93 protein-coding genes and 5 pseudogenes (2 of these 98 cut by a window edge) are annotated in these 115,343 nt (G+C 60.0%); 43 read left to right on the top strand and 55 right to left on the bottom strand.

Translation table 11 applies throughout. The annotated features are described in order from the left end of the window. From KJF94_RS13905 to KJF94_RS13895, 3 genes are all read left to right on the top strand, one after another. A protein-coding gene (locus KJF94_RS13905) for an S-type pyocin domain-containing protein (RefSeq protein WP_214384285.1) crosses the window boundary here: on the top strand, positions 1 to 2,256 show its 3' portion. It extends 303 nt beyond the left edge of the window; only the last 2,256 of its 2,559 coding nucleotides appear in the window; its start codon lies beyond the left edge, outside the window; the stop codon is at positions 2,254 to 2,256. Further along, complete coding sequence (locus KJF94_RS13900; RefSeq protein WP_214384283.1) at positions 2,246 to 2,521, top strand: bacteriocin immunity protein; 276 nt, start codon at positions 2,246 to 2,248, stop codon at positions 2,519 to 2,521. The genes KJF94_RS13905 and KJF94_RS13900 overlap by 11 nt, the downstream gene beginning before the upstream one ends. Positions 2,522 to 2,611: 90 nt before the next feature. Next, on the top strand, positions 2,612 to 4,096 hold the full coding sequence (locus tag KJF94_RS13895; protein WP_214384282.1) for a bacteriocin immunity protein: 1,485 nt from the start codon (positions 2,612 to 2,614) through the stop codon (positions 4,094 to 4,096). A gap of 42 nt (positions 4,097 to 4,138) precedes the next feature. On the opposite strand, the gene KJF94_RS13890 is transcribed toward KJF94_RS13895, so the two are convergent. The 5 genes from KJF94_RS13890 to KJF94_RS13870 form a co-directional block, all read right to left on the bottom strand. Further along, positions 4,139 to 4,540, bottom strand: a complete 402-nt coding sequence (locus KJF94_RS13890; RefSeq protein WP_214384280.1) for a heme-binding protein — start codon at positions 4,538 to 4,540, stop codon at positions 4,139 to 4,141. Continuing rightward, positions 4,537 to 5,778 (bottom strand): glycolate oxidase subunit GlcF, encoded by a 1,242-nt coding sequence (gene glcF / locus KJF94_RS13885; protein ID WP_214384278.1) that lies wholly within the window; start codon positions 5,776 to 5,778, stop codon positions 4,537 to 4,539. Before glcF ends, KJF94_RS13890 begins: the two co-directional genes overlap by 4 nt. 3 nt (positions 5,779 to 5,781) lie before the next feature. Next, on the bottom strand, positions 5,782 to 6,846 hold the full coding sequence (gene glcE, locus KJF94_RS13880; protein ID WP_214384276.1) for a glycolate oxidase subunit GlcE: 1,065 nt from the start codon (positions 6,844 to 6,846) through the stop codon (positions 5,782 to 5,784). Beyond that, positions 6,846 to 8,345: a glycolate oxidase subunit GlcD gene (gene glcD / locus KJF94_RS13875; protein WP_214384274.1), complete on the bottom strand. Its 1,500-nt coding sequence runs from the start codon at positions 8,343 to 8,345 to the stop codon at positions 6,846 to 6,848. The genes glcE and glcD overlap by 1 nt, the downstream gene beginning before the upstream one ends. Positions 8,346 to 9,148: 803 nt before the next feature. Further along, entirely contained in the window at positions 9,149 to 10,912 is a 1,764-nt protein-coding gene (locus KJF94_RS13870) for an L-lactate permease (RefSeq protein ID WP_214384272.1), read from the bottom strand. A gap of 182 nt (positions 10,913 to 11,094) precedes the next feature. On the opposite strand from KJF94_RS13870, the gene KJF94_RS13865 reads away from it, so the two are divergent. Further along, entirely contained in the window at positions 11,095 to 11,331 is a 237-nt protein-coding gene (locus KJF94_RS13865; RefSeq protein WP_214384270.1) for a hypothetical protein, read from the top strand. Positions 11,332 to 11,454: 123 nt separating this feature from the next. On the opposite strand, the gene KJF94_RS13860 is transcribed toward KJF94_RS13865, so the two are convergent. The 10 genes from KJF94_RS13860 to KJF94_RS13815 form a co-directional block, all read right to left on the bottom strand. Then, positions 11,455 to 12,879 (bottom strand): gamma-aminobutyraldehyde dehydrogenase, encoded by a 1,425-nt coding sequence (locus KJF94_RS13860; RefSeq protein ID WP_214384268.1) that lies wholly within the window; start codon positions 12,877 to 12,879, stop codon positions 11,455 to 11,457. A gap of 158 nt (positions 12,880 to 13,037) precedes the next feature. Further along, the gene (locus KJF94_RS13855) at positions 13,038 to 14,576 is read right to left on the bottom strand and encodes an APC family permease (RefSeq protein WP_214384266.1); all 1,539 of its coding nucleotides are present in this window, start codon (positions 14,574 to 14,576) and stop codon (positions 13,038 to 13,040) included. Positions 14,577 to 14,718: 142 nt separating this feature from the next. Further along, complete coding sequence (locus KJF94_RS13850; RefSeq protein ID WP_214384264.1) at positions 14,719 to 15,759, bottom strand: heme-dependent oxidative N-demethylase family protein; 1,041 nt, start codon at positions 15,757 to 15,759, stop codon at positions 14,719 to 14,721. A gap of 19 nt (positions 15,760 to 15,778) precedes the next feature. After that, complete coding sequence (locus tag KJF94_RS13845) at positions 15,779 to 16,747, bottom strand: PDR/VanB family oxidoreductase (RefSeq protein ID WP_214384262.1); 969 nt, start codon at positions 16,745 to 16,747, stop codon at positions 15,779 to 15,781. Further along, on the bottom strand, positions 16,744 to 17,346 hold the full coding sequence (locus KJF94_RS13840) for a dimethylamine monooxygenase subunit DmmA family protein (RefSeq protein WP_214384260.1): 603 nt from the start codon (positions 17,344 to 17,346) through the stop codon (positions 16,744 to 16,746). The genes KJF94_RS13845 and KJF94_RS13840 overlap by 4 nt, the downstream gene beginning before the upstream one ends. Before the next feature lie 349 nt (positions 17,347 to 17,695). Next, positions 17,696 to 19,123, bottom strand: coding sequence for a sigma-54 interaction domain-containing protein (locus KJF94_RS13835; protein WP_214384258.1), 1,428 nt, complete (start codon positions 19,121 to 19,123; stop codon positions 17,696 to 17,698). Then, positions 19,120 to 20,250, bottom strand: coding sequence for a PAS domain-containing protein (locus tag KJF94_RS13830; protein WP_214384256.1), 1,131 nt, complete (start codon positions 20,248 to 20,250; stop codon positions 19,120 to 19,122). The genes KJF94_RS13835 and KJF94_RS13830 overlap by 4 nt, the downstream gene beginning before the upstream one ends. Positions 20,251 to 20,482: 232 nt before the next feature. Beyond that, a complete protein-coding gene (locus KJF94_RS13825) occupies positions 20,483 to 20,911 on the bottom strand; it encodes a nuclear transport factor 2 family protein (protein ID WP_214384254.1) in 429 nt (142 codons plus the stop codon). Between the two features lie 83 nt (positions 20,912 to 20,994). Continuing rightward, positions 20,995 to 21,522: a G/U mismatch-specific DNA glycosylase gene (gene mug, locus KJF94_RS13820; protein ID WP_214384253.1), complete on the bottom strand. Its 528-nt coding sequence runs from the start codon at positions 21,520 to 21,522 to the stop codon at positions 20,995 to 20,997. A 12-nt stretch (positions 21,523 to 21,534) separates the two neighbouring features. Then, a complete protein-coding gene (locus KJF94_RS13815; protein WP_214384251.1) occupies positions 21,535 to 22,158 on the bottom strand; it encodes a TetR/AcrR family transcriptional regulator in 624 nt (207 codons plus the stop codon). 223 nt (positions 22,159 to 22,381) lie between these two features. On the opposite strand from KJF94_RS13815, the gene KJF94_RS13810 reads away from it, so the two are divergent. The 5 genes from KJF94_RS13810 (at position 22,382) to KJF94_RS13790 (ending at position 28,468) form a co-directional block, all read left to right on the top strand. Next, positions 22,382 to 23,518: an HlyD family secretion protein gene (locus KJF94_RS13810; RefSeq protein WP_214384249.1), complete on the top strand. Its 1,137-nt coding sequence runs from the start codon at positions 22,382 to 22,384 to the stop codon at positions 23,516 to 23,518. Continuing rightward, positions 23,515 to 24,984 (top strand): DHA2 family efflux MFS transporter permease subunit, encoded by a 1,470-nt coding sequence (locus KJF94_RS13805; protein ID WP_214384247.1) that lies wholly within the window; start codon positions 23,515 to 23,517, stop codon positions 24,982 to 24,984. Before KJF94_RS13810 ends, KJF94_RS13805 begins: the two co-directional genes overlap by 4 nt. A 19-nt stretch (positions 24,985 to 25,003) precedes the next feature. After that, the gene (locus KJF94_RS13800) at positions 25,004 to 26,482 is read left to right on the top strand and encodes an efflux transporter outer membrane subunit (protein WP_214384245.1); all 1,479 of its coding nucleotides are present in this window, start codon (positions 25,004 to 25,006) and stop codon (positions 26,480 to 26,482) included. A gap of 31 nt (positions 26,483 to 26,513) precedes the next feature. Beyond that, positions 26,514 to 27,464 (top strand): aldo/keto reductase, encoded by a 951-nt coding sequence (locus KJF94_RS13795; RefSeq protein WP_214384244.1) that lies wholly within the window; start codon positions 26,514 to 26,516, stop codon positions 27,462 to 27,464. Between the two features lie 65 nt (positions 27,465 to 27,529). Beyond that, the gene (locus tag KJF94_RS13790) at positions 27,530 to 28,468 is read left to right on the top strand and encodes a LysR family transcriptional regulator (RefSeq protein WP_214384242.1); all 939 of its coding nucleotides are present in this window, start codon (positions 27,530 to 27,532) and stop codon (positions 28,466 to 28,468) included. A 52-nt stretch (positions 28,469 to 28,520) separates the two neighbouring features. Here KJF94_RS13790 and KJF94_RS13785 read toward each other — a convergent pair whose 3' ends face one another. Then, on the bottom strand, positions 28,521 to 28,790 hold the full coding sequence (locus KJF94_RS13785) for a DUF2790 domain-containing protein (RefSeq protein ID WP_214384240.1): 270 nt from the start codon (positions 28,788 to 28,790) through the stop codon (positions 28,521 to 28,523). 761 nt (positions 28,791 to 29,551) lie between these two features. Continuing rightward, a pseudogene (locus tag KJF94_RS13780) lies at positions 29,552 to 30,819 on the bottom strand (IS110 family RNA-guided transposase). A gap of 772 nt (positions 30,820 to 31,591) precedes the next feature. Between KJF94_RS13780 and KJF94_RS13775 the strand changes: the two are divergent. Beyond that, positions 31,592 to 32,692, top strand: a complete 1,101-nt coding sequence (locus KJF94_RS13775; protein ID WP_214384238.1) for a polyamine ABC transporter substrate-binding protein — start codon at positions 31,592 to 31,594, stop codon at positions 32,690 to 32,692. A gap of 127 nt (positions 32,693 to 32,819) precedes the next feature. Here KJF94_RS13775 and KJF94_RS13770 read toward each other — a convergent pair whose 3' ends face one another. Together KJF94_RS13770 and KJF94_RS13765 are read right to left on the bottom strand one after the other, a co-directional pair. Beyond that, on the bottom strand, positions 32,820 to 33,998 hold the full coding sequence (locus tag KJF94_RS13770; RefSeq protein ID WP_214384236.1) for a cystathionine gamma-synthase: 1,179 nt from the start codon (positions 33,996 to 33,998) through the stop codon (positions 32,820 to 32,822). Continuing rightward, positions 33,995 to 35,371 (bottom strand): pyridoxal-phosphate dependent enzyme, encoded by a 1,377-nt coding sequence (locus KJF94_RS13765; RefSeq protein ID WP_214384235.1) that lies wholly within the window; start codon positions 35,369 to 35,371, stop codon positions 33,995 to 33,997. The genes KJF94_RS13770 and KJF94_RS13765 overlap by 4 nt, the downstream gene beginning before the upstream one ends. A 207-nt stretch (positions 35,372 to 35,578) precedes the next feature. On the opposite strand from KJF94_RS13765, the gene KJF94_RS13760 reads away from it, so the two are divergent. Continuing rightward, entirely contained in the window at positions 35,579 to 35,965 is a 387-nt protein-coding gene (locus tag KJF94_RS13760; protein WP_214384233.1) for a DUF1801 domain-containing protein, read from the top strand. A gap of 137 nt (positions 35,966 to 36,102) precedes the next feature. After that, positions 36,103 to 36,552 (top strand): cupin domain-containing protein, encoded by a 450-nt coding sequence (locus KJF94_RS13755; RefSeq protein ID WP_214384231.1) that lies wholly within the window; start codon positions 36,103 to 36,105, stop codon positions 36,550 to 36,552. A 279-nt stretch (positions 36,553 to 36,831) separates the two neighbouring features. On the opposite strand, the gene KJF94_RS13750 is transcribed toward KJF94_RS13755, so the two are convergent. Continuing rightward, entirely contained in the window at positions 36,832 to 38,238 is a 1,407-nt protein-coding gene (locus KJF94_RS13750; protein WP_214384229.1) for an MFS transporter, read from the bottom strand. Positions 38,239 to 38,373: 135 nt separating this feature from the next. Between KJF94_RS13750 and KJF94_RS13745 the strand changes: the two genes are divergently transcribed. Next, positions 38,374 to 39,264: a LysR family transcriptional regulator gene (locus tag KJF94_RS13745; RefSeq protein WP_214384227.1), complete on the top strand. Its 891-nt coding sequence runs from the start codon at positions 38,374 to 38,376 to the stop codon at positions 39,262 to 39,264. 116 nt (positions 39,265 to 39,380) lie between these two features. Further along, positions 39,381 to 40,022, top strand: coding sequence for a pyridoxamine 5'-phosphate oxidase family protein (locus KJF94_RS13740; RefSeq protein ID WP_214384225.1), 642 nt, complete (start codon positions 39,381 to 39,383; stop codon positions 40,020 to 40,022). A gap of 9 nt (positions 40,023 to 40,031) precedes the next feature. Here KJF94_RS13740 and KJF94_RS13735 read toward each other — a convergent pair whose 3' ends face one another. Further along, positions 40,032 to 40,292: a hypothetical protein gene (locus tag KJF94_RS13735; RefSeq protein WP_214384223.1), complete on the bottom strand. Its 261-nt coding sequence runs from the start codon at positions 40,290 to 40,292 to the stop codon at positions 40,032 to 40,034. Positions 40,293 to 40,729: 437 nt separating this feature from the next. Here KJF94_RS13735 and KJF94_RS13730 point away from each other — a divergent pair, with 437 nt between their 5' ends. Together KJF94_RS13730 and KJF94_RS13725 are read left to right on the top strand one after the other, a co-directional pair. After that, the gene (locus KJF94_RS13730) at positions 40,730 to 41,797 is read left to right on the top strand and encodes a hypothetical protein (RefSeq protein WP_214384221.1); all 1,068 of its coding nucleotides are present in this window, start codon (positions 40,730 to 40,732) and stop codon (positions 41,795 to 41,797) included. A 16-nt stretch (positions 41,798 to 41,813) separates the two neighbouring features. Further along, positions 41,814 to 42,167 (top strand): DUF1428 domain-containing protein, encoded by a 354-nt coding sequence (locus KJF94_RS13725; RefSeq protein WP_214384220.1) that lies wholly within the window; start codon positions 41,814 to 41,816, stop codon positions 42,165 to 42,167. Positions 42,168 to 42,182: 15 nt separating this feature from the next. On the opposite strand, the gene KJF94_RS13720 is transcribed toward KJF94_RS13725, so the two are convergent. Further along, complete coding sequence (locus KJF94_RS13720; RefSeq protein WP_214384218.1) at positions 42,183 to 42,377, bottom strand: hypothetical protein; 195 nt, start codon at positions 42,375 to 42,377, stop codon at positions 42,183 to 42,185. Positions 42,378 to 42,437: 60 nt separating this feature from the next. On the opposite strand from KJF94_RS13720, the gene thpR reads away from it, so the two are divergent. Further along, positions 42,438 to 42,977: an RNA 2',3'-cyclic phosphodiesterase gene (gene thpR, locus KJF94_RS13715; RefSeq protein ID WP_214384216.1), complete on the top strand. Its 540-nt coding sequence runs from the start codon at positions 42,438 to 42,440 to the stop codon at positions 42,975 to 42,977. Between the two features lie 153 nt (positions 42,978 to 43,130). Here thpR and KJF94_RS13710 read toward each other — a convergent pair whose 3' ends face one another. The 5 genes from KJF94_RS13710 to KJF94_RS13690 form a co-directional block, all read right to left on the bottom strand. Next, positions 43,131 to 44,228: a polyamine ABC transporter substrate-binding protein gene (locus tag KJF94_RS13710; protein ID WP_214384214.1), complete on the bottom strand. Its 1,098-nt coding sequence runs from the start codon at positions 44,226 to 44,228 to the stop codon at positions 43,131 to 43,133. Between the two features lie 253 nt (positions 44,229 to 44,481). Beyond that, a complete protein-coding gene (locus KJF94_RS13705; protein ID WP_214384212.1) occupies positions 44,482 to 45,366 on the bottom strand; it encodes an ABC transporter permease subunit in 885 nt (294 codons plus the stop codon). Continuing rightward, complete coding sequence (locus tag KJF94_RS13700; RefSeq protein WP_214384865.1) at positions 45,363 to 46,244, bottom strand: ABC transporter permease subunit; 882 nt, start codon at positions 46,242 to 46,244, stop codon at positions 45,363 to 45,365. The genes KJF94_RS13705 and KJF94_RS13700 overlap by 4 nt, the downstream gene beginning before the upstream one ends. Before the next feature lie 29 nt (positions 46,245 to 46,273). Then, entirely contained in the window at positions 46,274 to 47,416 is a 1,143-nt protein-coding gene (locus KJF94_RS13695; protein ID WP_017338191.1) for an ABC transporter ATP-binding protein, read from the bottom strand. A 333-nt stretch (positions 47,417 to 47,749) separates the two neighbouring features. Continuing rightward, complete coding sequence (locus KJF94_RS13690) at positions 47,750 to 48,511, bottom strand: gamma-glutamyl-gamma-aminobutyrate hydrolase family protein (protein ID WP_214384210.1); 762 nt, start codon at positions 48,509 to 48,511, stop codon at positions 47,750 to 47,752. A gap of 280 nt (positions 48,512 to 48,791) precedes the next feature. Between KJF94_RS13690 and KJF94_RS13685 the strand changes: the two genes are divergently transcribed. The 7 genes from KJF94_RS13685 (at position 48,792) to KJF94_RS13655 (ending at position 56,849) form a co-directional block, all read left to right on the top strand. Further along, the gene (locus KJF94_RS13685; protein WP_214384208.1) at positions 48,792 to 50,168 is read left to right on the top strand and encodes a glutamine synthetase family protein; all 1,377 of its coding nucleotides are present in this window, start codon (positions 48,792 to 48,794) and stop codon (positions 50,166 to 50,168) included. Positions 50,169 to 50,355: 187 nt separating this feature from the next. Then, positions 50,356 to 51,846 carry an aldehyde dehydrogenase gene (locus tag KJF94_RS13680; RefSeq protein ID WP_214384206.1) on the top strand — a complete coding sequence of 497 codons (1,491 nt, stop codon included), beginning with the start codon at positions 50,356 to 50,358 and terminating at the stop codon, positions 51,844 to 51,846. A 52-nt stretch (positions 51,847 to 51,898) separates the two neighbouring features. Continuing rightward, the gene (locus KJF94_RS13675) at positions 51,899 to 53,182 is read left to right on the top strand and encodes an NAD(P)/FAD-dependent oxidoreductase (RefSeq protein WP_214384204.1); all 1,284 of its coding nucleotides are present in this window, start codon (positions 51,899 to 51,901) and stop codon (positions 53,180 to 53,182) included. Positions 53,183 to 53,686: 504 nt separating this feature from the next. Next, on the top strand, positions 53,687 to 54,235 hold the full coding sequence (locus KJF94_RS13670) for a cupin domain-containing protein (protein ID WP_007946335.1): 549 nt from the start codon (positions 53,687 to 53,689) through the stop codon (positions 54,233 to 54,235). 75 nt (positions 54,236 to 54,310) lie between these two features. Then, entirely contained in the window at positions 54,311 to 54,757 is a 447-nt protein-coding gene (locus tag KJF94_RS13665; RefSeq protein WP_214384202.1) for an NUDIX hydrolase, read from the top strand. A 376-nt stretch (positions 54,758 to 55,133) separates the two neighbouring features. Continuing rightward, positions 55,134 to 56,003, top strand: coding sequence for an AraC family transcriptional regulator (locus tag KJF94_RS13660; RefSeq protein ID WP_214384200.1), 870 nt, complete (start codon positions 55,134 to 55,136; stop codon positions 56,001 to 56,003). Positions 56,004 to 56,222: 219 nt separating this feature from the next. Continuing rightward, positions 56,223 to 56,849 (top strand): LysE family translocator, encoded by a 627-nt coding sequence (locus KJF94_RS13655; RefSeq protein ID WP_250548280.1) that lies wholly within the window; start codon positions 56,223 to 56,225, stop codon positions 56,847 to 56,849. Between the two features lie 239 nt (positions 56,850 to 57,088). On the opposite strand, the gene KJF94_RS13650 is transcribed toward KJF94_RS13655, so the two are convergent. The 13 genes and pseudogenes from KJF94_RS13650 to KJF94_RS13595 form a co-directional block, all read right to left on the bottom strand. Further along, positions 57,089 to 57,529, bottom strand: coding sequence for an addiction module antidote protein (locus tag KJF94_RS13650; RefSeq protein WP_214384198.1), 441 nt, complete (start codon positions 57,527 to 57,529; stop codon positions 57,089 to 57,091). Between the two features lies 1 nt (position 57,530). Then, positions 57,531 to 57,680: pseudogene (locus tag KJF94_RS30215) on the bottom strand (type II toxin-antitoxin system RelE/ParE family toxin); the annotation flags it as partial. A gap of 27 nt (positions 57,681 to 57,707) precedes the next feature. Beyond that, positions 57,708 to 58,001, bottom strand: coding sequence for a fructose-bisphosphate aldolase (locus KJF94_RS13645; protein WP_214384196.1), 294 nt, complete (start codon positions 57,999 to 58,001; stop codon positions 57,708 to 57,710). A 599-nt stretch (positions 58,002 to 58,600) separates the two neighbouring features. Then, positions 58,601 to 58,819 carry a PLD nuclease N-terminal domain-containing protein gene (locus KJF94_RS13640; RefSeq protein ID WP_214384194.1) on the bottom strand — a complete coding sequence of 73 codons (219 nt, stop codon included), beginning with the start codon at positions 58,817 to 58,819 and terminating at the stop codon, positions 58,601 to 58,603. A gap of 322 nt (positions 58,820 to 59,141) precedes the next feature. Continuing rightward, a complete protein-coding gene (locus tag KJF94_RS13635) occupies positions 59,142 to 60,563 on the bottom strand; it encodes a mannose-1-phosphate guanylyltransferase/mannose-6-phosphate isomerase (RefSeq protein WP_214384192.1) in 1,422 nt (473 codons plus the stop codon). A gap of 117 nt (positions 60,564 to 60,680) precedes the next feature. Next, the gene (locus KJF94_RS13630; protein ID WP_214384190.1) at positions 60,681 to 61,769 is read right to left on the bottom strand and encodes a mannuronate-specific alginate lyase; all 1,089 of its coding nucleotides are present in this window, start codon (positions 61,767 to 61,769) and stop codon (positions 60,681 to 60,683) included. Then, positions 61,769 to 63,166 (bottom strand): alginate O-acetyltransferase AlgX-related protein, encoded by a 1,398-nt coding sequence (locus KJF94_RS13625; protein ID WP_214384188.1) that lies wholly within the window; start codon positions 63,164 to 63,166, stop codon positions 61,769 to 61,771. The genes KJF94_RS13630 and KJF94_RS13625 overlap by 1 nt, the downstream gene beginning before the upstream one ends. A gap of 11 nt (positions 63,167 to 63,177) precedes the next feature. Beyond that, on the bottom strand, positions 63,178 to 64,692 hold the full coding sequence (gene algG / locus KJF94_RS13620; RefSeq protein WP_214384186.1) for a mannuronan 5-epimerase AlgG: 1,515 nt from the start codon (positions 64,690 to 64,692) through the stop codon (positions 63,178 to 63,180). Positions 64,693 to 64,774: 82 nt separating this feature from the next. After that, positions 64,775 to 66,208 (bottom strand): alginate export family protein, encoded by a 1,434-nt coding sequence (locus tag KJF94_RS13615; protein ID WP_214384184.1) that lies wholly within the window; start codon positions 66,206 to 66,208, stop codon positions 64,775 to 64,777. Then, on the bottom strand, positions 66,205 to 67,605 hold the full coding sequence (locus KJF94_RS13610) for an SEL1-like repeat protein (protein WP_214384183.1): 1,401 nt from the start codon (positions 67,603 to 67,605) through the stop codon (positions 66,205 to 66,207). Before KJF94_RS13610 ends, KJF94_RS13615 begins: the two co-directional genes overlap by 4 nt. Then, the gene (locus KJF94_RS13605) at positions 67,602 to 68,816 is read right to left on the bottom strand and encodes an alginate biosynthesis protein Alg44 (RefSeq protein ID WP_214384181.1); all 1,215 of its coding nucleotides are present in this window, start codon (positions 68,814 to 68,816) and stop codon (positions 67,602 to 67,604) included. Before KJF94_RS13605 ends, KJF94_RS13610 begins: the two co-directional genes overlap by 4 nt. 63 nt (positions 68,817 to 68,879) lie before the next feature. Then, positions 68,880 to 70,361 carry a glycosyltransferase family 2 protein gene (locus tag KJF94_RS13600; protein ID WP_214384179.1) on the bottom strand — a complete coding sequence of 494 codons (1,482 nt, stop codon included), beginning with the start codon at positions 70,359 to 70,361 and terminating at the stop codon, positions 68,880 to 68,882. Positions 70,362 to 70,418: 57 nt separating this feature from the next. After that, complete coding sequence (locus KJF94_RS13595; protein WP_214384177.1) at positions 70,419 to 71,729, bottom strand: nucleotide sugar dehydrogenase; 1,311 nt, start codon at positions 71,727 to 71,729, stop codon at positions 70,419 to 70,421. 276 nt (positions 71,730 to 72,005) lie between these two features. Between KJF94_RS13595 and KJF94_RS13590 the strand changes: the two genes are divergently transcribed. Further along, a complete protein-coding gene (locus KJF94_RS13590) occupies positions 72,006 to 72,281 on the top strand; it encodes a hypothetical protein (RefSeq protein ID WP_214384175.1) in 276 nt (91 codons plus the stop codon). 158 nt (positions 72,282 to 72,439) lie between these two features. On the opposite strand, the gene KJF94_RS13585 is transcribed toward KJF94_RS13590, so the two are convergent. From KJF94_RS13585 to KJF94_RS13565, 5 genes are all read right to left on the bottom strand, one after another. After that, on the bottom strand, positions 72,440 to 73,855 hold the full coding sequence (locus KJF94_RS13585; protein ID WP_214384173.1) for a purine-cytosine permease family protein: 1,416 nt from the start codon (positions 73,853 to 73,855) through the stop codon (positions 72,440 to 72,442). A 324-nt stretch (positions 73,856 to 74,179) separates the two neighbouring features. Further along, positions 74,180 to 75,328, bottom strand: a complete 1,149-nt coding sequence (gene argE / locus KJF94_RS13580) for an acetylornithine deacetylase (RefSeq protein WP_214384171.1) — start codon at positions 75,326 to 75,328, stop codon at positions 74,180 to 74,182. Beyond that, positions 75,325 to 76,002 (bottom strand): DUF1028 domain-containing protein, encoded by a 678-nt coding sequence (locus tag KJF94_RS13575; RefSeq protein WP_214384169.1) that lies wholly within the window; start codon positions 76,000 to 76,002, stop codon positions 75,325 to 75,327. The genes argE and KJF94_RS13575 overlap by 4 nt, the downstream gene beginning before the upstream one ends. 162 nt (positions 76,003 to 76,164) lie before the next feature. Then, positions 76,165 to 76,581: a RidA family protein gene (locus tag KJF94_RS13570; RefSeq protein ID WP_214384167.1), complete on the bottom strand. Its 417-nt coding sequence runs from the start codon at positions 76,579 to 76,581 to the stop codon at positions 76,165 to 76,167. Positions 76,582 to 76,605: 24 nt separating this feature from the next. Continuing rightward, complete coding sequence (locus KJF94_RS13565) at positions 76,606 to 77,916, bottom strand: flavin-containing monooxygenase (protein ID WP_214384165.1); 1,311 nt, start codon at positions 77,914 to 77,916, stop codon at positions 76,606 to 76,608. 192 nt (positions 77,917 to 78,108) lie between these two features. Here KJF94_RS13565 and KJF94_RS13560 point away from each other — a divergent pair, with 192 nt between their 5' ends. From KJF94_RS13560 to KJF94_RS13550, 3 genes and pseudogenes are all read left to right on the top strand, one after another. Continuing rightward, the gene (locus KJF94_RS13560; protein WP_008027160.1) at positions 78,109 to 78,489 is read left to right on the top strand and encodes a RidA family protein; all 381 of its coding nucleotides are present in this window, start codon (positions 78,109 to 78,111) and stop codon (positions 78,487 to 78,489) included. Between the two features lie 323 nt (positions 78,490 to 78,812). After that, positions 78,813 to 79,430: pseudogene (locus KJF94_RS13555) on the top strand (extracellular solute-binding protein); the annotation flags it as partial. A 67-nt stretch (positions 79,431 to 79,497) separates the two neighbouring features. Further along, positions 79,498 to 79,956 carry a metallophosphoesterase family protein gene (locus tag KJF94_RS13550; RefSeq protein ID WP_214384163.1) on the top strand — a complete coding sequence of 153 codons (459 nt, stop codon included), beginning with the start codon at positions 79,498 to 79,500 and terminating at the stop codon, positions 79,954 to 79,956. A gap of 73 nt (positions 79,957 to 80,029) precedes the next feature. On the opposite strand, the gene KJF94_RS13545 is transcribed toward KJF94_RS13550, so the two are convergent. Together KJF94_RS13545 and KJF94_RS13540 are read right to left on the bottom strand one after the other, a co-directional pair. Further along, the gene (locus KJF94_RS13545; protein ID WP_214384161.1) at positions 80,030 to 81,094 is read right to left on the bottom strand and encodes an alpha/beta fold hydrolase; all 1,065 of its coding nucleotides are present in this window, start codon (positions 81,092 to 81,094) and stop codon (positions 80,030 to 80,032) included. A 336-nt stretch (positions 81,095 to 81,430) separates the two neighbouring features. Beyond that, positions 81,431 to 82,315: a LysR substrate-binding domain-containing protein gene (locus KJF94_RS13540; RefSeq protein ID WP_214384159.1), complete on the bottom strand. Its 885-nt coding sequence runs from the start codon at positions 82,313 to 82,315 to the stop codon at positions 81,431 to 81,433. A gap of 158 nt (positions 82,316 to 82,473) precedes the next feature. Here KJF94_RS13540 and ydiJ point away from each other — a divergent pair, with 158 nt between their 5' ends. Then, positions 82,474 to 85,497, top strand: a complete 3,024-nt coding sequence (gene ydiJ, locus KJF94_RS13535; protein ID WP_214384157.1) for a D-2-hydroxyglutarate dehydrogenase YdiJ — start codon at positions 82,474 to 82,476, stop codon at positions 85,495 to 85,497. Positions 85,498 to 85,608: 111 nt separating this feature from the next. Here ydiJ and KJF94_RS13530 read toward each other — a convergent pair whose 3' ends face one another. The 5 genes from KJF94_RS13530 to KJF94_RS13510 form a co-directional block, all read right to left on the bottom strand. Continuing rightward, the gene (locus KJF94_RS13530) at positions 85,609 to 88,704 is read right to left on the bottom strand and encodes an efflux RND transporter permease subunit (RefSeq protein WP_214384155.1); all 3,096 of its coding nucleotides are present in this window, start codon (positions 88,702 to 88,704) and stop codon (positions 85,609 to 85,611) included. After that, positions 88,701 to 89,813 carry an efflux RND transporter periplasmic adaptor subunit gene (locus KJF94_RS13525; protein WP_214384153.1) on the bottom strand — a complete coding sequence of 371 codons (1,113 nt, stop codon included), beginning with the start codon at positions 89,811 to 89,813 and terminating at the stop codon, positions 88,701 to 88,703. The genes KJF94_RS13530 and KJF94_RS13525 overlap by 4 nt, the downstream gene beginning before the upstream one ends. Before the next feature lie 28 nt (positions 89,814 to 89,841). Beyond that, positions 89,842 to 91,356 (bottom strand): efflux transporter outer membrane subunit, encoded by a 1,515-nt coding sequence (locus tag KJF94_RS13520; RefSeq protein ID WP_214384863.1) that lies wholly within the window; start codon positions 91,354 to 91,356, stop codon positions 89,842 to 89,844. A 117-nt stretch (positions 91,357 to 91,473) separates the two neighbouring features. After that, entirely contained in the window at positions 91,474 to 91,689 is a 216-nt protein-coding gene (locus tag KJF94_RS13515; RefSeq protein WP_214384151.1) for a hypothetical protein, read from the bottom strand. Positions 91,690 to 91,920: 231 nt separating this feature from the next. Beyond that, a complete protein-coding gene (locus KJF94_RS13510) occupies positions 91,921 to 94,812 on the bottom strand; it encodes an AAA family ATPase (protein WP_214384149.1) in 2,892 nt (963 codons plus the stop codon). Positions 94,813 to 95,197: 385 nt separating this feature from the next. Here KJF94_RS13510 and mhpA point away from each other — a divergent pair, with 385 nt between their 5' ends. Further along, positions 95,198 to 96,856 (top strand): bifunctional 3-(3-hydroxy-phenyl)propionate/3-hydroxycinnamic acid hydroxylase MhpA, encoded by a 1,659-nt coding sequence (gene mhpA / locus KJF94_RS13505; protein WP_214384147.1) that lies wholly within the window; start codon positions 95,198 to 95,200, stop codon positions 96,854 to 96,856. A gap of 2 nt (positions 96,857 to 96,858) precedes the next feature. Next, positions 96,859 to 97,506, top strand: a complete 648-nt coding sequence (locus tag KJF94_RS13500; protein WP_214384145.1) for a TetR/AcrR family transcriptional regulator — start codon at positions 96,859 to 96,861, stop codon at positions 97,504 to 97,506. A 4-nt stretch (positions 97,507 to 97,510) separates the two neighbouring features. Here the strand turns inward: KJF94_RS13500 and KJF94_RS13495 are convergent, their stop codons facing one another. Continuing rightward, positions 97,511 to 98,749 carry an NADH:flavin oxidoreductase/NADH oxidase family protein gene (locus KJF94_RS13495; RefSeq protein WP_214384143.1) on the bottom strand — a complete coding sequence of 413 codons (1,239 nt, stop codon included), beginning with the start codon at positions 98,747 to 98,749 and terminating at the stop codon, positions 97,511 to 97,513. A gap of 228 nt (positions 98,750 to 98,977) precedes the next feature. Here KJF94_RS13495 and KJF94_RS13490 point away from each other — a divergent pair, with 228 nt between their 5' ends. The 7 genes and pseudogenes from KJF94_RS13490 to KJF94_RS30560 all read left to right on the top strand — a co-directional run bounded on the left by KJF94_RS13490 (position 98,978) and on the right by KJF94_RS30560 (position 107,116). Further along, positions 98,978 to 99,592, top strand: coding sequence for a TetR/AcrR family transcriptional regulator (locus KJF94_RS13490; RefSeq protein WP_214384141.1), 615 nt, complete (start codon positions 98,978 to 98,980; stop codon positions 99,590 to 99,592). An 85-nt stretch (positions 99,593 to 99,677) separates the two neighbouring features. Further along, entirely contained in the window at positions 99,678 to 100,769 is a 1,092-nt protein-coding gene (locus KJF94_RS13485) for a VOC family protein (RefSeq protein WP_214384139.1), read from the top strand. Positions 100,770 to 100,944: 175 nt separating this feature from the next. Continuing rightward, positions 100,945 to 101,901, top strand: coding sequence for a fumarylacetoacetate hydrolase family protein (locus KJF94_RS13480; protein WP_214384137.1), 957 nt, complete (start codon positions 100,945 to 100,947; stop codon positions 101,899 to 101,901). Next, the gene (locus tag KJF94_RS13475) at positions 101,901 to 103,799 is read left to right on the top strand and encodes an acyl-CoA synthetase (protein WP_214384135.1); all 1,899 of its coding nucleotides are present in this window, start codon (positions 101,901 to 101,903) and stop codon (positions 103,797 to 103,799) included. Before KJF94_RS13480 ends, KJF94_RS13475 begins: the two co-directional genes overlap by 1 nt. A 166-nt stretch (positions 103,800 to 103,965) precedes the next feature. Next, positions 103,966 to 105,285, top strand: a complete 1,320-nt coding sequence (locus KJF94_RS13470; RefSeq protein ID WP_214384133.1) for an outer membrane protein transport protein — start codon at positions 103,966 to 103,968, stop codon at positions 105,283 to 105,285. A gap of 190 nt (positions 105,286 to 105,475) precedes the next feature. Next, positions 105,476 to 106,258: pseudogene (locus tag KJF94_RS30565) on the top strand (MCP four helix bundle domain-containing protein); the annotation flags it as partial. Next, positions 106,253 to 107,116, top strand: a complete 864-nt coding sequence (locus tag KJF94_RS30560) for a methyl-accepting chemotaxis protein (RefSeq protein ID WP_431768158.1) — start codon at positions 106,253 to 106,255, stop codon at positions 107,114 to 107,116. The pseudogene KJF94_RS30565 and the gene KJF94_RS30560, both read left to right, overlap by 6 nt. A 39-nt stretch (positions 107,117 to 107,155) precedes the next feature. Here KJF94_RS30560 and KJF94_RS13460 read toward each other — a convergent pair whose 3' ends face one another. After that, complete coding sequence (locus tag KJF94_RS13460; RefSeq protein WP_214384129.1) at positions 107,156 to 107,713, bottom strand: ATP-dependent Clp protease proteolytic subunit; 558 nt, start codon at positions 107,711 to 107,713, stop codon at positions 107,156 to 107,158. 263 nt (positions 107,714 to 107,976) lie between these two features. Between KJF94_RS13460 and KJF94_RS30210 the strand changes: the two are divergent. Beyond that, positions 107,977 to 108,138, top strand: a pseudogene (locus KJF94_RS30210) (con-10 family general stress protein); the annotation flags it as partial. A 491-nt stretch (positions 108,139 to 108,629) separates the two neighbouring features. Here KJF94_RS30210 and KJF94_RS13450 read toward each other — a convergent pair. Further along, positions 108,630 to 109,232 (bottom strand): TetR/AcrR family transcriptional regulator, encoded by a 603-nt coding sequence (locus KJF94_RS13450; protein ID WP_214384125.1) that lies wholly within the window; start codon positions 109,230 to 109,232, stop codon positions 108,630 to 108,632. Positions 109,233 to 109,387: 155 nt separating this feature from the next. Between KJF94_RS13450 and KJF94_RS13445 the strand changes: the two genes are divergently transcribed. From KJF94_RS13445 to KJF94_RS13430, 4 genes are all read left to right on the top strand, one after another. After that, entirely contained in the window at positions 109,388 to 109,666 is a 279-nt protein-coding gene (locus KJF94_RS13445) for a LysR family transcriptional regulator (RefSeq protein ID WP_214384123.1), read from the top strand. Positions 109,667 to 109,807: 141 nt separating this feature from the next. Beyond that, positions 109,808 to 111,052 (top strand): multidrug efflux RND transporter periplasmic adaptor subunit MexE, encoded by a 1,245-nt coding sequence (gene mexE, locus KJF94_RS13440; protein ID WP_214384121.1) that lies wholly within the window; start codon positions 109,808 to 109,810, stop codon positions 111,050 to 111,052. Positions 111,053 to 111,063: 11 nt separating this feature from the next. Further along, complete coding sequence (locus tag KJF94_RS13435; protein ID WP_214384119.1) at positions 111,064 to 114,243, top strand: efflux RND transporter permease subunit; 3,180 nt, start codon at positions 111,064 to 111,066, stop codon at positions 114,241 to 114,243. Next, positions 114,240 to 115,343 carry the 5' portion of an efflux transporter outer membrane subunit gene (locus tag KJF94_RS13430; protein WP_214384117.1) on the top strand. Its footprint extends 333 nt past the window's final position, so 1,104 of the gene's 1,437 nt are visible here — the first part of the coding sequence; the start codon lies at positions 114,240 to 114,242; its stop codon lies beyond the right edge, outside the window. Before KJF94_RS13435 ends, KJF94_RS13430 begins: the two co-directional genes overlap by 4 nt.

Here is a 115,343-nt window from a genome sequence, read left to right as displayed (position 1 = left end):
AACGTAACCAGAGCTGAAATTGACCGAAGTTTTGCCGCCAGAGCCGAGCAATCCGCTTCGTCACTCGAAAACGAAATATCGGCAGCAAAACGGCACCATGCTGGCGACTTGAGTGAGCGCTGGCAGCTCTATCTCATCACCAAAGACAAGAACGAAATCGATGGGTTGATCGCCCGAAAAACTGCGGAGCTCAACGACAAAAATGCACTTGCCCGGTCATTCGACGGGCACGATCCACTCGCGCGTACCGCCGACGACTATCAGGCCCGACTCGGGCAGTTCGGCGATGCGCTGACGGGTGGCCATCAACTCTGGGAGAGCGCTTACAACGCGGCTCATGAAGCCCGACTGCTGCCAGCGCAAATCGACGCGCTTAACGAAAAATCCAACGTGCTGGCCAATCACCATGCCGAGCAGACCATCGTCTGGCGTGAGCGGGAGGCACTTTGGGAACGTCATCGACAACACGCCGAGCAGCGAGACGCGCGCATTCGGTTCAAGCAACAGGTTGATGAGGACGCTCGCCTCGAACGGGTCAGGCAGGCCAACACCTTTCAATTACCTGCCACATCGTCAGCGCTATCTGCCGGGGTATTGCCCAGTCACGGCGGTGAATGGGTTGATACCGACAAACTGGTAATAGCCGTTTCCCGTGCAGTCACCGCATTGGGTTCCGTCGCCGCGACGCTCACGGTAGGGCAAACCGCAATCTTCATGGCGGGGATCGCCTATCCCAGCGAACTGGGCAACGGCGAGTTGACACCTGAACAACGACTTCGATTGTCCGATGCCGTCGCCGTTCCGGCTCAAGCCCTGGAACTTCATGACCCTCAAGAGATGCGGGCCGCTGCTGACGCAGGCGGTTCGGTGGAGGTGGAATACCGGCTTAAACCCGTAGTGACACCGGAAGGAACCGCGATCGTTGTCGCCGCGACGGGGGGCGATATCGACTCTCGCGTCCCGGTCGTGAATGCCGTGCTCGACCCGCAGACAGGCATCTATACCGCCGAAATCCCCGGGTCACCCACCCGGCATGTGCAGTTCACCCCTGACGCCACGGCGGACATTGCCAGTCAGGCTCGGCTGACCGTCACGGAGCCGCAGATTCAGGACATCCCGACGGGTGTTGATTGGCGCATCCAGGATTGCATTGTCTGCGTGCCTGGTCTGCCACCGACTTACCTGTCTTTCAACGTTCCGGCCATGGGCACTGGCGTTGTAACCGGAGCCGGTCAACCGCCGACGACTGATTGGTGGAAAGGCGCCAGTCAAACAGCCGGCGCAGCGATCCCGAGTCAGATTGGTGATCAGGTCCGGGGCAGGGAATTCAAGTCGTTCGGGGCGTTCGATGAGGCGTTGTGGCGAACGCTCGGTGAACACTCTGCCCTGACTCAGCCACTCGATGAGGTGAACAAAAAACGAGTCGAACAAGGCTTCGCCCCGTACGCGCCGAAAAGCACTTGGGTGGGTGAAAACCGCGAGTTCGAACTGCGATATCAGGAGCGGCCGGAGTTCTGGGCCGATCCATTCAACCTCGACAAAATCAGCATCAAAACGCCGCAAAGTGCTGAAGGGTGGTTGGGAATCGTACCGGCGGTTGTGCCTTGGCCGATTCCGCCGGTTGGCACCTGGACACCGTTGGTGCCGCCGGGCAATGAGCATCTGGGTTCGACGACATCGCCAATCCCGTTCATTCCACCCGTGGTTTATCCCGGCAACCCGGCCATCCCGGTCCTTCCGCAAAACGAGACATTTCCGGCGGTTGATGAAGGGGAGATTGGTGCGAGTATTCCCGGGTTTCCGGGGGATATGGAACTGCCTTCGTCGGATGTGCTGTTCCGAGACCGACGTGATGACCCCGGCATTGCTACAGGTTGGGGATCCGACGTCTCGGAGGTTTGGCTTGGAGACGATGCGAGGGGAGATGGGGCACCGGTGCCATGGGAAATCGCAGAACAGTTACGGTGGAAGGAGTTTGCTAATTTTCATCAATTCAGGAGAGCGTTCTGGAAGGCGGTAGAAATGGATGCGGAACTACGAAAACAGTTCAATTCCCATAACCTAAGCCGAATGCGCGAGGGGCTGGCTCCATATCCTAAACTTAGCGACCAAAGTGGCGGACGCAAAACTTTCGAACTCCATCATGACCTCGAAGTTGCGATGGGAGGCGATGTCTACGGGATTGATAACATTTCAGTCATGACGCCACGGCGCCATATACAGCTACACAAGGAACGAAAAAATCATGATCTTTAAAGAGCGATTAGAGGACTACACCGAAGCGGAGTTTTTGGCTTTCCTGCAAGGATTTAGCATCTTTCCCGAGGGGCTTCACGGTAAAGCCTTGGAGGCTCACCTGGATCGTCTTCTTGAACATTTTTTGGTCGTTACGGAGCACCCGGATGGTTCCGACGTCATCTTCTACCCAAAGGAAGGCCAGGAAGACAGTCCCGAAGGCATCCTGAAAGAAGTAAAGGAATGGCGTGCAGCCAATAACAAACCAGGATTCAAACAGGAATAGCCAAGACCTGCCGTATTAGATTCGCACCTGCTCATAAGAGTGAGCAGGTGCACCGTCTTCGTCGTGCGAAAGAACAAGGAAGAACCCAAGATGGAACTTAAAAACACACTCAAGGATTACACCGCGCCAGAATTCCAGATGCTGGTCAACAAAATCTGGGCCGTTGACCTACCGAAACCGGACCATGACCGACTGATCAAGCATTTCGACCGGATCGTGGGTCATCCCCGAGGGGCCGATTTGCTGTTCTACCCCACGGACAAGTCGAACACCAACAGTCCGGAAGCCGTTGTCCACCACGTCAGGACATGGCATCACCAACAAGGAATGCCCGCATTCAAAGGCGAGGCCATTCCTGTTGCCAAACCACCCGTTGCGCCGCTAACCCCTTTGGCCAGGAGCCAGGCCGAGGTCGAAAAAATCGCGGCGGATGTGGCTGTCTCAGGACAGGTTGTTGAAGAGGCTTTCGGTCATTTCGAGCTACAGATCAGAAACCTTCAAAGTCAAAAGAACACCCGTCTGGACATTCCCAATCAGGAAACCGGCATGCGCACCCTGGAAGATGCTCAGCATGAAGCACTGATGGCCGTCAGAAAGTATGAGTTCTGGAATATGAGAGTGGCGTTTGTCCAAAGCGGCGCTCAGCGAAGCCTGACTTATGCGCAATCCGAGCAAGTGCAATGGCAGAGCCTTGTGCAGCAGATCAACGCCACCCATGATCGCTACACCTCACAGCTGGCAAGCGTTTCCCAACGACATCGCACTCTGCATGATGAAGCGGAAGCATTGTTGATAGCGGCGCATCAACGCTTGATTGATTCGCGCAGTACTACCCAAACGGTGCACAGGATCAGCGCTTCTCTCTATTCTGCCGATAAACATCCCGATCTTTTACTGACTGGCGGTTCGCCGGCGCTGCAGCCATCTCAGCAGACGGATCTGCTTAAAGCGATACGCTCGGCTGTTGCCGAGTTTTCCTGGCAGAACAGCTCAAGCGAACCGGACACAGGGAACCAGCGTGCCGCCGTATTGAACTTCGCCTTTTCCAGTCGGGCAGACACTCAGCTTTTCGGTGTCAGCGTGCCGTTGTCCGAACTTCTGCCCATCGAAGGGCAGGATTGGCAACACTGGGCGGCGAACCAGGCCGAGGTCGATGTACCTTTTCGCATGAGCACTGCGGCAGTCCCCGACAAACCCGGCAAAATGTTCCAGGGTTTGCGCGAGATCAAAACGTTGTTGCAGGTTTACGTCACGGCTTGCGGAGGCTGTCGTTCGATCTCTGGTGTCAGGGTCAGAGCGGTAAAGCAGGATCGGCACTGGAACAGTTTCAGTTTTTCTCCTGAGGGATCTTCTGCCGTCGCTGTCCACTGGACTGCGCCGATTTCCCTTGAAACCGGTCCGGATGCAACACCCACCCAACAGCGTCGTGTGGGGTTTGTTCAGTCCGCGCGAGTGCCGGCATTTGAGACCAATGCAGAGCAGGCGCATGACCGGTTTGACGACTACATCCTGGTATTCCCGGTCGAGTCAGGGCTTGACCCGCTTTACATCGTTTTCAACCGACCTGCGCAGTAGACTTTTACCGGACACTAATGACGCGGAGCGGGGGAAGGATCATCAATGCAGGCATTGCGCGCCGACCCTCGCCACCTGCGCATCGTGCTCGGCTTTTACGCCGGACACCCCGACCGCACCGACCACCTGATCATCAACGATGATCGGCACGCCGCCTTCCAGTGACGTTAGCAACGGTGCGGACAAAAACGCGTAGCGCCCACCGTTCACCATCTCTTCATAACCTTTGGATTCACGCCGCCCGAGCGCCGAGGTGCGGGCCTTTTCGGTAGCGATGTAGGCGCTGATGGGCGCGCAACCGTCGAGGCGTTCGAGGGCGAGCGGATGGCCGCCGTCGTCGACAACCACGATGGTCACCGCCCATTGGTTGTTCTGCGCCTCGGTGCGTGCGGCCGCGAGGATCTGGCTGACTTCCGCCTGGCTGAGGATGGCTTTGCTCTTCATGGAGTTTCTCCGGGGATGGTTGAGGGCAGCGCGGCTTCGACCAGTTCGATCCAGTGCCGGACCGGGGTTCGGCCGGCACCGTCGAGGTGCGACTGACAGCCGATATTGGCCGTGACAATGACGTCGGGATGTCCGCTTTCCAGCGCGTTCAGTTTGTTGTCGCGCAGTTGCCGGGACAGTTCGGGTTGGGTGATCGAATAGGTGCCTGCCGAACCGCAACACAAGTGGCTGTCGGGTACGGCCGTGAGGTTGAAACCAAGGCGAATCAGCATTGCTTCCACCGCGCCGCCGAGTTTTTGCGCGTGTTGCAAGGTGCAGGGGCAATGGAAGGCCAGGCGCTGGTCGCTGTGGACGCCGAGTGTTTCCAGCGGTTCGTCGCTCAGCACTTCCACCAGGTCCCTGGCCAGCGCACTGACCCTTTTCGCCTTCTCGGCATAGGCCGGATCGCGTTCCAGCAGATGGCCATAGTCCTTGATGAAGGCGCCGCAGCCACTGGCGGTTTGCACGATGGCCTCGGCGCCGTTCTCGATGCTCGGCCACCAGGCATCGATGTTGCGCCGGGCGCGGTCGAGGCCGGCGGCCTGCGCGTCCAGGTGATAATCCACGGCACCGCAGCAGCCCGCCCCACTGGACGAGGTGACACTGATGCCCAGGCGATCCAGCACCCGCGCAGCCGCCGCATTGGTGTTCGGCGACAGGCTCGGTTGCACGCAACCTTCGAGCATCAGCACCTGGCGCGCGTGGCGCGTGACGGGACGAGGCCTGGAGGGAAAAACGTGGCGAGGCAACTTGGCCTGCAAGGTGTTGGGCAGCAGCGCCCGAAACACCTGACCGCTGCTGACCAGCGCCTTGAACAGTCCCGGGTTGGGCACGACGCTGCGCAATCCTTCACGCAACAGGCGTTGGTCGATGGAACGCGGCACCGCGGCATCGACCACTGCGCGGCCGATGTCGAGCAAGTTGTGATAATCGACCCCGGAGGGGCAGGTGGTTTCGCAATTGCGGCAGGACAGGCAACGGTCCAGATGCTGCTGGGTTTTCTGCGTGACTTCGTTGCCTTCCAGCACCTGTTTGATCAGGTAGATTCGGCCCCGTGGCCCATCGAGTTCATCGCCAAGCAATTGATAAGTCGGGCACGTGGCGTTGCAGAATCCGCAGTGCACACAGGTGCGCAAGATGCTTTCGGCTTCTTCGGCGCGGGGCAGGTGCCGGGCGGTTTCGCTCAGGGTGGTCTGCATGATTCAAAGCTCCGCGTACAGGCGTGCGGGGTTGAAGATGCCCCGTGGGTCGAGTTGTTGCTTCAGGCTGCGGTGATAGCGCATCAACGCGGCAGGCAACGGCTGGAACGGGCTGTCGATCAGGCCATGGCTATAGCAGGTGACGTGGCCGCCCACCTCTTCGACGACCTTGCGAATGAACGGCGCTTCAGCGTCAGACTTGAGCCAGCGCTGGGCACCGCCCCAGTCGATCAATTGCCGGCCGGGCAGGGACAGCCGAGGGGTGTTGTGCGGCACGGACAAGCGCCAAAGCGGTTGATCCTCGTCGAAGAAGCTCAGCCGCTGTTCGTTGAGATCCGTCCAGTAAGCACTGTCCAACAACTCGCCACCCAACCGGTCATGGGCGGCCGTCACCGAACCTTCGCCACCTTCCAACCGCAGGTGCAGGCGCGCTCCGTCGTGGCACGCGGCGCTGATCGGCAGCGGTTGCTGGCCCCATTCCGCGAGGCGCAGCAAGGCGCGTTCGCTGTCCATTTCCAGACTGATGCTCAAGCACTGCCGTGGTTTGGGCAGCACCTTGAGCGAGACTTCGGTGATCACGCCAACGGAGCCGAAGCTGCCAGCCATCAGGCGCGACAGGTCGTAGCCGGCGACGTTCTTCATCACTTCGCCGCCGAACCGCAGGTGCTTGCCATGCCCGGTGATGACCCGCGTGCCGAGGACGAAGTCGCGCACCGAGCCTGACCATGGCCGTCGTGGCCCGGACAGTCCGCAGGCGATCATCCCGCCGACCGTGGCGTCGTCACCGAAGGAGGGCGGTTCGCAGGGCAGCATCTGTTGCGCCTCATCCAGCACTTCGGTCAGTTCTGATAAGGGTGTGCCGCAGCGGGCGGTGATCACCAGTTCGGTCGGGTCATAACTGACGATGCCACGGTGCGTGCGCGTGTCGAGGACTTCACCCGCAACGATACGTCCCAGAAACGCCTTGCTGTTGGAGCCCTGAATGCGCAGCGGCGTGGCGTTTTCCAGTGCCTGGTTGACCTGCTCCAGCAGCACGGCGCTGTCATCGATATTCCGTTCGCTGCGCATCAGAAACGCTCCAGCTCAGGGAAGGGCAGCTGCCCCATGTGCACGTGCATGGCGCCAAACTCGGCACAGCGGTGCAAGGTCGGAATGTTCTTGCCCGGATTGAGCAAACCACTCGGATCGAACGCGGCTTTGACGGCATGGAACACGGTCAGCTCATCGCTGTTGAACTGCGCGCACATCTGATTGATTTTCTCGCGGCCCACACCGTGCTCCCCGGTAATGCTGCCGCCGACCTTCACGCACAATTCGAGGATCTTGCCGCCCAGGTTTTCGGCGCGGTCGAGCTCGCCCGGTTGATTGGCGTCGAACAGAATCAGCGGGTGCATGTTGCCGTCACCGGCGTGGAAAACGTTGGCGACGCGCAAGTCATACTCGGCCGACAGTGCCGCAATCGCACGCAGCACACCCGGCAACTCGCGGCGCGGGATCGTGCCGTCCATGCAGTAGTAATCGGGCGAAAGGCGACCCACTGCCGGGAAGGCATTCTTGCGCCCGGCCCAGAAACGCACGCGTTCCGCTTCATCCTTGGCCTGACGCACTTCGGTGGCGCCCGCGTTTTCCAGCACCTGGCGCACGCGGTCGCAGTCGTCATGGACATCGGCTTCGACCCCATCGAGTTCGCACAGCAGAATGGCTTCGGCGTCCACCGGATAACCGGCGTGGATAAAGTCTTCGGCGGCGCGAATCGCCAGGTTGTCCATCATTTCCAGTCCACCGGGAATGATGCCGGCGGCGATGATGTCACCGACTGCGCGACCGGCCTTTTCGACGGAATCGAACGCCGCCAGCAGCACCTTCGCGGTCTGCGGTTTGGGCAGCAGTTTGACCGTGACTTCGGTGATCACCCCGAGCATGCCTTCAGAACCGGTGAACAGCGCCAGCAGGTCGAAGCCGGGTGAGTCGAGGGCATCGGAGCCCAATGTCAGGTGTTCGCCGTCGACCGTCAGAATGTCGACCTTGAGCAGGTTGTGCACGGTCAGGCCGTATTTCAGGCAATGCACGCCGCCGGCGTTTTCAGCGACATTGCCGCCGATTGAACAGGCAATTTGCGAAGACGGGTCCGGCGCGTAGTAGAGGCCGAACGGCGCTGCGGCTTGGGAAATCGCCAGGTTGCGCACACCGGGCTGGACCCGTGCGGTGCGGGCGGCAGGGTCGATGTGCAAAATGTTGTTGAAACGTGCCATCACCAGGAGCACGCCTTTTTCCAGAGGCAACGCGCCGCCGGACAAACCGGTACCGGCGCCACGGGCGACCACCGGGACCTGTAACTCATGACACAGCCGGAGCACGCCTTGCACCTCGTCGAGGTGGCGTGGCAGCACCACCAGCAGGGGCGTGGTGCGATAAGCCGAGAGGCCGTCGCATTCGTACGGTTTCAGCTCTTCCTGCTGATGCAGCACTTCCAGCTTCGGCAAGCGGGTTTGCAGGGCCCGCAGTAAGGCGGCCTTGTCGACGTCCGGCAGCACACCATCAACGCGTTCATCGTAGAGAATGTTCATAGTGGTTTTACGATACTCCGTTCATGAAAGCCCGGGCAGCGGTCTCTGATGCTCTTTACCTTGGCTTGGTGTTCAAGCGTTTGGGTGTATATCCATTGTTTTGGTGATGGCTGCTGGCGGTTCCGCCCTTACGGCGGGTCACTTTGAAAAGCGCAAAGTAACCAAGCGCTTTTGCCCCTTTCGTTCGGTGCCTCGCTAATGCTCGGCATGCCCTCGCTCCGGTCCTGCTCCGTGGGCCCGCCGCCATCGGCCATCCATGGCCGGGGGCGGCTACCGCGGCATCCCTGCCGCGGTGCCCACTGCGCAGAACCTCCATTAGGCCTCTCGATATAGGTTGTCCGTTCCTTTCCTCTTCCATCCTTCGGTGTCTGGACGTCCATCGCTAGCAGGTATGAGTTCGCTCCAGTTGTTGATCTGGCTTTTGCTTTTGCTTTGGCTTTTGATCCAGCTTTTGATCTTGATCTGCCCCGTCGGAAGGCCGAGCGCAGGTTCTGCGCAGTGGGTAACCCGGCATGGATGCCGGGTTAGCCGCCCCCGGCCATGGATGGCCGATGGCGGCGGGCCCACGGAGCAGGACCGGAGCGAGGGCATGGCGAGCCATAGCGAGGCACCGTACGTCAGGGGCGCAGGCGCTTGGTTACTTGGCGCTCTTCCAAGTAACCCGCCGTAAGGGCGGAACCAATAGCCGCCGTTACCGAAAAAACGGATATGCCCACTCAGCTCTTGGCGCTCTGCCAAAGGACCCGCCGCAAGGGCGGAACCAATAGCCGCCATTACCGAAAAGCCGGATATGCCCACTTAGCTCAATGCCCACCCACAACCATCTGCGTAAACGGCGACACATAAGCCTGCAACGTCACCAACCCCCCCACCAGAATCGCCAGAATGATGGAATGGAAGAACACATAACGCAGGATTTCCCCTTCGTGCCCGTACCAGCGCGTGGCGGTCGAGGCCACCACGATCGACTGAGCGTCAACCATCTTGCCCATGACCCCACCGGAACTGTTGGCCGCCGCCATCAACACCGGACTAAGACCCAGTTGTTCGGCGGTCACCCGTTGCAGCCCCCCGAACAGCACGTTGGACGCCGTGTCAGAACCCGTCAGCGCCACGCCGAGCCAGCCGAGCAGGGTGCCAAACATCGGGTAGAAAATCCCCGTCGCCGCGAAGGCCAGGCCCATGGTGGCGTCCAGCCCCGAATAGCGTGTGAGGAAGCCGAGAGCGAGCATCGCAACAATCGTAATCAGCGAGTAACGCACGACCCAGATCGTTCGCAGGTATTGCTTGATCAACTGCGGGATGGAATAGCCCATCAACAGCCCGCCCAGGATCGCCGCCAGCAAGATGCCGCTGCCAGTGCTGGTCAGCCAGGTGAATTTGTAGACCGCGTCCTCGGTTTTAGGCGCAGGCACTACCGGCGGAACCTTTTCGATTTGCTGGTGGATCGTGCCGAAGGTGACGACCGGAGCAAAGATCGGGTTCGCTTCGCGCAGCGGTTTGCCTTGGGGATCAAGTTTGGCCGAGTTCGTGACCGGATCAATCGCCGGGCGGGTATCGAACATGTTCTTGAAGCCCTGGGTGCCCCAGGCGAAAACGAACACCGTGAGGATGATCCACGGCATCCAGGCGCGCATGACAGCAGGCTTGGCGTCGCTGGCGAAGGTCGCGCTGGCGACGGGTTTTTCGTCATGCTCCTCGGCTATTTTGGAGTTGTCGACGCGCCCGGACAGCGCGGCAGAGGTGTGCACAGTCGCGGGTTTCCACACCCTGAGGAAACCGGTCAGGCAGGCCATGGAAATCAGCGCGGCGATCACGTCCACCAGCATCGGCCCGTGGTAGTTGGACACGAGGAACTGCGGCACGGCAAAACTGACGCCGGCGACCAGGATGGCCGGCCAGATTTCCAGCATCTTGCGCCAACCGGCGAAGGCCCAGATCAACCAGAACGGTACGATCACCGAGAAAAACGGCAACTGCCGACCGACCATCATCGACAGCTCCATTTCATCCAGGCCGGTGACCTTGGCCAGCGTAATGATCGGCGTACCCAGCGCGCCGAACGCCACGGGCGCGGTGTTGGCGATCAATGCCAGGCCGGACGCGGCCAGCGGCGAGAAACCCAGACCGATCAGAATCGCCCCGGTCACCGCCACCGGCGTACCGAAACCGGCAGCGCCTTCGAAAAAGGCGCCGAAGCAGAAGGCAATCAGCAACAATTGCAGGCGACGATCGTCGGTAATACGCGCCAGCGAGTCTTGCAGCACTTTGAACGAGCCGTTCTCGGTGGTCAGTCGGTGCAGGAAGATGATGTTGAGCACAATCCAGCCAATCGGCAGCAAGCCGTTGGCGGCGCCATACAGGGCGGCCGAGCCCGCCATGTTCGCCGGCATGCCGAAGGCGAAAATCGCGATGACCAGGGCCGAGGCGAGGGCGAGCAATGCCGCCAGATGTGCTTTGATGTGAAAGAACGCCAGGGCTGCAAGCATCACCACGACCGGCACTGCTGCCATGATGGTTGAAATGACCGGGTTGCCGAACGGATCGTAGATTTGCTGCCAGACCATGTTCCACCTCTGCTTTTTATTGTTGGGAGTGCAGACCCCGAGGGGGCGGTGGCTTGTAGTATAGGTGGCATTGCGCCGCTGTCTTGTACCCCCGTAAATCAAGCCTTTTGGCGGTTTTGTTGAACTAAAAATAAGGGCTGCGGTACGCGTTAACCGACTTCACTACCCGGAGGAACGCAACGATGACTGAACGCCATTTGCTCCACACGGAAACGCTGTCGAACGGATGCAGCATCAAGGTCAAGGCCGAGATTCTGCGGGACGGTTCGTTGGGAATGTTCATAGGTGTCTACCGACCTGATGGCACGGCCATTGAGGAAAACGACCATCCAGCGCTGCATTTCCTCGACATGGAAGCGGCGATGGAGTGGGGGATCGAGAAAGCCAAGGACATCGGCAACGGGCAGAGGACGTTGTAGGGCCCGGCGTTGGATTAGCGGTGAGGCCTTCGCGGGCAAGCCTCGCTCCTACAGGTCGGAGGGTATTCGCAAAAATTGCGTACGACGCAAAACCTGTAGGAGCGAAGCTTGCCCGCGAAGCTGTTAGTGCTTGAACATCACATGCCGCACAACGGTGTAATCCTCCAACCCATACATCGACATGTCCTTCCCGTACCCGGACAATTTCTGACCGCCATGGGGCATTTCGCTGACCAGCATGAAGTGCGTGTTCACCCAGGTGCAGCCGTACTGCAAGCGGGCCGACAGGCGATGCGCGCGACCGACGTCCGAAGTCCACACCGACGACGCCAGGCCGTAGTCCGAGTCGTTGGCCCAGCCGAGCACCTGCGCTTCATCGGTGAATTTGGTCACCGACACCACCGGCCCGAACACCTCGCGACGGACGATCTCGTCGTCCTGCTGCGCGTCGGCCAGCACCGTCGGTTCGAAGAAGAAGCCGTTACCTTCGACGGTCTTGCCGCCCGTGATCAAACGGATGTGCGGTTGCGCCACGGCGCGCTCGACAAACCCGGCCACCCGGTCACGGTGCTGCGCGGTGATCAGCGGCCCGAGTTCGGTCGCCGGGTCATCCTGCAGCCCGTACTTGATGCTGCTGACCGCCGCGCCGAGCTTCTCGACGAATGTGTCGTAGATGGCTTCCTGCGCGTAGATGCGGCAGGCGGCGGTGCAGTCCTGCCCGGCGTTGTAGAAACCGAAGGTGCGAATGCCTTCGACAGCGGCGTCGATGTCGGCATCGTCGAAGATGATCACCGGGGCCTTGCCGCCCAGTTCCATGTGCATGCGTTTGACGCTGTCGGCGGTGCTGGAAATGATGTTCGAACCGGTGGCGATCGAACCGGTCAGCGACACCATGCGCACTTTCGGGTGGGTAACCAGCGGGCTGCCGACGGTAGGACCACGACCAAACACCAGGTTTAGCACGCCGGCCGGGAAGATTTCCGACGCCAGTTGCGCCAAACGCAGCGCGGTCAGCGGGGTTTGTTCCGACGGCTTGAGCACCACGGTATTACCGGCAGCGAGGGCCGGGGCGATTTTCCAGGCGACCATCATTAGCGGGTAGTTCCACGGTGCGATCGAAGCGATCACGCCCACCGGATCGCGGCGGATCATCGAGGTGTGCCCGGCCAGGTATTCACCGCCGGCGGACCCGCTCATGCAGCGGCTGGCGCCGGCGAAGAAACGGAACACGTCGGCAATCGCCGGAATCTCGTCGTTCAGCGCAGCGCTGTAGGGTTTGCCGCAGTTGTCGGATTCGAGTTTGGCCAGTTCTTCGCCGTGGGCTTCGATGGCGTCGGCGAGTTTGAGCAAGAGCAGCGAACGCTCTTTCGGCGGGGTGTGCGACCAGCTGTCGAATGCGGCGTCGGCGGCCCGCACGGCGGCGTCGACCTGGGCTTCGCTGGCTTCGTTGATTTCCACCAGCACGCGACCGAGGGCCGGGTTGAACACCGGTTGGGCGGGGCCTTCGCCGTCGAGCAGTTGGCCGTTGATCAGTAACTTGGTTTGCATGGCGTTGTCCTCATTGCAGCTTTTATTTTTCTGTCGGAACCGGATCCCTGTAGGAGCAAGGCTTGCCCGCGAAGAGGCCATCACATTCAGCATTGATGTTGGCTGACACACCGCTTTCGCGGGCAAGCCTCGCTCCTACAGTACAGGGATGGCTGTTATCAAATAGCCGATCTGTTTACCGGCGCACTGGAAATATCAGCCGCCTTAACCAGCGGTTTCGAAAACTTCCACGCATCACCCGCCGGCGCCGTGCCTTTGTCGTACGGCTTGCCCAGCAGCATGTAAACCAGCCCCGCACCCATCACCACCAGCGTGGTCAGGATCATCGAATAGTTGATGTACCACGGCGCATCCGGCGAGCGCGGCCAGACCATGTTGACGATGGCGCAGACGCCATAGATCAACGCGGCAAGGTTCACCCACAAGCCCCACGCACCCAGCGTGAACTGCCCGTTCGGGCGCCAGCCCTTGGCGCGGGCGATCAATGCAGCGACGACAATCAACTGGAACGCCACGTAAATACCAATCGCCGCAAAACCAACGATGGTCGCCACGGCATCGGCCATGAACATGCCCAGGCAAACAATCGCCGCTGGCACGAGGCCGCTGATCAGCAACGCGAACGACGGCACGTGGTTGCCCGAGAGGCGTTTGAGCAGCGAGCTGCCGATGATCATTTCGTCACGGGCGTAGGCGAACAGCAGGCGACTGGCCGCCGCTTGCAGGCTCAGCACGCAAGAGATGAACGACACCATCACCACCGCCATCACCAGTCGCGAACCCACCGGGCCGAAAGCAGTGGCGAGGATGGTGGCCACCGGGTCGGTGTCTTCACCGGCCAGGACCTTGGCCATGTCCGGCACCGAGAGGATCAGCGCCAGGCAGGCGAACATCGCCGCCGCGCCACCGATGTAAATGGTCATGCGCATGGCCTTCGGAATGCGCTTGCCCGGGTTCGGGGTTTCTTCGGCGACATCGCCGCAGGCCTCGAAACCGTAGTACTGGAACAGGCCCGCCAGCGAGGCCGCGAGGAACGCCGGCAGGTACGAACCGTTGACCTCAAGGTTGAAGGTGTCGAACAGCACGCTGAACGGCTGATGACGCTCGAAAATCAGCAGATAGCCGCCGACCAGAATCGCCCCGACCAGCTCGCAGAGAAAGCCGAACATCGCTACCCGCGCCAGCAGTTTGGTGCCCACCAGGTTGAGGGCGGTCGAGAGCAGGATGATCGTCAGGGCAATGTAGATGTTGGCTTCGGGACCGGGATTGAAGCCCAGCATGATCGCCAGGTACGGCCCGGCACCCACGGCGACGCCGGCGATGGTGGCGCACAACGCCCAGGCATACACCCAGCCGACCATCCACGCCCAGCGCTTGCCCACCAGACGACGGGCCCACGGATAGACACCCCCGGAAATCGGGAACTGCGAGACGATTTCACCGAAGATCAGGCACACCAGCAATTGCCCGGCGCCGATCAGCAGGTAGGACCAGAACATCGGCGGGCCGCCGGCGGCCAGGCACAAACCGAACAGGGTGTAGACGCCGACGACCGGCGACAGGTAGGTAAATCCCAGGGAGAAGTTCTCCCACAGGCTCATGCTGCGGTTGAAATCCGAACTGTAGCCGAGGGCGCGGAGTTGTTCCGCGTCCTGATCGGCGCTGACGCTTGCACGCGTGTTGGATGAGCCACTCATTTTATTTCCTCATTATCAATGGCAGTGGATTGGTGCTGGCGGGGTTGGTGTGGCGAGGGAGCTTGCTCCCGCTTGAGTGCGCAGCACTCACAAATAGGGGCCGCTACGCAGCCCAGCGCGAGCAAGCTCGCTCGCCACAGGGTCACGCCTGTTTTTTTGATTCGTTGTCGCGCCCGTCGTCGTACTGCGACAACCACTCGACCGCCGCATCGCGATAGCGACTGAAACCCTTGTAATCAACCAATTGCTGATTCAAGTCCCGCAGCACCCGATGCATGCGCCGGGCCCACGCCGGGTTGGTCGCGATGTCTTCGAGGCTGAGCAGATAAGTGCGGATCGGAAAGACGATGGCGTTACTGCGCGGCAGGCGATGCAGCGGTTGCAACTCGATGCGCAGGTAAACCAGTTTGCCGGCGTTTTGCGCGGTGACGATGGTCCGGTCCGGCGCCCATTCCGGCAGGCTTTCGGCCGAGACTTCGAGGCGCGGGTTGACCGTCAGCGACCAGTTCAGGCGACGCACCGGATGGCCAGTGCGCAGGCGCAGCAGGAACTTCAAGGCGCGGTCGAGCATGCCGATTTCCTTGACCAGCGGCACCGGCCCGTGGAACTCCTCCCAGCTCATGCCGAGGTTGAAACGCAGCGAGTAATCCGCGCGCTGGGTGGCGATCCCCGCGCCCCAGTACAGCGTGCCGTCACGCTCCTCCTGCAACACCCAATCGCCCTGGGCCTGACGGGTCACGTACTCCATCGGCTCGTAGGGCAGGGTGGCCGGATCGCCGAAGGTGAAGTGGTCGTCGATGTTCAGCAGGCGGTTGGTCCAGTGCCACTGCCGACCTTCACGCGCCAGGCTGAAGTACTGCGGATAGTCCCGGGCGTAGGACTCCATGATCAGCTCCAGCAAATCCCATTGCGCCTCCATCATGTGCGGCGCCGAGACGTAGTGCATGCCCGGATCTTTCTCCAGGGTGATCGCGCGGTCCCGGCATTCGCTGATGTAGTGCTCGTCGATATCGAACGCGGCGCGAAACGCACCGTCGCCCACGGACACATGCGGTTCGAGGTTCATCGAATACATGTAGTCGTCATCGGGGAACGGGAAGGGCGCGCGGGCGATGGTTTCCGGGCTGTTGGCGAAGGTGTAGTCGTCGCGATAGGTTTCGTCGGGATTGAATTGGATATTCATTGTTTTTTTTCTCCGTCGATCAGAGGTCGATGACCAGGCGATTGCACTTGGCGCGGGATACGCAGGGCATGATTTTCTTGCGGCCGACCTTGTCTTCGTCGGACAGCCAGTCATCGCTGTGCAGCAGCTCGCCGTCGAGTTCCAGCACTTCGGTTTCGCAATGCCCGCAGGCACCGCCGCGACACAGGTACGGCATGCTGTAGCCGGCCGCTTCGACCGCTTCGAGCATGGTCTGGTCGGGCGAGACCTCAATCGTTGCGCCGCTGCGGCCGAGGGTGAAACTGAAGGCTTCGCCGCCGCTGCTTTGTTCGAGGAACCGCTCGAAGTGCACGTGGCTGTCGGTCCAGCCAAGGTCACGGGTGCAGGCCAGTGTGGCGTCGATCATGCTGTCCGGGCCGCACACATAGACGTGGCTGCCCAACGGGCGGTCGGCGAGTACCCGACCGATTTCCATGCGCGATTCAATGCCCTTGCGGTACAGGTGAACCTGCTCGCCGTAGGTGGCCTGCAACTCCTTGCCGAGCTGCGCATGTTCTTCACCGCGCACTGCGTAATGCAGCTCGAAAGGCACCTTGCTCAGGCGCAACTCTTCAAGCTGGGAAATCACCGGCGTGATGCCGACACCACCGGCGATGAACAGGTGCAGGCGCGCCTGTTTGATCAGCGGGAACAGGTTGACCGGTGGGGTGACCTCGATCAGGTCACCTTCACTGACGTTGTCGTGCAGCGACGCCGAACCACCGCGTCCGCTGTCCACGCGGCGCACGGCAATCTGATAACTGCTGGTGTCGTACGGTGAACTCAGCAGCGAATACGGGTTGCGCAAAGTGTTCTGCTGGTTGGCGATCAGCACCACGACGTGGCTGCCGCCGGAGAAGGCCGGCAAGTGCGCGCCGGTCGGCGACACCAGGGTGAAGCGCTTGATTTCCGGGGTCACCGCTTCGATTCGGGCCACCCGCAGGTTCAACGTGCCATTGTTCTGGCTCATGTGTCGAGCTCCTCGGCTTCGGGCAATTCACCCGGGACTTCGGCATCGGCCTTGACCGCCTGAAAGGCTGCCAACCGCCGGGAATAGTGATCGCGCACCACCAGCGTCAGGCCACAGCCGGGGCAGTCATAGACGCGTCGAGTCACGTTTTCGGTGTAGGTGTCGCAGTGCACGCACCAGACGCGGCGAACCAACGTGCCGGAGTGCTCGCGCAGCACTTCGTCGCGGTTCAGGTCGAAATGCGTAGCCACCTGCATGGCGCTGCCGAGGAAACTTTCCGAACCGGCGAGATAGAGGCGGGTGCCCATGCGGGCTTCGCCGAGCAGGGTTTTCAGCGCGTCGATCAACGACTGGTTGGTCGCATGCACATGCAGCGGGTGCTCGGGGTGCTGCTGCAACTGCGTGAGGAAATCCTGGCCGGAAAAGGATTCCAGGGAGTACAGCAAGGTAATCGGCCGATCCTGGCCGGCCATTTCTTCCAGCAAGCGCAACATGGCGCGACCGCCGCTGCCTTGCCCGGCAATGATGTGCCGGATACCTCCCGGCAGCGGTTGCAACCGGTCATAGACCGGTCGGCTTTTGATCCCGGTGATCAACATTTTTATTATTCCTCCTGGCTACCGGCGCGGCTGATGAAAGCCGGCCCTGATGCAAAGCCCAACGATGGTGGGTTGCAGGTAGCAGGAGCACAGGTCGTGCCAGTTATTTAACTTGTTGAAAATTAAGGGTTTATTGTTTTTTGAGAGGTGAGGTGCAGGCAGAAGTAACTAGATATGTATGCGTTTTCGCAGCGGTTAGGTGTAATCCAGGAAAACACAGAACCCTGTGTGAGCGGGCTTGCCCGCGATAGCGGAGTAACATCCAACATCTTCATTGACTGAGCCACCGCAATCGCGGGCAAGCCCGCTCCCACAGGGACCGCGCCGTGCTCACTGACATTGCAGGGTTTCAGTCCCGCTGGAGTTTGCGAATCAACGTCCCGATGTCGATACCCAGATGTACCGCCGCTTTACGTTTGCTGCCGCACACATGCACGGCCTTGAGGATGATCTGGCGTTCGAAATGCTGAACCTGCAGCTTGAGGTTTTGCTCCGCATCCTCTTCGTCGGCCGCCACTGGGTTCACCCGCTCCTGAGGTCGCGCCGGTTCGAGCAGTTCGGCCGGCAGATGATGCTCCTGGGCTTCATCGTCGGCGAGCACCGCCAGCCGTTCGAAGATGTTCACCAGTTCGCGGATGTTGCCGGGGTAGTCATAACCCAACAGGCGCTTGCGGCAACCGGCGGACAGGCTCAGCGACGGTTCGCGATCGCCGTTGATGCGGCTCAGCAGGATGTCGATGAGAAACGGCAAGTCATCCCGGTGCTGGCGCAGCGGCGGAATTTCCACCGGCAGGACCGCCAGGCGATAGTAGAGGTCGGCGCGAAACTCACCGATGCTCACCAGATGACGCAAGTCTTTGTTGGTGGCGGCAATGACCTGCACCTGCACCGTTTTGCTCAACGGTGAGCCGACCGACTGGATGGTGCTGTCCTCCAGGAACTTCAGTAGCTTGGCCTGCACGTGCAGGGGGATTTCACCGATCTCGTCGAGGAACAATGTTCCGCCGGAAGCCGCCTCGATATAGCCTTGCTTGCCGCCCTGCAACGCGCCGGTGAAGGCGCCGCGTTCATAGCCGAACATCTCCGACTCGAACAGGCTCTCCGGAATGCTCCCGCAGTTGACGTGAATGAATGGCCGGTCGCCCCAACCGGCGGCGCGGTGGATGTGGCGTGCGATGGCGGTCTTGCCGACGCCCGGTTCGCCCAGCAGCAACAATCGCGCACGCCGCCGGAACGCGCGGACGCCGGTGTCGGCGATGCTCGAGAGCTGCGGTGACAGGTGCAAGGCGTTGTCCTGCGGATCGCGCAGGCCCTGGGTTTCCACCGGCCGGTTACCCAGCGAGGCGCGACGCTGCGGCTGGCTGCCGTCGAAGTCTTTCTGGGTCAGCATCCTGAACGGTTTTTCGTAGGCTCCGGTGGGAATGGCGTGGGTGCTGCTGAGCAGAACCCGACCTTCCCGCGAACGGGTCAACGCGCTGTTGCCGCCGCGATTCAGCGCGGCCTGAAAATCTTCGTAATTCAGCGCCGAGCGCTGGAAAAACTCACTGTCGGACAAACCGCTGGCTTGCTGTCGGGACAAACGGTTGACGCGCTCGGCGGCGAGGTTGAGAAAGCGCACCCGGCCTTCACCGTCCGTCACGATCAGCGCGTCACTGAAGCTGTCGAGCAAGGCGTGCAGTGCGGGTGTTTCCAGCAACGCGCCGAGCACTTCGCTGCTGACGTTGACCGAAGAGCGCATGCCCATCTGCAGCGTGGGTGGCAGGTTCTTGTCTTTCATGGGTGCAACTCTTCGGCACGGCGCACGCCCTGGCTTTCGCGAAACACCGCGACTCGCCAGGCCACGCCTTCACGAATCAGGATGCGCGAGCAATGCACATTGAAATTCAGCTGGCGTCCGCTCAAGTCCGGCAGGGGCAGGCTGTGCCAGGTGCGCTCGGGCAGGGCGTTGTCCAGCAGCAGCCGAGCGATGCCGGCGCCATGGGTGATGCCGAAGGTTTCTTCGAAGGCTGAGTTGCGCCATTGCGGTTGCAGGTGCTCATCGATCACCAGCACCGCGTCGGGCACCGCATCGAACACCCGGCGCAACGCGTCGATGCGCTGCTCGGCGTCGTGCTGCATGCGCAGTTCCTGACTGACATCGCGAATGCTGCCCCACATACGCAACAGATGGCCGTTGACGATGGTTGCGCGCACATCGTTCTCGACGTAGGCCGGCGAGCCGTCGTGACGGCGATCCACCGACAGCGCGCAGTCCACGTGGAAACCGGCTTCGATCAGGCGCCGCACAAACTCTTCGTTGGCGGGGCTGCGCGGCCAGTACAGGCGCACCGGTTGCTGGTTGAAATCGACATCCGAAGGCATCTCGTACACCTCGGCCATGGCGCGATTGCACAGTCGCCAGTGGGAGTCGTTTTCGAACACCTGGCGCACGATTTCGTCCGGCGAGGTGTTGATGTCCACCGCCTCGGCAAACTCGATGCACCAGTACGCGACCTTGGCGCTCTGCAGCATCTGACTCATGACTTCATTGGCGTTGTGCATTTCCCGCAGTCGATGGCCCAGCGCGCCGAGGGGGATTTTCAGCAGATACAGGCGCGCCGGGTGGACCGAGCGCCATTCCAGCAAGCCGCAAGCGACCACCGGCAGCAAGCCGCCGTTGTGGCGAATCAGGGTCAGTTCCAGGCTGTGGACTTGCTCGTCGGCGGGCGGATTGGCAAACAACGACTGCACGGCGCGTAGCGATTCGACGCTGAAGATGCGCTCGATCGGCTGGTTCAGCAGCGCTTCGGGGTCATAGCCCAGTTGATCGCTCAGGCTGGCGGACAGGCTGATCAGTTGCCCGTCAGCGCTGAGGGTGCTGGTCAGAGGCTGCGCCTTGTTGGTCAGTAAATTCAGGATATCCATCGGTGGATCGGCTCGATTTGGCTAATGGGACCTGGCTGAAATCACTCAGGCAGTCAAAGCGGGGCATATCGCATGCCAACTGAAAGGCGCTGCGAACAGGGGAGCACGAGGGCAGGCGATGCGTTGAGCGCTGCGATAATGCAACGAAATAGGCATTTATGCAGCGCTCACGTTGAGCGTAGTCCGCAGACGGGAGGTGGTTGGGTCAATCCGATCGGTGACCCAAGGGTTGTCAGGCTTTGCTGGCGGCCAGGTAAGCGCCGAGGCGGCGGCCCATTTCTTCGCCCAGAGCCTGTAAACCGCTCATCGGACGAACCATAACCTCGAATTCAACGATTTTGCCTTGCTCGTCGAAGCGGATCATGTCGATGCCCTTGAGCTCTTTTCCGCCGACCTTGGCGCTGAATTCGAGTACGACATTCAAACCGTCTGCAGTCGCCAATTCGCGGTGGTAGGTGAAATTTTCAAAGACGTTAAACACCGTGGTCAGAATCATCGTGACCACCTTGGCGCCCGGGTACGGTGTGTGCGCCATCGGTGAGCGGAACACCGCGTTCGGGTCCAGCAACCGGGGCAGGGCTTGCAAGTCACCCTGGCGGATCATGTCGTGCCATTGGGCCAAGGATGCAGCGGCGTTGGGGTGCAGTTTCAGTTCGGACATCTTCAACTCCTGTTTTGTTGTTCTGAAAGCGGTGCCAACGACTGTATCGCAATGCGTCTGAAGCGCTGCTTATGGCGGAGTATTCAAGCGGTCGATGGCGAGCCCTCGTGGGTGGCCAGATATAGTTGGCGGTAAGCGGCAACCAGCTGTTCCTGGCTGAAGGCGAGATTGCGGCCGCTCGGATTGGGCAGCACCCACACCGCGGCATTGCCAAACGTTGTTGGTTGCAGTCCCCAGGCAATGTCTCGCTGGCGGGATAATGCGCAATACGCCGCTTTACCGAGAAACGCTACGAAGCGTGGCGCATGGCGTGCGATTTTCTGTTCGAAATTCGCAGCGGCGGCGGTGAATTCATCTACCGAGAGCTGATCCGCTCGCGCCGTCGGCCGATCCACCACGGCGGTCAAGCCACACTGATACTGCAAAATCTGCCAGTCGTTTTCCGGGCGCACTTCCCGCGGCGTGAAACCGGCAAGATGCAGCGTGCGCCAGAAGCGATTGCCCCTGCCGGCAAAGTGATGCCCCTGCGCCGCGGCCATCACGCCCGGATTGATCCCGCAAAAAATAACCGCCAGCTGCTCGGCCAGAATGTCTTCGAGTCCTTCGCCCACTTCAAGAACTCCTCAACCGCAAATCACGTTGACCGCGTTGCGTGCCATTTCGGTCAACTCATCACGGGGTTTGCCTGCCCGCGCCCGGATCGAAATGCTGTGCAGCAACGATGACGCGAGAACGGCGAGGGCGGCCGGGTCGACATCGTTGTTCAACTCGCTCTTGTCGATGGCCACACGCAGCCGCGTTTCCAGATCGGCATCAAGGCGGCTGAGCCGATCCGACAACACCTCGCGGATTTCCGGATCCTCGACGGCTTCAGTGGTCGCCGTGCCGATCGCAAAGCAGCCTCGGGCCTGTCCAGCTCCCGAGAAGTAGATCGCCAGCTGCCCTTCATATAACTGCGTCAACGCCTCGCGCAAGGTCAGCTCATTGTCTGTCAGCGCGGCTTGCATGGCCGCAGCAGCAAATTCCCAGTACTGCTCAAGCGCTTTTATATAGAGCGCGTGCTTGTCACCGAATGCGGCGTAGAGGCTCGGACGATTCATGCCGGCCGCCGTGGCGATGCTGTCCAGCGAGGCGCCGGAATAGCCGGTGCTCCAGAAAACTCCCAGCGCCTGCTGCAGCGCTGTCTGCGGGTCATACGCGCGAGGGCGGCCGCGGCCTTTTCCCTCTGTGGTTTTATTTTGTGCCATGTCGTACAAAATCCTTGAATGGAGGTTTGTGTGGGGATATTCTTACACCATCGCACAAAATTAAGGAACCAGAAATTCCTTGATTGCAGGTTTGTTGTAGCGGAGCTCGAACGGGGTGAAGCGGCTACGAAACAGGTGCGGCGGAGCGATCCTCCTTTTTGCGCACGGTAAGGCTGTTTTAGTGGGTATTAGCTCTATTTCCCGGTTAAAGGTGCATTTGATCATGACCAAACAGTTCGATATTCCAGCAACACAGACCTTCGAGCATCCAGGGCCGGCCTATCCAGACGCGCCCAAAAAACCGCTCAAGGAAAAACTGCGGCCACTGCTGATGGTGGGCGTTCCGGTGCTCTTCGCGGCGTACGGGTACGCGCACTATTTGGCGGGGGTTCCGTTTGTTTCCACCGATAACGCTTACGCCCGGGTGGCGAAAGCGTCGATCAACGCGCGAATTTCCGGGCAGGTTGTGGACATCGCAGTCGAGGACAACCAGCTCGTTCACAAGGGCCAGGTGCTGTTCCGCATCGATCCGAAACCCTTGCAGATCGCGGTTGACCGCGCAGAAGCGCAGTTGAGCGTGGCGCGGTTACGCATCGACGGGCTCAAGGCCAGCTATCGGCAGCAACAGGCCGAGCTGCAATCGGCCAGAGAGTCGGCGGGTTTCGACCAGAAAGAGTTCGCCCGCAAGAAGGCACTGGTGGCTTCCGAATTTGTCTCCCGTGCCGTTTACGACCGTGCGGACACCGACCTTAAAGTGGCACGGCAGCGCATTGCGTCCATCGAGCAACAGATCGCCAACACCGTCGTTGCGTTGAACGGCAATCCCGACATCAACGCCGACAGCCACCCGACGGTGCGCGAAGCCAGGGCGCAGCTCGACGAGGCGCAGCTTTACCTCTCGTATGCCACGGTGTACGCGCCGGACGATGGCATCGTCGCCAAGGTCGACGATTTGCAGGTGGGCAACTACGTCAATAACGGCGCGCCAGCCTTTGCGCTGCTGTCCGAGCGCGAGATCTGGATCGAGGCCAACTTCCGTGAAACGGAGGTAACGCACATGCGCCCCGGCCAGGAAGCGACCATCCGTATCGATACCTATCCCGATCACGTTTTCAAAGCCCATGTGATCAGCATGAGCCCTGGCGCCGGTTCGGACTTCGCCTTGCTGCCGCCGGAAAACGCGACCGGCAACTGGGTCAAGGTCGTGCAGCGGGTGCCGGTGCGTCTTGAACTCGACGAAATGAGCCCGGCGCTGCCGCTGTACTCGGGCACCAGCGCCACGGTCAAGGTCGACACCGGTTACCGCACGCCGTGGTGGCATCCGCTCAAGGCGCTGTTGTCCGCGGGCACCGAGTCATGAACGCCCCAGCGGGAGAGGGCGCCCGTGCGTTGAGGTTCGTCGCGCTGCTGGCGACTTACATGCAGTCGGCGAACCTGCCTGTTCCAAACGCGGTACTCAGGTTGATTCAGGGCAGCCTGTCGATGACCGACGATCAGGCCGGCTGGATCTTCACCTCGTACCTCGCGGCGAGCGCCATCACCTTGCCGATCGCGCAATGTCTCGCTGCGCGTTATGGCTTGAAGCGGGTGTATCAGGCGGCGCTGGCGTTTTTCGTGCTCGGACTGGTGCTGGTCACGATGGCAACGACACCGCTGGAATTCATCGGTGCGAGGATCATGCAGGGCCTGGCGAGCGGCGTGCTCGCGCCGCTGTCGATGGCGATTGCACTGGAGACGTTGCCTGCCGAGAAGCGTGCGAAGTTTGGCGCGACCTGGACGGCCATCGTGCTGTTCGGCATCGTCAGCGGCCCGAGCATCGGTGGCTGGATCGGCGAGCATTACGGATGGCGGCCGATCTTCTACATCAGCCTGCCGCTGGCGGCGTACATCTTCCTGGTGATGGCGCTGTTGCTGAAGGAAAAAAAGGCCGAGAAAGCCCCGGCGTTCGACTTCTTCGGCTTCGGCACCTTCACGCTGGGGTTGATCAGCCTGCAAATGCTGCTCGACCGCGGTGAACGCCTGGACTGGTTTGCCTCCACCGAGATCTGGCTGGAAGCGCTGGGCTGTGCACTGGGGACCTACCTGTTTGCGGTGCATGTGCTGACGAAGAAGGTGCATTTCCTCAACAAGCGTTTGTTCGATGATCGCAATTTCGTGCTGTCGACGATCATCTTCTTCGCCGTGGGTTTTGTGCTGCTGTCGACCATGGCCCTGACCTCGCCGATGCTCGACGAGATCCTTGGCTACCCGCCGGACACTACGGGATCGTTGACAATTCCGCGTGGCATCGGACTGGTCGGTGCGTTTCTGCTGATGAACCGGGTTCCCGAGCGTTTCGACCGTCGATGGTTCGTCGCGGCCGGGGTGGCCGTGGTGATTTACGCCAACTGGCTGATGCTCGGCTATTCGCCGTTGATGGACTGGTCGCCGGTGGCAGTGGCGGGTGCGATCCAGGGGATCGGCATCGGCATCCTGATGCCGTCGCTGACCAAGGTCGCGTTCAGCACACTCGATCCCGCGCTGCGTCCGGAAGGCACCGGCCTGTTCAATTTGTCCCGGGTGTACGGCAGCACCCTCGGTGTGGCGATCGTGCAGTTGTTCTTTTTCAACAATACGCAGGCGATGCACATGGCTCTGGTCAGCAACTTGACGCCGTATCACGCCGCTGTGCCGACGTCGCTTCAAGCGCTGGAGGGGCTCAACGAAATGATCACCGGCCAGGCTGCTTTTATCGCCGTGATCGACCAGTTCAAGATTTTGATGGTGGCGATGCTGGTGGTCAGTCCACTGGTTGTCTTTCTTCGCAAGCCCGTTCCGACCAACTAGTTAACGTGGAGTTTGCCCAATGAAATCCCATGCACGCTTCATCAATGGACCTCAGTTCAAAAACACCTTCGGTGCGATTGCGGCGCTGGTATTCCTGACCGCCTGCACCGTTGGCCCTGATTATCAGATGCAACCACCGAGCACGTCGCAGCACTACGATCAACAGGCCGAGCAGCGCCTCGGCCAGAACGGTGAAAAACGCATCCAGCTTGGCCGTAAAGTGAACGGTGACTGGTGGACCGCTTTTCAATCGCCGAAGCTCGACAAGGTGGTCCGTCGCGCCATTGACGGCAACCTGGAGCTCGTCGCGGCGGACGCCACGATTCGGCAAGCGGCGTCCTCGGTGGCGGCGGCGGAAGGCGCACTGTATCCGCAAGTCGATTTTGGCGCCCAGGCCGGCCGGCAACGGGTGCACACCGCCAAAGAACCGTCCGTTTCCAACTTCTATGCGATCGGGCCACGGGTCGGTTTTGACCTTGATGCATTCGGTGGCAACAAACGCCTGGTCGAACAGCAGGAAGCGTTTACCGATCTGCAGAAACATCGTTACGAAGCGGCGTACCTGACGTTGACTGGCAGTGTTGCCAGCCAGGCGTTGTTGGTGGCTTCTGCCAATGCACAGATGCAAGCCGTCGAGAAACTGCTGGCCAATGACCAAAAGAACCTCGAGCTGGTGCGCATGGCCCACGCCAACGGCACCACCACGCAGATCGATGTCTCGCTGGCTGAAACGCGGCTCGCGCAGGACCGCACGTTGTTGCCGCCTCTCGCTCAGCAGCGGGATTCGGCACGCCATGCGCTGTCGATTCTGACCGGCAAAGGCCCGGGCGACTGGATCGCGCCGGACTTCGATCTGGCCGAGTTTGTCTTGCCGGCCAACGTGCCCGTCAGCGTGCCTTCGGAAATGGCTCACGACCGGCCGGATGTCCTTCAGGCCGAGGCGGAACTGCACATGGCCAGCGCGGCGGTTGGTGTCGCAACCGCGAATCTCTATCCGCACGTCACCCTGTCTGCGTCGCTGGCGCAGGCCGCTTCCGGCAACGGCGGTGCCGCACTCTGGGGGTTCGCGGCGGGGCTGGCGGGGCCGATTTTCGATGGCGGCACGCTCAAGGCTGAACGTCAGGCGGCGGTCGAGGGCTACAACGCGACGCTCGCCGGTTACCAGCAGACCGTCATCACTTCGTTCGGCCAGGTCGCCGACACGCTGCAAGCCATCAACCATGACGCCGAGGAAAACCTCGCGCAGGAAGACGCCTTGCGCGCCGCTGAAACCAGCTTGCAGTTGAACCGGCAAGCCTTCACTCAGGGCGAGAACAGCATTCTTCAGGTGCTGGAAGCGGAACGCGCCTATCAGCAGGCGTTGCTGGGTCGAATCCGCGTGAAGACTGCGCAGTACCTCGACACGGTGCGGCTGTACGTGGCGCTCGGCGGCAATTCCGTCGGTACGTTCGAGCAGCGGGTTGCTTATCGCGAAGGCCAGAAACCTTCGTATCAATAGAGGCTGCGGCCCTGAGCATTGGAGTAGAGATATGTCTTACGAATCTTTTTACGATGACCTTCGCGATACACGATTTGCGCTGAATCACGGCGCTGTGGAAATGCCGGCGGTTGGATTTGGCACATTGTTCCGCGATCTCAGTGTCACCACCCAAGCGGTCAAGGACGCCTTGGACGCCGGTTTTCGCCATTTTGACTGTGCCGAGCGCTATCGCAATGAAGACAGCGTCGGCGTGGCGATCAAGGAAACGCTGGAGGGCGGAAAGATCCGCCGGGAAGACCTGTTCATCACCACCAAACTGTGGAACACCAACCATCGTCCCGAGCGGGTTCAACCGGCCTTTGAGGCCAGTTGCCGTCGCCTTCAGGTCGACTACATTGACTGCTACCTGATCCATACGCCGTTTGCCTTTCAACCGGGTGACAATCAGGACCCGCGTGATGAGCAAGGCAACGTCATCTACGATTCAGGCGTCACGCTGATCGAAACGTGGAGAGCGCTTGAGCGCCTGGTGGATGAAGGGCGATGCAGGTCCATCGGCTTGTCGGATGTCACGTTGCCGGCGTTGCAGGCGATTGTGGCCGAAGCGCGGATCAAGCCCGCTGTCGTGCAAGTCGAGTCCCATCCTTATTTGCCGGAATGGGAACTGCTTGAGTTTTGCAAGCAACATGGAATTATCGTCCTGGCGTTTGCGCCACTCGGGCATGGTATGGAGCCGAATGTCCTGGAAGACGAAGTGATTACCTGGATCGCCCGGCGTGTGCAAAAGACCCCGGCGCAAGTGGCACTGGCCTGGGCGGTTCAGCGCGGCGTCGCGTTCCTGACGACGTCGGCTACGCCAAGCCACATCCGGGAAAATTTCGATATTTCCACCCTGCCGCACCGGGCAATGCTGGAAATCAAGGAAGAGATTACAACCCGAATACGCTTCAACTCGGTGGTGGAAACCGGCGTGCCCGGCTTTATTCCGCGCAAGAAGTAACCCGAGACGAGAAGGGCGGCCTTCTGTAAGGTCGCCTTTTTTTATCCCTTTTCCGAGGCCCTGCGATGGACATTTTCCAGACCATGCGTTGTTTCGTCGCCGTCGCTCAAACCGGCAGCTTCACGGCGGCGGCGCAGACACTGGACACCACCACGACCAACGTGTCCAAAGCGGTGACCAGTCTGGAGGGCAGGCTGAAAACCCGCCTGATCAACCGGACCACCCGGCGCCTGGCGTTGACCGAAGCCGGGATTCGCTACTTGCAGCGCTGCGAGAAAATTCTGGATGAGATGCGTGAAGCCGATGAGGAAGCGGGGACCGCCCACACCACACCGGTGGGCAGGCTGAAGATTCACGCGATGTCCGCCATCGGCAATCATTACGTGATCGATGCCATTGCAAAATACAGGGAGACGCATCCGTCGGTGATGTTCGACCTGACCGTGACCAATCGACTGCCGGACTTGCTGGAGGAGGGCTATGACATGTCGATTGTGCTGGCGCGGGATCTGCCCGATTCAGGGTTTGTCGCGCAAAGGCTTGGCATCACCTACAGCATTCTCTGCGCCTCGCCGGCGTACTTGCACAAACGCGGCTATCCCGAGTCTCCAACGGCGCTTGGCGAACATGATTGTTTGCGGATCGTGAATACAGTCATGCCGGTTGAAAACTGGGCATTCGAGGGGCCTGATGGCGTGGAGACGGTGAACATTCCAATCTCGCCGTTTCACGTGAACACCGCCGACGCGATGACGGTGGCGATAACCAACGGAATGGGGATCGGCATTCAGCCGATTGCATCTGCAGTTGACGGCCTGAGGGCAGGCACGTTAGTGCGTGTATTGCCGGAGTATCACTTTGAAGAGTTCAACTTGTTTGCGATCTACCCGTCACGAAAGTTCGTGGACGCAAAAATAAAGACATGGGTGGAATTTCTGAAGGATTACATACCGGTGCTGTTGGCATCCGATGAAGCGATCGCCGGTTCGGCCGCAGGACGATAATGCAGGGGGGCGGCAGGCATGGAGTGTCGACCCCCCATCGTCCGCACGGTCCTCAACCGTTTGAACAGCCGGTTCCCATCACCTGGTACTGCAGGATATGGCGTTGACCCTTCGAGTCTTCATAGGTCATTTGCTTCGGCACTGGGGCGCACTCGTCTCCCGTATCCGTCACGGTGATGATTTTCTGGATATCGAGTTTCATGCCGTAAGAGTAACTTTGAACCGGAATCTGGCTGGCTGCATTGGTAGAGGTTTCATCCGAGTATGCCTGTGCGGCTACACCGGCAAGTGCCAGAAACATCGCGATCTTTAAAGTTTTCATGGTGTTCACCTTCGCATCGAGTTTCGGTAGGTCCCGGTGAGTAAGTGGCTGCTTGATTCACTTGTTCACCGGGTGAAGTCGATGCTAGGAGTTTACTCTTTCCTCAAACAGCGGTCCGCTGGACAAACACTGTTGCCAGATTGCGCAGGTATGCAGGGAGTGCCGCTTCGGGATGGTTATTTTCTTTGCTTCCTGTGGGGCTTTGTTGCGGATCAAATCGGTCTAAAAATGCCGTTTCGCTTTGCTGACGGTGGTCTAATATTGAACATGTAGGTGAAGACGCAGACTGATGCGCAAGCGGATGGCAAGGACACGTGGGGCGCGTTCCGAAGGGTACACGGTTAGAAAGATCTCCGCGCTGAGATCCAGCCCTTATGCCGTGTGAAGCAGAAGAGCACAAAACTGTTCTGTGAGAGTCCTGATAAACCTTGTAAGCCGGAGACCAGCGCCGGCCACCTACTCGAATCCCAAAGCCCGCCTTGTGCGGGCTTTGTCGTTTGTGGGAGCTAGCCTGCTAGCGATAGCGGTGTATCAGGCGACGTGTTCTTGCGGATGAGCCCGGTACCCTGTGGGAGCTGGCTTGCCAGCGATGGACGCCCAGACACCGCGTTCATTCAGACAGCACGCATCATCGTTAACGACCATCGCTGGCAAGCCAGCTCCCACAGGGGAATGCGAAACGCTTGAAGAGCCAGGCCGGCCGGTAGGCCGCCTCGCGGTGCTGTGGCGGTGATCGCCACCTCACGCCCTGAGCCTGTCCGTCAACCTGTGACTACCTCCATCGGCGCCTCTACCAACGTTGATCTGCGCCGCGTTAAAGCCTGCAAGTAAGCCATCTCGTCATAGACAGTGCTGGTTTTCCAGCACTGATAGACGATTCTGATCCACTTAAAAGCAAGTGCTCTCAGCGCCGCTTGGTATGAGCATCCTTTTGCCCGCTGCTGCCGATAGTAAGCCTCGGCCCACGTTGATTGAGTGATGCTGTGAGCGGCCCATTCGACAAAAGTCTGGCGCAAGAACGTTGAGCATTGGTAGCGCCAATGCACCACTTTTTTCTTCCCACTGCGCTGTGTAACCGGTGCGATCCCGGCATATCGCTGCATCGCATTGGCGTCGCTAAATCGATCACGTTGTTCACCAAAAGCCACCATCAGGCGCGGCGCAAGATGCTGGCCGGCGCCAGGGAGCGCCTTAAAGATCGGGTAATCGGCCAAGGTGTTGGCCGTTTCTTCGATCTCGCGATCAAAATCCTTGATGGTGGAAATGAGCCCTTTGAGTTGCGACGCCAAGGCTGTCGCGTACAGCTGCGAAGGACGTATCACCCCGGATCCTGCGTCAAAGGCATCGCTTTGGTGATGATTTCCCAGCGCGTTTGATTGAGTTGAGCATGACGAGCGTTGTGCTCATTAAAGAACTTGAGAAAAGTACTCTGGCGAGAACGCTTGATGTGCTCAAGCGTGGGCCAGCGCATTAGAAAGTCACAGAACACCACGGTGTCATGATTGCCAAACAGCTCCAGGGCCAATGGATAATACTGTTTGAGCGTGCAGATCAAGCGGTTGCTGACCTTCACTCGCTCATCAACCAGTGCACGTCGATGTTCTGTCAGGCTGGCCAAAATACGCATGGCTGGACTTTGCGGCATCAACTGGGGAAATCGTAGGGGATGAGTGAGCAACAGCTCAAGCGCCCATTGAGCATCGCTCGGATCATCCTTGGCACCGCTGCCGACAAAGGTTTTACGGTGTCTGGCCAAGGTGCTCGGATTAATCGGAAACAGGCAGAAGAACTCGTATTTTTGCAGGGCTGCCACCAACGGACCCTTGTTGAGTTCAAGAGCAATCGCAATCGGAGCGCCGTAGCGCTCAAACATCGATTTTGCCCAACGATCAATCGATTGGGGCGTGTGATCGATGACAGAGAAGTGCCGCTGGGTTTCCCCACCGACCTGCAAACACACGTCGTGCTTGGTATCTGCCCAATCTATTCCGATATAAGCAGTAAATTTCTGAGACAGGAGCGTTTCCATCAACAACCTCCACAGGCGCTAAAGTACATGCAGGGACATGCATGCTTACGTCCAGCGAAAGCGATATAGAGAGCCGTGTCGGGCTTTCCCTGAGGATTCGTTAGAGGGCGCAAGCACACCTGTGGGCTCGAAGGTGAGGAGGTAATCATCGCGTGCTTGAGAGGCATATTCGTAGCCCACAGGTGCATGTTCCTTCCTTGATTAAAACTGACTTCCAGACACCGAAGGATGGAAGAGGAAAGGAACGGACAACCTATATCGAGAGGCTTCGTTCCGGTTCTGCGTAGTGGGCACCGCGGCAAGGATGCCGCGGTAGCCGCCCCCGGCCATGGATGGCCGATGGCGGCGGGCCCACGGAGCAGGACCGGAGCGAGGGCATGGCGAGCCTTAGCGAGGCACCGAACGAAAGGGGCAAAAGCGCTTTGGTTACTTTCCGCCGGGCCGCGCAGGCTTTTCGAAAGTGACTCGCCGTAAGGGCGAAACTATTAGCGGCCGTTGCCGCATAAACGGATATACCCCCAAACGTGAGAACAACGCCCCCAATGATGACCAGATCAACCGGGACACCGATATTGGCCATTTCAATCCCCTTTTGGCCGACATCACTCTATGAACTGTCCAGTTCGTCAGCAAGAATCGAAGCAGCACTGCTCTTCCAGCACGCTCGCGACACCACAACAAGAATCCTGTTTTCCTTGCCCTTGGCAATTTTCAAGTCCTGCCGTGTACAGAACATAAAAACCAACGAGCGACACAATTGGGGAATTCATTCATGGTCACGATGAAACGCATACTGGGCGCCACCGTGTGTGGGCTGACGCTGCTGGCCAGCGCCGTGCACGCCGAACAGCGGGAACTGCGGGTGTACAACTGGGCGGATTACATCCTGCCGTCCGTGCCCAAGGACTTCGCCGAGAAAAGCGGCATCAAAGTGACCTGGGACACCTTCGACACCAACGAGTCGCTGGAAGCCAAGTTGCTCACCGGCAACTCGGGGTATGACCTGGTAGTGCCATCGAATCAATTCATCGAAACCCAGATCAAGGCCGGTGTGTTCCAGAAACTCGACAAGTCCAAGCTACCCAACTGGTCGCACCAGGACCCGGCATTACTTAAGCTGCTGGACAAGAACGACCCCGGCAATCAGTACGGCGTGCCTTACATGTACGGGACCGTGCTGATCGGCTTCAACCCGGCCAAGGTCAAGGCCGCGCTGGGCGAGAATGCGCCGGTGGACAGTTGGGATCTGGTGTTCAAGCCCGAGAACATGGAGAAGCTCAAATCCTGCGGCGTGGCCATGCTCGACTCACCTTCGGAAATCCTGCCGCTGGCGTTGCACTACCTGGGATTGGACCCTAACAGCCAGAACCCGGGCGACTACGAAAAAGCCAAGGCGTTGATGCTGAAGATTCGCCCTTACGTTACCTACTTCAACTCCGCCAAGTACATGACCGACATCGCCAACGGCGATATCTGCGTCGCCATCGGCTATTCCGGCAGCTTCTACCAGTTCGGCAATCGCGCCAAGGAGGCGGGCAATGGCGTGGTGGTCGATTGGCGTTTGCCGAAGGAGGGTGCGCCGATCTGGTTCGACACCTTCGCGATTCCCAAAAGTGCGAAGAACGTTGAAGAGGCCCACGCGTTCCTCAACACCTTGCTGGACCCGACAGTCATCGCCCCGATCAGTGACTTCCTCGGCTACCCCAACGCCAACAAAGACTCGATCGCGCTGATCAACAAAGAGATCACCGGCAACCCGAACCTGACGCCGACCAGCGAAGCGTTGAAAACACTTTATGTGGTGCAACCGCTGCCGCAAAAAATGGAACGGGTGCGTACGCGGGTCTGGACCAGCATCAAGTCCGGCGAGTAGAGGCTTTTTTGTAGGAGCGAGCTTGCTCGCGAAAAACGTTCGGACAACGCGTTCATTCAGGCGGCACGCGTTATCGTTAACGTCCATCGCGAGCAAGCTCGCTCCTACATAGGTAACGTTTTTAGGGTTAGATCCGCTCCAACGCCTGAGCCAGGTCCGCACGCAAATCCTCGACATCCTCAACCCCCACCGACAATCGCACCAACCCATCGCCGATCCCCAGTTGTGCGCGGGTGTCGGCGGGGATGGTGGCGTGGGTCATGATCGCCGGGTGCTCGATCAGGCTTTCCACGCCGCCCAGGCTCTCGGCCAGGGCGAAGATGCGCACGCTCTCGAGGAAGCGCGTGGCGCCGGCCAGATCAGTTTTCAGATCGACAGAAATCATCCCGCCGAAACCGCGCATCTGCCGCTTCGCCAATTCATGCTGGGGGTGTGACGGCAGGCCTGGGTAGTAGACGCGTGCTACCTGCGGCTGACGTTCCAGCCATTGCGCCAGTTCCAGCGCGTTGCTGCAGTGACGCTCCATGCGCAGCGCCAGGGTCTTCACGCCGCGCAGGGTCAGGAAGGCGTCGAACGGCCCGGAAATGGCACCCACCGAGTTCTGCAAAAAGCCCAGGCGTTCCGCCAGTTCAGGGTTCTGCCCCACCACCGCGATGCCACCGATCACGTCGGAGTGGCCGTTGAGGTACTTGGTGGTCGAGTGCAGCACGATGTCGAAACCCAGCTCCAGCGGCCGCTGGATCCACGGGCTGGCAAAGGTGTTGTCGGCCACGCAAATGATGCCGCGCGCGCGGCAGATGCGTGCGACGGCGGCAAGGTCCGTGAGGCTCAGCAACGGGTTGCTCGGCGACTCGACCCAGACCATCCGCGTGTCGTCCTGCAAGGACGCTTCGAAGGCTGCCAGGTCAGTCAGGTCGACGAAACTGAAGCGATGGCCGGCGCTGCGCTTACGCACCTTGTCGAACAGCCGGAAGGTGCCGCCGTACAGATCATTGCCGGAGACGATGTGCGAGCCGGCGTCGAGCAGTTCCAGCACGGTGGAGATCGCCGCCAACCCCGAGGCGAACGCGAAGGCCTGGGTGCCGCTTTCAAGGTCGGCGACGCAACGCTCCAGGGCAAAGCGCGTCGGGTTATGCGAACGGCCGTAGTCGAAGCCCTTGTGTACGCCGGGGCTCTGCTGCAGGTAGGTGGAGTTGGCATAAATCGGCGGCATCAACGCGCCGGTGGTCGGGTCCGGCGCCTGCCCGGCATGGATCACCCGAGTGGCGAAGGCGCGTGGCGCGGCGTTTTCATCGTGTTGACTCATGCAAGGGATCTCCGCAAATGATTGAGCAGATCGACGCGGGTAATCAGGCCGTGGAAGCCCGACGCGTCGGCGATGATCGCCACCAGCCCGCGATCGAGTTCTGTCTGCAGCTGGGCCATGCTGGCGCTGGCTGGCAGAGTTTCCACTTTGTCGGTCATTGCGCTGGCCACGGTCAAGCGGAAGTGTGAAGCATCTTCCTGCATGCCCAGCAGAATGTCGGACTCGTCGATCACCCCGACCAGTTTCTGTCCGTCGACCAGCACTGGCAATTGCGAGACATCGGCCAGACGCATGCGCTGGAATGCCGTGAGCAAGGTGTCGTTCGGGCCAACGCTGATTACCCGGCCATCCTCGAAACGCCGTGCGATCACGTCGCGCAGATCGCCATAGGGCTTGCGTGCCAGCAACCCCTGATCGTTCATCCACTGGTCGTTGTAGACCTTCGACAGGTAGCGGGTGCCGGTGTCGCAGACGAAGCTGACCACGCGCTTCGGCTCGGTTTGCTCACGGCAATAACGCAGCGCCGCCGCCAGCAAGGTGCCGGTCGAAGAACCGCCGAGAATGCCTTCGGCGCGCAGCAGCTGGCGGGCGTGGTCGAAGCTTTCCTCGTCGCTGATCGAATAGGCGTGGCGCACGCTGGACAGGTCAGCAATTGATGGAATGAAGTCTTCGCCGATACCTTCCACCGCCCACGAACCGGGTGTGGTCATGATGCCGCTGCGGCTGTATTCGGCCATCACCGAACCGACCGGATCGGCCAGCACCATTTCCAGATCTGGCTGCACGCGCTTGAAGAAACGGGTCAACCCGGTCAGCGTGCCGGCCGAACCGACACCGACGACGATGGCATCCACGTCATGCTGGGTCTGCGCCCAGATCTCCGGCGCAGTGCTGCACTCATGGGCGAGCGGGTTGGCCGGGTTGTTGAATTGGTCCGCGAAGAACGCGTCGGGAATTTCCAGTGCCAGCCGCGCCGCGACGTCCTGGTAATAATCGGGATGGCCCTTGCCGACGTCGGAGCGGGTGATGTGCACCTCGGCGCCCATGGCCTTGAGGTGGAGGACTTTCTCGGTGGACATCTTGTCCGGCACCACCAACACCACCCGATAACCCTTGGCGCGGCCGACCAGCGCCAGGCCGAGTCCGGTGTTGCCGGCGGTGGCTTCGACGATGGTGCCACCGGGCTTGAGCCGACCGTCGCGCTCGGCGGCGTCAATCATCGCCAGGCCGATGCGGTCCTTGATCGAGCCGCCGGGGTTCTGCGATTCGAGCTTGAGAAACAGCGTGCACGGGCCGGTATCAAAACGGCTGACGCGCACCAGCGGCGTGTTGCCAATCAGTTCAAGCACGGCAGGGCGGGAATCATTCGGCATGTTGTCACCTCTTCGCGGGTATTCGCACTGAAGGACGGCAACCGGCAGCACGTCCTCGCGCGTCCGTTGCCAACAATGCATCGCTTGGACCATAGGCCGCGATTGCCTCACTCGCAACCTTGTGCGGCCAGCCGGTCACGTTACGGCTGGAGAGATTGCGCAAGTCGGCAATACTGAAGCGACAATTATTCCGCAGGAGCGAACACCATGAAGAAGGAAAGCAGCGGGGGCGAATCGGCGTCTGCGCTGATCGACACACGAATCAAGGAATTGAATGACTGGCGGGGCGAGACGCTCGCGCGTGTCCGGGCGATCATCAAACAGGCAGACCCCGACGTGGTCGAGGAATGGAAGTGGCGAGGCGTGCCGGTGTGGTCGCATGCCGGGATCATCTGCACCGGCGAGACATACAAAGCGGCGGTGAAAATGACCTTCGCCAAGGGTGCCTCGCTGGACGATCCTTCGGGGTTGTTCAACGCCAGCCTTGAGGGCAACACCCGACGGGCGATAGATGTGCATGAGGGCGAAGCGATTGACGAGAAGGCGCTGCAGGCGCTCATTCGTGCGGCGGTGGTGCTCAACACCTCCAAGTGAATGGGCCCGTTTGTATCCCTACGTATCCGCCGTGCCCACAGCTATCTTCGCTTACAAATCCATGGCATCCGCGACACGTACGGGATACACGGCGGCGGCCTAATGAGGCACCACAACGGTATAACCGGAGAAACGCCATGTTCCGCATCAATGCTCGTCACACCGTCAAAATGCTCGGTGTCGCTGTTGTCACCACTGCCGCGCTCGCCGCGTTCTCCGGCGTGTCTCAGGCCGAAGAAGTGAAGGCCCCTGCAAAAAGCTGGCAGACAGGGATTCATCGCACCGATCTCCTGAAAAAGGACCTCGACGTCGACGGTCGCGAAGTGATCCAGGTACGGGTTGATATCGATCCGGGCGTCTCGTCGCCCAACCACTCCCATCCAGGCGTGGAAGTGGCTTATGTCATCGACGGCACGTTCGAATATCAACTGGAAGGGCAACCGCCGGTAACGCTGAAGACCGGTGACTCGCTGTACATCCCGGCCGGCGTTGCGCATATCGCGAAGAACATCGGGACGAAAACCGGTTCGGAGCTGGCGACGTACATCGTGAAGAAAGGCGAACCGCTGGTTGTGATCAAACAGTAAGTCAAAGGCACCGCAAATCTCCTGTAGGAGCCGGCTCCTACAGGTAATGCTGTCCACTTAAGCGCGCTCTTGGATCATGCATACATTTGTGGCGAGCGAGCTTGCTCGCGCTGGGCTGCGTAGCGGCCCCAAAAATCTGACAATCATTGCCGATTTTTGTGAGTGCTGCGCACTCAAGCGGGCGGTGCGGCGATCCGACAAGCTCCCTCGCCACAGGTTTCTCTGATTCAAGACTCTCTTAAGTGAGCAGCATTGCTGCGGGCGGCTCCTACAGGGGTTTCAGCGCTTGGCGGCTAGCACGACGCCTAGTGCAGCAACGATCAACCCCAGCGCTACCGCGAAGGTGACCCGCATGCCGTGGGCCACGGCTTCGGGCTGCGCGGTGGCGATGTCGGCTGCCTGCGAGGCGAGGGCGAACACGGCGCCCAACGCCGAGGCCCCGGTGATGAGTCCGAGATTGCGCGACAGGTTGAGCATGCCCGAGACAACACCGCGCTGGTCTGGCGCAACATCGGTCATGACCGAGGTGTTGTTGGCCGTCTGGAAGACCGCATAACCGAGTGTGATCAACACCATCGGCGCAACGTAACCGCCGATGCCGACTGTCAGCGGCAACACCGACAGCGTGAGGCAACCGACGGCCATCGCGATCAGCCCGGCAATGGTCATACGCCCGGCACCGAAACGGTCGGCGATCCGGCCGGCGGGCACACCCGTCAACGCCGCGACACACGGCCCGACCGCCAGCACCAGTCCCACCACAACCGCTTCCAGTCCAAGTCCATGGGCCAGGTAAAACGGCCCGACTACCAGCGTCGCCATCATCACCGTCGCCACCAGCGTGCTCATCGCCAGGCTGCCGCTCAGCACCGGGTTGCGAAACATCGCCAGTCGAATCAGCGGGGAGGCAACTCGCGTCTCGACGAATGCGAAGAGCCCCATGCCGACCCCCGCCGCCAGCAGCAAACCCATATTGAACAGCCCGAAATGACCGCGACCGAGGGTCATGGCCAGCGCATACGCCGCCAACGTCAGCGCCAACACCAGCGTACCCCACGTGTCGAAACGGGCACTCCCGGTTGCTGGCTTCTGGCGGTCGGCGGGCAGATAAAGATGCGCGAGCAGCAACGTCATCAGGCCCAAGGGCACGGTGACAAGGAAGAGCGCCCGCCAGCCGAATCCGGTAATCAGCAGACCACCGAGCGACGGCCCCATCGCGGTGCCAATCGCCGACATCGTCCCAAGTAAACCCATGGCACTGCCGGTCTTGGCCTTCGCCACCGTTTCGCCAACGAAGGCCATGGTCAGCGCCATCATGATCGCCGCGCCGAGCCCTTGCAGTGCCCGGGCGCCAATCAACATCCCCAGTGTCGGTGCCCAAGCGCACAGCGCCGAGGCCACGGTGAACACGCCGATGCCGCCGAGCAGCAGCCGTCGACGCCCGAAAAGGTCACCGAGACGACCGACGCTGACGATCAGGGTGGTGATCGCCAGCAGATAAGCAATGACAATCCACTGCACTTCCTGAAACGTCGCGTTGAACACCTGCGCCAGCGTCGGCAACCCCACATTGGCGATGCTGGTGCCGAGCGACGACAGCAGCATCGCCAGTGACAGGCTGACCAGCGCCCAGCGTACGGAAGGTGTTTGTGGTGCGCTGTCTACGAGGGCAATAGTCGGCTTCATGCTGTCTCTCTTGATCTGGCCACTCCCGAAGCGGAGCTGTCAGAAATCTACGCCGGCGCCTAACATGGCGGAAGTCGCACGGTTTGCACTTTACTCGTGCGTTCAACGCCATCTCACTTTGCCGCGGGGCGATCCATGTCCAATCCCGATTTCAATCTGCTGGTTACCCTCGATGTGCTGCTCGCCGAGGGCAGCGTGGCGCGTGCAGCCAAACGCTTGCGGTTGAGCCCTTCAGCGATGAGTCGGGCGTTGGCGCGGTTGCGTGAGACCACGGGCGACCCATTGCTGGTCCGGGCCGGGCGTGGACTCGTCGCCACTCCTCGGGCGCTGGAACTGTGCGAGCGGGTCAGCCAGCTGGTGCAAGACGCCGAAGCGGTGTTGCGTCCGGCGCAGCAGCCTGACTTGAAACAACTGGTCCGCACCTTCACGTTGCGCACCAGCGAAGGTTTTGTGGAGAACTTCGGCGCGCCGCTCATTGCACGCCTCGCCGAACAAGCTCCCGGCGTGCGCCTGCGCTTCATGCACAAACCCGACAAGGACAGCACATCGCTTCGTGACGGAACCGTTGATCTGGAAACCGGTGTGGTGGGGAGGGCCGCCGGGCCTGAGCTGCGGACGCAGGGTTTGTTTCGCGACCGCTTTATTGGCGTGGTGCGCAGGGGGCACCCGCTGAGCCAGGGCGAGATCACCCCGGAACGATTTGCGGCGGGCGGCCACATCAGCGTCTCGCGGCGTGGGCTCGACAAGGGGCCTGTCGATGAAGCGCTGGCGACGCTGCAACTAGAACGGCAGGTCGTGACCATCGTTGCCGGTTTCTCGACCGCGTTGGCGCTCGCCCGCGCCACTGACCTGATCGCTACCGTTCCTGAGCGCCACACCGAAAACCTGCGGGCGGGCATGCACAGCTTTGCGCTGCCATTTTCCTTGCCGGAGTTCACCGTAGCGATGCTCTGGCATCCGCGATTGGATGCCGATCCGGCCCATCGCTGGTTACGAGCTTGTGTTCGTGAGGTCTGCGCGCAATAGCGAGTGTTTCAATAAACCATTCGGCGAATGGACCTGTAAAATGGTCTGTAAGTGGCTCTATGGATAGAGCCATTTGTTCCCTATGCTGCCTGAACGCCCCTCAAGCAGAACTTCCCATGACTGAAAAAACAGGCCCGTTGTCGGATCGTTCTCGTATACGCCGGGCACCCGCACGGGCGGATTACGACCGCAGTACGCTCAATGCCATCGTCGATGCAGCGTACATCTGTCATCTGGCATTCGCTGATCAGCGCGGAACCCATTGCATTCCAACCGCCTGCTGGCGTGAGGGCGACTACTTGTATATCCATGGCTCCAACGGCAGCCAGTTGCTCAAGGCCGCCGCCGAGGGCGCACAGGTATGCATCACCGTCACTCACCTCGACGGCCTGGTATTGGCGCGCTCGGCATTCAGCCACTCGATGAACTTCCGTTCGGCCGTCATTTATGGCGTGTGTGAGGCGGTGGAGGGGGAGCACAAAGCGGAGTCGCTGGATGCTTTGGTGGAGAAGATCGCGCCGGGGCGCTCTCGGGAAGCACGTCGTGGCAACGCGCAGGAAATGGCTGCGACCACGGTGTTGCGTGTCTTGATGAACGAATTTTCCTGCAAGATCCGCACGGGCGGGCCGAAGGACGCAGACGCTGATCTGGATTTGCCCATCTGGGCGGGTGTGTTGCCGATCACATCGGCACCGCTGCCACCGGTGCCGGAGGACGCCTGTAGGGTCGCGCCGCCCTATGTCACGGAATGGCGTTGACGGGCAGCCTCAAAAAGTGAACGAACGGGCCGAATGCTGTGCCAGTTCGGCATCCAGCAGGTGTTCGGCCAGCACATCATTCAAAAAGCGGAACTGATCGTTGAGCCCGACCACTTCGTTGCTGAAGTGGTTGGCGGCGGCCGGCATCAGCAGCGCTTCGAAATTCTTGTCAAACACCAGCGACAGCACTTTGCGCGAGACGGCCTGCTGCGAGTAGTAGTTGTTGCCGAACACCGGAAAGCTCACGGCGAGGGTGACGGTGTGGATCATGATGTGCGCTCCTCGGTCAGGACGTACCACGAAAAAACGGTCAGCGTGAAGGCTGTCAGGGCCAGGCAGGTCAGCAGATGGATCAACATGATTTGCCCCTCCGGATCGGGGTTTTGTGTCGGGTTGAGGTTGATCCTACGCTGACGATTCATGAGCGGAAGGCATTCGCGGCGATGGTGAATATCGATGTGAGTGATGGTCGGGGTTTGTGGTGTTCTTGAGTGCCTCATCGCGGGCAAGCCCGCTCCCACAGGGGCCAGCGTCGTTGTGCAAATCCGTGTTCCACCGCTGATCCTGTGGGAGCGGGCTTGCCCGCGATGAGGCCCTCAGCAACACCCTCAACACCCAGACCAGGCACCCACCGCCGCCTATACTGAAATCAGGGTGCTTTAACCCCCGAATATCCTGTTCGGGGAAAGACTGTAGGACATGCGATCTTGAGCCTGCGTTCGCTGATCGTTGCCGTGCTGCTGGTGTTGGCGGGATGCGCCATGCCTGTGCGCGCCCCGGCACCAGCGCCGCCGGTGATCATTTCCCCTATCACCTGGCAGCAAGTGGACCGGGACATCGTCGCCGCGTCCCAGTCCGCCACCGAACAGGCAAGAATCTACTCGCGCGGCGCCATGGATTACTGGCGAACCCGGGTCTATCAACTGACCGAAGAAAACTTCATTCCCTGGTTCAGTAGCTACTGGACTCAGGAATGGCTGTCGATGAAGGTCAGCTGGTACTCCCTCAGTGCCAAGGGCGAGCAGGATGCTTCGGAGAAACGCCTGGCGGCCTATCTGCTGGAGCAATATCAGCAGCGCGTGCTGGCCCCGGTCGCGGTAGAGATTGATCCCGAGCAGATCCTCGGTCTGGCCACTGCGTTTTACGTGGATATTCTTCAGGAGGAACTTCAAAAAATCTCCCAGCGCCACGGCGTACCCATGGCCCAGCTCAATGGCCGTATCCAGAAAATCCCGGCCATCGCCCTCGGACCGCCGCCCGCACGGGACGCTACGCTGTACCAGGTCGTGCACACCCAACCGCTGAACACACTGCCGGCGTACGCGGCGCTGATCGACAAGATCCACAAGGCCGGCGGTAGCAAGGGGGTTGATTCGACCGACACCGCCATGGCACCCGTGGCCAGGCGCGCCAGCAAGCGGATGGAAGCCGAAATGGCCCCGCGCGGTGCCGCCAGTGCGGTGTCCGCAGTGGCGGGGAAATTCGCCGGAGGCTTGATTACCTTGGGTGTGGCGGGGATTCGCGCAATGATTCAGGCCAGCGACCGGCCGGACAGCGAGGCGCTGATTCGCAGCAGTCTGGGCAACACGTTCGACAAGGCCTGGATAAAACTGGTGCAGAACCCGACGACCGGAGTGATGGCGGGGACGTTGTACATGGCAGGGCAGATCGAGGCCAATTTGGCGGGGAGTGCCGAGATACCGTCGGTCAGTTCGGGCAGTGGCGCCGTCGATTGGAGTCCGCCCGAACCGACTAACCCGCAGATCGACCCATAACCCAAGGAGAACGACCATGTCCTATGTTGATGGCTTCCTCGCAGCCGTACCCACCGCCAATCGCGAAAAATTCAAAAAACACGCCGAAACCGCCGCGGCCATTTTCAAGGAAAGCGGCGCGCTGAGCCTCGCCGAGTGCTGGGGTGACGATGTGCCCGACGGCAAGGTGACTTCGTTTCCGATGGCGGTGAAACTCAAGGAAGACGAAACAGTCGTGTTTTCCTGGATTATCTGGCCGGACAAGGCGACCCGCGACGCCGGGATGGAAAAACTCATGAACGATCCGCGCATGCAGCCGGACGTCAATCCGATGCCGTTCGATGGGCAGCGCCTGGTGTTCGGTGGTTTTGAAATGATCGTGAAGGCTTGAATATCAACCACGGGATCACTCCGACGCCGGGGTGATCCTGCAACTTTTTCGATTACGGATCTCGCTGTCCGTCGGTCGCTCCCTGACGAATTCGAAACGCGGCTCACCTTCGCTATAGTGAACCAGCCAGCCCCATTCCAGCTCTGACTCATCCTGACCCGGTTGCGGTGGCATGGCCCACCATGGCTCTTTGCTGATGATCTCTCGCATGGCCCCCTCCCGTAGATTCGGTTGGTTCAACTATAACGTGCATGTCAGGAGGTGCCAGGCGTGAGCGACGAAACCCCGGAGCCGGTCAAACGGCTGTTTTTCGCGTTGAACTGCCCGCCCGAGCAACGCAAGGCCATCGCCCAATGGCGCAGCGCGCTGCAATCGCGCAATGGGCGCCCGGTGCCGGCGGAGAACTTTCATCTGACGTTGCTGTTTCTGGGCGCGGTGGGCGTAGCGCAGATTGCCGAGATCTGCACGGCGGCCGCAAAGGTTCGTGTGCCGGGTGTGGCGTTGCGGGTGGCGCTGGATCGGCTGGATGTCTGGCGCAGGGCAGGGGTGCTGGTCCTCGCGCCGGAGCAGGCGCCGCCGGAGTTGTTGCGGCTGGTGTATGCGCTTGAGCAGGCGATGTTGCCCTTTGGTTTTGAGGAGACGCCCAAGGAGTTCCGGCCACACCTGACGTTGATGCGCGACTATCGGGCGCCGGTGCCTGAGTCGGCGACGCCGCCCGGGTTTTTTCTGCGGGCTGACCGATTTGCGTTGTTCGAATCGCACAAGGGCCGCTATCGCGCGCTGGCCGAATGGCCGCTGGTTCCGGCATAAAAAAAGGCGCCCGAGGAGGGCGCCAAATTCACCTTAACCGAGGAAGCCAGGTGAGGCCGTTCGTCAGAGAGGAGTGCAGCGGTGGTAAGGCGCTGCGTGAACGGAAACAGTTGAATTTTGTGTTGGCAGCGATGGCGATTTCGGATTCAGCGACTACTTCCCGAGCTTGACTCGCGTCCAGCCCCGCGTCATCACCCGCTGAACCCCAATCGGCATGTCCGGAATCGCATACAACGTCGCCATCACGGCCAAAGGCGGATACGACCCCGGATCATTCCGAATCGCCTCATCCACCAAGGGCGTCGCCGCCGCGTTGGCGTTGCTGTAGCCGATGTTGTTGGTGATCTCGGCGATGATGTCCGCACGCATCAGGAAGTTCATGAACAGGTAAGCGTTCTCGACGTTCGCCGCGTCTCGCGGGATCGCAACCATGTCGTAGAAACTGCCGGCGCCTTCTTTCGGAATGCTGTAGTCGATCTTCACCTTGTCGCCCGCTTCCTGAGCGCGGGCCTTGGCTTGCAGCACGTCGCCGGAGTAACCGACCGCCACGCAAATGTTGCCGTTGGCCAGGTCGGAGATGTACTTCGACGAATGGAAGTACGCCACCGACGGCCGAATCTTCATGAACAGCGCTTCCGCTTCGGCGATCTGCGCCTTGTCCTGGGAGTTCACCGGGTAGCCCAGATAGTGCAGGGCCGCGGGCAGCATCTCGGTCGGCGAATCGAGGAAACTGATGCCGCAGGCTTTCAGTTTTTCCGCGTTTTCCGGTTTGAACAGCAAATCCCAGGAGTTGGTCGGGGCGTTGGCGCCGAGCACTTCCTTGACCTTCTGCGGGTTGAAACCAATGCCGATCGAACCCCACATGTACGGGAAGGCGTGACCGTTATCCGGGTCGCTGGCGGAAGCGTTTTTCAGCAGCACCGGGTTGAGGTTTTTCCAGTTCGGCAGCTTCGACTTGTCCAGTTCCTGATAGACGCCGGCCTTGATCTGCTTGGCCAAAAAGCTGTTGGACGGCACGACGATGTCGTAGCCGGATTTGCCCGCGAGCAGGCGTGCCTCAAGGGTTTCATTGCTGTCGAACACATCGTAGGTCACGCGAATGCCGGTCTCGTCTTCGAACTTCTTGACGGTGTCCGGGGCGATGTAATCCGACCAGTTGTAGACGCGCAGAACCTTGTCATTGGCCTGGGCAACCGTGGCGATCGCGCCCACTAAGGACAGTGTCAGCAGAGTCCTGCCAAACATTTTCATCGGTACAACTCCAATTCTCTTTTTATTCAAAATCACACGGCAAAAATGCAGTGAACACAAAACCCTGTGGAGCAAACACAAAACCTCTGGAGTGAACAAAAATCCTGTGAAGTAAACAAAAATCCTGTGGCGAGGGAGCTTGCTCCCGCTGGGTTGCGAAGCGACCCCAAAAATTTCGGCAACCCTGCCAATTTTGTGAGTGCTGCGCACTCAAGCGGGAGCAAGCTCCCTCGCCACAGTTGACTCATCGGCCTCAGGCGGTTGCTGCGGCCATTTGCTTTTTCGGCTGTTGCCAGGATTCGTTGGCGGTCTGGTCCATCGCTTCCTGGATCGCACGTTTACGGGTAGCTTCGGCGCGGCGGCTGAAGTACCAGACCATGAACGTCACGATTGAAACGGCAAGCAGAATCAGGCTGGCCACGGCGTTGATCTCAGGCTTCACACCCAGACGCACCGCGGAGAACACTTCCATCGGCAAGGTCGTCGAACCCGGGCCCGATACGAAACTCGCCAGCACCAAGTCATCCAGCGACAGGGCAAACGACATCATGCCGCCGGCCGCCAGTGAGGGTGCGATCATCGGGATGGTGATCAGGAAAAACACCTTGAATGGCTTCGCCCCGAGGTCCATGGCCGCTTCTTCGATGGACAGGTCCAGCTCACGCAAACGCGCCGACACCACCACCGCCACATACGCCGCACAGAACGTGGTGTGGGCAATCCAGATGGTGACAATGCCACGCTCCATCGGCCAGCCGATCAGTTGCGCCATGGCCACGAACAGCAGCAACAGCGACAGACCGGTGATTACTTCCGGCATCACCAGCGGCGCGGTGACCAGGCCACCAAACAGCGTACGACCCTTGAAGCGCGTCACGCGGGTCAGTACAAACGCCGCCAGCGTCCCCAGCGCCACAGCGGCAATCGCGGTGTAGCAGGCAATCTCCAGTGAGCGCACCACCGAGCCCATCAGTTGCGTGTTGTCGAGCAAACCGACGTACCACTTCACCGACCAGCCGCCCCACACCGTCACCAGTTTCGAGGCGTTGAACGAGTAGATCACCAGGATCAGCATCGGCAGGTAGATAAACGACAGGCCGAAAATCAGCATGAACTTTGAAAATCCGAAGCGTTTCATCCCCGACCCTCCATCTCTTTGGCCTGGCTACGGTTGAACAACAGGATCGGCACAATCAGGATCAACAGCATCACCACCGCCAGGGCAGAAGCCACCGGCCAGTCGCGGTTGTTGAAGAACTCTTGCCACAGCACACGGCCGATCATCAGGGTTTCCGGGCCGCCCAACAGTTCCGGAATCACGAACTCACCGACCACCGGAATGAACACCAGCATGCAGCCGGCGATGATCCCGTTCTTGGCCAGCGGCACGGTGATTTTCCAGAAGTTGTTGAAGTTGCTCGAACCTAGGTCCGAACCCGCTTCCAGCAAGCTTTGATCGTGCTTGACCAGGTTGGCGTACAGCGGCAACACCATGAACGGCAGGTAGGCGTAAACCACGCCGATGTACACGGCCGTGTTGGTGTTGAGGATCTCGATCGGGTGATCGGTCAGCCCGGTCCACATCAAAAACGCGTTGAGCAAACCGTTGTTGCTGAGGATGCCCATCCACGCATACACGCGGATCAGGATCGCGGTCCAGGTCGGCATCATGATCAACAGCAGCAAGACGTTTTGCGCTTCCTTGCTCGCTTTGGTGATTGCGTAGGCCATCGGGAAGCCGATCACAAGACACATCAGCGTGCTGAAAAAAGCGACCTTCAACGAGCCGAAGTAAGCCGAGATGTACAGCTCATCTTCGGTCAGCAGGAGGTAGTTGCCGACGTTCAGGAACAGCTGGAATTTCTGTTCGGCGAAGGTGTAGATCTCGGAGTAAGGAGGAATGGCCAGCGCCGCTTCCGAGAAGCTGATCTTCATCACCAGGAAGAACGGCAACAGGAAAAACAGACACAGCCACAGGAATGGAATCCCGATGACGAGCTTTCGACCACTCGGCATCAGCCGCATGAACTGCTGATTGAGTGTTTTCATGAGCGCAGTACCACGCCGCTGTCGTCTTCCCACCACACGTAGACCTTGTCGTCCCAGGTCGGACGCGCGCCACGGCGTTCGGCGTTGGCCATGAACGACTGCACGACTTTGCCGCCAGGCAATTCCACGTAGAACACCGAGTGACCGCCGAGGTAGGCGATGTCATGCACCTTGCCCTGGGACCAGTTGTAGCGGCTCTCGGGCTGGGTGGTGCTGACCAGCATTTTCTCCGGACGGATCGCGTAGGTGATCGACTTGTCCTGCACTGAAGTGCTGACGCCGTGACCGACGTAGATCTTCTGTTCCAGATCCTTGCTGTGAATGATCGCGTGACCTTCAAGGTCTTCCACGACCGTGCCTTCGAAGGCGTTCACGTTGCCGATGAACTCGCAAACCATGCGACTGACCGGAGCTTCATAAATGTCGACCGGGCTGCCGATCTGGGCGATCCAGCCGAGGTGCATGATCGCGATGCGCTGGGCCATGGTCATGGCCTCTTCCTGGTCGTGGGTCACCATCACGCAGGTCACGCCGACGCGCTCGATGATTTCCACAAGCTCGAGCTGCATCTGCGAACGCAGTTTCTTATCCAGCGCGCCCATCGGTTCATCGAGCAGCAACAGCTTCGGCCGCTTGGCCAGGGAGCGGGCGAGGGCCACACGTTGACGCTGACCGCCGGACAACTGATGGGGTTTGCGTTTGGCGTATTGGGTCATGTGCACCAGGCGCAGCATTTCTTCCACGCGGGCGTCGATTTCACTGGCGGGCAAACGGTCCTGCTTGAGGCCGAACGCGATGTTTTGCGCCACGGTCATGTGCGGGAACAGGGCGTACGACTGGAACATCATGTTGATCGGCCGTTCGTACGGCGGCATGTCGGTGATGTCGACGCCATCGAGCAGAATCCGCCCTTCGGTCGGGCGCTCGAAGCCGGCGAGCATGCGCAGCAGCGTCGATTTGCCGGAACCGGAACCGCCGAGCAGGGCGAAGATTTCCCCTTGATGAATCTCAAGCGAAACATCGTCCACTGCCGTGGTTTCGTCGAATTTCTTGGTGACGCGGTCGACTTTCACCAGCACCTTTTTCGGTGACGGGTGACCTTCAAGAGCCTTCCTGTAAATGCTGGAGGCGTTTGCCATGTGAAACTCCCAACAGGTTTCAGTCGTCGGGCCAACGCGGCCTGACTTAAGAGTGGATTGCAAGCCTTTGCCAGCATGGCCCTTGTAGGAGCCGAGCTTGCTCGCGATGGCGGCTGGGCAGGCAACATTGATGTTGACTGTGAGGGCCTCATCGCGAGCAAGCTCGGCTCCTACAGGGTTATCCATACCGGTCCGGCTTATTCGGCGCCGCCGTCCTGGCTGCCTGGGTCGTACTTGTTGTTATTGCAGTGTGTTGTTGTCGCGAGTCACGGGCGCGCAAAGGCACGCCCGCCTGACTCGCGGGGGCAGTAAATTGGTTTTTCGTGTTTCAGGTCAGCGGGTTTTACGTAGCGCGGCCCGTCGCCGGCATGCATCGCCGAACGCCTGGAAAATACTCAAATAGGGCGGATTCGAAAGCACCTGCCATTCCGGGTGCCATTGCACGCCGACGGCGAAGGTCGGGCTGTGATCCACCGAAATCGCCTCGATCAGTCCGTCCGGCGCAATCGCTTCGGCGCGCAGGCCGGGCGCGAGGCGGTCGATGCCCTGGCTGTGAATCGAATTGACCATGAATTCGGCCGGCAGCTCCAGCGCTTCGAACACGCCACCCGGTTGCACCGTCACCGCATGCGCCGGGGCGTATTGCACCGCCAGCTCGGGACTGTCCGCTTCACGGTGATCGAGCACGCCCGGCAGTTCATGCACCTTCTGGTGCAGGCTGCCGCCGAATGCCACGTTCATTTCCTGAAAGCCGCGGCAGATGCCGAGCACCGGAACGCCCGCCGCAATGGCCGCACGCAATAAAGGAAGGGTCGTGGCGTCCCGCGCCGGATCGTGATCCGTGCCGGGAGCGCTGGCCGGGCCTTGATAGTGGAAAGGCTCCACATTCGACGGCGAGCCGGTCAGCAACAGACCGTCAAGGTGCGCGAGCACATCCTCGATGTCGGTCAGTTCGCCTAAGGAAGGAATGACGACGGGCAGCCCCAGAGCCGCGACGCTGACAGCACGCAAGTACTTGTCGCCGCTGATGTGGTAGGGGTGCAGGCCAATCTGTTTGACGCACGCTGTAACGCCGATCAATGGCTTGAATGCCATTTTTATCACCTCGAAGTTTCACACTTGAACGAGCTTTTCCGGAGCTTAGCCTTGTTGATTTTAATTAACAACTCTCATGTAAAAAATTCTAAACGCCGCACGTCCGATTGCCAGTCTTTGCGCGGCGTTCAAGGCTCATCTGGCACTCTCGTGCCCATAAAAGCCCCTAAAATAAAGGATGAAAGGCCAAGTGTTCGCTATTGACTTCACTTTGCCGTTCGGGTTGACTGGTCTCGCAACAAGGTAGTGAACATAATAATTAACAGCTAATAGGTGCATCATGTCGGTCCCTCTGCGTGCCGTTCAACTCAACGAAGCAAACGCATTCCTTAAGAAATATCCTGAGGTTTTGTACGTCGACCTTCTGATTGCGGATATGAACGGTGTGGTGCGCGGCAAGCGCATCGAGCGCACCAGTCTTCATAAGGTCTACGAAAAAGGCATCAACCTCCCGGCGTCTCTGTTTGCCCTGGACATCAATGGCTCCACGGTGGAAAGCACCGGCCTGGGTCTGGACATCGGCGACTCTGACCGGATCTGCTTCCCCATCCCTGGCACCCTGAGCATCGAGCCGTGGCAGAAGCGCCCAACCGCTCAGTTGCTGATGACCATGCACGAACTGGAAGGCCAGCCGTTCTTCGCCGATCCGCGTGAAGTGCTGGCCAATGTGGTGCGCAAGTTCGACGCACTGGGCCTGACCATCTGCGCGGCATTCGAGCTGGAGTTCTACCTGATCGACCAGGACAACGTGAACGGTCGTCCGCAGTCGCCGCGTTCGCCGGTATCGGGCAAGCGTCCGGTGTCGACTCAGGTGTACCTGATCGACGACCTCGATGAATACGTCGATTGCCTGCAAGACATCCTCGAAGGCGCGAAAGAGCAGGGCATCCCTGCCGACGCCATCGTCAAGGAAAGCGCCCCGGCGCAGTTCGAAGTGAACCTGCACCACGTCAACGACCCGATCAAGGCCTGCGACTACGCGGTGTTGCTCAAGCGTCTGGTGAAGAACATCGCCTACGACCACGAGATGGACACCACCTTCATGGCCAAGCCGTATCCGGGCCAGGCGGGCAATGGTTTGCACGTGCACATTTCGATTCTCGACAAAGAAGGCAACAACATCTTTGCCAGCGAGGATCCCGAGCAGAACGCCGCGCTGCGACACGCGATCGGCGGTGTGCTCGAGACCCTGCCGGCGCAGATGGCGTTCCTCTGCCCGAACGTCAACTCGTACCGTCGTTTCGGCGCGCAGTTCTACGTACCGAACTCGCCGAGCTGGGGCATCGACAACCGCACCGTGGCGGTGCGTGTGCCGACCGGTTCGCCGGACTCGGTGCGCATCGAACACCGCGTTGCCGGTGCGGATGCCAACCCGTACTTGTTGATGGCCTCGGTGCTGGCCGGTATCCACCACGGCTTGACCAACCAGATCGAACCGGGTGCGCCGGTCGAAGGCAACAGCTACGAGCAGAACGAGCAGAGCCTGCCGAACAACCTGCGCGATGCACTGCGCGAGCTGGACGACAGCGAAGTCATGGCCAAATACATCGACCCGCTGTACATCGACGTGTTCGTGGCGTGCAAGGAAAGCGAGCTGGCCGAGTTCGAGAACTCCATCTCGGACCTTGAGTACAACTGGTACCTGCACACCGTTTAACGGGCTGACACTCAACCTGTGGCGAGGGAGCTTGCTCCCGCCGGGGCGCGAAGCGACCCCCTCTTTCTACCTGAAAAGAAGGGGACTGCTGCGCAGTCCAGCGGGAGCAAGCTCCCTCGCCACAGGGTACTCATCGCTCATCCCATCGGTTAACACGATCAACTTTCCTCTGCGTCGAGTCACAACAATGACAAACACTCGCAGCGACTGGGAACAACGCTTCCAGTCCCTAACCATCGAAGGCCGCGCCTTCATCGATGGCCAATACCGCACCGCCCTCTGCGGTGACACCTTCGAATGCGTCAGCCCGGTCGACGGCCGCTTCCTGGCCAACGTCGCCAGCACCGACGAATTCGACGCCAACGAAGCCGTGGCCGTCGCGCGTCGCACCTTCGATTCCGGCATCTGGGCCAACCTTGCCCCGGCCGAGCGCAAGCGCATCCTGATCCGCTTCGCCGACTTGATCCTGGCCAACCAGGAAGAACTCGCCCTGCTCGAAACCCTCGACATGGGCAAGCCGATCAGCGACTCGATGAGCATCGACATTCCAGCGACCGCCAACGCGATCCGCTGGACCGCCGAAGCCATCGACAAGATCTACGACGAAGTCGCCGCCACGCCCCACGATCAACTCGGCCTCATCACCCGCGAACCTGCCGGTGTTGTCGCCGCCATCGTGCCGTGGAATTTCCCGCTGATCATGGCCAGCTGGAAGTTCGCCCCGGCGCTCGCGGCGGGCAACTCGTTCATCTTGAAGCCTTCGGAAAAGTCGCCACTCACCGCGATCCGCATCGCCCAGATAGCGCTGGACGCCGGCATCCCGAAAGGCGTGTTCAACGTCCTGCCGGGCTACGGCCACACCGTCGGCAAGGCGCTGGCGTTGCACATGGACGTTGACGTGCTGGCCTTCACCGGCTCGACCGCGATTGCCAAGCAACTGCTGATCTACGCCGGCCAAAGCAACATGAAACGCGTCTGGCTCGAAGCGGGGGGGAAGAGCCCGAACGTGGTGTTCGCCGACGCGCCGGACCTGCGCGCGGCAGCACAAGCAGCGGCCAGCGGCATTGCCTTCAACCAGGGCGAAGTCTGCACCGCCGGTTCGCGATTGCTGGTCGAGCGTTCGATTCGCGAGGAGTTCATCCCGCTGCTGGTGGAAGCGCTGCAAGCCTGGAAACCGGGGCACGCCCTCGATCCAAAAACCACCGTCGGCGCGGTCGTCGATCAGCGTCAACTGGACAACGTGTTGCGTTACATCCAGGTCGGCAAAGACCAGGGCGCGCAATTGATCGCCGGCGGCAGCCGCACCCTTGAAGCCACCGGCGGCCTGTACGTGGAGCCGGCGATCTTCGACGGCGTGACCAACGCCATGACTATCGCCCGGGAAGAAATCTTTGGCCCGGTGCTCTCGCTGATCACCTTCGACAGCGCTGAAGAAGCACTGGCCATCGCCAACGACAGCATCTTCGGCCTGGCCGCCGGCGTCTGGACCAGCAACCTGAGCAAGGCCCACACCTTCGCCCGCGGCTTGCGCGCCGGCAGCGTCTGGGTCAACCAGTACGACGGCGGCGACATGACCGCGCCGTTCGGCGGGTACAAGCAGTCGGGTAATGGTCGGGACAAATCGCTGCACGCGTTCGACAAATACACCGAACTCAAAGCGACCTGGATCAAGCTCTAACACTTCTACAACGGCGGTCGCGGGCACATTCCAGCGGCCATCGGAGAAACCTATGAAACAAGCACATGTAAACAGCTACTACGCCGCAACCACCAACCGCATCGGCGATTTCCCGGTGCTTGAGCAAGCGGTGGACTGCGACGTCTGCGTGATCGGCGCCGGCTACACCGGTTTGTCCTCGGCCCTGTTCCTTGCCGAAGCCGGCTACAGCGTGACCGTGCTCGAAGCCGCGAAAGTTGGTTTCGGCGCCAGCGGTCGCAACGGCGGCCAACTGGTCAACTCCTACAGCCGCGACGTCGATGTCATCGAAGAACGCTACGGCGACAAGACCGCCGAAGTCCTCGGTAGCATGATCTTCGAAGGCGCCGACATCATCCGTCAGCGCATACAACACTACGACATCCAGTGCGACTACAAGCCGGGCGGCATCTTCGCCGCGCTGAATAAAAAGCAACTCAAAGGCCTGGCCGAACAGAAGAGCAGTTGGGAACGTTACGGCAACAAGAACCTGAAAATGCTCGACGCGGCCGACATCAAGCGCGAAGTCGGATGCGACAACTACGTCGGTGGCCTGCTCGACATGCAGGGCGGCCACATCCACCCGCTGAACCTGGCCCTCGGCGAAGCCTCGGCCATCATCGGCCTGGGCGGCAAAATCTACGAACAATCGGCCGCCGTGGAAATTACCTACGGCGAACCGATCACCGTACGCACCGCCAAAGGCCTGGTCCGCGCCAAGTACCTGCTGATCGCCGGCAACGCCTACCTGCCGCAAGACCTCGACAACCGCGTCACGCGCAAAAGCATGCCCTGCGGCTCGCAAATCGTCGTCACCGAACCGTTGTCCGAGAAGGTTGCGCGCAGCCTGATCAAAAACAACTACTGCGTCGAAGACTGCAACTACCTGCTCGATTACTACCGCCTCACCGCAGACAACCGCCTGCTGTATGGCGGCGGTGTGGTGTATGGTGCGCGTGAGCCGGACGACATCGAGCAACTGATCAAGCCGAAAATCCTCAAGACCTTCCCGCAACTGAAGGACGTGAAGATCGACTACCGCTGGACCGGCAACTTCCTGCTGACCATGTCACGCATGCCGCAATTCGGCCGCATCGAGAAAAACGCCTACTACATGCAAGGCTACAGCGGCCACGGCGTCACCTGTTCACACCTGGCCGGCAAATTGATCTCGGAAATGATCCGCGGCGACGCCGAACGCTTCGATGCTTTCGCATCCTTGCCGCACATGCCCATGATCGGTGGCCGCACCTTCCAGGCCCCACTCACCGCCATGGGCGCCGCGTATTACGCGCTGCGCGATCGGTTCGGCATCTAAGCCCAACGCAAATCCCTGTAGGAGCAGAGCTTGCTCGCGAAGACGGCGGCACAGCCAACATCAATGCCGCCTGACACACCGCCTTCGCGAGCAAGCTCTGCTCCTACAGGGGATTGGCGGTGTGCTCAGACCCTGCAAACACCGCCGATCAAATGTGGGAGCGAGCCTGCTCGCGAAGAGGCCATAACGGCCACCATCAATGCCACCTGACACACCGCAACCCCTGTAGGAGCCGAGCTTGCTCGCGATGACGCCATACCAGTCGCTATCAATACCGGCTGACACACAGCAGTCGTACCTATACTTTTCACCGCTGAACCGCCTGACTTCCGGCCTAAACAGCCTTTTCACCCACCCATTCATCGAACCTGCTGAGCAACACCATCAAACGTGATTTAATACCCGCCTTTCACAATTACGGGACAGGGAAGCGGTACTTTCGCGGCCAAAAGTCGCCCGCCATCCACCCCCATAACCCTTAAGTATTTCTCGCATAAGGCTGTCATGGACACGGGCTCACGACTCAAATTAGTACGCGAAAGCTACAAACTCTCCCAGCGCGAGCTGGCCCGGCGTAGCGGCGTCACCAATGCCACCATCTCCCTGATCGAACAGAATCGCGTCAGTCCCTCCGTCAGCTCCCTGAAAAAACTGCTCGAAGGCATCCCCATGTCCTTGGCGGACTTCTTCACCTTCGACCAACCGCCGCGTGAGCACCAATACGTGTTCCGCGCCAATGAACAGCCCGATCTTGGGCGTCATGGGTTGCGGTTGCTGTTGATTGGCGCTTCGGTGCCGAGCCGGCAGATGCGTTTATTGCGTGAGCAGTACGCGCCGGGGGCGAGCTCGGGGGAAGAGCCGATTGTGCACTCGGAAGGGGAGGAGTGTGGGTTGGTTACGCGGGGGACGGTTGAGTTGACGGTTGATGGGCAGATTAGTGTGCTGAATGCTGGCGATGGCTACTATTTCCCGACAACGCTGCCGCACAAATTCCGCAATATTGGCCAGGATGAGGCTGAAATCATCAGCGCCAACACCCCGGCTAACTTCTGATATCTAGAATGGACGCTGACCTGTAGCAACCAACTGCTGCTACAGGCATTTTTCAAAGTAAATGGACTTCACATCATGACCACTCATCGCATCCGCGCCCTGGCACTCTGCATCTTCCATCACGATGGCAAGATACTGGTCAACGAAGCTCGCGACCCCATCACTGAAAAGCCATTCTTCCGTCCGATCGGTGGCGGAATCGAATTCGGCGAAACCAGTGCCCAAGCCATTGTGCGAGAGGTGCATGAAGAACTCGGTTTGCCCATCACCGATGTTCGCTTGCTTGGCACTCTTGAAAGCATCTTTACGTATAACGGCACACCAGGGCACGAAATCGTGCAGGTTTACGACGCGAAGTTTGTAGATGCCAGTGTCTATGAGGTGTCGCACTTGAATGCTCAAGAAAGCGATGGCGCGGCCTTCGTTGCGAAGTGGCTCCCGTGGACAGGCTTTACCGATGAAGCGCCGTTGGTTCCTGATGGACTTCACGAGCTGCTAAAGAAAGTCTCAATATTGGATTGAGCCCCTCCTTTAAGCACCTTATAAAGGCGTTCGCGGTTGACCCCAGCTTGCTGGGCGACTTTGTTTTACGTCTATAGCTTTCGCAACTTCCCCCAGCGGATCAACCAGCGCCAAGTCTGGGTAATTGCACTGACTTGACCACCCGTTTGCATTCGACCTGACCAGTCATTTGCATCGGACTTGACCAGCACACTTCGTAACCATGACCAGCAGAGAACGGCCAGAAGTGGACACCTGAAATGCCCCCGACCTTTACAGCGCCTTGGAAGAGATCGTATTGGCTAACCCAAAACGTGCCTTGAGCAAACGCGGCTAGGCGCGTTCACGCCGCTATAGTCGACTCTATTGCCGACCGTACTTCCAGGAGCTTTTTCCAGTGTCTGACATGCCGACCCATTTCGCTTACACAAAACGCTTCAACGCCGTACTCGCCTACATTGATGCCAATCTTGAAGGTGACCTGTCGGTGAAGACGTTGAGCCATGTGGCGAACTTTTCGGCGTTTCACTTCCATCGACAATTCACCGCGTTCGTAGGAGTGCCTGTCTCACGTTATGTGCAACTGATGCGACTACGACGCGCGGCACATAGGCTAGCCGCCCTCGCTGATCACTCGGTACTGGACGCCGCACTCGGTGCCGGCTTTGAAAGTCCCGAGGCATTTTGCAGGGCGTTCAGGCGGGCGTTCGGTATGACGCCGAGTGCGTTCAGGAAGGAACCGAACTGGCAGGTCTGGAATGCGGTATTCGCAATCCCTCACTTTTCCAGGACTATCATCATGCAAGTACGAATCATAGATTTCCCTGAAGTCAAGGTAGCAGCGCTTGACCACTGCGGACCAGCCGGGCTCGTCAATGAGAGCGTGCGCACGTTCATCGAGTGGCGTATGCAGAGCGGACAGTCGCCGGTGGCATCGAGTCGCACCTTTGGCATTCCCTATAGCAACCCCGATACGACACCTCCACAAGCATTCCGCTTCGCAATCTGCGGCGAGATTCACGAGGCCGTGGCGCCGAATGAGTTCGGCGTGCACGAGATCATCATTCCTGCCGGTCGCTACGTCGTGGTGCGACACGCAGGGTCACCGGATCACATCGGTGAAACGATCTATCCGATTTACCGCGATTGGCTTCCTGCCAGTGGTGAGGAACTTCGTGACCAGCCGCTATTCTTCAATTACCTGAGCGTCCATCCTGAGACACCACAGGATCAATGGCAAACAGATGTGTATGTTCCGCTGCAATAGCGGAGCAAGCAGCTTTCGACCCAAACAGGCAGAAAACGGCCAAAAGCAGCCGCTCAAAGCTGTCTACAGAAACGTGGGCGATTCAATCATTGCCAGAAAGCGACCGTTTATCTCGTCTGGTTGATATCGATGTCTCGAATAGCGCTGTCTGCGACATCCAGGCTAGAGTTGCGGTCGACATGAGGATGGATTCCGCTATCGCGCATAAGGAGAGTGACCGTGTTCCCAATGAATACCTGGTTTGCCTATACCGCAGCCTGCATCTTGCTGGTTGTATCACCCGGGCCGGACAACCTGCTGGCGATTGGCAGAGGGCTCAGCCAGGGTCGTATGGCCGCTTTCGTGTCAGGACTGGCTTCGGGCACAGGGATCCTGTTTCACGTGACGACCGCCTCCTTGGGATTGACTCTGCTTATGCAAACGTCGGTAGTCGCGTTCTGGATCGTCAAGGTGATCGGGGCGGGTTATCTGCTTTGGCTGGGCATCAAGGTTTTACGTACCCGCAGCCTGATCAACTTCATCCCAACAGCCAATCAGTCGCTGCGCAGCATCTTCCTCACCGGCTTTCTTTCTGCGGCGCTCAATCCGAAACCGGGGTTGTTCGTCCTGGCGTTCATTCCCCAGTTCGTCAACCCGCAATTGGGCTCCGTCACCCTTCAGATGCTGGTGTATGGGGTATGGTTTGCCGCACTGACGACCGTGGGTTTCGCGCTGATGGGAATATTTGCTACCGGCCTGTCGAGCCATATTCGGCAACGGCCGCGGCTGGTCAACGGCCTGAATGTGGGGGCCGGTTTGACTTTTGTCGTGTCGGGCCTGTCCATCGCGGCACTTAGCCAGAAGTAGCGCACCCCTTAATTTAACGTTATGCACAAGGAGGAGCGGGTGCACTTATTTGAAACACTGAGGCTAATCGGACGGCCAATATCGCGGCAAGATCTGCCCGCATTGACGGATATTCTGAGCGATCCTGAGGTGATGAAATATTCTGTTCGTGGGGTTTGTGACGGAAAAAAGGTGACAGATCTATTTGAATAAATAGAACTGTCACCTTTTTTATCGAAACCTGGGAACAACCAGCCGGTTCAGGCTGGGACAGGTTTGGTAGCAACTTTGGACTTCGGTTTGCCAGCAGCAGGCCGGGCGGCGGATTTTCCTGGAGCAGGTCTGGGCTTGCTTGGGGCTGCGGCTGGCGTCGCCATTGGGCGTACGGTGAGTTCCAGGCCTATCGCTGTCATCAGCTTCCTGATTGTCTCAAAACGCGTTTTCGTTCCGCCTTTAAGCACCTTATAAAGGCTTTCGCGGTTGACCCCAGCTTGCTGGGCGACTTTATTTACGCCTATAGCTTTTGCAACCTCACCCAGCGCATGAACCAGCGCCGTGTCACCTGCCTTCATACTTTCAGCAATGTAAGCCGCCATTATTTCCGGGCTGTCGAGGAAGCGGGAAGCTTCGTGACGACTTGTGCCAGAAATGTCGAGATTGAGGATAGGCATATCCTCGGGATTGAATTTCGTTTCGCTCATGTCATTTACCCTTCATGGCATCGAGGATCTGTTTAGCTCGTTTGATGCCCCGCGCCTGATCCGTTTTTTCGCTTCCAGTAAGCATCGTGTAGTCGGTCATCCCGGTGCGCACAAAGTAGATTCTGTAGCCAGGACTAACAAAAACCCGCATTAACGCGGGTTTTTGTGTGAAGTTCGTTCATTGACCTTTGGATGTATCAAATCCCCGCTGCTCAATCACCCGAAACACATCGCTCACGTCCTGCACCATGATCCGGGCGATGTTGGTGACGGTGTTGATGTCGTTTTCGGCGTAGTCCGGCAGGCTGGTGCAGGCCATGAGGTTGAGATATTTGAGGACGGCGTTGAGGCGTTCGCTGACGCAGTTGTGCAGTTCGCGGATGGGGGCGTCGCTGTCGATGAGGAGGACGGGGTAGTCGGTGGCGAATTGGGACATGGGGGTGAAGCGGCGAGGCGGGTGTTGGGTTGTCATGGTTTCAGTCCTAGAAAGATGAATTACATCCGTCATACCAATCACAGAGGGAAATTGTCAGTGGCGTGGCTGGCGGTATTTGGTGTCTTCTTTTTAGGGCTGCGAATCCCTGCCGCTAACTGCTGTTAGCGACGGAGCAAACTATAAGTGGCGGCTTTGCTGTCTGCAAACGGGTGTGTAGGACGACAGTCGGTTTTCTGTAGTAGCTGGCGGAGCCTGCGTTTGGCTGCTTATCAGTTACATGATCAGAAGTCGCGGTGTGACAGATGAGCCTTGCACCCTGGATTTACGGTTGCTGCGCAGCCAAACGCAGGCTTCGCTAGCTGCTACAGGGGATGCGTTGATGTTTAAAAGTACGGCAAGGTTTGGGGCTGCTGCGCAGCCCAGCGGGAGCAAGCTCCCTCGCCACAAAAGGCGGTTTCCTACGAGATTTTCGGAGCTGAAGATTGAAAGATCGCAGCCTTCGGCAGCTCCTACGCGGATTGAGTGGCGGCTGATCATTCAAGCTATCCGGCCAGAAATGACAAAGCCCCGAATCATCGGGGCTTTGTCGTTTCAAATTGTGCGGTTTCTAAATCGTTGGCGCGGATTGTCCGGCGTCATTGGCGAGCCTGCGGCGAATGCGGATTCGGATCGGTGTGTTTGGGGCCGGCCAATGCCCATGCGATCAGCCCGAACAGCGGCACAAACACGATGACCACCATCCATACGAGTTTGTTGCTGGATTTGCCTTCGGCTTTGCGTACTTTGTTGATTGCCCATAGCTCGACCAGCACAAGAACTGCTGCGAGTACGATCCAGATGGTTTCGGTTTGCATGAGTCACCTCCTGATAGTCATTCAGTTAGGTGGGTGGGCGTAGGTGGGGTTCATTAAATTTTGAGGTTTTGTGGGGGAGGGCGAGGCGTTAGCGGTTTGCTCGGGAGAGTTGTGATGGTCGACATCGATTGTGTATGTCAGGGCGTCATCGCGAGCAGGCTCGCTCCCACAGGATGTGATGTAGGCGGACACAACCTCGTATCCGCCTGTCCTCAGATTACACAGCGCTATGAATCACCTCGATGATTCGCTGCGCAATGTAGTCCACGTGTGTCTCCAGGCCCGCGTTTCTTCCTCGTCCGGTATACACGTCAAAGCTGGCTCAGCTCTTGACCTCCTGGTTCCTGCCGTACACATCTTCCAGACGCTTGATATCGTCCTCGCCCAGGTAGCTGCCGGTCTGCACTTCGATGACTTCCAACGGGATTTTTCCGGGGTTGGCCAGGCGATGTACCGATGCGATCGGGAGGTAGGTGGACTGGTTTTCAGTGAGCAGGAAGACCTTGTCGTTGCACGTCACCTGGGCGGTGCCGGAGACCACGATCCAGTGCTCGGCGCGGTGGTGATGCATTTGCAGGGACAGTTGAGCGCCGGGTTTCACGGTGATGTGCTTGACCTGGTGGCGGATGCCGTTGTCCACCGAGTGGTAACTGCCCCAGGGACGATACACCGCGCAGTTGTTCTGGGTTTCCGAGCGATTTTGGGCGTCGAGCGCATTCACCAGTTTTTTCACGTCTTGCACGGTGTCGCGGTGCGCGACCATCAGTGCATCCTCGGTTTCTATCACGACCAGATTTTCCACCCCGAGCAGGGTCACCAGTTTGCTACTGCCATGTACGTAGCAACTGCGGCTGTTGTAGCTGACGACATCGCCCTTGAGCACATTTCCATCGCCGTCCTTGTCGTGCACATCCCATAGCGAAGACCAGCAACCGACATCACTCCAGCCAGCGCTCAGCGGGACAACCCAGGCACGGTTGGTGTGCTCCATTACCGCGTAGTCGATGGAGTTGTCCGGGCAGCATTCGAAGGTGGCCCGATCGATGCTGGTCACGCCTTCGCTGCTGGGGCTACGCTCCAGGGCGAGCACGCAGTTCTCGTACATGTCCGGTTCGTGAGTGCGCAGCTCTTCGAGATAGCGGCTGGCACGGAACAGGAACATGCCGCTGTTCCAGAAGTACTCGCCGGAGCGGACAAATTCGGCGGCGGTTTGCGCGTCGGGTTTCTCGATAAATTTTTCGACCTTGAAAGCACTGGCGCCGGCATCACCGCAGTCGGCCTTGATGTAGCCGAAGCCGGTTTCCGGACGCGTTGCCGGAATGCCGAACAGCACGAGGTTGCCTCTGAGCGCTTCCTCCTGCGCGTTTGCCAGTGTGGCGCGCAAGGCGGGAACGTCGCTGATCACATGGTCGGCAGGCAGCACCAACATGAGCTCGTCGCGGCCTTCGGCGATCAGTTTGAGGGCCGCCAGTGCCACCGCCGGCGCGGTGTTGCGGCCGAAGGGTTCGAGCAGGATCGCCTGCGGCGTACAGCCGATGGCGGCGAGCTGCTCATTGACGAGGAAGCGATGCTCCTGATTACAGACCACGATCGGCTTACCGATGCCATCGAACGCCAGGCGTTGCAGGGTTTGCTGAAACAGCGATCCTTCGCCGGCCAGACTCAGGAATTGTTTTGGGTACAACTTGCGCGACAGCGGCCACAACCGCGAACCACTGCCGCCGGACAGAATGACTGGAATCATTTCTCTTACCTCCCGCACCTTCATCAATCGACATGAAGGCGCTTCGCACAGCGAAGGACTGCCTTCCATTATTCAAAACACAAGCCCGATTCAGAATGGCCGCATCGGCTGATGCAGTTATTCCTTCTGGTCAGCAAAGAGCTGGGTGATGTCGCCGCCCAGGCGGTAGTTTTTCATCGGTTCGACTGACTGGCGCCAGCGGTTGGTTTCCGCCGAGCAGTCGTACAGCGCGCAGTAAGGTTCCAGCCAGGCAAACTTGCCGTCCTCGTTGAGGTCCTCAAGTGCCTGCTTGTAGCCGGTTTTGCGTTCAAACAAACCTGGGTCCTTGATGCCTTCTTCCACCCGCGCTGCCAGACGCCGCATGGCGCCGTTGTTTTCTTCGCGCAGGTCGACGCCGTTGGCCTGGGCGAAGGACGCGATCATCATCAGCGGCCCCATCGCGTAGTTGTGGTAAGCCAGAGCGCGGGTGTCGCGGCCCAGTTCGTTGGGCAGATAGCCGTCTGCATTAACCTGGGACGCGCCGATGCGAAACTGCGCAACCGACCAGTCGAACAGATCGCGTCGATCAACCACCACCGAGGCCGCCATGACGGACCATGCCGCCCAATATTGGTGGTTGTTGAGCCGGTCCAGCGGCTGGTCACGCCAATCGCGCACCACCTGTTCGGCAACCTTGCCGATCCAGGCCTCGATAGGCCGGGTCTGCGCCTCGCGGCCCCTCAATGGCTGCGAACGCGAAAACTTGAGCCGCAGATACGCCGAAGAAATACTGCCCAGCGCCCATTTGCGCATCGACTTGCCGGTATGGGTGTAGGTGGTACTCAGCAGCGCCTGCGCCTTGGCCCACTCGCCGAGCCAGCTCAGGGTGCAGTCCACATGACCGGCGCGGCCTTGTCGTAAATAGGCGGCGACTTGTTTGTTGACGCCTTTTTCCAGTTCGTTGATATCGCCCGACATTTCCTTGTAGCGTTTGTTGGATTCGGCGTTGAGCTGATCCCGTGCCTTGCCCGAGCCTTCGTACTTGCTGGGGATCAACAGGTCACCGGTATAGGGTTTGGGTGTCGCCGGGCAGCTCGGCGTGTCGCCTTTTTTGTCTACGGCCGGCGCGTAATAACCCTGGGGCGGGCGAAGTTGAGCGCACGCCTGCATGATCGGCCCCATCAGAATGAGGGCCACGCCAACGGCGGCCCAGCGCGCCTGACGCATCAGTTTTCCTCCGTCTGCGCGGTGCGCAGGGAAGGTGCCGCCGTGATGGCGGGTTTGACACACAAGCGGGTCGAGAGCGACGTGGCGTTCATTCCCGGCGGTGGCTGCACGTCCATGGACAGAAACGTCTGATCGTCCCAGTCCCCGTCGCCGCGCAACTCGAAGGCGAAGCGGCCCTGGGTATTGACCGTCGGCGAACGGCTCAAGCTGATGTTTTCCTGGCGACCGTTCATGTAGGTCAGGGTCGCGTTCATCATGTGTACGCCTGGGTCGGCGAACCTGAGGTCGACCTGATAACGACTGCCCTTGATCGGATACACATTGCCGCCACCGCCGTTGAACAACACCTGATTGCGCCCGCTGTGCAGGTTCGCCTGGCTTCTGAGCAGCGGCGTCTGGTTTTCGCAGCCATCGCTCAGCGCCGCCATCGCCTGCCGGTAGAAGCTGGATTTGCCGAGGCTGTCGAGATTATCGGTTTCCCAAACCAGCACCGCCGGCGGGTCTTTCTGGAAGTCGTCGCCGAGCAGGTAGGCGATCAACGAATCATCGTAGCCACCGCCCGGTACACTGAAGTTGCGCACCGGAGTCTCCAGGTATTGTTCGAGGAAACCGGCAAAGTTGAACAGTTCGCCGCTGGCACTGGTACCGATCAAGGCGACCTTGGCAGGGCCTTTGGCGTTGCCCTGGGCCCGGGTTTGATAACGGCTGACATACTGCGCCGGATAGCCGTTGCCACAGATTTGCGCGGCGGCTTTTTGCAACGTACCCGAGCGTCCCAGCAGGCCGGCCGTCTGGCTGGTGAAGGTCTGATGCGGCAACGCCTTGAGCACATCGCTGCCCTCGAGCGTCTGCGCCACCAACTGGGCACTGCGGTCGGCGCCATAGGGTGTCCAGTTGTGGTCGCCCTTGAAGTAGAAGGGCTGCCCGGCTGGCTGGGGCGCACCCAACAGGTCGCTGAAGTCGGCGACCTGAATGCCCAGGTCGCGCACCCGGTCCAGCGTTTGCACGTAGTTCTGCCGTGCCCGGGCCGGATCGAAGGTGGCCAGTTCCAGCGGCGTCAGGCGGTCGGCGTGCAGCAAGCCGCGGCTGGGCGGCATCACCAGCACCAGTTCGACCCCGCGCTGGGCGAGCCCGTCGCGCAGGCGCTTGAGGGCTCTGTAACCGCTGTCATCGAGGCCGAAGTCAGTGCGGAAATCGCTACGGGTGCGAAACAGCCACTGGTCTTTGGCCTCCACCAGCGTCGCGTAATTTTTCAGCTCCGGTGGCTCGTAAAATGTCGCCTGCGCCGCTTGCGGGCACAGCTTGCAGCAGGCCTCGGCCGTGTACACCGGCTGCGCCTGTGCCCCCATCGACATGGACAGCAGGTACACAGCGGCAAATCCATGAAGGGTGTTCATCGGCAGGCTCCTCACAGTGTCTCGGGCAGAATCAGCGCGGCGGCATGGCGGCGCAGGAGGATGTCCATCAAGTCGCCCTGAAAGTCCCCCAGCAAGCCGGTGAAAGCCAGGCCGTCCTGTTTCTGTGGCGCCAGAAAGGTCAAGTCATAGAGTTCCAGGCGCGTGGGTGAAAACACGGCGATGGGGCTGGAACCGTTGCCGATCAGCTTGCCGCCGACCACGGTGAGCGACAGTTTTTCTTCGTAGGGGTCTTCCTTCAGATCGCGGTCGCTGCCACGCAAATCCTTGATGTGGCCGTAGATCCCGGTCAGGGCATTGGCCATCAGCTCGTTTTCATACAGCCGCACGCCGGTGCTGTTGCGCACCCGGATCCCGTGTCGGTCATTGTCAGCCGCGCGGTTGCGCCACATCAGGTTATTACCGCTCTCATACAAGGTGATGCCGTCGGAGCGGTTTTTGTAGGTCTCGTTGTAGGCCAGCAGGTTGTTGACGCTGGAACGGTCCAGGACAATGCCGGACAGCTGATTGTTGTAGGTGCGGTTGTAGATGATCCAGCTGTCGTTGACCTCGCGCGAGAGGATGATGCCGTGCTTCTTGTGGGTATCGAAGACGTCGTTATGGGCAATGATCAGCCGACGCGAACGGTCGTGCGGGTCGATGCCGTACACGATGTTCGCGCGATAGGTGTTGCGCAGAATCACCACGTCGTCGGCTTCGTAGCAATAGAAGCCGAAATAGTTGTCGACGAACTGCGAATTGATCAGCCAGCCGGTCGGTTTTTTGCGCTTCATTTTCGGCGCCATGCTCGGGCTGTACTGGGAAATACTCACCCCATAGCTCTTGCTCTCGGTATAGCCGAAGCTGGTGATGGTGCTGTTGACGATGTAGGTCTCGGTGCCGCCCCAGGAGATGAGAAACGGCCGAAACACGTCGTCTTTTTTGAACCAGGCCGGGCTGTTGTCTTTCTCGCTCCAGGCGGTGACTTTGGTATCGGTAATAAACAGTTTGCCGTCATTGACCAGAAAGGAACCGCCGTCCTGGGACAAGCGCAGCTCCTTGACCGACTTGTCGATATGCAGGGTTGCGCCGGGACGAATGACGATCGGCAAGCGCGCCAGAAACACCCCCGGCGCGGTTTCGCGCAAGGCGGTCTGTGGCAGGCTGCGCGCCAGTTGCGTCAGGCTCATGTAGCCACGGTCGATGAAGATTGCCACGGGCATTTGCTTCTGGCGCACCACCCATTCCTTGAAGCGATCCTGGCCGCCGATGAACTCGTCGAGCGCGTTTTCCTTGAGCATTGGCTGGATCAAGGCGCGGCCGGCGGGCTTGTAGGAAATCTTCGCTGCGACTGCCTCGGCGGTATAGCCGGACAGGTCGGGAATTTTCGGTTCCTTGATCAGCAACGGCTTTCCCGGAGCCTCGGTGATGGAGTAGCGCGGTATCAGGACGTCACCCGCTGTGGCACCTGCCGTCTGCATCAACAGCATTGCGGCGAGCAACAGTCCTATCTTGACGACACGGTCCATAAGTCTCACTCATCAAAAATGCAGCCTGGTGTGATCAATGCGCCGTTGCCCACGGTGGCATCACCGTGGGCAACCACCGGTCCTAGATTTTCCAGACAAAATCAATGAACGCTCGATGCATGCTCGAGTCGGTGTCGTTGGCGTAGGCATCACCCGGGAAGAACACGCCCAGGCGCAAGCGGATCAGCGCCGAAGGTTCGTCGACCCAATCCACCATGCTCGCGGGCAAAAGGCCTTGCTTGAAGTACTTGGTCATGACCAGATCGACTTCCTGGCCCAGGTCCTTCTCGCCGTCCACCAGCGCCGCATTGACGATCCCGTCGTCGCCGGTTTGTTGCTCATCGTCGACCCGCCAGAAGCGGTGGTAGACGAGGCTGGCGTCGTAGTCCTCGCGCATCTGCCAGGAGCCGAACAGCGTCGCCGTCTGGAGGTTGCTCAGTTCACCGCGAAAGGCTTCACCGAAGCGGTGTACGCGCGAACGCGTACCGGTGAAGTTGGAGCGGTTGCTCTCCAGGCCGGTTTGCTGGTACTGATTCTCCTGGTCGTGACCGCCGCCGTCGCCGCGGGCGGCAGCAGCACCGACGCGCCAGCTTTCATCGATGTTCCAGCGCAAGCCCAGGTCCGCGGCCCAGGCGTTGACGTCGCCACTGGTATGGCCCGTCGCGATTCGATCGCCGACGGGGTCGATCTCGCTGGTGAGGTTTTCGCGATCACCGGTCAGCCAGGTCGCGGAGGCCCAATAATTGAGCGGCATCGTCGAGCGATAGTTGTAGCCGTCGCCGTTCGCTTCGAGACCGACCCAGGTCAGGCTGCCGGTGTTGGTCTTGTCGAGTGTATCGACCTGCTCGCCGGGATCGGGCAGGCTGCCGCTGTCCTCCGAGTGATGGACACGCAGGCCTACCCAGTTATTGGGCGTCCATTGCGTAGAGATGTCGGCGAAGACATGGGAACGGTCTTCATCTTCGGGCGCCAGGTCGTCGAAATCGGTGCGATAGTCGGAAAAGCGTTGGGCGGCGCCGATGTGGGTGCGCAGCAACGTGGTTTCGAAGGTCCAGTTGAGCGCTTCGATGTTGGTGTCCATCCATTGGCCACTGTCCTCACGCAGACGCTGGCGTCCCAAGCGCAGATGCTCGCCCGGATAGGCCGTGATGCCTTGGTAATCAACCCAGAACTCGCGAAGCGCGAGGTAGCTGTCATCCGCTTCACGGGTGTTGTTTTGGTCGGCGCCGTTGTTCACCGTATCGGTGTCGATGGTGTCGGTCGCCGCCACCGCCTGCGCCATCGTATAGGCACTCCAGTTGCCCCATTGGCCAAAGGCCCAGGGCCGCAAGTCGATGCCTATATCGTTGAGAGTGCCGCCGGATGCCGTGCCAAGGTCCCGGTCGTCCTGCGACTCACCGGTAATCTTCACATCCAGGCCGAAGTTCTTCGGCGCCACTTCCGCTGCCAGCACCAGACCGGCGCTGCACAACAGCGAAACTCCCAGACCACAACCAGCCAATAATGCTTGCTTCATAGTAAGTCCTGTCCATTTTCCGGAGTTTGCAGTCTGGCTAGAGTCGCGCCCGTCAGACGAGCCTGGGCTTCTTCCTCAAGCAAGGGCTGCGCGATTTTCCTTTCTGCCGGGGTCATCCCCGACTGCAGGGCCGACAGTACTGGCCCTGCATCTACCGTGCCCTGGCGTTGCGCGAGTTGCGCAAAGACAAAAGCGTTGATCCGATTGACCTTGACCCCGCGGGAGTCGGAAAACATGTGGGCCAGGGCCAAATCGGCGTTGGGCGAGCCATTACGGGCTGCCAGCAACAAATGTAGCAGGGCTTTCTGTGGTTCGACCTGGCCGAGATAACCGCGTCGGTACAATTGGCCCAGGTAGTAATGCGCGCCGACTTCACCGGCCGCGGCCGCCTTGAGCAAATGCTCCTCCGCCAGGCGCGGATCCTGCGGTAACCATTTGCCGAGGTAATACAGCCGCCCGGTCAGCAGTTCCGCCCGTGGGTCGCCCGCTTCGCGCCCGCGCTGCAAGGCCGAGAGCAATTGCGGCGCATCGCCTTGCGCGGGGTAGTCGTCGATCAACCGTGCCAGGCTGGTCCAGGCCGGCGGATAGACCGGCGCCAGTTCCTCGAGCAGACGCTGGGCGCTTTGCGGGTCGGGCGGGCCTTCGAGGGCGGGCGACGACAGCACGCGCGCCACTGACTCGACTCGCAAGGGCGCTACTCGTCCTTCGCGCAAACCCTGGCGCAACTGCACCAGCAGGTCCGCTTGCGCCTTGGGCTGGGCACGCATCCGGTTGATGGTCGCCAGCTCCACATAACAGGCATCGAGTACCGCCAGCCGAGCCCGGCACAACTGTTCGATCTGCGGCAGGTGAGCGTTATAGGTGCCTTGATTGCGGTAAATCAGAATCTGCGCCAGGTCCGCCTCGGCAATGCCCTGGGCACGCCAGCTGTCGACTTTCTGCTGCGGATCCACCACAGGCGCCATTCGCGGGTAGCCCAGGTACAACAACGTCAGCGGCACCACCGCACTGAACTCGCCTTTATCCAGCGCGCCTTCCAGCAATTGGCGGGACTCTTGCACTTTCTGGGGATCACCCGGGCTCTGACGCAGCAACAAGCGGCCCAGGCGTGACTGCGCCTTGACCGATTCCGGCGCGGCCTGCCGGTACAAGACTTCCGCCTCTTTCAGGCTCGCCGGGTCGCCCGCCGAGGCGGTCAAGTCGCCCATCCCGGCCTGGGCATCGGCATAGCCGTCTTCGGCCAGCGCCGCGTAGTTCTTGCGCGCCGTTTCATAATCGCCGCGCTCCATGGCCTCGCGCGCCAACCCTTGATCAGGCAGGGTGCCGCAGCCGTGGATCATCATCAGCGCAGCGGCCAACGCAGAAAGCCACAGCCCCGATCGCCATGCGCCGTTCATTTTCCGGCCGCCATGACTTTATTCACCCAGGCGTTTTTCACCCAGGTATTGGCTGCCGAGGCGTTCTGCACCCAGACATTGCCCTGCAGCTCTTCGATACTGACCTCCACCGGACGCCCGGCCTGATCGGTCTGCAACGGGCTGTCCGGTTCGATGGTGACCCGCAGGTCGGAGGCCAGGCCGCCGTTGTCCAGCGCCACCGCGGTGATTTTGCCCATGCGTGGCTGTTCTTCACCGATCAGCTGGAAATTCACCACTTTGCCAGGCTGGATCTTGGCAAAATTCTTGTAGGGGAAGCGCGCCTCGATGGTTGCGACACCGTCGATCGGCATCAATTCGTACACCGTGGTGCCCTTGCCGACGACCTGGCCGTCCGGCACCAGCTGCGACACCACCCGGCAATCGCAAGGGCTGGTCAGCGAGCCCTGCAGGGTTCGGCTGAACAGGCGCTCAAGGTTCTCCGGGGTCGCCTGCCCGGGCGGCAGGTTGCCTCTCATCACATCCAGCAGCGAGGCCGAAAAGGTCGCCAGCGGGGCGCCCTTGGACACCACCGACCCGACCTTGACCAGGGAGTTGACGCTGCCGTCGCGCGGCAGGCCAATCAACTGACCGGGGACATTGACCCGCGCCGATTCGGCATGAGTGACGTAGTAAATGCCATACAACTGGTGCACCACATACCCAAAGGCAGCCAGGCCCACCAGGAACATCAGCAGGCTTATCGTGGTGGCCCGCAAGCGTGCGAAAACGCCCATGCCGTTGCCGCTTTCGTGCTTGCGCGGCTTGGTGAAGTTTTCGCGTTGCTGGGTCGCGAGCATGTCCCCCAGGCTGATCACCCCTCCCGAGAGGTAAGAGGTGATCACGTAGCGCAAGGCGGAAATCGCACGAGGGCGCAGGTTATGAAACTCGCAACCTATCCGCTGCCCATCGTCGTTGATCGAGCGCACGACAAACTCCACGTCGATGGCAAACCCAAGCGCATCGACCTGGAACACCAGTTTGCCTTTGTGTTGCCGGCCCACGATCAGCGATGTGCCCGGCTGACTCAGGCTGAAGCCACCGGCCGACAAGTCGATCAGCTCGCAATCGAACGCCTCCCGGTCGGGCCCGTGGAACTTGATCCTCGCCGGTAGACTCAGCCGCGCATGCTGACGCTGCACCTCCGACTCATGCACGACATTGTCATCAACAGCAACAAAAGCTGAGTTCATAACGCGTTCCTTCCCATCGATGGATACCGATCCGGCACGGCCTGCCGAGCCCTGACACCTGTGCTACACAATCCACATCAGCAGTGCGCAAAACACACTGCCGGCCGAAAACGTCATGGCCCGCGACGACCAGGTATTGAACCAGCGCTGATAGCTGGCCAGGCCGCGGTCGAGTTTGGTTTTCTGGCGCGTCCACGATTGCTGGTCGAGACGGAAGAACACATAGATTTTCACCATGGCCCCGACCAGCTGGTTGTAATAGAGAATCAGTGGGTAAGCCGGTCCGACCGGATGCCCCGATGCCAGCAACAGAAGACTCAGGATCAAGCGCGTCACGCCGATCCAGAGCACATAGATCATCAGGTAGGCAAAGGTGTATTTGAGGCTGGCAATGATCGCCACTGAAGGCCCGAGCAGGCTGGCCCACATCGATACGCGTTGGTCCAGCAGCACCAGCGAGGTGAACCAGCCCAACCGCCGCACGCCCAGGTGCAGGGCCCGTGAGTTCTGCCGCAGGTTATTGCCATACCAGCGGAACATCAGCTTGCGGCTGGCCTTGAAGAAGTTTTTTTCCGGGGGATGCTCGACGGTGTTGATCGCTGCATCGGGCACATAAAAGGTGTCGTAGCCCAGCCGCATCAGGCTGTACCAACTGGACTTGTCATCACCGGTCAAAAAGCGGAATCGTCCCAGACGCCAGTGCTGCAGATAATCGCGCTCAACGTCCTGGATAAAGCCGGGGTTGGTCACCACCTGGGCGCGGAACACCGACATCCGCCCGGTCATCGTCAGCACGCGCTTGCCCAGTGCCATCGAACACATATTGATGTGCCGTTGGGCGAACCGCAGCTTGTGCCATTGGCTCATCAGGTAGCTACCGCGTACCTCGCAGAACTCATTGGTGGTCAGCCCGCCGACGTTCGGAAACAGCTTGAACCAGCAGACGGTCTGACGCACCAGTCCGGCGGAGAGCACGGTGTCGCCATCGACCACCGCCACCACCGCATCGGCGTCCGGCACGTGTCGGGAGATCGCCCGAAAACCGTGGGCCAGGCCATCGCGCTTGCCCGTGCCGGGAATCCGCACAAAGCTCAACTTGACCTGATTCGGTGGGGTATAGCTGTCCCAGAGTGCCTTGATCAGCAGCTCATCGGCCAGCTCTACGATGGAACAGACCACCGTGGTCGGGTAACCACAACCGATGGCCTCTTCGATCACCGAGCGGTAAACCTGCGCCGTGGTCAACGCATCGATACGAAAACTGGTGACCAGCAAAAACACGTGGGACGGATCGGCACTGCTGCCGAGCCGGGTGACCCTGCGCCGGTAGTACGGGAACACCAGATAAAGGAACAGCAATCCGCGAAGGTAATGGATCGCGCCCATCGTATAGCGCCAGATACCGACCGCCCCCAGCAACAGGAGAAAGTCCCTGGATTGGGGATCGAACACTGAGCGCGGCAGCAACAGTGCAAGCCCCATCAGCGCGGTGACGTAGAGCAGCCACCCCGCAGCTTCGCGCAAGTAATCCCTGGAATCAGCCATAGCTGTGACTCCTGTTCGATAAACCCGTATCGCTCGGGTTGCAGTTCGGTGCCGCTCTTACCAGCAGATACCTTCGAGCCGATCGTCACTGGCGTTTGGCATGAAACCCACCAGGTCGACCACCTGCTTGCCTTCGGGTACATCAAGTGCGAAGGCTTTGAAGGACTCGTCACCGTTACCCAGCACAATCACATCCGCCTCCTCGATCACCTTCGTAAGGTCAGCGCGTAACAGCGAAGCCAGGTGCGGGATCTTCGACTCGATGTAGTCCTTGTTGGCCCCGTAGATACGCGCGTATTCAACGTTGCGGTCGAAGATATGCAGGTCGTAGCCCTTGCCGATCAACATTTCGGCCAACTCCACCAATGGGCTTTCGCGCAGGTCATCGGTGCCCGCCTTGAAGCTCAGGCCGAGCAGGGCGATCCGCCGCTTGCCGTAGCTGGTGATGATGTCGAAGGCTCTCTGTACCTGCGCCGCATTGCTGCGCATGATCGAGGCCAGCAGCGGGTGTTCGACATCCAGTTGCCCGGCGCGATAGTTCAGCGCACGCACATCCTTGGGCAGGCAGGAACCGCCGAACGCGAAACCGGGGCGCATGTAATAACGCGACAGGTTGAGTTTGGTGTCCTGGCAGACCACATCCATCACATCGCGACCGTCCACGCCGACGGCCTTCGCGATGTTGCCGATCTCATTGGCGAAGGTCACTTTGGTCGCGTGCCAGACGTTGCAGGTGTACTTGATCATCTCCGCCACTTCGATGCTCCTGCGCAGGAGCGGCGCGTCCAGCTCTTGATAGAGCGCGACGAGCATGTCACCGCTGCGCTGGTCGAGTTCACCGATCACCGTCATGGGCGGACAGTTGTAATCCTTGATCGCGGTACTTTCGCGCAGGAACTCCGGGTTGATCGCGACGCCGAAGTCGACACCGGCCTTCTTGCCGGAACAGTCTTCAAGGATCGGGATCACCACGTTCTTCACGGTGCCCGGCAGCACGGTGCTACGCACCACCACCGTATGCCAACCGTCCTTGGCGTGCAGGGCTTCGCCGATCTCGCGGCAGACCGACTCTATGTAGACCAGATCCAGATCGCCGTTCTTCTTGCAGGGCGTAGCGACGGCGATGAACGACATATCCGTGTCCATCACGGCCGTCTTTACATCACCAGTACCCCGCAGCCGCCCAAAATGCACCCCCTGCTCGAGCAGAGCCTCCAGGCCTGGCTCAACGATGGGCGACTTGCCCTGATTGATCAGGTCGATTTTTACCTGCGAGATATCCACCCCGATTACGTCATGACCGCGAGCACAGAGACAGCCCGCGCATACAGCGCCCACATACCCCAAACCAAATATGCTGATACGCATCGGTGAGTTCCCCGTATACCCGGATTCCGGAAGGCCATTGGCATGCCGCTCAGGCCGACAGATACTCTATCGGACCAACTAAGTGGCTGTTTTGTATAACTTGATTTTCGGCCCGCACTTGCAGAATTAAGAGTGTAGACAAACATCGCAGAAGCACTGTCATTTTTTTTAACAGAAATTTCGAACACTTAGCGCCGACAATATAATTATTAGGATCCAATAATTCGGTGCGAAAGCGAAAAATTTTGCTCGTTAAAAAAATATCAATAGAAACAAATGGATAAAGAAGTTATTTCGATTATTTATATGATTAGAAGCGGTGTTTATGCACCAAAATCAGGCGGGTGGATTACATCGATTTTCGAACTGGCACTGACGCGGTGCAACATCAGCGTTACAACTTTTTTATCACGCCAATTGAATTCCTTTGGAAGTGTAAAGTTGCTGAGACATGTCAAATTTTTAATAACTGTTTTATTGGCGCTTGTATTGCACGCCATAGAAAATATTTTGGAATTGCAGGTTATGATCAAACAGCAAAAAACCGCATGAATGCGGTTTTCCATATACACGTTGCTCAATTACACGAACCAGTCGATAGGGAGAGATGGTTTTGGATTTACTCGCGTTGGGGCCGTGTCTGTTAACTCCATATTGAGTGACAGCGCCCCTTCGCGAGCCGGCTCGCTCCCACAAGGGATTGGGGGGGCTTAGAGGCTGTTGGCGAGTTTTCCGGTGGAGAGGCGGCGTTTGTAAGCGGTGTCGCGGTTGGCCAGCCAGTAGTAGAGCGGCGAGGTGATGATCAGGCCCACCAACCAGGACAAGTCGGCCCCATTGATGTGCTCCGAAATCGGCCCGACATACAGCGGCGTGTTCATGAACGGAATCTGCACCGCAATTCCGATCGCATACGCCAGCAACGCCTGCGGGTTGTATCGGCCATAGATCCCGCCATCGACCTTGAAGATCGAGTTGATGTCGTACTGACCTTTGTGAATGGCGTAGAAGTCGATCAGGTTGATCGCGGTCCACGGCACGAGCACCACGAGCAGCACCAGCACCATGTCGACGAAGTGGCCGATGAAGTTGGCGGAAGCGCCGACGGCGGCGAAGCAGCAGGCGGCGAGGATGATGATCGAGAGGATGGCGCGGCTTTTCGCGGTGGGGATCCAGCGGTAGGCGAAGGTCTGCACCAGGGTGATCAGCGACAGCACGGCGCCGTAGAGGTTGAGGGCGTTGTGGCTGATGACGCTGAGCAGGAACAGCACGAGCATCAACGGTCCGATGGAGCCGGTGGCGAGTTTGACGGCGTCCATGGTGTCCATGCCGACGGGTGTGGCGAGCACGGCGACGGCGCCGAAGATGAACGAGAGGCTGGAGCCGAGCACGGTGCCCAGATAAGTCGTCCAGAACGTGGCGGCCACGGGCACGTTGGCCGGCAGGTAGCGCGAGTAGTCGGAGACGTACGGCGCAAAGGCGATTTGCCAGAGCGCGGCGAGAGAGACGGTGGCGAGCCAGCCGGAAATGTTGAAGCTGCCACGGGTGAGGAAGTCGGCGGTCTGCACGTGGGTGAAGATGTAGCCGAAGCCGAGCACGATACCGGCGCCGAGCACCCAGGTGCCGATGCGGTTGAGCACGTGGATGAAGCGGTAGCCGATGATGCCGATGATGCCGGAACCGAGGGCGCCGATGACGATGCCCACCGGCACCGGCACGCTGTCGACCACGCCGTGCAGGGACTTGCCGGCGAGGACGATATTGGAGGCGAAGAAACCGATGTACATGATGCCGGCGATCAGCACCACCAGCAGGGCGCCGAGGGAGCCGAACTGGGCGCGGCTCTGGATCATCTGCGGAATGCCCATCTGCGGGCCTTGGGCCGAGTGCAACGCCATCAGCACGCCGCCGACCAGGTGCCCGACGAGGATCGCGACGATGCCCCACACCAGGTTGAGGTGGAACATCTGCACGCCGAGGGCGCCGGTGACGATGGGCAGCGGAGCGATGTTGCCGCCGAACCAGAGGGTGAACAGGTCACGGGTTTTGCCGTGGCGATCTTCGGGCGGCACATAGCCAATGGTGTGTTTTTCGATGAGCGGGGCGGAGGTTGTTGCTGCGGTAACCATGACGGACTCCAAGGCAGTTTGAGTACGTGGACGTACTTCGGTGAGCGCCGCGCGGGGGCGACGCTTTTCTTGTTGGAGTTGATGATGTGCGGTGGATGGGGATAGATAAATTACAAAGATTGTTGGTATAGACGTTAAAAAATGTAGGTCGCCGGGGATGGGGTTTATTGGGGGCGAACGCGGTCCTGTGGCGAGCGAGCTTGCTCGCGCTGGGCTGCGCAGCGGCCCCCAAATAGGGTGGCAACTACCCGTTTTGTGAGTGCTGCGCACTCAAGGGGGAGCAAGCTCCCTCGCCACAGGATCGTGTGCCGAATTTGATGTTGGTTAGCTGATCGATAGCAGCATTCGTCGCAGCATTTCATCGCAGCCGTTCAGTTGTTCGAGGCTGACGAATTCGTCCGGCTTGTGGCCCTGATCCATGCTGCCAGGGCCGCACACAACGGTGGGGATTCCTGCGGCGTCGAACAGGCCGCCCTCGGTGCCGAACGCTACCGTGCCGAACGCTCGGGAGCCGGAGAATGCAGCGATCAACTCAGCCGCTTCGCTGTGTGCATCGGTCGCTAATCCGGGATATGCCGAGAGTTCACTGAAGCGAATCTCACTCTGTTCACTCACCGCACGCATTCGCGGCAGTACGTGCTGTTCGGCATAGGTTTTCAGTTCCCGGGCGACGTCGCTCGGATCATGCGAGGGCAGGGCGCGGATTTCGAAGTCGAAGCGGCAATCGGCGGGGACGATGTTCAAGGCTTTGCCGCCGCAAATCACGCCGGTTTGTACGGTGCTGAAAGGCGGATCAAACCGTGCGTCGTGATGCTCGGGCGCTTTGAGCCGGTTGCCAATCCGTCCCAGCTCTCCGATCAATTCGGCGGCGTATTCAATGGCATTGACCCCAAGCGGCGCGTACGCCGAATGGCACGCTTCACCGTGAACATCACAGCGCATCGCCAGTTTGCCTTTGTGCCCGAGCACCGGTTTCAGTTCGGTCGGCTCGCCGATAATGCACAGCATCGGTTTGACTGGCCGTTGCTCCAGCTCCGCCAGCAACGAACGCACGCCGAGGCAACCGACTTCTTCATCGTAGGAGAGCGCGATGTGCACGGGCAGTCGCAGCTGCGCGCTCACCAAGGAGGGAACGAGGGCAAGCACGCAAGCAATGTAGCCCTTCATGTCCGCCGTGCCACGACCGAACAACTTGCCATCGCGCTCGGTCAGTTCGAACGGCGCCACGGTCCACGGCTGGCCGTCGACGGGCACCACATCGGTATGTCCCGAGAGCACGATGCCGGGCAACTCCGCCGGGCCGATAGTGGCGAACAGATTGGCCTTGCTGCGCTGCTCGTTGTAGACCAGCTCACTAGGCACATCGAAGGCCGCGAGGTAGTCACGGACAAACTCGATGAGGTGCAGGTTTGATTCGCGGCTCGTGGTGTCGAATGCCACCAACGTCTTCAGCAAATCGCGGCTGGTGCTCATCGATCGTCTCCGGCGACACCGTAGCCGGGGGATTTGTCCGGGGCGAGGGCGCGGTCGATGTAGTCCTGGACTTGTGGACGGTAGGCGTCCCAGAGTTTTTCCAAGTGGCCGATGGGATCATTGTCCGCCCAGTCGACCCGCAGGTTGATGATCGGCCAGGTCAGTTCGCCGACCACCACCATCGCCGCCGAATGCACCGGCCCGGCTTCGCCACCGGCGGCAATGGCGGCTTTCATCGCGGCGAGCAAGCGGTCGGCCAGTTGCCCTTCACCGTGTTCGAAGGCTTCAACCATGGCTTCGATCACCGAACGGTCCGCAAGCATGTTGCCGGCGGCGACGCATTGTTCGCCGGACACGGCGTTGTGGTTGCCCAGGGTTTGCGCGCCGCTGAAATGGGCGGTCTGGCCGAGGTGGTCAATTGCAGTGATCTGCCGGTATTGGCTGTAGCCGTTACGAGTGAGGACTTTGTCCAGCGCTTCGGCTGGGGCGAGGCCCTGCTCCAGGAGAGCGAGGACGTCCGGGCCGAGGGACGGGAGGGTGATGTTCTGTGTGGAAACGGCACCGACACCCGGCAGCAGCCAGGGGCAGCGGGCGCCGACGGCGATGCTGGAGGAACTGATCGCAATGCCGAACTGACCGGTTTCGGGGCAACGGGCGGCGATGGAGAAGGTCATGTTTTTGCTCCTTGGTTTGCCTTGGCAAAGTGGTTGTCTGATCTAACGCCATCGCGGGCAAGCCCGCTCCCACAGGGATCTTCGGTGGCCAAAAAATTTGTGTACGACGACTAACCTGTGGGAGCTGGCTTGCCGGTGATGGCCGCGACTCGGTCTGGTTCCTTACTCAGGAATCACCGCAATCACATCAATCTCCATCAACCACTGCGGTTGCCCCAGCGCCGACACCACCAACCCGGTAGAAATCGGAAACACGCTTTTCAACCACTTGCCGACTTCCTGATACACCGGCTCGCGATACCGCGGATCGATCAGGTAAGTCGTGGTTTTAACGATGTGACTGAGATCGCTGCCAGCCTCTTCCAGCAACTGCTTGACGTTGCGCATGGCCTGCTCGGCCTGGGCTCGCGGGTCACCGAGACCCACAAGATTGCCTTCGAAATCAGTCCCGACCTGGCCACGAACATAAACCGTGTTGCCCGCGCGGACGGCTTGGCACAGGTCATTGTCCAGGCTCTGGTTCGGGTAGGTTTCCTTGGTGTTGAACATACGAATACGGGTATGGGTTGGCGTGGACATTTGAAGCTCCTGACAGAAAAAGGCTTAAGCACTGACCGTGGTTTTATGGGCGGCCGGGGCTTTTTCAGCCTCGCGTTGCGCCGCATCGTGGTAGTCGAGATAGGAACGCTGAATGGCGATGTGATCAGCCACATATTTGGCATCGTGCCAAACGCCCCAGATGAACGAAGACCCGCGACGCGATTGCCATGGCAGCCCGAGGAAATACACACCCGGTTCGCTCGACACGCCGCGCTGATGCTGCGGTTTGCCCTTGTCGTCGAAGGCGTCAACGTTGAGCCAGCTGTAATCCGTGGCAAACCCGGTGGCCCAGATGATCGAGGTCACGCCGGCCTTGGCCAGGTCGAGTTCAAGAATCGGGTGGGTCACGCATTCCGGGTCGGGGAAGGTAATGCGCGCTTCAGGTTCTTCCGGCAAGTCCAGGCCATTGCGTTCGATGTAGGCGTCGGCGGCGTTGAGCAGCGCCAGATAGTTCTCGTCGCCACGGGCCAGGTTTTCGGCCAGATTGGGCTGGAAAGTCGCCACGCCGCCATTGAATGATTGAGTCAGACCGACCAGCGTCATTCCGCGATGAGCGAGGCCACGGAAGTCCACGGTGCGGCCGCCATGTGCGCCACTCACGGCGATGGTGACGTGTTCACGGCCTGGCTTCATCGCCGCCTGGTCCCATTCGCCGAGCACGCCCAGCCACCAGCAGAAATCGCGATTGCGATAGGCGCGAGGAGGGCGGTCGTGGGCGCCGACGGAGAGATAAACCTGCTTGCCGGAGCGCTGCAATTCATCGGCTATCTGCACGCCTGATGAGCCGGCACCGACCACCAGAACAGCGCCTTCAGGCAATTGCTGCGGGTTGCGGTAACCGGCGGAGTGGATCTGCAGGAACGGCTGATCTTGCGGTGCTATCGGCGGGATGACTGGACGCTGGAAAGGTCCGGTGGCGGCGACCACGCGGTTGGCTTCGATCACACCTTCAGAGGTTTCAATGGTGAACCCCGGACGACCGACGTTGCGTTCAACCTTCAGCACTTCCACACCCGTGCGGATCGGCGCGTTGAATTTCTTCGCATAGGCTTCGAAGTAGTCGGCGACACGTTCTTTCGGCGCAAACGCGTCGGGGCTGAGGTCGTCAAAATCAAGACCCGGAAAACGGTCATGCCACGCCGGACCATTCGCCACCAGCGAATCCCAACGCCCGGTGCGCCAGCGCTCGGCAATGCGGTTGCGCTCCAGCACCAGGTGCGGCACGCCCAGTTTGCTCAGGTGTTCACTCATGGCCACGCCAGCCTGACCGGCGCCAACAATCAGCGTATCTGTTTTTATTTTCTCAGTGGTCATCTCAATACCCTTCGACGTTGGAGTCAGGTCGCGAACGGCCTGCCATTTCTTGGGCTCAAGACTAGGGATGACCCTGGTATCGGTAAAATATTATTAAGCTGGCATTTGAGTATAAATAACTGAGGCAGAGCGTTTGACTCAGCAGGGCTGTAAACTGGCCGCCTCTTTTAACACCTCGAACAAGAGAACCCCATGGCCAACCAAGACATTACCTTCACCCCCGATCCCGACGCGGATTCCATCTCCTCCGACGTTGCCGGTTTCAACGGCATCCTGGTCTCCACGCAGATCCCGACCCGCGCCGACGGCAGTCTGGAACTGGGCGACATCACCCTGCAGAGCGAGTGCACGTTGCAGGCATTGAAGGTTGCGCTGGAGCGCGCCGGCAGTTCCATGGACCGCGTCATGCACCTGACCATCTACCTCACCGACATGGCCGACCGCGCCGCGTTCAATGAGGTTTACAAGCGTTTCTTCGCCAAGCCGTGGCCGGTTCGCGCCGCGGTTGGCGTGGCTTCGCTGGCGGTTGAAGGCATGCGTGTGGAAGTGACCGCGATGGCGGCCAAGGGCTGAGCCCACCACCAGACCGTAGGAGCGAAGCTTGCTCGCGAAGAGGCCGGCACATCCCACATCGACGTAGCCTGACACACCGCCTTCGCGAGCAAGCTCAGCTCCTACAAGGGCTGCATCGAGCACGAGCCGAATCCGTAGGAGCAAAGCTTGTTCGCGAAGAGGCCGGCACATCCAGCATCGATGTCGCCTGACACGCCGCCTTCGCGAGCAAGCTCAGCTCCTGCAAGGGCTGCATCGAACACGAGTCGAATCCGTAGGAGCAAAGCTTGCTCGCGAAGACGTCGGGACGTTCTACGCGGTTTCATTGGCGAAGGTGAGGTTGTCCAGCAACCACTGGCAAATTTGCCGACTGCGGTATCTCGATGATCGACTCCCCGGATGAAGTGCTTGCCGTCGTGCTCAATTATCTGGGCCGGGAACCGCGCAGTGCCAAACCCGAAGATCTCGCGGCGGCGAGTGAACTGCTGATGAAACTGCGGCCACACATCCGCAAGTTTCAGTCGCAACCGGTGACCGATCTGGTGAACGGCAACCTGTGCGTGTCGCTCGGTTACAGCGGCGACATGACCCAGGCGCAAAGGACGTCTGACAGTGCTGGCAAGCACACGAAATTCGAGTACCGCATTCCCCGTGAAGGCACCACGGTGTGGATGGACACCATGGCCATACCCGTCGACGCCAGACATCCGGAATACGCCTACGCGTTCATCAACTTCGTCATGCGCCCGGAGAACATGGCGGCCATCAGTAACTCCACCGGCTACCCGACTTCCAATGCCAAGGCACGCCCGAGCGTCAATGCGACGATGCGCAACAACCCGGACATCTATCTTGATGAAGCCACTTACGCGCGGCTGATAGCGGGCAAGGATATTCCCCAATCCGACATGCGCGCGCGGATGCGCACCTGGACCAAGTTCAAGACGGCCACGGCGAAATGAGTTCAAATTCCGGTTTAGACTGGAATCCATCGATGTTCCACTGCTGGAGCCTGACCTGGAGCCTTGCATGAAAGTTGGCGTGATTTCCGATACCCATGGCTTGCTCCGCCCGGAAGCCGTTGCTGCTTTGCGGGGGTGTGAGCGGATCATTCACGCGGGCGACATCGGCCACGTCGATGTTCTCGATCAACTGGCGTTGATCGCCCCGCTGCATGTCGTACGCGGGAACAATGACCTGGACGCTCCTTGGGCCGAACATCTCGCAGACAGTTTGTGTTTCGATCTCAACGGGTGGCAGACGTTGCTGGTGCATGACATCGCCGATGTCCCGGTTGTGCTCGATGCCGCCATCAAGCTGGTGGTCACCGGCCATTCGCACAAGCCACTCATCGAATGGCGTGGCGAACGGCTTTACCTCAATCCGGGCAGTGCGGGGCGCAGGCGCTTCAAATTGCCGGTGACGCTGGCGCTGCTGGAGGTGCTTGAGGCCTCAATTGAGCCGCGTCTGGTCTCGCTGCTGGAATGATTTTCGCAAAAAAACGGCTCGTTAAACGAGCCGTCGTTGTGAAGATGCTTAGCGGGGAAAGGTCAGATCAACCTCACAGGTGATCCGCATCAATCACCGCTTTGGCGAACGCCTTTGGATCTTCCTGCGGCAGGTTGTGGCCGATGCCGCCGTTGATCAGCCGGAACTCGTATTTGCCGGTGAAGCGCTTGGCGTAGTCCTCGGGATTAGGGTGCGGCGCGCCGTTGGCATCGCCTTCAAGCGTGATGGTCGGCACGCTGATCGACGGCGCCGTGGCCAGCTTCTGCTCCAGCGCTTCGTATTGAGGCTCGCCCTGAACCATGCCCAGACGCCAGCGGTAGTTGAACACGGTGATCTCGACATGGTCGGGGTTTTCCAACGCCTTGGCGCTGCGGTCGAACGTAGCGTCATCGAACGCCCATTTCGGCGAAGCCAGCTGCCAGATCAGCTTGGCGAAGTCGTGGGTGTTTTTCTCGTACCCGGCACGACCGCGGTCGGTGGCGAAGTAGAACTGATACCACCACTGCAATTCTGCCTTGGGTGGCAGCGGGTTCTTGCCGGCCGCCTGGTTACCGATCAGATAACCGCTGACCGAGACCAGTGCCTTGACCCGTTCTGGCCACAGCGCCGAGACGATGTCGGCTGAGCGCGCGCCCCAGTCATAGCCACCGAGCACGGCTTGCTTGATCTTCAGCGCATCCATGAAGTCGATGACGTCGCTGGCCAGCGCAGCCGGTTGGCCATTGCGCACGGTTTTCTCGGACAGGAAATGCGTATCGCCGTAACCACGGGCATACGGCATCAGCACTCGATAGCCCTTCGCGGCCAGCAGCGGTGCGACCTCGTCATAACTGTGAATGTCGTACGGCCAGCCGTGCAGGAGAATCACTACCGGCCCATCGGCCGGGCCGGTTTCGGCGTAGGCCACATCCAGCAGGCCGGCCTTGACGTGCTTCAGCGGACCGAACGGGGACGGTGTTGTGTAAGTGGCATCAGCCTTGATTTCGGCTGGCTGTGCAGCGGTAGTCGATTGGGCGTTGGCTGCACCGATAGCGCCAAGCAGGGCGAACGCGAGTATCGATGAGCCGACCAGACGGCGGTGGGTTTTACCGTTTTTGTTCTGCAGTGCCATCTTCATAGGTGATGTCTCCGTTGCAAGCCGTTGGCCAGGGGGTCTGGCTGATCCCCTTGAAACCTTGAGTGCATTTGAACGCGGTGACGTATCTGGGCTGTGTCGAATCGCAGGCCGGGTGAAAACTCATGTATCAAGAGGATAGACAGATACACAGTGATACATAGCGGCATCGTCGTACATTGCCTCCGCGACTGGGTTTCCCGAGATAACGGTTCCGGCAGGCACCATCAAGGGCAACCTGCCGGTCGGCGTTTCGTTCCTGGGCGGCTACGGCGATGACGCCAAGGTCGTGGGTTTTGGTTACGCGTTCCTCGAGCGCTGATCAGTGGGGCGGGCCGTTCAGATTTGTTCCAGCAACCAGCTACGGAAGGCGATCAGCGATGGCAGCCTTTCGTTGCGCGGCGGGTAGGTCAGGTAATAACTGCGTTGACTGGCGAAGGGCTGGCCGAGACTGATCAGCTCGGCGTTGGCCAGCTCGTCGGTCACCAGAATGCGCGGCACCAGACCGATGCCGATGCCGGCCCTGACGGCCTGGATCAAGTGTGAGGTTAGTTCGAAACTCGGTCCCAGGCGCATCATTCGATGGGGCAGGCCATGGTGGCTGAACCACTCGCCCCAGACGTTGGCATTGTTCGCGACGTTGAGCAGCGTCTGTCCGCCGATGTGCTCCGGGGTCCAGGTGTCATGGGCCTCGGCCGCTTGTGGAGACATGATCACCATCAATTCTTCCGTGTGCAGACGATGGCTGATCAGGCCCGGCAGGTCGGCATTGCCGACGACGATCGCGGCATCGATGCCGCTGGTTTCGAAGTCGATGGCGTCGATCCGGGAATTGATGTGCACCAGCATGCCGGGATGGGTTTTGTAGAAATCGTGAAGACGCGGCAATAACCACTTCGAGCCGAACGTTGGCAGTGTGGCCAGGCGCAAGGTCCCACTGCCTGATTGATAAGCCATCGCCTGCAACGTGGCGCTGCGGATGCGTCCGAGCGCTTCACTCATTTCCCGCTGATAAAGACGACCGACATCGGTCAACTGCACCTGCCGGCCTTCACGGCGAAACAGCGTCAGGCCCAGTTGCTGCTCCAGCGCCTGGACTTGTCGGCTGACGGCGCTTTGGGTCAGGGAGAGCTCCATCGCGGCACGGGTGTAGCTTTCATGCCGGGCGGCGGCTTCAAAGGCCAGCAGCAACGACATGGAGGGAGTGAGGTGGCGGTAATTCATTCGTAAAAGTCATCGATAGCGGCAGGATTATCCGTTTGTCCGGCGCCACAACCTGCAGGATCATTGGCGCAGCCGACGACCTGAGGCTGACCGATTAATGCCCAGGCGACAAGTGTTTTGATTTTTCCGTGATTAGACCTACAAGAGAACATTTTGCGATGATCGCCCAGCTGCCTACTGATGCACTCGCGGCACAGTACCCGGAATTTCTTCAAGCCCTGCGCGCCAGCGGCTTCCGCGGCCAGCTCAGTGCCGACTACGCCACCCGCACCGTACTCGCGACCGACAACTCGATTTACCAGCGCCTGCCGCAAGCGGCGGTGTTCCCGCTGGACGCCGACGACATCGTGCGCATCGCTGCATTGATGGCCGAACCGCGCTTTCGCCAGATCAAGCTGACCCCGCGCGGTGGCGGCACCGGCACCAACGGCCAGTCATTGACCGATGGCATCGTGGTCGACCTGTCGCGACACATGAACACGATTCTCGAAATCAACGTCGCCGAGCGTTGGGTGCGGGTGCAGGCGGGCGTGGTCAAGGACCAGCTCAATGCCGCGCTCAAGCCCCATGGGCTGTTCTTCGCGCCGGAGCTGTCGACGTCCAACCGTGCCACCGTGGGCGGCATGATCAACACTGACGCCAGCGGCCAGGGCAGTTGCACCTACGGCAAGACCCGCGATCATGTGCTGGAACTGCACAGCGTGCTGCTCGGTGGTGAGCGTCTGCACAGCCATCCGCTGTCCGACGCTGAGTTGGAGGCAGCATGCGCACAGCCCGGCCGCATCGGCGAGGTGTACCGTACAGCGCGACAGATACAGGAAACCCAGGCCGACCTGATCGAGTCGGTGTTCCCCAAGCTCAACCGCTGCCTGACCGGTTACGACCTGGCGCACCTGCGCGACGAGCACGGGCGTTTCAACCTTAATAGTGTGCTTTGCGGTGCGGAAGGTTCGTTGGGCTACATCGTCGAGGCCAAGCTCAACGTGTTGCCGATTCCCAAGTATTCGGTGCTGGTGAACGTGCGCTACAGCAGCTTCATGGATGCTCTGCGCGACGCCAATGCGTTGCTGGCGCACAAGCCACTGTCCATCGAAACCGTAGATTCCAAGGTGTTGATGCTGGCGATGAAAGACATCGTCTGGCACAGCGTCGCCGAGTATTTCCCGGCGGACGCCGAGCGCCCGACGCTGGGCATCAATCTGGTGGAGTTCAGCGGGGAAGACCTGACGGACGTGAACGCTCGAGTGACGTCATTCGTCGAGCATCTGCAGGCCGACACGACGATCGAGCGGCTGGGCCACACGCTGGCCGAAGGTGCCGAGGCGGTGACCCGCGTGTACGCCATGCGTAAACGCTCCGTCGGGCTATTGGGCAACGTCGACGGCGAGGTTCGGCCGCAGCCTTTTGTTGAAGACACCGCCGTGCCGCCGGAGAAACTGGCCGACTACATCACTGAGTTTCGTGCATTGCTCGACAACTACGGCCTGGCCTACGGCATGTTCGGTCACGTCGATGCCGGCGTGTTGCATGTGCGCCCGGCGCTGGACATGAAAGACCCGGCCCAGGCCGCGCTGGTCAAACCGATTTCCGATGCTGTGGCCGAGCTGACGCAGCGTTATGGTGGCCTGCTGTGGGGCGAGCACGGCAAGGGTTTGCGTTCGGAATATGTCCCCGAATTTTTTGGCGAACTGTACCCGGCGCTGCAATCGCTTAAGGGTGCGTTCGACCCGCACAATCAGCTCAACCCCGGCAAGATCTGCACCCCGCCGGATGCTGCCCAGGGCTTGCTCAAGGTCAACGAAGTCACGCTGCGCGGTGATCTGGATCGGCAAATCGACGAGCGTGTCTGGCAAAGTTTCGGTACCGCGGTGCACTGCAACGGTAACGGCGCCTGCTACAACTACGACCCCAACGATGCGATGTGCCCGTCGTGGAAAGCCACCCGTGAACGTCAGCATTCGCCAAAGGGCAGGGCGTCATTGATTCGCGAATGGTTGCGCCTGCAAGGTGCGGCCAATATCGACGTATTGGAAGCAGCCCGAGGCAAGTTGTCGTGGTTGAGCGGGTTGCCAGCGCGCTTGCGCAATAACCTGGCGCGTTCGCGGGGCGAGGCGGATTTCTCCCACGAGGTGTACGACGCGATGGCGGGTTGTCTGGCCTGTAAATCCTGTGCGGGGCAATGCCCGGTCAAGGTCAACGTCCCGGAATTCCGCTCACGTTTTCTGGAGCTGTATCACGGTCGCTATCAACGTCCGCTTCGCGATTACCTGATCGGTTCGCTGGAGTTCACCATTCCCTATATGGCCTACGCGCCGGGCCTGTACAACGCAGTGATGGGTGCGAAATGGATGAGCCGCTTGCTTGAACGACGTGTCGGCATGCTCGACAGTCCGCTGATCAATCGCTACGACTTGCAGGCGACATTGACCCGCTGCAACGTCGCTGTCGCCAGCGTGCCAGCCCTGCGCTCACTGACCGTCGAGCAACGTCAGCGTAGCGTGGTGTTGGTGCAGGATGCCTTCACCCGTTACTTCGAAACCCCGTTGTTGGCGCGCTTTATCGAGTTGGCGCACCAATTGGGTTATCGGGTGTTCTTGGCGCCCTACAGTGCCAACGGCAAGCCTTTGCATGTACAGGGCTTCCTCGGCGCATTCGCCAGGGCGGCGATCCGCAATGCCAGTCAGCTCAAGGCGCTGGCTGACTGCGAAGTACCGCTGGTGGGGCTGGACCCGGCGATGACGCTGGTCTACCGCCAGGAGTATCAGAAAGTGCCGGGGCTCAATGCGTGCCCGAAGGTTTTGCTGCCCCAGGAGTGGCTCTTCGATGTGCTGCCTGAAAAGCCTCATCCCGCCACGCAAACATTCCGTTTGCTGGCGCACTGCACCGAGAAGACCAACGTCCCGGCCAGCACTTCGCAATGGGAAGCGGTATTTGCGCGGCTTGGGCTCAAGCTGGTGACTGAGGCGACCGGCTGTTGCGGCATGTCCGGCACCTACGGCCATGAAGCGCGAAACCAGGACACTTCGCGGACCATTTTCGAGCAGTCATGGGCCGGCAAGCTGGACAAGGCGGGCGAAGCGCTGGCGACGGGGTACTCGTGCCGCAGTCAGGTAAAACGTCTCGCCAACAGGCAGCTGCGCCATCCGCTGGAAGTGGTGTTGGAGCATGCGCGAGCAAAGTGAGGGCGCTTGAGTAATCCTGCGGCCATCAGCCTTTGAGCCGCGAGGGAGCGAAAGCACATGACCTTCGCACGACCTCGCGGCTGATCGCGGTTGTTTTCAGAACGGCACGCGTCATTCAGAAGCGAGCGCGGCGTTTCCCTGTACCTGTTGGGTATCGGCGGCCGACTGGCGACCCACTTTGAACCATGCGGCGTACAACGCAGGGACAAAGAAGATCGTCAGCAGCGTCGCCACGGTAAGGCCGCCCATGATTGCAATTGCCATCGGCCCCCAGAACACACTGCGCGTCAGCGGGATCATCGCAAGCACGGTGGCCAGCGCCGTCAGCATCACCGGGCGGGCCCGGTGAATGGCGGCATCCAGCACAGCATTCCACGGGTCGCGCCCTTCGGTGATCTCGATCTGCACTTGATCGATCAGGATCACTGCGTTGCGCATGATCATGCCGCCCAGTGCGATGATGCCCAGGATCGCAACGAAGCCCAGCGGCGACTGGAACACCAGCAGCGCCGGCACCACACCGATCAGGCCCAGCGGGGCGGTGAGCACTACCATCCACATGCGGGAGAAATTCTGCAGTTGCAGCATGAGCAACAGCAGGATGGTGATCATCATCAGCGGGGCCACCGCGATCAGCGCCTTGTTGGCCTTGTCACTTTCCTCGACGGCTCCGCCCGTGTCGATGCGGTAGCCCGAGGGCAGCTTCGCTTCGATGTCCTTGAGCAACGGCTGGATCTCCTGAGTCACCGATACACCTTGTTCGCCATCCTTCACGTCGGCACGCACCGTGATTGCCATATCGCGGTTGCGGCGCCAAAGCACTGGCTCTTCCAGTTCAGAGCGCACCTGTGCGACTTGCGACAGTGGCACAACAGTTCCCTGGCGCGTGTAGAGGTTGATGTCTTTCAGTGTGTCGAGGCTCAAGCGCTCAGCGGGCACGGCACGGGCGACGATGTCGATCAGTTCCTCGTGCTCACGCAGTTGCGACAGGGTTGCGCCGTTCATCACAGTCTGGGTTGCCAGCGACACGTCGGACGGCGTGAGGCCGAGCGCGCTTGCCTTGTCTTGATCAAGCTCGACCTTCAGCGTGCGCACCGGGTCGTTCCAGTCGAGCTGGAGGTCGCGCACCTTCGGGTTGGACGCAATCACGTTCTCCACCTCGCGAGCGATCTGCCGCACCTTCTGGGTATCAGGCCCGACGACGCGGAACTGCACCGGGTAGCCGACAGGTGGCCCCAACTCGAGCCGGGTCACGCGCACCCACGCCTGGGGGAATTGTTGGTCCGCCGAGGCCACCAGCCGCGCACGTACCCGCTCGCGTGCATCCAGGTCCTTGGTCATCACAACGAACTGGGCAAATCCCGGGTTCGGCAGTTCGGGGTTGAGCGAGAGATAGAAACGCGGTGCGCCGGCGCCGGTGTAGGCGGTATAGAAACGCACGTCTTCGTCCTTCGCCAGGATCTCCTCCATGTGCTTGACCTGCTCGGTCGTCGCGGCGAACGAGGAACCTTCCTTCACGCGCAGGTCAATGACCAGTTCAGGACGCGAACTGTTGGGGAAGAATTGCTGCGGCACCAGCTTGATACAGGCCAGAGCAAGCACCAGAGCGCCAACCGTTGCACCGATGACCACCCAACGGCGCTCGATGGCGGCGTCGATCAGGCGGCGCAGGTTGCGGTAGAACTTGGTGTCGTGCGGATCACCGTGCTGGTGGGTGCCCAAGTCGTTGGGCAGCATCTTGACCGCCAGGTACGGCGTGAAGATGCCGGAGCAGATCCACGAGAACAGCACAGCGGCACCGACGATCCAGAAAATGCCACCCGCGTATTCGCCGGTGGTGGACTTCGAGAGGCCGATCGGCAGGAAGCCCACGACCGTGATCAGTGCGCCGGTCAGGCGCGGCATGGCGGTGGACTGATAGGAGAAGGCGGCCGCCTTCACGCGGTCCATGCCGGTTTCCATCTTCGCCACCATCATCTCGATGGCGATGATGGCGTCATCCACCAGCAACCCCAACGCGATAATCAGTGAGCCGAGCGAAATACGCTCGAGGTTCCAGCCCATCGCCAGCATCACCAGCGCCACGCCGCCCAGCACCAGCGGCACTGTGGCCGCGACCACGAGCCCTGCGCGCCAGCCCAGGCTGGCGAGGCTCACCGCGATCACGATGATCAACGCCTCGGCCAGCGCGCGGCCGAAGTCCAGGATTGCATCCCTCACCGTGGTGGGCTGGTCGGCTACGAGTTCCAGTTCCACGCCATGCGGCAGCTCCGACTGGATCTTGGCGACGGCCGTGTCCATCGCTTTGCCAAGGTCCACGATGTTGCCGTCGCTGGTCATCGTGATGCCGAGCATCAACACGGGCTGGCCGTTGTGGCGGACCGTGTAGGTGGGCGGATCTTCGAACCCACGTGTAACGGTCGCAATGTCACCGAGCTTGATCTGTCGGCCGCCCGCAGAGATGGGCACGTTGCGGATAGCCTCTTCGCTGGCGAACTGGCCGCTCACGCGCACCATGACGCGGTCGCCGCGGGTGTCGATCTGGCCTGCGGGGACCATGGCGTTCTGGCTTTTGAGGCTTTCGGCGATGGCCAGCGGTGTGATGCCCAGCGCGGCCAGGCGCTCGTGAGAGAACTCGACATAGACACGCTCGGCCTGCTTGCCGATGAGATCGATCTTCTTGACCATCGGCACCTTCAGCATCTGGCGCTTGATGTCTTCGGCCGCGTGCGACAGGTCGGCGTGACCGACGCCGTCGCCCTTGACCGCGTACATCAGGCCATACACGTCGCCATACTCGTCGTTCAGGATCGGGCCGATCACGCCGTCAGGCATCTCGAGGCTCAGGTCGTTGAGTTTCTTGCGCGCCTGGTACCAGGCTTCGCGCTGGTCAGCCTTGGACGTGCCGCCGCGCACGGTGAGCGTCATACCTGCGTAGCCTTGCCGCGCGTAGGTGACCACCTTCTCGAAGTTGTCGATCTGCTCGAATTTCTTCTCCATGCGGTTGAGGACCTGGTCCTGCAGCTGCTGGGCAGTGGCGCCCGGCCAGATGACCATGGCGGTCATGGAAGGCACGGAAAAGTTCGGATCCTCGAGCTGGCCGAGCCGGGTGAAGCTGAAGGCGCCAGCCACCGCGACAATGAGGAGCATGAACAGAACGATGGCGCGGTGACGCAGCGCCCAGTCGGTGAGGTTGAAGTTGTTCATCGGGCGGCCTGCTGCGTGGTATTGGCGTCAACGATCGCCGCACCGGAGAGCGCGACCTTCAATCCGGACGTCATCTTCTGGACGCCGGCGGTGACGACCAATGCGCCAGCCTGCGGCCCGGAGACGAGCACTTCGTCGTTGCGATAGCCCCAAACGGTCACATGCTCCAGATCGACGATGCCTACCGGATCCTTGTCCGTGGGCGTGACCACCCACAGCGCCGGTTGACCGCCGCTCTGCGTCAACGCAGTGGCTGGCACTGCTGCTACAGAGACACTTGTCATGACTCGCTCGGCCATTACCGTGGCGGTGGCGCCCAGCGGCAACGCCTGGACCGGCTTCAGCCGCGCGCGATAGGTGCGCGTCTGCGCTGCGGCTTGCGGCGATAGCTCGCGCAGCGTGACAGCGAAGGCTTCGCTCGGCGCACTGGCCAGCGACGCCTTGAAACGCGCGTCCTTGAAGACGGCCAGTTGGTCCTCGGGCACGTCGATGACGATCTCGGATTCATCCGGATTCGCGATCGAGACAACCGCTTGACCCTCCGGCACGACCTGCCCGGCCTCAAAGCGCACAGCCGTGACGACGCCGCTACGCGAGGCGCGCAGCACGGTGTACTTGAGCCGGTTGCGCGCGAGTTCGAGCTTGCGTGCCTCGGCCTCGGCGGTCGCATGCGCGGTTTGGGCATTGGTCTGCGCGCGCTCGGCGTCGGCCGCACTGACCGAGCCGTCAGCCTTCAGTGCGGTCAGCCGCTGGCGGTCCGAGTCGGCCTGGCGCGTCTGCTCGGCGGCAACCGTCCACTGTTGTCGCGACGCTTCTTCGGCGAGGCGGTAGTCGGCGTCATCAAGTACAGCCAGTATGTCGCCTTCGCGCACAAACTGGCCTACCTCGACCTTGCGCAGGGCGATCTTGCCGCCCACGCGGAAGGCTTGGTCGACTTCGTGCCGCGATTGCACGGTGCCCACGTAGCGATTGATGTCGCGAGCATTGTCGTAGCTGATTTCAGCGGTACGCACCGGTCGGGGTGCCTGCACGGCAGTCTGATCCGGGCTGCACGCGCAAAGCATGACGGCTACAGCCAGGGCGCCGGCCGCAGTAAGGGAGGTTTTCAAGGCGGTTCCTCTAGTAAACGGCAGATTCTTAAGAAAGTGGTGGCAGGTCGGCTTTGGTGGCTGCGGTGGGGGTGACGGGTTGTTCGAACACCTGCCAGCCCCCGCCCAGTGCCTTATAAAGCTGCACGCTATCGATCAGCAGGCGGGTGTTGCTTTCATTGGAGTTCAGGCGTGCCGCCAGGCGCGCCCGCTGCGAATCCAGCAGTGGCAACAGGTCGATCTGCCCGCGGTTATAGAGCGATTGGGCGCGGTTCTGCGCAGCCTCGGCGGACGCGGCGGCCAATTGCAGCGACCCGGCGCGGCGCCGCTCCTGCGTTAGCGTGACGAGGGCGTTCTCCACATCCTCGAGCGCCCGTACGATGCCGTCTTCGGCGCGTAGCAACGCCTCTTTTTGAGCGCTTTCGGCAGCATCGTTGATGGCTTGCGTGCGCCCGGCGTTAAAGAGCGGCATCGCCAGCAGGCCCGCCACGTTGGTGAAGCGTGCAACGCCGAGATCGGCGCCGTTCAGGCTCAAGCCCTGGCGGCCGAAGGAGGCATCGAGGAACAGCCGCGGAAACCACTCGGCCGCTGCCTGCTTGCGGCGCGCATTGGCTGCATCGAGTTGCGCCATCAGCGCCAGCACGTCAGGTCGGCGTTGCAGCAGTTCGGCGGGCTGGCCCGGCTTGGCCTCGGGCACCACTGTCACATCGCTGATCGAAGTCTGGATGTTCGCGGTATTGAAGGACTGGTCGGCAATCAGCACCGCGATACGATGGCGCGACACAGCCACCTGCGTTTCCAGCGGCGGAATCTGCGCCCGCGCCGACAAGGCGTCGGTCTGCGCGCGTTCGACGTCGAAGGCTGATGCCAGCCCCGCCTGCTGGCGCGCAACGACCAAACGCAGCGTCTCGTCCTGCATCGCCGAGATGGCACGTAGCGTCGCGACCTGGCGTTGCGCGCCGATCAGTGTGAAGTAGTTGCTGACGACGTCGCTCATCACCAGAAGGCGTACGCCGCGCATGCTGTGCTCCGCAGCCAGCGCATCGGCGTCGGCCGCCGCGGCGCCGGCGCGCAGGCGGCCGCTCAGGTCGAGCTCCCACGAGACGTCCAGGCCCGCACTGGTGGTTTTGGTGTCCGGATAACCCTGTTTCGTGGCTGAGCTGTAACCGCTGCTGCGATCGCTGCCGGAGGCGGATGCGCCGACACTCGGGAACAGCCATGAACGGCTGACCGTTTCGCCAGCACGCGCGGCTTGCAGGCGCTCGGCGGCAATCTTGACGTCGCGATTCTCGCGCGCTGCTCGGCGCACCAGATCCGTCAGCACCGGGTCGTGGTAAACCTCCCACCATGCCGCCTCGGGTTCCATTTCGGAGGCCGTGCTCGCGGAGAAGTTGCTCGGCAGGTCTACCGACGGCGTGAGCACCTCCGTGGAGCAACCTGTCAAGACCAGGGCAACAGACGCGGCGAGCGCTGCCCCCATGACGATGCTGACCACGCGTTCGGCATATTGCAGGGGCGTCTGCCCGTTGCGGGTCAACAGATGGAAAGTTTGAAGTCGCGGCATCGGATTGGACTCGTGAAGATTCGAGGTGGCATCAGCGTAGGGCTCGGTGTGCGCGAAGTCGTCAGCGAAGGGTCGCCGTTCGGTCGCCATATCGAGCGCTCGTTGGTGGTGGAGGCGTCACTCGTCGCCGGCATCGGCCGTGTGCTCGCCGGTTGCCAACGCGAGGTCCGAAGCAATCGACTCCAGCAGCTCTTCGGCGCAGGAAAACTCGCGCTGACGTCCGGTGACCAGGTTTTCGAGGCGGCCCACCAGGGCCCCCGGCGCGGCGTCGCTGCGCAGCTTCACTACGTAAGAGCGGCGGCTCGGGTATTTGGATTCGGGGTTCAGGCTCATGGAAGACCAGGGGATCGAGAAAGTTCGACGACAGCGTAATCGTCCCCCTGGGGCGAGTCGTAAGCGAAAGGTCAGACTTCGGTCGGGACAGGTTAAGGCCTTGAACACCGCAGCCCCTGTGGGAGCGGGCGTGCTCGCGATAGCGGCGGGTCAGCCAATATTGATGCTGAATGTACCGCCGTCATCGCCGGCAAGCCGGTCTCGCTCCCACAAGTTTTCGACCTTAACTCTTCAAGTCGCAGCGTGAAGCAGCGAGCGCGCACGTTTCGCCAGCTCGGTTCCGGCAGCTTCGGACGACTGGTCAATCAGCGTGGCCAATGCCTGTTGGTCCTCGGCCGTAGCGTCAAAGTGCTCGCACAGTTCGACCAGCGCTTGCAGCTCCAGCCACGGTGCTTCCTGGGCGCGAGCTTCTTCAACCGCGCGTCGCACCGCAGCGATGCAGGCGTCGGGCTGACCCTGTGCTCGCGAGATCGCTGCCTCCAGCAGCAATAGCTGCGGCAGGTAGACGCGCTCGCCCAGTTCCTCGCCCACCCGAAATGCTTCCTGCAGCTCGACTTGCGCTGCGTTGCAATCACCTGCGAGCAGCAGCGCCTCGGTGGCGTAGCCGAGCACTTCGCTGGCACCGGAGCGCATTCCAAGCCCGGTGTGTTCTTCATAGGCCTCGCGGATGCGACGGTAGCCGTCGCGCGGTGCACCGTTGCGCGCGTCGGCCCAGCCGCGCCACCAGCGGCAAGCCGTACGCCCCAGTGCGAGTGAATACTCATCGACCAACTTCTGCATGTCGTCAGCCAGCGCAGCCACACGCATGTGGTTTCCCATCCGCACCTCGATCAACACCTCCAGCCAGGCGGCGACCAGCCAGGTCATGGGTTGGCGCAGCGCCTGCGCGCGTGCCCGCGCCTGCTGCATGTGGGCTCGGGCTTGCTCAACCAGACCAGAACGCACGAGTTCTATAGCCAGCATGCCGTGCAGCATGACCTGAGGATCAGCCGCAAAAACCTCGTTCGTCCCGATGTCCAGCGGTTCAGCGATCGCGAGGGCGCGTTCGAGCCAGCGGCGAGTCGTTTTCGTGCGTCCCTGGAGGTGATGCACCTCGCCCTGGACGATGCACGCCGCCAGCATGAGCTCTTGATCATTTGCGTCGCAGGAGAGGGCTTCGGCCCGCTCCGCCACTTCGAGCGCCAACGCATAGTCGCCGCGCAGACCAAGCAAATAGCCGAATCCATGCAGCAGGCGACCACGCATGGGGTGCTCGGGTACATCCGCCAGCAGCCTGTATGCACGTTCGAAGGCGCTTTTTGCTTCGCTGCCGACACCGAACATGTGGAAAGCCGAAACCCCTTGCAGCGTAGCCAGGGTAATTTCGAGCGCATTGCGCTCCGTTCCTTCGTGAGCCTGCATCAACAGGACCAAGGCGCGCTCAGTGAGGCTAATGCACAAGTCCGGGCTGAAGTGCAGCAGCGCGGCTTCCGCGGCCTCGGCGTAGTAATGCAGCGCAATCATCGGCTGCCGAGCGCGGTCGAAGTGCATCGCCAGCTCCGAGGCAGCAACCGGCACGCCGGTCGTGCGCTCGCGTTCGAGGGCAGCGCCGACGTGGCGATGGAGTTGGGTGCGCAATGAGCGAGGCGTGCGGTCGTACAGCACCTGGCGGAAGAGAGCATGTCGGAAAGAGTGGGGTGGCTCTAGCGTCTCTTCAACTTCTGTGGCCCGTGATCGTATGAGCCATACCTGTTCGCGTATCAGTTCTTCACAGGTGTGGGCCACCGAAGCGAGGTCGCGCTCGAGGGCCAGCGAAACCGTCTCGATGCGGAATTCAACCCCGCACACCGCTGCGGCCGAGAGGAGGGTACGTTGCTCCGGACCCAGCCTGGCGATGTAGTGATCAATGATGGCTGCGAGGTTTTCGGGAACCGCCAGATCCGCAAGTCGAGCCTCGATGGTGGCTTTGTCGTCCTTTGGGTCCATCACTTCACTGGTGATTGATGAAACGAACAACGGCACACCGTCAGTGCGCTCGTGCAGGGCGCGTACGAAGGTTTCATCACGTGCCAGCGAGGTCGAACGCAACGCAACATAGTCAGCGACCTCGGTTTCCGAGAATGGGTCGAGCACCACTTCCTCGCACAAACGTTGCAGGCGCAGTTCGTGGCGCAACGAGCTGAGGGGATGATCGAGCGCAACCACCTCGGCGAGGCGGAAGCTCGACAGCCACATCAACCGCGTGCGGCCACGTCGCCGTGCCACATAGTTGATGAGCTGGACCGTCGCCCGATCGCTCCAGTGCAGGTCTTCGGTCACCAGCATCAGCGGGCGCTGCTCTGTGTAGCGGTCGAGCAATTCGCCCATTTCCCTCAGCATGCGATCCGGACCGACGCCCGCAAGCTCGCGCCGCAACGCGTCTTTCTCCTGCGCGGTACTCAACCACGGGAGTTGCAGTAACCAGGTCGGCGCTACATCGCGCAGCAGCGCCGGCAGAGTCGGGTCGCTGCGGCACAGATCGGCTAACGCCTCCAGCACTGGCAGATACGGCTCGCCGGCGCCGTAGTGCTCCACGCAATGACCGCGTGCGCAGGCGATGTCGCCAAGGCCAGTGAGGAAATGTTCGATCAACGTGGTCTTGCCGATCCCCGGCTCTCCGGCGAGCCAGACCACCGCGCGCTGGCCGCCATTCGCCCGCTCCCAGGCCCTTTGCAGCTTCGCGACCTCGTCAGTGCGACCGATGAATGACGGTGACGAGGGTGTGGCGACAGCTGTAACCGGCGCAGATGCAGGCGGCATCGAAAGTGCGGAGGAGGGTGGGGCGATGAAACGATAGCCGCGTCGCGACACCGTCTCGATGAAACGAGGATGCCTGGGGTCGTCGCCCAGCACCTTGCGCAGATCGCTGATGGCCGTTTTCAGGACCGAATCGCTGACGAACCGATGCCCCCACACGGCATCAAGCAAGGCATCCTTGGTCACCAGCGACCCTGGCTGGCGTGCCAGCACGCATAACAACGTAAAAGGCGTTGGTGCCACTGCAACGGCTTCCCCATTACGCACCAAGCAGGCGTTGGACTCGTCGAGCTCGAATTCGAAGAAGCAGAGCAAGACTGGGTTCGGATGGAGCTGCGGACGTGCCACGGTTGATTCCTAAAGACTAAAACAGGGTTGTGCGCTGCGAAGCTTCACAGGGGTTCGATACTGAAAATCGGTGTGCCTGACTTCCCTGTCGACCAGCCTTTTGAATCAACGGCTCTCCAGCCTCGGTAGTCGTGAGCCAATGCTCCAATGACACCGCTGATCGACGCTGAAGCCAAGCGTCGCCGGTCGGAAACTGGCACACGCGCAAACTCGTTTCACGCCGCGCAATTCGGCTCGCCCCTTGTCCCCATCGCGGCTGGAGCATGATCCCAAAAAATAATGACAAAAACATCAATATTGAAATATCTCTCAATATTGAATACCTTGACCTAGCCTGACGATGAGACCTCGCGTCTCACGACTTCAATCACAACAAGGGCTCGAGATGAACAACAACAAGAAAGTTTGCGAATTGCCTCCCGCCACCGTCGACGTGCTGGTTATCGGTTATGGTCCGGTAGGTGCGACCATCGCGGCGCTCCTGGGCCGCTATGGGGTCACGACCCTGGTACTGGACAAGGTCCATGACGTCGTCCTGATGCCGCGTGCCATTGCTCTGGACAACGAGGCGCTGCGCATCCTGCAACAAGCCGGTTTGTCGGAAGACGCTTTCGAGAAGATCGTTATTCCTGAAGTGAAGATGCACTCCCCGGTACTCGGGCAGTTCGGTCGAGCCAATACCGAAGGGTGCGTCGACGGCCATCCGAAACTCGTGACGTTCTATCAACCCGACCTCGAACGCGCGATGCGCGGCCAGGTTTCCCGGCTTAAAACCGTCACCAGCCTGGGTGGCTTCGAGCTGGAAAGCCTGGTTGAGGTGTCAGACGGCGTCTTCGCTTCCGTACGGGATGAGAATGGGCAGTCGCATTCCATTCGCGCCCAGTACCTGATCGGAGCGGATGGCGCCAGCTCCAGGGTCAGAGGGCTGATTGGCGAGGAATTCGAAGGGCAGACCTATGCGGAGGATTGGCTGATTGTCGATGTTAAGAACCGGCATCAGTCAGCGATTGATCACGTTGAGTTTCTCTGTAATCCGCGCCGCCCGACGCCGCACATGCCTGCACCCGGCGGCAGGGAACGTTGGGAGTTCATGCTGCAACCCGGCGAGTCCCGGGAAGAGTTGGAAAGCCCGGAAAGCATAGCCCGGTTGATCGCGCCTTGGATCAACCCGCAGGAGCTGGAAATCGAGCGCAAGGCGGTGTATCGATTCCACGCGCGGTGCTGCAACAGATTCAGCAAGGGGCGCGTCTTTCTCGCCGGCGACGCAGCGCACATCACCCCTCCTTTTGTCGGGCAGGGCCTCGTCGCGGGACTTCGAGATGGCGCCAACCTTGCCTGGAAACTGGCCTGGGTCCTTCGCGGCCATGCCACGCCAGCGATACTCGATACCTATGATGTAGAGCGCCGCCCCCATGCCCGGGCGATGATCAAGCTGGCGAAACTCATGGGCCGTCTGGTGATGCCCAAGAACAAGATCGCCGCTTTCTTTGTCCACGGCCTGATGCGCACGCTGGCGTTGACGCCCACTACGCGGAGGTACTTCGAACAGTTGGACATCAAGCCGAAGAACACCTTCAAACACGGCTTGTTCGTGCAGCATCGCCGGGGCGACAAGCTGGTACGTGGCAGCCTGTTTTCCCAGGCCTGGACGCGCAACCTGCACAAGCAGATCAAACTGAGCGACGATGCTCTGGGAGATAGCCTGACCCTGGTTGGATTCGGTGTGGACCCGTTGTCACTGCTCACCCCTGAGCAGATCGTTTCCTGGGAAAAACTGGGCGGCCACTTTTTAGAGATCAGAGCACGTGGCCAACGCTCCGGCGGCAGCTGTGACTTCATCGAAGACATGAACCATGAGATCCTGCCACTGGCTGCCAAGGGAACACTCGTCGCGGTTCGCCCCGACCGTATCATCATGCACCACGCCCCTGGCTCAGAGGCCGGCAGCCTTCTTCGAGACTGCAGGAAACTGCTGGCTAGCGAAGACGCCACTGAGGACAGCGTTTCCATTACCATCAACGAGCCCATTCGATTACGAGCTTGATCATGCATTCCCCCACACTTCCTTTAGAAGCTGATGCGCCAGAACCTCTCACGAGAGGTCACAAGAAGCGTGAGCGCACCCGTCGCGGCCTGGTGGACGCGGCATTGCGCCTTATCGCGCGCAAGGAAGTGGGGGAGATCGCATTGCTCGAGGTGGCAGCAGAAGCCGCGGTATCCAACGGCACCATCTACAACTATTTTCGAACTCGCGACGAAGTATTGGAGGCGGTGGGCATCGCCATGGCCGCCGAGTTCTCCGATGCCATTTCCGCCATGAGCAGGGACGTGCACTGCGGCGCACAGCGGCTTTCGATCGGCGTGCGCATGTTTGTGTGCCGGGCCGCGGCCGACCATCAATGGGCGAATGCGCTGCTGCGCATCATCCATTTCGACCAGGCAATGCGCTCGCGTCTGGCTGACCATGTACTGGGCGATCTGCGTGAGGGGTTGCGTGCGGGGATGTTTGCCTACGAGGACGAAGGGGTCGCCCTGGATATCGTTCTGTCGTGCACAACCGGAGCAATGCGCTCGGTTGTCGAAGGGCGTGCAGTGGCAGAGCACGATCTGCGGGTTGCCGAAATGATTCTCCAGGCTCTGGGCGTCACGCCTGCCAGAGCCAGGAAAATCGCCGGCAAACCGCTACCGGCCTGATCCTCTACCTGGCTTGATCAATCCATTGCCGATAGCTCTTCGCCTGGCGACGAGCCTTCAGTTGATTGCCGATCAATGCCATAAGTGGCGACGTCCCGGGATTTGTCCGTTTCCCCTGACTCAGCAATCCGAGCTGCTTCTTGATCACCGACGCTACTGCCAGCGATGCCAGTGTCTTGTTCTTCCATCGGACGATGATGGGCTCCACTTTGGTGTCCCGACCTGCTATCCACTGCCTGGGCAAGGCTGGCTCGATTGCCAGTGCAGTGGCGAGTCCGACCATCGACACCGAGCCGCTCACCACTCGCTCCGCGACCTCCTTTCTGCGCACGCCGCCGGTGACCATCAACGGCATGCGCGCTATTTCTCCTATTTTTTCCGCGAGCTCGAGAAAGTAGGCTTCTCGAGCCAGGCTGCTGCCATCGCGGGTCTGTCCCTGCATGGCCGGGCTTTCGTAGCTGCCACCCGACAACTCCACCAGGTCGACCGCCTTGGTATTAAGCATTTCCACCACGCGAGCCGCATCCGCGGCATCGAAACCGCCGCGTTGAAAGTCCGCGGAATTAAGCTTCACAGCGACGCAAAAGATCGGTGCCACTCGCTGGCGAATTGCGTCGATGGTTTTCAATAGAATTTGCGCGCGATTTTCGAGGCTACCGCCCCAGCGGTCGTCACGCCGATTGGTCAAGGGTGAAAGGAACTGGCTGAACAGGTAGCCATGCGCGGCATGAATCTCCACGCCGGTGAATCCGGCACGCTCAGCCAGCACCGCCGCTTGGGTATAGCGCCCGATCAGCTCTTCGATCTCCTGTTCCTCCAAAGCCCTGGGCGGCACAAACGCTTTTGAAAGGCCGGGGATATCGACCGCCACTGCGGAGGGGCCCCTTGCGGATTGCCCCAGCGAAGCCAATAGCTGCCGTCCGGGATGATTGATTTGCATCCAGGCCTGGGCTCCGCGGCTGCGGCAAGCATCGGCCCATAGTTTGAACATGCCCAGGTTCCGATCATCCTCAAGCACGACGCCGGCGGGTCCGGTCAAGGCGTGACGGTCAACCATGACGTTGCCAGTAATGATCAGACCGGCACCACCCTCCGCCCAACTCCGATAGAGCTTGACCAACGCTTCCCCTGGAGCGTGATCCTCATTGGCAAGGTTCTCCTCCATGGCAGCCTTGGCGATCCGGTTTGGAATCACCGTGCCGTTGGGCAAACGAAGCGGTTTGAAGAGGTTTGAGCCGGTCATGTTCTGTCCTTCAGCTGATAAAAAGTCGGCTAGCATAATTGAACACGCGTGTTCAATTATGTCAATGTACAGGGCTTTTATTGGTCCCGGCGACCTCCATCCTGGTAGCCGGATTATTAGGTTTCAGGCAGTTTTTCAGACAGATAAACCAAAGTTCTTAAAAATATGGTTGACGTGAAATGAACACGAGTGTTCAATCGGTCCATAGGTAATCCTGGAGAGAGAGCCGTGGAATCCCTGAATCCAACACAGCGCCGTATTCATCAAGCTGCCTTTCGCCTGTTCGCCGAGAGAGGCACCTCGCAAGTGAACATCCTCGACCTTGCGCAAGAGGCAGGCGTGGCGCGCGGAACGGTCTATAGCAACATCGAAAGCATGGAAAGCCTGTTCGAGGCGGTCGCCAGCCATCTCGCGAGGGAGATGCATGAGCGCGTCAACAAAAGCTTCGACACCCTCTCGGATCCCGCTCATCGCCTGGCCAATGGCATTCGATTCTTCATTCGCCGAGCGCACGAAGACTCCCAGTGGGGCGCGTTCATCCATAAATTCGCCATGAGCAATTCGGCGTTGCGCGAAATGTTCAGCAGCCAGGCGACCAAGGATCTTCTGAGCGGGCTTGCCACTGGGCGCTACACGTTTGCGCAGGAGCAATTGCTCTCGGTACTGACGCTGATATCGAGCAGCGTACTTGGCTCGATTTTCCTGGTGCTGGAAGGGCACCGAACGTGGCGCGTGTCGGGCTCTGATACCGCCGAGCTGGTATTGCGCGCATTGGGTGTGCCGTCAGAGGAGGCGCGTGCGTTGGCGACCATGGAGTTGCCGGCACTTCCATCTCTCGACTGAGCTCGTAATTGATTTGACTGGATAAACCCCTGAATTTTCAGGGGTTCGGGACAGCTTTGCCCTAAAAACCCGGAAAACAAGAAAAATGAACAACAAAAACGAATTGCACCGGTTGGCGACACCACACCCCGCGCGGCATCCGCAGCCGACGGTAAAGGCCCAGGATCTGACTCACCTGATCTTCCAGCGGCCGGACTTGAATGAGGCAGCGCGTTTCCTGACTGACTTCGGCCTGACGGTCAGTCGGCAGGAGGCCGATACGCTCTATATGCGGGCCACCGATGCCACTGCCTATTGTTACCGTGTCCAACGGGCCGAACATGCCCGATTCATCGGGTTCGGACTTGCCGTACAGTCCCTGGATGAACTGGAAAAGCTCACTCAAATCCCGGGTGCGTCATCGGTCGAGAAATCGGAACATCCCGGCAAAGGGTATTGCGTCAGACTGACGGATCCGTCCGGTTTCATAGTGGAAGCCGTCTGCGACCAGACGCCAGGCAAGACGCTGGCACATAGAGCACCTCTCAACTGGAATCTGGCGCACGAGCAACCACGAATCAACGCCACGCAGCGCCCGCCGACCACACCCCCTGAAGTACTCAAGCTGGGTCACATCGTCATTGAAGTGGCCGACTATCAAGCGACCTGCGCCTGGTATACGCAGCACTTCGGGTTTATTCCCAGCGATGTGCAGGTACTCCCCGACGGCACGCCTATCGTCACTTTCATGCGCCTTGATCTCGGTGACACTCCCGCGGATCACCACACGCTCGCGATTGCGCAAGGGTTCATGGCCACCTACAGCCATAGCGCCTATGAAGTCGTCGATGCGGACGCCGTGGGTATGGGCCAGCGCGTCCTGCGGGAGCGGGGTTGGGAACACTCATGGGGCATCGGCCGACACATTCTGGGCAGTCAGATCTTCGATTACTGGCAAGACCCTTGGGGCGACAAGCACGAGCATTACTGCGACGGGGATATTTTCACGGTCACCCGGCCTACGGGCATTCATCCGGTGAGTCCCGAGGCAATGGCGCAGTGGGGGCAGCGCATGCCCAAGAGTTTTACCAAACCCAAGTTGACCCTGACCAATGTGCTTCTGCTGATCCGCAACCTGCGACGCAGCCCGGACCTGACTATTCGCAAGTTGGTAACACTCATGCGGATGTTCGGGTAGAGCTGCCGCCATGTCGGACAACTCAACCCGGTTTGGCCGGCGGGACGTGCTTAAAGCCGGCGCTTTGATTGCTGGCAGTGCATGGATCTACACCGTTGCCAGCCCCGTTTCAGAACAACACCACAGTTCTCGCGCCACCGAAAGCGAGACAAACGCCGCTCCAGGAGTACCTTCAATGTCTGCTGTACACGTAGTCCGCTTTGAATTTGAGAACGGTATCCACTGGGGCGTGCTTCGCCAGGGCCGTATCACAGTTGTCCCCGGTGTTTTTGAAACCACCGGTGAATTCATTAGCCAGAACAGTCTCGACGACCTCGCTCAACTGAAAGGTTCGGAGTTGGAGGCGGGCGACGTAAAACTGCTGTCGCCGGTCACCCGTAACCAGCAGTTTGTCTGCCAGGGTGCCAATTACCGTCAGCACATGATCGAGTCAGGCATGGACCCTGATGCGAAGAAATTCAACATGATCTTCACCAAGGCGACGAGTTGCCTGGTGGCGGCTGACAGCGACCTGATCAAGCCGCGCCACGTGCGCTTCCTTGACTACGAGATCGAGCTGGGCCTCGTGATGAAGCGCTCGATCACCGGCGCTATTGCTGTCACCGACGCCAATCTGCATGAGTTCATTGCAGGCGTCGTCATTGTCAACGACTACTCGGCTCGTGACATTCAGATTCCCCAGATGCAGTTCTACAAGGGCAAGAGCTACCGCACTTTCGGCCCGGTCGGCCCATACCTGTGCCTTCTGGATGCCTCGAACATTCATTACCTGAAAGAACTGCAGCTGCGCCTGACGGTGAACGACGAGGTGCGACAGAACGACAGCACGGCCAATCTGGTATACGGCCCCGCTGAAACCCTGACCGAACTCTCCGCCTTGCAAGATCTCGCCGTTGGAGACCTGATCGCCACGGGTACGCCTGCCGGCTGCGCCCTGACGATCCCTTCGCCCGCCAAAATGCGCATAGCAGCCCTGCTGCCCGAAGCCACCAAGTGGAAACTTTTCCTCAAGGCACAAGAGGGCCGGACGCAGTACCTCAAAGCCGGTGACGTGGTCGAGGCGCGTATTCGCAGCGCCGATGGCGTGATCGACCTTGGCGTGCAACGCAACCGGGTCGTGGGAGAAGTTTAATGGTTGTGCAGACCCTGAATGACATCGAAAGTCTCGAACGAGTCCCCTTGTCGGAGCGAGGTCTGGCTTGCAGCACTTATGAAGCGCTGCGTCAGGCGACCGAGCGCACCCCCCAGGCACCGGCGCTGAGTTTCTTCGCCGATGCCGCCGATTTCAAGCACACCCACGAGTGGAATTACTCCCAGCTCTTCGCTGATATCACCCGCGCGGCAAATGCCTTCCATGACCTGGGCATAAAGCCGGGTGAGGTGATCGCCTTTATTTTGCCCAATCTGCCGGAAACCCATTTCACGATATGGGGCGGGGAGGCGGCGGGGATCGTCATGGCGATCAACCCTCTGCTTGAGGCCAAGCAGATGGCTGGCTTGCTGAATGCCGCGAAGGTATCCGTGGTGGTGACACTCGCGCCGACTCCAGGCAGCGATCTGTGGCCCAAACTGGCTTCGCAGCTGGATCAGTTACCCAAGGTCAAGTCTGTTGTCTGGGTCAGCATGGAACCCTATGTCGCCGAATCTGTGCGTGGGGCTCTTAAAGCCGTGGCACTGAAGGAGCGAGACTTACACAGCGGTATCGCGATCCACGATTGGCAATCGCTGATGAATACGCAGCCGCACCTACACCTCAAGAGCGGTCGGCAAATCCGCCAGGATGAGTGCTCCTCCTACATCTGTACGGGCGGCACAACCGGGCTCCCCAAGATTGCCGCGCGTACCCATGGCTCTGAAGTATTCGACGCATGGGCCATCGACGCTCACATGCAGCCACGCAGTGGTGTCCAGGTTATGTTTTGTGGCCTGCCGCTATTTCATGTCAATGGCCAACTGGTGACTGGACTGATGCCTTGGACTCAAGGCGACCATGTGATCCTCGGGACGCCTCAGGGCTATCGTGGCGAGGGCGTGATCCCACGATTCTGGGAGATGGTCGAGCACTTCGGTATCAACCTCTTTTCCGGCGTGCCAACTGTCTATGCCGCGCTTCTGCAAAATGAATGGCAGGGCCGTGACCTGTCCAGTCTTCGCTATGCAATCTGTGGCGCCGCACCCATGCCGGCTGAGCTTTTCCGGGAATTCGAGCGCCGTACCGGGGTAAAGATTCTTGAAGGTTATGGTCTTACCGAGGGCACCTGCGTTTCCTCAATCAATCCACCCTATGGCGAGCGTCGTATCGGCTCCATTGGGATACGGCTCGCCTACCAGAATATGCGCGCGGTCGTGCTCAATGATTCCGGAGAGTACCTGCGCGACGCCAACGTGGATGAGATCGGCCTCATCACGATCAGTGGACCGAACCTCTTCGAGGGTTATCTGGAGGAGCGTCATAACCAGGGCCTCTGGATCGATATCGACGGTCAGCGCTGGCTGAATACGGGCGATTTGGGTCGCCAGGATGCACAGGGTTATTTCTGGCTGACCGGACGCAAGAAGGAGTTGATCATCCGCGGCGGCCACAACATCGATCCCAAGCAAATCGAGGAGGCGCTTCAGGCGCATCCCGCTGTCGCCCTGGCCGCTGCAATCGGCAGCCCCGATGCTTACTCGGGCGAGGTGCCGGTCGCCTATGTTCAGCTGCGCCCCGGGCAGGTTTGCAGCGCCGAAGAACTTGAGGCGTTCGCTCATCAGAACATCAGCGAGCGGGCAGCCGTTCCCAAGCGCATTGAAATCCTCGATGCATTGCCACTGACTGCCGTGGGCAAGATATTCAAGCCCGCGTTGCAGCAGCGGGAGATTGCCAAAGTAGTCCAGCAGGAAGTGGAACGTCTGGGGCTTTCGGATATTGCCGTTGAAGTTGTGCAGGACAATCGTCGCGGGCAGGTGGCCTGTGTCAGGGCCGGAACGGGCCAGGAAGTCCTGGCTCCGCTCTTGGGGCGTTACAGCTTTCAAGTCGAGTGGATTTAATTGAGTTCCTGATTCGCAATCTGTAAGTCCGGCAGTCATGCCCTGGCGCTGTTTAGCCAGGGCGCTTTACACAACATCGATCCACTCCAACCGGCACTGAAAAGTGCACGGAAAGGCGAAGCCTTGCCTGGTGCAATCAACAAAAACAATAAACATGAGGTGGAAAATGAAACTGAATAGCCGTGTGATCCCGAGTGTTTCTACTCAGCGTAAGTGTGCAGTCTGGATTGAATTCAGCAGTGCCATCGCACTACTCAGCGCCTCTACCATTGCAAGCGCCAATGGCATTGCCCTCAACGAACAAAGTGCAAGCAGTGCGGGAACTGCCTATGCGGGAAGGTCGTCTTCCGCGCTGGACGCCAGCACTATCTTTGGAAATCCCGCAGGCTTGACCAAGTTGAAACGCACTGAGATTTCCGGCGGGGCCGCGGTCGTCTCGGTGAGCGACGACATCAGTGATGCGCAAAGCAATGTCCCGGGCACCAATAAGGGGGACTCGGTACCTTTGGGCGTCGTGCCCTTCGTTTATATGTCGACGCCCCTTGATGATCGTTTTTCGATTGGTCTTGGCCTCTATGCGCCGAGTGGTCTGATCAATGATTACGAGAGCTCTTTTCAGGGCCGCTACCATGGCTCCTATAGCACGACCAAGGAAGTAACCCTGCAGCCGACCATTGCTTATCGGATCAATGATTACGTGTCCATTGGTGGCGGACCGACCATAAACCGTTTCAATGCAAAACTTCAGAATTACCTGGCCACCGGCGCCTTGAACAACGGCGAGGACACACTGGTCACCATCAAAGGCGATGACACGGCACTCGGCTACAACGTCGGCATCCTGGTTGATTTTACTGAGGCAACCAGTTGGGGGATTAACTATCACTCGAAGGTGGACTATGAACTCAAGGGGCATACTCAGGTTTCTGGCTCCCCGAGCGTTATCCCGCTGGACGGAAATTATGACAACAAGATAGACCTCACGATGCCCGAATCCGTGGACACGTCTATCACCCATCATTTCAATGATCGCTGGACGGGATACCTGGGAACCACCTGGAAACGTTGGAGCCGGATCCAAAAGGTCGAGGCAGTCAACAGCGGTCTTTCCCCCGTGGGCCAGGCGGCTGGCATGAGCACGGTGATCGAAGAAATGAACTGGCGCGACACTTGGTCCACCGCAGTGGGCGCCTCCTATCAAGTGAACCAGCAATGGCTCCTGCGCGCAGGCTACGCCTATGATCCTTCGCCAATCAGAAATGCCGATCGCAGCGTGCGCATTCCAGTTGGCAATCGTCAGGCCGTGACCCTGGGTGGTGCTTATTCGCCGAATTCCGATCTGACCATAGACTTTGCTTATGGTTATCTCTGGGATTCCAAAGTTTCGGTAAAGCAGGCGGACAACTCCGGTCTTCAGCCTGAATACAGCGCTAACTACGACAATAGTGCGAATGGAGTTTCAGTGCAGGCTACCTATCGGTACTAAGCGATACGACTTCATTCTTTAATAAAATTGTTTTTTGCGAGCATTCCACAAGGTTCACCTTAAATCGTCAATCAACTATCCCAATGGGGGTGATGCACTTCTGTTTGTCTATCAGCACCCACTACCGTGAATACTTTCGCGGTAGTGGTCGTTTTCCAATTAACTACCTCCAATCCATGGAGTTTGCCCCGTGAACCTTCTGAATCAGTCCAAATTCTCCACCAAGCTTTTGACCTCGTTCGTCATCTGCGCCCTGATCACCCTCGCCGTGGGTGGGTTGGGGATGGTGGGGATCAGCCGTTTGGCCACGGCGCTGTCTTTGACCTTTTCCAAAAGCCTGGTCTCGGTGGGCAACATCAACGAGACCATGACCAGCCTGGTCGCTCACAACCGCGGGCTATACCGGTTGCTTGACGCTCACGCCGGCGATGTGTCCGAAGCGGACAAGGCGCGTGTTCGCCAGAACCTGGCGACCGATCTGGCTCGGGCAGAAGATGCCTTCGCGACCTACCGTGCCACACCTCTGGCGGTTGATGAGCGGATAGCGGGGGACAAGTACAAAGATATCTGGCCCGGTTATGTGGCAGGTTCACGAAAGGTCATTGAATCAGTGGACGCCGGCGATCTTGCGCAGGCACGCCTTCGCTTGAACGCGCTGTCGGTTGACGTGTTCATTCATGCCCGCGATTACTTGCGGGCCATGATCGACTCGAACAAGCGGCAGATCAAAGAAAGTGCCGAGGTTGCGCAGGAACTTGAAACAAGCTCCACGCTGATCCTGTTGCTCGGGATCGTGATCGCCTTTCTGGTGGCTGTCGCTCTGGGCATTTTGATTACGCGCATGATCACGCGCCCGTTGGCAGTAGCTGTCGCGAGTGCCCAGCGCATTGCCAGTGGCGATCTCACCCAAAGCATTTCAACGACCCGTGGCGATGAAGCGGGGCAACTGCTCAACGCTTTGGCGGACATGCAGGGCGGCTTGAAACGCACCCTTCAGCAGATCGCCGATGCCTCGAACCAGTTGGCCTCGGCGGCCGAAGAACTGAGCGCCGTGACCGATGAAAGTACCCGAGGCCTGACGCAGCAGAATCACGAAATCGAGCAGGCGGCCACCGCTGTCAATGAAATGACTGCGGCAGTCGAGGACGTGGCACGCAACGCCCTGTCAACCTCCGAGGCCTCTAAGGCCGCAACCGAGGACGCTGCTCATGGCCGCAGCCAGGTCGACCACACGCTCGTGGGCATCAGCACCATGGTGGAAGAGATCACCGAGTCAACCGAGACGGTCACCGAACTGGCCGGGCAAATTCGTGAAGTCAGCAAGGTACTGGACGTGATCCGCAGCATCGCTGAACAGACCAATCTGCTGGCGCTCAACGCTGCCATCGAAGCCGCCCGTGCGGGCGAGCAGGGGCGCGGGTTTGCGGTGGTGGCCGATGAAGTGCGCGCGCTGGCTCACCGCACCCAAGCCTCGACTGTAGAAATCGAAAGCATGATCAGCACCGTGCAATCGGGCGCTAACGGGGCCGTCACTGCCATGGGCAAAAGCCTGTCGCTGGCCTCCAGCACTCAGGAACTGGCCCGGAACGCCGGGGCGGCGCTGCAGAAGATTACAGACAGTGTCGTCACCATCAACGAGCGCAATCTGGTGATCGCTTCGGCATCCGAAGAACAGGCCCAGGTCGCCCGTGAGGTGGACCGTAATCTGTTGAACATCCAGGACCTCTCGACCCAGACCGCTGCGGGTGCCAATCAGACCAGCGCTTCCAGCCAGGAACTGTCGCGGCTGGCCGTTTCCTTCAATACCCTGGTGACGCAGTTCAAGCTTTAGGTCATGAGTAGAGAAGAAACCGATTATGCGGCGATGCAATTATCCGCCACTGACTTTCCAGTGTTTCACATCATCGGCGAAGACCATCTGCTTCATCTCATGAGCAATGCCATAGGCCAGTGACTCATGTGCAGCGATGACTTTTTCCTCCGCAGACAGGCAATGGAAAATATCCAGTTTGGTCGCCGCTTCGGCGGTTTCGAGTGTGAAGATTTGTACGTAGCGCGCGAGGTCATTGTCGAGGCTGGACAGGTATTCTCGAAGTCGCTGATGGTCGACTGATTTCTGGCTGAAGTACCAGTTCATCGGATGAATCAGAAATCTGGCATGAGGCGAGGTGATGCGACGGCCCGCCGCCAGGAACATGATGATCCCCATTGACTCGATATTGCCGGCGTTGATGGCGCACAGCGGTATCGGCAATGACTTCAGGAACGTATAGAGGGTGAAACCAAAGTTGGTGCTGCCTCCACACGTAGACAGGTTCAAGAGCAGTGATGTGGCGCCCTGATCAATGGCTTCAAGGCAGCAATCCCTGAAGCGCTCAGTCGTTGCCTGATCGATCTGGCAGTGAAAATGCACGATGTGTTCTGTCATCGACTGGCCTCCCGAGCGTGATGTTTGGAGGGCTTCATACTGGATTATTCATTCTAGTAAACATTGACACTGTGTTCGAGAAAACCGGCGCCGGGCTATCTCTATGGCTTCACAACCGCCAGTCGAATTCGCGCATTTTCAATGGAACCAAATACCCGGGTCCACTCGTCGCGAGCCCGTGTTTCATTTCAAACTTTCGATTTTCAGCGTCCTCCGAATTAGACGAGCCCATGCTCGTACTAACGATGTAGAGGTGAACAGAAATGGCCAATACAGGAAACAACCATCCAGGCAATTTTTCTAATGACCGGGACAAGGCTTCTGAAGCCGGCAAGAAAGGTGGAGAAGCCTCCGGCGGAAATTTTGCCAACGATCCACAACGGGCGTCTGAAGCCGGCCAGAAAGGCGGCCAAGCTTCGGGCGGACAACAAAACCGCGATAAGGACCGCATGTCCGGAGGCGGGCAGGGTACCAATCGAGGAGGCGAATTCGCCGACGATAAGGAAGGTACTTCCAAGCCAGGCCAAAAAGGTGGCCAGGCGTCGGGCGGACGGCAATCCACTCCGGCTGATAAATCGACCAGCGGTGGGCAGGGAAGCGGACGCGGCACCAATGTGACTGATGACAGCGACAAAAAATCTGAAATGGGACGCGAAGGTGGTGGGGTGAGCGGAGGCGGAGGACGCAAACCCTGATGCAGTGTGACCCTGATCAAGTCCCGATTTCTTTCGGGGCTTGATTTTGTTGCATATGGCCGATTGCTGACTAATAGACCGCAATAGTCTTAAAGCAGACGCTTGGCGTCAGTCCAATGAAATGCAGCGTTTAACGCTGTAATCCAGAGCTTTGGCCGCTGCTGATCCGTTGAACACCAGATCCCGCTGGGCAATCCTTCTCCGCCCCACTGGAAGTACTATCAGTCCTCACCCTCCAAACTGCGCTCAATAGCCTGCTCTTTTTTCGCAGGAGCGGCTGGCCAGGCATTGATGACCGACTGCAGGAATTGCTCGGACAACTCAGGGTTGTCCAGCGCCCTGGCAATCAGTATCGCCCCCGCTATGGATGACAGGATGCGCAGCGATTCCTGGTACTTCTCGTCATGGTTTTCCCCCTCGACCAGTGCCATCAATGTGTCGATCAAACGGTCCACGCCTTGGGTAAAGGAACTGCTGACGGCACCGCCCGTGCGGGCAACATCGGCGGCCAATGCCGGAATGGGGCAGCCCTCGGTCCAGTTGTTCAGATGTCCTAACGTCAGGTAACCCTTAATGAGTTCGGGAATGGATTTGGCGTCTTGCCAGTCCTGGATGTTGGACTCGAACGTCCGGGTGACGGCCTCTGAAGCCAGCTGTTCCTTGCCGCCCGGAAACTGCCCGTAAAAACCGCCATGGGTCAGGCCAACGGAACGCGACAGTTCGCCAATGCCGATGCCGTCGATTCCTTTTTCCCGGTACAGCCGGGACGCGGCCGTGAGGATTGCCTCTTTGTTCGCGGCGGCCTGGTCTTTCGTGACTTTCATGAGACTGCTCCTGTAGCCCGTTTGGCTTCGCTGAGAGGCTGGCATTGATGATGCGCGTCATATAAAGTTGCTGCAATGGCTTTGTCGGCATCGACGCCAGTCTGGCGATCCCGGGCCGGTGGCTCAAGTCAAAAATCTATACGTGGACCTGACCCATGAAACGTAATGATCTGCGCAGTATCGATCTGAATTTGCTGGTGGTATTCGAAGCGCTCATCCAGGAACGCAACCTCACTCGCGCTGCTGAGCAGTTATCGCTGGGCCAGCCCGCTGTCAGCGCGGCACTGGTGCGACTGAGAAAGCTGTTCAACGATCCTTTGTTCGAGCGCATCGGTCGCCGCATGGTGCCCACCGCACGGGCATTGAGTGCGGCACAGACGCTGGGGCCGGCGCTGGATTCCGTTCGTAATGCGATCACCAATACCAAGGTTTAACCGGGCCGATCCCTTTTTTTGCCCTTAAACATGATAGTCATCATTATTGATGATAGCCAACTTCACTCCATTCGATTCGTCGTGACCTCGCGCGAGGCCGAGAATCCGGAAAATTCATAAATCGTCTGGCGGACACACCCCATGGAACAGTCACTCAAACCTTTGCGTTATCCCCTTGTCGCGTTGGCGCTGGTGGCGCTTGCCGCGTGTGAACGCGCGCCCAGTGCCGCGCCGGCTCCAGGGGCGCCGCACGTCACCGTCGCCAAAGTGCTTGAGCAGCCTATTACCGAGTGGGATGAAGTCACCGCTCGCCTGGAAGCGCCGGAAACAGTAGAGGTTCGTCCACGGGTTTCGGGCCAGATCGAACGCGTTGCCTTTACCGATGGCGCACTGGTGAAGAAGGGCGACTTGCTGTTCCAGATTGATCCACGTCCGTTCGAACATGAGGTGCATCGCATCGAAGCGCAGCTGCAACAGGCTCGCGCCACGCTGGTTCGTACCGGCAACGAAGCGCAGCGCGGCCAGCGGTTGTTGAGCAGCAACGCGATCTCCGCCGAGCTGGCCGACACCCGTACCACCACCGCGCAAGAAGCCAGGGCCGGCGTCGATGCCATTCAGGCGCAGCTGGATCTCGCGCGTTTGAACCTCAGCTTCACCCGCGTCACCGCGCCGATCACTGGCCGCGTCAGCCGTGCGGAAATCACCGCCGGCAACATCGTGACCGCCGACACCACAGCGCTGACCAGCGTGGTCTCCACCGACAAGGTCTACGCCTATTTCGATGCGGACGAGCGCATGTTCCTCAAATACAGCCTGCTTTCCCGCCAGGGCCAGCGCGGTCAAGCCACCCCGGTGTACATGGGCCTGTCGAACGAGGAGGGTAACAGCCACCTCGGGCAAATGAACTTTGTCGACAACCAGGTCAACCCGAAAACCGGCACCATCCGTGGCCGCGCGGTGTTTGATAACGCGGACGGTCAGTACACCCCCGGTCTGTATGCCCGATTGAAACTGGTGGGCAGCGCCGCCTATCCCGGCCTGCTGATCAAGGATGAAGCGGTGGGCACCGACCTCGGCAAAAAATTCGTGCTGGTGGTCGATCAGGACAACAAAGCCGTCTATCGCAGCGTCGATCTGGGACCGAAGCTTGAAGGCTTGCGCATCGTGCGCAGCGGCTTGCAGAAAGAAGATCGTATCGTCATCAACGGCCTGCAGCGCGTGCGGCCCGGCGCGGTCATCGATCCTCAGGATGCGCCGATGGCCAGCCCGGAAACGGTCGCCACACTGGCCCGCCAGCGTCAGGCCATCGATGCCTCCAATCAGCCGGCTTCCGCTAAATCACCTGCTCTGGTGAAAGCGGAAACCGCCGCTGCGCCTCGCGGATAAGGAGCCTCGACATGAAGTTCTCCCAGTTCTTTATCACGCGACCGATCTTCGCAGCGGTGCTGTCGCTGCTGATCCTGATCGCCGGCGCCATCTCGCTGTTCCAGTTGCCGATCAGCGAATACCCGGAAGTCGTGCCGCCGACCGTTGTGGTCCACGCAAACTATCCGGGCGCCAACCCGAAAGTCATCGGTGAAACCGTGGCCGCTCCGCTGGAGCAAGCCATCACCGGCGTCGAGAACATGCTGTACATGTCCTCGCAATCCACGGCTGACGGCCGGCTCACCCTTACGGTGACGTTCGCCTTGGGCACCGATCTGGACAACGCCCAGGTTCAAGTCCAGAACCGCGTGACCCGCACCGAGCCAAAACTTCCCGAAGAAGTGACGCGCATCGGCATCACCGTCGACAAGGCGTCACCCGAGCTGACGATGGTTGTGCACTTGACCTCGCCGGACAAGCGCTATGACATGCTGTACCTGTCCAACTACGCGATCCTCAACGTCAAGGATGAGCTGACTCGCCTGAACGGGATCGGCGACGTAAAGATGTTCGGTATCGGCGACTACTCGCTGCGTATCTGGCTCGATCCGAACAAGACCGCTTCACGCAACCTGACCGCGACAGACGTCGTCAACGCGGTGCGTGAACAGAACCGTCAAGTCGCGGCCGGGCAGCTGGGTTCGCCCCCTGCGCCCAATGCCACGAGTTTTCAGATGTCGATCAACTCTCAAGGGCGGCTGGTCAGCGAGGAAGAGTTTGAAAACGTGATCGTCCGCAGTGGCCCGGACGGTGAGATCACCCGCCTCAAAGACATTGCCCGGATTGAACTGGGTTCCAACCAATACGCTTTGCGCGCCTTGCTCAACAACCAGGAAGCGGTAGCGATGCCGATCTTCCAGCGCCCCGGTTCGAATGCGATCGACGTCTCCGACCAGGTACGGGAGACGATGGTCAGGCTCAAGCATAACTTCCCGGAAGGCATGGACTACGAGATCGTCTATGACCCGACCATCTTCGTCCGCAGTTCGATTGAAGCGGTGGTCCATACGCTGTTCGAAGCGCTGGTCCTGGTGGTGCTGGTGGTGATCCTGTTCCTGCAAACCTGGCGCGCCTCGATTATTCCGTTGGTGGCGGTGCCGGTGTCACTGATCGGTACGTTTGCGGTGATGCATTTGTTCGGCTTCTCGCTGAATGCCTTGTCGCTGTTCGGCCTGGTGCTGGCCATCGGTATCGTGGTCGACGATGCGATTGTGGTGGTGGAGAACGTCGAGCGAAACATCGAGTTGGGCCTCGATCCGATGGAGGCCACCAAAAAAGCCATGGGCGAAGTGACCGGACCGATCATCGCCACGGCGCTGGTGTTGTGTGCGGTGTTCGTGCCGGCGGCGTTCATCTCCGGGCTGACAGGACAGTTCTATAAACAGTTCGCGTTGACCATTGCCATCTCCACGGTGATCTCGGCGTTCAACTCCCTGACCTTGTCACCGGCGTTGGCGGCGGTGTTGCTCAAGGCCCATGGCGCCCCGAAAGACCGTTTCTCCAAAGTGCTGGACCGCATGCTCGGCGGTTGGCTGTTCAAGCCGTTCAACCGTGTCTTCGAAAAGGCCAGCCATGGCTATGTGATTGGCGTGGCCAAAATCATTCGCGGCAGCAGTGTGGCCTTGTTGGTGTACGCCGGTCTGATAGCCATGACCTACATGGGGTTCAGCACCACGCCGACCGGTTTCGTGCCGACCCAGGACAAAAAGTACCTGGTGACCTTCGCGCAACTGCCGGATGCCGCGAGCCTTGATCGCACGGAATCGGTGATTCGCCGCATGAGCACCATCGCCATGAACGAGCCGGGCTTCGACAGCGCCGTCGCATTCCCCGGGCTGTCGATCAACGGTTTCACCAACAGCCCGAACGCCGGCATCGCGTTCATCGGCTTGAGTTCTTTCGATGAGCGTAAAGACCCGAGCCTCTCGGCCCGCGCGATTTCCGCCTCGCTCAACGCCAAGTTTGGTGGCATTCAGGACGCCTACATCGCCGTATTCCCGCCACCGCCGGTGCAAGGCCTGGGCACCATCGGCGGCTTCCGTCTGCAGATCGAAGACCGCGGCAACCTGGGTTATGACGAGCTGTATAAAGAGACGATGAACATCATCGCCAAGAGCCGTAGCGTTCCGGAACTGGCCAACCTGTTCACCAGTTACACCGTCAACGTGCCACAAGTCGAAGCTGCAATTGACCGGGAAAAAGCCAAGACTCACGGGGTGAAGATCAACGATATCTTCGACACCTTGCAGGTGTACCTGGGCTCGCTGTACGCCAACGACTTCAACCGTTTCGGCCGGACCTATCAGGTCAACGTGCAGGCCGAGCAACAGTTCCGCCAGGAGCCTGAACAGATCGGCCAGTTGAAGGTGCGCAATGATCGCGGCGAGATGATTCCGCTGGCCACGTTCGTCAAGGTCAGCCCGACATCAGGCCCTGACCGGGTCTCGCACTACAACGGTTTCCTCACCGCAGAAATCAACGGCAGTGCCGCCCCCGGCTACAGCTCCGGCCAGGCACAGGCCGCCATCGAAAAACTGCTGAAGGCAGAATTGCCCAACGGCATGACCTACGAGTGGACCGACCTGACCTACCAGCAGATCTTGTCCGGCAACACAGCCCTGCTGGTATTCCCGCTCTGCGTGCTGTTGGCGTTCCTGGTGCTGGCTGCGCTGTATGAAAGCTGGAGCCTGCCATTGGCGGTGATCTTGATCGTGCCGATGACCCTGCTGTCGGCGATTGCCGGGGTGATCATTTCCAAGGGCGACAACAACATCTTTACCCAGATCGGCCTGATCGTGCTGGTCGGCCTGGCTTGCAAGAACGCGATCCTGATCGTCGAGTTCGCCAAGGACAAACAGGACCAGGGTCTGTCGCCGCTGGAGGCAGTACTGGAAGCCTGCCGCATGCGTCTGCGGCCGATTCTGATGACGTCCTTCGCGTTCATCATGGGTGTGATTCCATTGGTGACGTCCACGGGCGCGGGCTCGGAAATGCGTCGTGCGATGGGTGTCGCGGTGTTCTCCGGAATGCTCGGTGTGACCTTCTTCGGGTTGCTGCTGACGCCAGTGTTCTTCGTTTTGATCCGTCGCTACATCGAGCGCAAACAATCGCGCAAGCAAGCCAGCGCGCTGAACCTGGAGGTGCAACCATGAACGCCTTGAAGCTTTTTATACCCAGCCTTCTGGTGACTGCGCTAGCCGCCTGCACGGTGGGACCGGATTACAAGTCCCCGGATACAGCGCCGGCCCATATCGTCTCGGCCCAGGCGGCCAACTACGATCAATCGCGTTTTGAAACGGTGTGGTGGCAGCAGTTCGATGACCCCACGCTCAACCAGTTGGTGAGCAAATCCCTGGAAGGCAACCGCGACTTGCGCGTCGCGTTTGCCCGCTGGAAAGCGGCCCGGGCGATTCGTGACGACATCAGCAACGACAATCTGCCGGTCGTCACCACCCGCGTCAGCAGTCAGCAGGGCAAGTCGCAAGTGCCGGGCCAGACCGACACCCGAGTCAATATCGAGCGTTACGATCTGGGCCTGGACATGGCGTGGGAAGTCGATCTGTTTGGCCGGATCCAGCGCCAACTGGAATCCAGCAACGCCCAGGAAGATGCTGCGGCGGCAGACCTGTATCAGCTTCGCGTGACGATGATCGCCGAGCTGGTGGATGCCTACGGCCAATTGCGCGGCGCGCAGCTGCGGGAAAAAATCGCCCTGGCAAACCTGAAGAATCAGCAGGACTCGCGCACCGTGACGGTCAGCCTGCGCGACGCGGGCGTGGGCAACGAACTCGACGTGGTGCGTGCCGACGCACGTTTGGCGGCTGTCGAGGCGACTGTTCCGCAACTGCAAGCGGAGCAGGTGCGGCAGAAAAACCGCATCGCCACACTCCTGGGTGAACGCCCGGATACATTGAGCGTGTCGTTGACTCCCGCCGAGTTGCCCGCTATCGCCAAAGCACTGCCGATCGGTGATCCCGCCGAGTTGTTGCGCCGGCGTCCCGATGTGCTAGCCGCCGAGCGCAGACTGGCTTCTGCGACGGCAGATATTGGCGTGGCCACCGCCGACCTGTTCCCGAGGGTGAGCTTGAGCGGATTCCTTGGTTTCACCGCTGGCCGCGGTTCGCAGATTGGCGCCAGCGCGGCCAGAGCCTGGGGGTTGGGACCGAGCATTACCTGGGCGGCATTTGACCTGGGCAGCGTACGGGCGCGCATTCGGGGTGCCGACGCCAATGCTGAAGGCGCCTTGGCCACC

The sequence above is a fragment of the Pseudomonas hormoni genome (assembly GCF_018502625.1).
Lineage (GTDB): Bacteria > Pseudomonadota > Gammaproteobacteria > Pseudomonadales > Pseudomonadaceae > Aquipseudomonas > Aquipseudomonas hormoni.
This window is presented reverse-complemented; position numbering and strand designations above follow the sequence as displayed.

What these genes read in the sequence shown, in the direction of transcription:
- KJF94_RS13795 (WP_214384244.1), top strand. Translation starts at nt 26,514, where the DNA reads ATGTCTTACGAATCTTTTTACGATGACCTTCGCGATACACGATTTGCG.
- KJF94_RS13790 (WP_214384242.1), top strand. Translation starts at nt 27,530, where the DNA reads ATGGACATTTTCCAGACCATGCGTTGTTTCGTCGCCGTCGCTCAAACC.
- KJF94_RS13890 (WP_214384280.1), bottom strand. Translation starts at nt 4,540, where the DNA reads ATGAAGAGCAAAGCCATCCTCAGCCAGGCGGAAGTCAGCCAGATCCTC.
- KJF94_RS13865 (WP_214384270.1), top strand. Translation starts at nt 11,095, where the DNA reads ATGACTGAACGCCATTTGCTCCACACGGAAACGCTGTCGAACGGATGC.
- KJF94_RS13610 (WP_214384183.1), bottom strand. Translation starts at nt 67,605, where the DNA reads ATGAACGGCGCATGGCGATCGGGGCTGTGGCTTTCTGCGTTGGCCGCT.
- KJF94_RS13540 (WP_214384159.1), bottom strand. Translation starts at nt 82,315, where the DNA reads ATGAATTACCGCCACCTCACTCCCTCCATGTCGTTGCTGCTGGCCTTT.
- KJF94_RS13700 (WP_214384865.1), bottom strand. Translation starts at nt 46,244, where the DNA reads ATGCCGAGTGGTCGAAAGCTCGTCATCGGGATTCCATTCCTGTGGCTG.
- KJF94_RS13585 (WP_214384173.1), bottom strand. Translation starts at nt 73,855, where the DNA reads ATGGTTACCGCAGCAACAACCTCCGCCCCGCTCATCGAAAAACACACC.
- KJF94_RS13755 (WP_214384231.1), top strand. Translation starts at nt 36,103, where the DNA reads ATGTTCCGCATCAATGCTCGTCACACCGTCAAAATGCTCGGTGTCGCT.
- KJF94_RS13745 (WP_214384227.1), top strand. Translation starts at nt 38,374, where the DNA reads ATGTCCAATCCCGATTTCAATCTGCTGGTTACCCTCGATGTGCTGCTC.
- ydiJ (WP_214384157.1), top strand. Translation starts at nt 82,474, where the DNA reads ATGATCGCCCAGCTGCCTACTGATGCACTCGCGGCACAGTACCCGGAA.
- KJF94_RS13775 (WP_214384238.1), top strand. Translation starts at nt 31,592, where the DNA reads ATGGTCACGATGAAACGCATACTGGGCGCCACCGTGTGTGGGCTGACG.
- KJF94_RS13565 (WP_214384165.1), bottom strand. Translation starts at nt 77,916, where the DNA reads ATGACCACTGAGAAAATAAAAACAGATACGCTGATTGTTGGCGCCGGT.
- KJF94_RS13640 (WP_214384194.1), bottom strand. Translation starts at nt 58,819, where the DNA reads ATGCAAACCGAAACCATCTGGATCGTACTCGCAGCAGTTCTTGTGCTG.
- KJF94_RS13710 (WP_214384214.1), bottom strand. Translation starts at nt 44,228, where the DNA reads ATGAAAATGTTTGGCAGGACTCTGCTGACACTGTCCTTAGTGGGCGCG.
- KJF94_RS13860 (WP_214384268.1), bottom strand. Translation starts at nt 12,879, where the DNA reads ATGCAAACCAAGTTACTGATCAACGGCCAACTGCTCGACGGCGAAGGC.
- KJF94_RS13520 (WP_214384863.1), bottom strand. Translation starts at nt 91,356, where the DNA reads ATGCCGCGACTTCAAACTTTCCATCTGTTGACCCGCAACGGGCAGACG.
- KJF94_RS13770 (WP_214384236.1), bottom strand. Translation starts at nt 33,998, where the DNA reads ATGAGTCAACACGATGAAAACGCCGCGCCACGCGCCTTCGCCACTCGG.
- KJF94_RS13690 (WP_214384210.1), bottom strand. Translation starts at nt 48,511, where the DNA reads ATGGCATTCAAGCCATTGATCGGCGTTACAGCGTGCGTCAAACAGATT.
- KJF94_RS13530 (WP_214384155.1), bottom strand. Translation starts at nt 88,704, where the DNA reads ATGAACAACTTCAACCTCACCGACTGGGCGCTGCGTCACCGCGCCATC.
- KJF94_RS13785 (WP_214384240.1), bottom strand. Translation starts at nt 28,790, where the DNA reads ATGAAAACTTTAAAGATCGCGATGTTTCTGGCACTTGCCGGTGTAGCC.
- KJF94_RS13595 (WP_214384177.1), bottom strand. Translation starts at nt 71,729, where the DNA reads ATGCGTATCAGCATATTTGGTTTGGGGTATGTGGGCGCTGTATGCGCG.
- KJF94_RS13735 (WP_214384223.1), bottom strand. Translation starts at nt 40,292, where the DNA reads ATGATCCACACCGTCACCCTCGCCGTGAGCTTTCCGGTGTTCGGCAAC.
- KJF94_RS13840 (WP_214384260.1), bottom strand. Translation starts at nt 17,346, where the DNA reads ATGTTGATCACCGGGATCAAAAGCCGACCGGTCTATGACCGGTTGCAA.
- KJF94_RS13665 (WP_214384202.1), top strand. Translation starts at nt 54,311, where the DNA reads ATGACCACTCATCGCATCCGCGCCCTGGCACTCTGCATCTTCCATCAC.
- KJF94_RS13460 (WP_214384129.1), bottom strand. Translation starts at nt 107,713, where the DNA reads ATGACAGAACACATCGTGCATTTTCACTGCCAGATCGATCAGGCAACG.
- KJF94_RS13615 (WP_214384184.1), bottom strand. Translation starts at nt 66,208, where the DNA reads ATGAAGCAAGCATTATTGGCTGGTTGTGGTCTGGGAGTTTCGCTGTTG.
- KJF94_RS13740 (WP_214384225.1), top strand. Translation starts at nt 39,381, where the DNA reads ATGACTGAAAAAACAGGCCCGTTGTCGGATCGTTCTCGTATACGCCGG.
- KJF94_RS13450 (WP_214384125.1), bottom strand. Translation starts at nt 109,232, where the DNA reads ATGAAAGTCACGAAAGACCAGGCCGCCGCGAACAAAGAGGCAATCCTC.
- mexE (WP_214384121.1), top strand. Translation starts at nt 109,808, where the DNA reads ATGGAACAGTCACTCAAACCTTTGCGTTATCCCCTTGTCGCGTTGGCG.
- KJF94_RS13635 (WP_214384192.1), bottom strand. Translation starts at nt 60,563, where the DNA reads ATGATTCCAGTCATTCTGTCCGGCGGCAGTGGTTCGCGGTTGTGGCCG.
- KJF94_RS13575 (WP_214384169.1), bottom strand. Translation starts at nt 76,002, where the DNA reads ATGACCTTCTCCATCGCCGCCCGTTGCCCCGAAACCGGTCAGTTCGGC.
- KJF94_RS13705 (WP_214384212.1), bottom strand. Translation starts at nt 45,366, where the DNA reads ATGAAACGCTTCGGATTTTCAAAGTTCATGCTGATTTTCGGCCTGTCG.
- KJF94_RS13625 (WP_214384188.1), bottom strand. Translation starts at nt 63,166, where the DNA reads ATGAACACCCTTCATGGATTTGCCGCTGTGTACCTGCTGTCCATGTCG.
- KJF94_RS13725 (WP_214384220.1), top strand. Translation starts at nt 41,814, where the DNA reads ATGTCCTATGTTGATGGCTTCCTCGCAGCCGTACCCACCGCCAATCGC.
- KJF94_RS13835 (WP_214384258.1), bottom strand. Translation starts at nt 19,123, where the DNA reads ATGAAAGACAAGAACCTGCCACCCACGCTGCAGATGGGCATGCGCTCT.
- KJF94_RS13800 (WP_214384245.1), top strand. Translation starts at nt 25,004, where the DNA reads ATGAAATCCCATGCACGCTTCATCAATGGACCTCAGTTCAAAAACACC.
- KJF94_RS13750 (WP_214384229.1), bottom strand. Translation starts at nt 38,238, where the DNA reads ATGAAGCCGACTATTGCCCTCGTAGACAGCGCACCACAAACACCTTCC.
- KJF94_RS13435 (WP_214384119.1), top strand. Translation starts at nt 111,064, where the DNA reads ATGAAGTTCTCCCAGTTCTTTATCACGCGACCGATCTTCGCAGCGGTG.
- algG (WP_214384186.1), bottom strand. Translation starts at nt 64,692, where the DNA reads ATGGACCGTGTCGTCAAGATAGGACTGTTGCTCGCCGCAATGCTGTTG.
- KJF94_RS13830 (WP_214384256.1), bottom strand. Translation starts at nt 20,250, where the DNA reads ATGGATATCCTGAATTTACTGACCAACAAGGCGCAGCCTCTGACCAGC.
- KJF94_RS13605 (WP_214384181.1), bottom strand. Translation starts at nt 68,816, where the DNA reads ATGAACTCAGCTTTTGTTGCTGTTGATGACAATGTCGTGCATGAGTCG.
- KJF94_RS13685 (WP_214384208.1), top strand. Translation starts at nt 48,792, where the DNA reads ATGTCGGTCCCTCTGCGTGCCGTTCAACTCAACGAAGCAAACGCATTC.
- glcD (WP_214384274.1), bottom strand. Translation starts at nt 8,345, where the DNA reads ATGAACATTCTCTACGATGAACGCGTTGATGGTGTGCTGCCGGACGTC.
- KJF94_RS30560 (WP_431768158.1), top strand. Translation starts at nt 106,253, where the DNA reads ATGCAGGGCGGCTTGAAACGCACCCTTCAGCAGATCGCCGATGCCTCG.
- glcF (WP_214384278.1), bottom strand. Translation starts at nt 5,778, where the DNA reads ATGCAGACCACCCTGAGCGAAACCGCCCGGCACCTGCCCCGCGCCGAA.
- mhpA (WP_214384147.1), top strand. Translation starts at nt 95,198, where the DNA reads ATGAACAACAACAAGAAAGTTTGCGAATTGCCTCCCGCCACCGTCGAC.
- KJF94_RS13470 (WP_214384133.1), top strand. Translation starts at nt 103,966, where the DNA reads ATGAAACTGAATAGCCGTGTGATCCCGAGTGTTTCTACTCAGCGTAAG.
- KJF94_RS13765 (WP_214384235.1), bottom strand. Translation starts at nt 35,371, where the DNA reads ATGCCGAATGATTCCCGCCCTGCCGTGCTTGAACTGATTGGCAACACG.
- KJF94_RS13630 (WP_214384190.1), bottom strand. Translation starts at nt 61,769, where the DNA reads ATGCGTCAGGCGCGCTGGGCCGCCGTTGGCGTGGCCCTCATTCTGATG.
- KJF94_RS13570 (WP_214384167.1), bottom strand. Translation starts at nt 76,581, where the DNA reads ATGTCCACGCCAACCCATACCCGTATTCGTATGTTCAACACCAAGGAA.
- KJF94_RS13855 (WP_214384266.1), bottom strand. Translation starts at nt 14,576, where the DNA reads ATGAGTGGCTCATCCAACACGCGTGCAAGCGTCAGCGCCGATCAGGAC.
- KJF94_RS13760 (WP_214384233.1), top strand. Translation starts at nt 35,579, where the DNA reads ATGAAGAAGGAAAGCAGCGGGGGCGAATCGGCGTCTGCGCTGATCGAC.
- KJF94_RS13895 (WP_214384282.1), top strand. Translation starts at nt 2,612, where the DNA reads ATGGAACTTAAAAACACACTCAAGGATTACACCGCGCCAGAATTCCAG.
- KJF94_RS13850 (WP_214384264.1), bottom strand. Translation starts at nt 15,759, where the DNA reads ATGAATATCCAATTCAATCCCGACGAAACCTATCGCGACGACTACACC.
- KJF94_RS13870 (WP_214384272.1), bottom strand. Translation starts at nt 10,912, where the DNA reads ATGGTCTGGCAGCAAATCTACGATCCGTTCGGCAACCCGGTCATTTCA.
- KJF94_RS13680 (WP_214384206.1), top strand. Translation starts at nt 50,356, where the DNA reads ATGACAAACACTCGCAGCGACTGGGAACAACGCTTCCAGTCCCTAACC.
- KJF94_RS13805 (WP_214384247.1), top strand. Translation starts at nt 23,515, where the DNA reads ATGAACGCCCCAGCGGGAGAGGGCGCCCGTGCGTTGAGGTTCGTCGCG.
- KJF94_RS13600 (WP_214384179.1), bottom strand. Translation starts at nt 70,361, where the DNA reads ATGGCTGATTCCAGGGATTACTTGCGCGAAGCTGCGGGGTGGCTGCTC.
- KJF94_RS13695 (WP_017338191.1), bottom strand. Translation starts at nt 47,416, where the DNA reads ATGGCAAACGCCTCCAGCATTTACAGGAAGGCTCTTGAAGGTCACCCG.
- glcE (WP_214384276.1), bottom strand. Translation starts at nt 6,846, where the DNA reads ATGCGCAGCGAACGGAATATCGATGACAGCGCCGTGCTGCTGGAGCAG.
- KJF94_RS13900 (WP_214384283.1), top strand. Translation starts at nt 2,246, where the DNA reads ATGATCTTTAAAGAGCGATTAGAGGACTACACCGAAGCGGAGTTTTTG.
- KJF94_RS13810 (WP_214384249.1), top strand. Translation starts at nt 22,382, where the DNA reads ATGACCAAACAGTTCGATATTCCAGCAACACAGACCTTCGAGCATCCA.
- KJF94_RS13675 (WP_214384204.1), top strand. Translation starts at nt 51,899, where the DNA reads ATGAAACAAGCACATGTAAACAGCTACTACGCCGCAACCACCAACCGC.
- KJF94_RS13475 (WP_214384135.1), top strand. Translation starts at nt 101,901, where the DNA reads ATGGTTGTGCAGACCCTGAATGACATCGAAAGTCTCGAACGAGTCCCC.
- KJF94_RS13650 (WP_214384198.1), bottom strand. Translation starts at nt 57,529, where the DNA reads ATGAGCGAAACGAAATTCAATCCCGAGGATATGCCTATCCTCAATCTC.
- KJF94_RS13590 (WP_214384175.1), top strand. Translation starts at nt 72,006, where the DNA reads ATGGATAAAGAAGTTATTTCGATTATTTATATGATTAGAAGCGGTGTT.
- KJF94_RS13515 (WP_214384151.1), bottom strand. Translation starts at nt 91,689, where the DNA reads ATGAGCCTGAACCCCGAATCCAAATACCCGAGCCGCCGCTCTTACGTA.
- KJF94_RS13550 (WP_214384163.1), top strand. Translation starts at nt 79,498, where the DNA reads ATGAAAGTTGGCGTGATTTCCGATACCCATGGCTTGCTCCGCCCGGAA.
- KJF94_RS13545 (WP_214384161.1), bottom strand. Translation starts at nt 81,094, where the DNA reads ATGAAGATGGCACTGCAGAACAAAAACGGTAAAACCCACCGCCGTCTG.
- KJF94_RS13670 (WP_007946335.1), top strand. Translation starts at nt 53,687, where the DNA reads ATGGACACGGGCTCACGACTCAAATTAGTACGCGAAAGCTACAAACTC.
- KJF94_RS13845 (WP_214384262.1), bottom strand. Translation starts at nt 16,747, where the DNA reads ATGAGCCAGAACAATGGCACGTTGAACCTGCGGGTGGCCCGAATCGAA.
- KJF94_RS13815 (WP_214384251.1), bottom strand. Translation starts at nt 22,158, where the DNA reads ATGGCACAAAATAAAACCACAGAGGGAAAAGGCCGCGGCCGCCCTCGC.
- KJF94_RS13645 (WP_214384196.1), bottom strand. Translation starts at nt 58,001, where the DNA reads ATGACAACCCAACACCCGCCTCGCCGCTTCACCCCCATGTCCCAATTC.
- KJF94_RS13480 (WP_214384137.1), top strand. Translation starts at nt 100,945, where the DNA reads ATGTCTGCTGTACACGTAGTCCGCTTTGAATTTGAGAACGGTATCCAC.
- KJF94_RS13485 (WP_214384139.1), top strand. Translation starts at nt 99,678, where the DNA reads ATGAACAACAAAAACGAATTGCACCGGTTGGCGACACCACACCCCGCG.
- argE (WP_214384171.1), bottom strand. Translation starts at nt 75,328, where the DNA reads ATGAGCACCAGCCGCGATTTGCTGAAGACGTTGGTGGCATTCGACACC.
- KJF94_RS13495 (WP_214384143.1), bottom strand. Translation starts at nt 98,749, where the DNA reads ATGACCGGCTCAAACCTCTTCAAACCGCTTCGTTTGCCCAACGGCACG.
- KJF94_RS13500 (WP_214384145.1), top strand. Translation starts at nt 96,859, where the DNA reads ATGCATTCCCCCACACTTCCTTTAGAAGCTGATGCGCCAGAACCTCTC.
- KJF94_RS13445 (WP_214384123.1), top strand. Translation starts at nt 109,388, where the DNA reads ATGAAACGTAATGATCTGCGCAGTATCGATCTGAATTTGCTGGTGGTA.
- KJF94_RS13560 (WP_008027160.1), top strand. Translation starts at nt 78,109, where the DNA reads ATGGCCAACCAAGACATTACCTTCACCCCCGATCCCGACGCGGATTCC.
- KJF94_RS13825 (WP_214384254.1), bottom strand. Translation starts at nt 20,911, where the DNA reads ATGTCCGAACTGAAACTGCACCCCAACGCCGCTGCATCCTTGGCCCAA.
- KJF94_RS13720 (WP_214384218.1), bottom strand. Translation starts at nt 42,377, where the DNA reads ATGCGAGAGATCATCAGCAAAGAGCCATGGTGGGCCATGCCACCGCAA.